Here is a 113,926-nt window from a genome sequence, read left to right as displayed (position 1 = left end):
CGTAGCCTGGCGCTTCCATGTCGCCGAGCATTTTGGCCGCTCTTGCGACCTCGACGATCTGCAGCGTGTCGATGATGCCGATCGCACGCCCCGTATCTCGGCCGATGATCGCCTGCGCATGCGCCAGGTTCGGCGCCATCCGCGTGTTCCGGTTCACGAACCACGCGCGAAGGTGGGCTGCCGCCGCCCGGGAGAAGCGCTTGTCGCGTGTCATGGACCACGCGGCCACGAGCGCCGGCACACGAACGCCGACCGCGATCAGCGCGTCGCGATGCCCATCGAACTTCGACGGATTGGAGAACCCGTCGCGGCGCACGTACGGGCCGCCCGGCGCCGCCGCGTCCGGCCACCAGTAGTCCGCCTCCGAGTAGTAGTCGTGCGTATCGCCCGGGCTGCGTGGCGCGGCGATCGAGGTGATCGTCCGTGGCGGATCGCCGAGATACGTGGTGGCCATGCGGACGACTCGTTTCCGCTCCTCCGTCCGAAGATCGGGAGAGGCGACCAATGCCCCTGCGGGCGCGACGAGCGTGGCCAGTCCCGCGCCGAGGAGCGATCGGCGGTCCATCATGATGACGTCGACGGATCGCCGATGTTCTTCAGCCCGCCGGGAGCGACCGGCGCCGCTGCGGGCTCAACGGACGGGAGGTGCATCGGCGCGATACTCGAGTGCCGCAGGATACCCGTCCGCCTTACGAGGGTAGCTACCGGGGCCCCACGCCCAGGAGGCGCGGGTGAGAAGTTCGTCCAGTTCCTGCGGTTCCAGGCGGAGCTCCTTGTACGGCCACTTGTCCAGCTTCCCGCGGTACGCAGCGAGGAAGTCGGTGGCCTTTCGAAGTCCACGCCCCTTCGCGTCCGCATGTCCCCACAGGTCGGTCCCGAGGCACGTGGCCATCTCCGCGACGTCATAGGCCGGCATCAGCGCGTAGATCGAATAATGGAGGCTGCGCGTCCTTGCCAGCTCGGCGGGCAGACGCCCGTCGGCATCCATCTGCGCCGAGATACGGCGTGTCGCGAACTGGTCGACGACCTTCCTCGCGACCTCGGAACGGCGGGCGAACAGCGCATACTGGGTGATCTGGCTGTCGAACCAGATGCCGTGGTTGTTCTTCGCCGCCTGCTCCGCCCTGCCGTTGCGGCTCTTCAGCATCCAGTCGACGTAGCGGCCGAACCAGCGCTCCAGCGCCTTGCCCTCTTCGGGCGTCAGGGCCCGCGATGGCGCGAGCAGACCGATGGCGTCGACCACGGGCTGGAAGGCGTTGGTGTCGAGCACTCCCTCCGCCCGTCCATCCTCGCGACCGCGGACCGCCTGCGCGAAGTTCGCGTTGGGGTTCATGGCCGTGGCCGGATCCAGGAACCAGGTTCGGATCAGCTCCGCCGCCTTCTTCGCGTATCGGGTATCGTCGCTGTAGTAGTAGGCCAGCGCCAAAGCACGGACATCGCCACTCATCCGTCCGATCGCCGTACGGTCGTAGCTCTGGGTGTCGCGAGCCGGGTTGAACTCCCCGTCGCGGCGCACGTACGGCGCATGCGGGTTGCCGGGCACGGGCCACCAATAGGGGGCGATGCTCAAGTAGTCGTGGCGGTCGCCCGACGGCGGCAGCGTCGTCTTGTCGGTCACCGCACCGGGGCGCCTCGCCAGAGCGGCGTCGGCTTGACGGAGCAAGATGCGGTAGGCCGCGGCGACGACCGGGTCGGTGTCGCGCACCGCCTTGATGGCGACGAGCTGGTCGGCCTTCAGGAAGAACGTGCGGCGTCCACCGAACGTCGCGGAATATCCTTCCTCGCCCTTGCAGACGGGCTGGGATGGCGACGCCGCTGGCGAAAAAGCCGCCGCTGCGCAAGAAAGCGCAACGGCGGCAGAGGCCAGGACCAGGGGGAGAACGGTCCCGACGACTCGCATCACATGCGGACCCTGAAACCGAGGAAGTACTGGGTGCCGCTGTTGGAGACTTCGGCGATGCTGTCCTCGCCGCCCTTGTAGAACACGTCCTTGGTGCCGGTCAGGTTTAGTGCCTGCGCCTTCAGCTGGACGTTGTCCGTGAGGTTGTACTGGGCGGAGAGGTTGAGGAAATCGGACCCGCGTACCGAGCGGTTCGTGCCGCCGTTCGGCTTGTAGTAGTCCGAGCGGTAGCGATACGAGGCGCGGATCGAGAAGCCGTACTTCTCGTAGTAGACAGAGCCGCTGGCGGTCCATTTCGACAGGCCGATCAGATTGGCGGGATCGGTGAACGGCGCCAGCGTCGACGTGTCGGGATACTGGAAGTTCGCGAACGCGCGGTTGGCCGACGCCTGGACGCCGAACCCGTCGAGTGGCGACGGCAGCCAGGTGAAGGCATGGCTGCCCTGCACTTCCACGCCGTACAGGTTGCGGGTTTCCGCGTCGTTGGCCGGCGCGGTCGGGTTGATCGTGAGGTTCACCGTCTGGCGCGGCCCACCGTTGGTGATCGTCGTGACCGTGATCGGCGTCGGGATGGCCTGGTTAGCCCCGATCACCGCCCCCTTCACCCATTTGTAGTAGCCCGCGACCGAGAACAGCGTGTCCTTGGACGCGTACAGCTCGAGCGACATGTCGGCGTTCCACGCGCGCAGCGGCTTCAGGTTCGGATTGCCGGTGGTCGCGTCGAAGATGATGTTGTTCACGCCCGCGCCGGTCGACGGGTTGAGGTTGATGCCGGCACCGAAGCTCTCGATCCCCGAGCGGGCGATCGCTCGGTATCCGGCGAGACGCAGCTTCAGCTGGTCGGACAGTTCGAACGCGAGGTTCGAGCTCGGCAGGAAATAGTTGTACTTGCCCTTCGCCGTGTTCGACGACAGCGTTCCGGTGGGATCGACGGCGACGGTGTAGTTGTCGGCGCCGGTGTCGACCGTGATCAGATAAGCCTGTCGGAAGCCCTTCGACGTGATGTTCGTCCGGATCCAGCGCAGGCCCAGGTTGCCGCTGAATGGAAGGCTGCCCAGCTCGGACTTGAAGCTCGCCATCGCGTAGGCCGCGTAGATGCGCTCGCGCACGTCGATGTCGCTGGGATCGCGCCCGTCCACGGGGAACGGCAGCGCGTCCGAACTGCCCGTGAAGGTGCGGAACAGGCACTCGTTGTCGAACGTCGCCCACTGGCTGAGGTTGGTCTCGCCATCGAAGTAGGACCGCGTCGTGAACGGCGCACGACAATTCTGGTTGGCGGTCGTGATCAGCTGTGCGGGCGTCTGGCCGTTGATCGGCACGAGCGTCGCGAGATCGCTGTTGGCGGCGTTGTCGTTCGTGCGGTGATGGTCGGAGACGCGGCCGCCGAACTTCAACTGGTTGAAGAACCCATCGAAGTCGCGCGAGACGTCGCCGCGCAGCGCCCAGATCTTGTCCTGCCGATCGGTGACGAACCGGTTGCGCGCATACACGGCTGTGGCCGCGGTCGCGAGGAAGCTGGCCGGATCGGTCACGTCGAAGCCGTTGCCGAAGGTGACGTTGGGGACGACGTTGTCGCCGACGTAGGTCAGCGTGTAGGGCACGCGCGTCGTCGAGCGCATCCGCGTAGCGCGCTGTGTCTCGGTGCGATGCGAGTCCGAATAGGAACCGTCGACCGACACCGTCCAGCGGTCCGGCCGCCAGATCAGGTTCAGACCGCCGCCATAGTACTTCTCGGTCCGTTCGCGGCGTTCGAGCTGGTCCTCGATGTTGGAATTGCCGCTGTAGCTGATGAGCGCCCCTGTCGAATACCCGTTGGTGCCGTTGCCGATGATCAGCGGCGTGACGCCGCGCAGGCCCTCGGCGATCGACAGCACGTTGCGCTTCTCGAGGCTGGCCCGGTTGGAGAACTGCCCGTCGATCGCGACCTCGAAGTTCGAGGACGGTCGCCACTGCAGCGCGCCGATAACCGCGTCGCGGACCTCGGCGGTCTGCTGCGTGCGGAAGCTGCGCGACGAGTTGGCGTAATAGACCGGCCCGCGCGTCTCGCCGACCAAAACCGGCGTCTGCCCGGTCGCCGGCGCGACCGACCGCGGCCCCGTCGCCAGCGTGCAGTTCGCGCCCGCGCCCGCGGCGATCAGCGCCGCTGCGGTGCCGGTGATCAGCGCGGAGTTGTTGGCCGACGTGTTGCACGCCTGGAACGTCGCGTTTGCGTTGTAGTAGTCTTCCGGCGCGGTCGTGTCCTGCCGCTGATAGCCGATGCTGATGCCGATGTCGCCGATGCCGGTCTTGAACTGGTCCGTGTACGAGATGTTGGCACGGTAGCCGAGCCCGTCGTCCTGATAGACGTCGTCGGACTTGGGCTGGAAGTCGGCGCGGATTTCCGCCTGCAGTCGGCGCTTGCCGTAGTCGAGCGGCTTGAGCGAGCGCAGTTCGATGATGCCGCCGACGCCGCCTTCGAGGAAGTCGGCCTGCTGCGTCTTGTAGACCAGTACGCCATTGACGAGTTCGGAGGGGAACTGCTGGAATGCCACCGACCGATCGGCGCCGGCGGTCGAGACCTCGCGCCCGTTGAACGTCGCGAAGCTCAGCGTCGGACCCAGGCCGCGCACCGAGATCTCGTTGGCGTTGCCCTTGAAACGGTCCGCCGACACGCCGGCGAGACGCTCAAGCGTGTCGCCGACTGAATTGTCGGGCGTCGAACCGATCTCGTCGCTTACCAGCCCATCGACGACGACGCTCGAATTGCGCTTGAGCTCGATCGAGGTGCGCTGCGTGGCGCGGGCGCCGGTCACGACGATGTCGGCCGATGTATCATCCGCCGCTGCAGCGGCCTGTGCGATGGGATCGGTCGTGGGGTTGGTGATGTCGGGCGTCTGCGCCTGCGTAGGATCGAGCGCGCTGCCCTCGGGCTTGACCGGGTTGCCCTGCACTGCCGGGGATGCCGCGCTGCTGCCGGCGGGCGACTGGGCCGAGGGATCCTGCGGGGTCCCGGTCTGCGCCGCGCCGAAGGCCGCGCTGGACAAGGCCGACCAGGCGGTCGTCACGAGCAGCGCCGAACAGGCGCAACGACGAATCCTTGAATGCATCATGTGATCTTCCTCCCTGTTTCCTCACCGCACCCCATTGAGGTTGCGGCGCCCGGCTGTTACCGGTGTCATACAACTCCTAACAGGCCGAGCGCCCCTGTCAATAGTTGTATGACAACGCCCATGTTAATTCTGCTCCGCGCGTCGGAACGGTCGGTGTCAGGCCGCAGCTGACGAGCGACCGGAAGGCCGCGGTCGGCGCACGATAGGGCTGCTTCGCGACCGATTCTTGTATGCATGTGCCATAACCCGACGTGGTAAGTCGGGTCACATCGCCGGTCCTGAAGGTTATGTGTCCTGCGGAACGGATCTCGGCACCCGTGGAGAAGCTTGCGAAGGCCATTTCGATCTTCGCGATGCGATCGCTTCCCTTGACCGCAAGCGAGTCGGTCCGCGTGATCCGGCCGGGCGCGAGGGTGTAGCGTGTCAGGACCGTCGCGCGCGGATCCGCCACTGCGTCGTTCCCGCCCATCCGATCGAGTGCATCCTGACGCCAGCTCACCTCCGTGACCGCGCCGTGTCGCGTCACGCGGACGTCCTTGAACCAAGCGAGCGGCATCAGCACGCTGCCGTCGGTCAAGGTGATCTTCGGCAGCAGCAGCGGATAGTCGGCGTCGGCCGCCCCCTGCAGCATCCCGGCCGAGAACGGCACCGGAAAGTAGGGGTTGTGCATATGTTGCCCCTCGGCGCCGTTGATGATCGGCAGGCCGATGACCTTGCCCCGGTCGCGGACCGTTACGACCGCCCGGTCGTAGGTGCCGCGTGCGAACCACGTGGTCGTCGACTTTGGCAGGGTGTCCAGCCAGCGCACGTAGCCCGCGTCGGGTTTCCGATCGCGATACCCCAGATCGCTCCAGATCGCGTCAGTGTAGATGTACTGGCGGGCGAGACTGAGATTCTCGCCGAAGATGCGATGCTTGCCGCGGTAGGCGTCCGTCCGCCGCCCTTGATCCCACAGATCGACCGATCCGGTGGTCGGATCGACCCAGAAATCCATGTAGCGCGCCGCGATCCGCGACGAGAACGCATAGGCCATGCGTTCCTCGGTAGGCGTGAGCACCTTCAGCCGCGCTGCTGCCGTCAGCACTTCCAGGAACGCGGTCTCGCCGTAGGTGCCTATGCTGCGGCCGTATTCCCAGCCTTCCCCGCGCAGGTTGAAGCGCGGCAGCATCAGATCGACCGACCGTCTGAGCCAGGCCTTCACTTCAGGTGTCGGCTCCATCCCTGTCTCGACGAGCCGCTGGGCGATCTCGCCGATCAGCAGGACGCTGTATCGATCGAACCGGCCCTTGCCCTCGGTCTCGTCGGCGAAGCCGTATTCGCCCGAGTAGCGACGATAATGGTCGAGCGTGCGCTCGAGCAGCCGGCCGCTTCCCGTCTCGTCCTCCCAGCCGAGCAGGAACCGCAGCCGTGCGATTGAGAAGGCGACGCCGTAGTAGTTGTTGGGCAGGTCGATCAGCGTCAGGTCCGGCCGCACGAAGCGCCGCCAGTCGAGCCGAGTCTTGAGATGCGCCAGAGTCGCGGGCGAGACGGCTTCTTCCAGCACGCCGGCCTGTTTCAGCCGGTACAGCGCCGACACGTAGTAGTAGATGCCCCAGCTGTCGTTCGGATCGTCCAGCGTCAGGTCGGCGATCGTCGCGAAGTCCCGCAGCCGCTGCGCACGACGTCCGTCCCCCTTCGGCAGATCGACGACCCGGTACGCCATGGCGCTTGCGATCTTGCCGGGCAGGAACTTGTCGCCGCTGTCGAAGACCTTGACCCCGCCCAGCGTCATGCCCCGCTTGTCGCGCAGCAGTTGCCCAAGCAGCCGCTCCATCTGCGGCATGAGGCGCCGCTCTACGGTCGCGTGCATCGCAGGCGCCATCGCGTAGCTGGGACCGTGCGGGCGGTCCGACCAACCCGACCTCGCCGCTTCCGGCGGAGGTGCGGCGGAGATCAGCAGCGGCAGGACGAGTGCGACGCGCAGGCTCGACGGGCTCATTTCGTGTCTCCGTGTCTGGCGAGATCATACATGGCGGTGCCGGCAAGGACGTAAGCGCCGCTCCCGTAGAACTGCGTGTCCGTCGCGGAGACCCGGTCGGGCCGGTCGCTGACCTGCTGGACCCATCCCAGCATGCCGTCCGGCTGGACGCTGCGTCCCAGTGCCGCCCATCCGCGGATCGCGGCGGGGCGATGGATCTTCCGCGCCAGCAAGCCGGAGTCGACGCCCCACGCCAGTGCGTAGGTGAAGAAGGCGGTGCCGCTCGTCTCCGACGGCGTGTCGGGAGCGTTGTCGAGCAGCGACGGCGCCCAATATCCGTCGGCCTTCTGCAGCGCGACGATGCGCTTCGCCATGTCGCGGAAGAGATCCACATAGTAGGTGCGCCGCGGATCGTCGTTCGGCAGTTCCTGGAGGATACGGACCAGTCCCGCCATTACCCAGCCGTTGCCCCGGCTCCAGAACAGCTTGCGTCCTGCAGAGTCGCGGCGATCGAAGAAGCGGCTGTCGCGGAAGAACAGATGCTCCTTGCGGTCGTAGAGATAGTCCGTCGTTGCCCGGAACTCCTCGTGCGCGAAGCGGGCGTAGCGCGCATCGCGGGTCGCGAGGCCGAGTCGCAATAGTGTCGGAGGGGCCATGAACAGCGCATCAGCCCAACACCACCGGTTCGTGCAGAGGGGATCTCCGCGGCCGGCGGGGTTGGGCAGGAATTCGAGACTGCCAGTAGGCCGGTTGCGGAACACCGCCTCGAAATAGGCTTTGGCGGGTGCCAAGGCGTCAGCAGAGCCACCATGGGCCGCTGCCCAGATCCACGCCTGTGCGATGACCTGATCGTCGGCGTGGAAGGGCTTGTCTCCGAGCCTCCATCGCTCCGCACGTCCGAGGTCGAGCAGCGCCCGCCCGTAGCGGGGATCGCGCGAACGATCCGCCAGATCAGTCAGCGCGGCCCAGAAGGTCGCCTGCTGCCAGTCGCGGGGGTTCCGGACGCTTCGCGACGCAGCGGGCATGTGGTCAAACGTGGCGCGATGGTCGAGCTGCCAGTTCGCCACGCGCTCGGTCGAAGCCAAGATCGCGGCAGGCGTTGGCATCGCGGACACGTTCGCTGCCGATGGACCCGAGGCGCGGAGAACCTGGTTGGTAGGCGTGTTGACGACCAGCGCGGCAGCGGCAAGGAACAGGTTCAGGAGCATGATGCGTCTCGGCTGGGTTGGATCGATAGGGAGGAGATGGACAGGCGCATCTCGCCGACCGTGGTGATCGCGAAGGGTGCGACTACGCGTGACGTGTCGGCGCCAGCCAGGCAGGCCACCGGCACCGTCAGCGTCTGCCAGCCGCGACCGGCGAGTCGGGAAAGGGCGGTGGTCACGTCGCGACGCCCCGCGCACCCCTGCCCGCACCGAATTTCGAGGAAGGCGGGTGCGGTCGGTGCGCCGTCCACCCGCAGGGAGGCCACGATCGCTAGGGGCTGCCTACCGAGATCCTGTGCTCGCGCATTTGCCACGAGCAGGGTGCCGCGGGACCGCCCGCTCCAGCGGACCTCACGAGCGTCCTCCTGTCGTTCGCGGTCGATGGGCCGCACGGCCACGGATCCGTTGTCGGCCGCCCCCGTCACCGTCTGCGGACTGTCGTTCTGACCGTCGATCTGCAGCGCGCGTCCGCCCACGCCCCTCCCGTCGACGAACAGTGGACCGACGGGTGACCCCAAGCGCTCGTCCACCCCGGACCTCTCGGAGAGCCGCGTCCATGCGTTCCGTCCTGCCTTCAGACCGTATCCGAACGGAAACAGTGGTTTGTAGTCGAGGTCACCGACGTTGAGGGGCGCGCCGTACGCGTAGGCCGGCCAGGAGAACGAGAGCCGTCCGGTGAACGCACGACGTCCGTACAGGACGTCCGAGATGCCGCCGCCCTCGGATCCCGGAAGCCACGCCGCGACGAACGCGTCAGCGGCGTTGAGGTGGCGGTTCACCCATAGCGGACGCCCGGACAGGAAGACGGCTACGACGGAGACACCCTGCGCCTTCAGGCGCTGCATCGTGGCGAGCGCTCCGTTGTGGTCGTCGAACAGCAGGTCTGCGCGATCTCCTTGGAACTCGGCATAGGTATCCTCACCGAACACCACGACCGCGACATCGGGTTTGGTGGTGAACGCTCCGGACGGGGACAGCTGCGCATCGCCGCCGCCCGCCCGCGCTGCTTCGCGGATCCCTGCGAAGATCGATTGTGCGTTGGGGAAGTGTTCAGGACGCGTCCCCGTTCCCTGCCACGTCAGCGTCCAACCGCCCGACTGCTTCGCCACGCTGTCGGCGCCATCGCCGGCCACCAGAACTCTGGCGCCCCAGCTGATCGGAAGGACGCCCCTGTCCTTCAGCAGCACGACGGACTTGGCGACGGCTTCACGGGCGATCGCACGGTGCGCCGCGCTGCCTAGAACGGCGTATTCGCCCGCCAGCGGCCGTGATGACGGCCGGCCGGCTTCGAACAGCCCGGCGCGGATCTTTACTCTTAGGATGCGGCGGACGGCGTCGTCGAGACGCGCCATAGGCAGTCTACCAGAACGCGCGGCGGCCAGGGTCGAGGCGTAGATGCCCTTCCAGCTCGCCGGCGCCATGTACATGTCGAGACCAGCCGACATCGACTGCGAACAGTCGGTGGGTGAACATCCCGGGACCTTCGCATGTCCGTCCCAGTCGCCGACGACCAGTCCGTCGAATCCCCAACGTCGCTTAAGCACGTCGGTCAGCAGGTCGTGGCTTCCATGCATCTTCCCGCCGCGCCAACTCGAGAAGCTGGCCATGACGGACTGTACGCCGGCGTCGATCGCAGCGACGTAGCCAGGGGCATGCAGGCGGATGAGGGAGGTCTCGTCGGCGTCGGCATCGCCGCGGTCCCGGCCGCCGGTTGTGCCGCCATCGGCGATGAAGTGCTTGGCCGTGGCTATGACATGGCCGCCCCGCAGCCAGTCGGATCTTCCCCGTTCCCCTTGCAGACCGAGAACGTAGCTCTTCGCGTACGAGGCGACGATTCCCGGTTCTTCGGAGAAGCTTTCGTACGTTCGCCCCCAGCGATCATCGCGCGCGACCGCGATGGTCGGCGCGAAGGTCCAGTCTAGCCCGGTGACCCGCAGTTCCTCCGCAGTGGCCGCACCGATGCGCCGGATCAGATCGGGATCGCGCGCGGCGCCAAGGCCGATGTTGTGGGGGAAGAGCGTGGCGCCGACTATGTTGTTGTGTCCGTGGACCGCGTCGCTCCCCCACATCACCGGAATGCGCGGGAGGCCGCCCCCGGGTCGCATCGATGCGTCATAGTATGCGTCTGCGGCGGCCAGCCAGCTCGATGCCGGCCCGAACTCGTCGCCGCCAGGCGAGGAACTGCCTCCATTCAGGATTGAGCCGAGGTGGTACGTCGCGACGTCTTCGGGGGTCGCGCTTGCAATGTCGCCCTGGATGGTCTGCCCGACCTTCTGCTCGGCGGACATGCGTGCGAGTAGGGCATCGATGCGCTTTTCGGTCGCGGGGTCGGCTTTCGGCGCGGTGATGGCGGGCCAGAGGGGCGGATGTATCGTCGTATCCGGTGGCGGGGCAGCGGATTGGACGGCCGCAGCATACGTGCACATGAGGACTATCGCGACCGTGCCCGGTTTCCTACGCTTCAAATCCGCCTCCATCGGTCAGGCTGTTGCCTTGACACCGGTGACACCCCTCTTTCCTTTTCCCGCACCTGTCAATAAGGTTGTCACACAACTTTTCGGGCAGTGGGGAGGATCGCGTTGTCTGTACTGGTGCCGGCGAGGGTAGACGCTCCGGGTTGGCGGTCGTCGGGGCGCTTCCGCTTTCGGAATGCCTTTCAGGTCGGATACGACGGCGACGGGAACGCATCATGGTACCCGCTTGCGTATTGTCCGCAAGGGCCGGTTTCGCACCCGGGCGGTCTTCGAAGCGCAAGACGAGTCCGTGCGGTGCCGTCGACGGCGACGATGGCGCCGTCCTCACGCCGCTCACGCTTCCGGATCCGTTGTGGAGGGATTTGCCCGGTTCGAGCCGCCGAGGCCAGCTTGTACCTGACCACCGACGGCCATGTAGATGCTGGGTCATGGCCAAGATCCTCGAAGGGCTCCGCGCCTTGGATCTCCTGAACCCCGCCTTGGGCAATGCGCAGTCTCAGGTGGGGGGCCCCGCCGCCCTTCGCCCGGGAAATCCGACCATCAGCGACGTCGCGCGAGCAGCAGGGGTGTCGAAGAAGACGGTGAGCCGCGTCATCAACGACTCGCCGCTGCTTGCGGGAGCGACCCGCACACGGGTTGAGTCGGTCATAGCGGCTCTCGGATTCACGCCGAACCTTCAGGCCCGAGGGCTTGCGATGGGCTACAACTCTCTGATCGGGCTCATACACGACAACCCCAACTCCCAGATGGTTCTCGGCGTCCAGCAGGGAATCCTGGAGGCCATCGAGGACACGGACTTCGCATTGGTCGTGAGACCGGTCGACCAGGGATCGTCGGGGATGGTGGAAGACGTCCGACGGTTCATCGACCGGCAGCGTCTCTTCGGGGTGATGATCCTCCCCCCATCTCGGAGAACGAGGAGCTCGTCCGTCGCTGTGCGGAACTGGGGTGCGGCTACGTACGGATGGGATCGGCTCCGCTCGATGACGATGCCCACTGCGTCTCGTCGAATGATGCTCAGGCCGTGTCCGAAGCGACGCGGCTCCTCGTTCGGCGCGGACATCGTCGCATCGGGCTGGTCACTGGACCTGCCGGCTTCAGATCGGCCGCGGAGCGCCGTGCGGGCTTTGAAACCGCCCTCGCCGAGGCTGCGATCGCTCTACCTCCCGACCTGATCGCGCTGGGCGACTATCGCTTCGAGTCGGGCGTCGTAGCCGGCGCCGCGCTGCTTGCCGCGGTCCCGCCACCGACGGCCATCTTCGCGTGCAACGACGAGATGGCGGCAGGCGTGCTCTACGCGGCCCGGCAGCGGGACCTTGCCGTTCCCTCGGACCTGTCGATCGTCGGCTTCGATGACACGCCCATAGCCGCACACGTCTGGCCGCCTTTGACGACGGTCCGCTGGCCAATCCAAGCGATGGGGGCCGCCGCAGCCCGAAAGCTGATGGCGCGCGTCGGACAGGGGATGGATGCCTCCTCACAGAGTTCGCTCTTCCATTCGGAGTTGGTTTGGCGCGCGTCGGTGGCAGATGCTGGCTGAAGTGACGGCCGCACGGTTGCGCCGATGCATCGACGTCTCCGATACTGTTGCAGGGTTCCACTGCCCGCTAGGATGCTGCAAACCACTGGGAACAGCCTACGTCGTTTGTTTCTTCTACATGATTGGCGCTCATACAGGCTTGGATGTCCGGTCTGATTTCCCGCCTAAGAGAGCTGCGACACTCAGATCAGGCGATCGCCGCACACGTGCGCGAGACCTTGGTTGCGTCGCTCTACGCCTCTCCCCAGTCCCTCATCATCGGGGCTTTGACGAGCAGCGCCATAGCTACGATCGTGGCGCTGGTCAGCGGCGATCGCTCGATGCTGGAATGCGCGGCTGCGATCGCCGTCGTCGCGGGCGTTCGTGTCGTCGACGCTATCCGCTTGCGGCTGGGGGTACCGGCGGGATGCGTCTCGGATTTCCGCAGCACATGGGCGAGACGTCAGGAGCTGCTCTACCGATCCGGTGCGCTGGGCTATTCAGCCTTGCTCGGCACATTCGGCCTGCTCACGCTGCTGCACACGAACGACGGCGTGCTGCAGCTTCTCGCGGTCACGACCACGATAGGATATGCCGCGGGGATAGCGGGTCGCAATGCCGGTCGACCATGGATAGCGCTTTCGCAGCTCTGCTTCGCGTCGCTACCATTGGCTCTCGGCCTGCTGGCCTCGGCCGATCCTCTCAAGGTCGTGCTCGCTGTAGTCATCGTCCTCTTCGTGATGGCGATGATGGAGATCACTCTGCAGACCTACGGCGTCATCCTCACGGCGACTGTGGCTTCGAGGGAGAAGGCGGCGCTGGCCGAGCACCATGCGGCGATCGCTCGGCGCGACGACTTGACCGGCGTCGCCAACCGGACCGCTTTTCGGGAGCGTTTCGAAGGCCAGCTTCGAGATCTTGCCGAAAGCGGCCAATGGCTCGCGATCCATTGGTTGGACCTCGACCGGTTCAAGGAGATCAACGATTCGTTCGGGCATCTGGCCGGCAACGCGCTTCTGTCCGAGGTGGCCCACAGGTTGAACGAGGCGTTCGGCAGTGCCGGGATTGTGGCGCGGTTGGGGGGCGACGAGTTCGCGGTCGTCTGCGCTGTCGAACGACAGGCCGACGCGCTTACGATCGGTGACCGCATTATACAGTTGGTGCAGCGTCCTGTTCTCCACGACGGCCGGACGTTGCACGTGAGCGCGTCGATCGGGATAGCGATCGCCCCGATCCATGGTGCCGATGCCGACACGCTTCTGAAGAACGCCGATCTGGCCTTGTACCGAGCGAAGGACAGCGGACGCGGACAGATGTGCTTCTACGAGCCGAAGATGGACGAGAAGCTGGAGCGCACGCGTGATCTCGGCGCGGAGATGCATGGCGCACTCGAACGCGGCGAGTTTCACTTGGTGTTCCAACCGATCTTCGATCTGGCCGCGGAGCGCGTCCTGTCCTGTGAGACCCTGCTGCGTTGGACGAACCGCCGTCACGGAGCAATTTCGCCAGCCGAGTTCATTCCGATCGCCGAGGACAACGGCCTGATCGTCTCGATCGGCAACTGGGTGATCCGCGAAGCATGTCGGACTGCCAATCGATGGCCGACCGATGTCAAGGTCGCGGTAAACCTCTCGCCGGTACAGCTGAAATCCGCGAATCTTGCGATGATCATCGTGAGTGCCCTCGCGTCGAGCGGCCTGGCTCCGGAACGACTGGAGCTCGAGGTGACCGAATCGGTGCTTCTCGATGACATCGAAGCATCGTTGGCCGCCTTGGATTCCATAAACCGTCTTCGCGTTCGCACGACGCTGGACGACTTCGGGACAGGCTATTCGTCACTGAGCTACCTCACCAAGTTCCCATTCCAGACTTTGAAGATCGATCGGTCGTTCGTCACCGACCTCGAGACGAGCCATGCGTCGGTGGCGATCGTTCAGACGGTCATCGAGCTCGCGGCGAAACTGGGGATGCGGACCGTGGCCGAAGGAGTCGAGACTCAGGCTCAACTGGACCAGTTGCGCCGCACGCGGTGCGACGCCGTCCAGGGTTTCTTATTGGCGCATCCGATGCCGGCAAGCATGGTGACCACCATGCTTGCCGGTGACGCCGCCAGATCGGAAGCGCGACCCTGAATAGCGGACCTACGGCAGCGCCTTCTCAAGGAGTCTCGTCTGCGCCCCTACAAGGCGCCCCATGAGCCTGAGATCCACGCTGCTCAGCCTGAGAGCCGCATCGGCCCAGAGCTCGACGACCGCTTCGAGCTCGCTGAGAGGCAGTGGGTTCACAGATCGGGACGCTTCGTAGATCGCGCAGTGACCGCTGTGCCGACGCCGGTTCTGACGGATGTAGCGCTCGACCTCCGCCCGGCCCTGACCGGGATTCGCTAACGCGTGGACGATCCCGAGCTCGTACAGTTCATCGGCGCTGTAGGTCCGGCCACTCAGTATCATCTGCTCAGCGCGTGCGGCACCCAGCCGACGCGATAGGAAGCAATGTGCGCCCATTCCGGGAAACAGCCCGAAATTCGTCTCCGGAAGCCCGAAGTTCGTGCCGCGTTCCGCAATGACCACGTTGAACGAGAGCAGAGCCTCGAACCCTCCTCCCAGCGCATCGCCTTCCACGAGACCGATCGTTATGATCGGCCGCTCCAGGCTCAGCATGTTGCGATGGAGAATGCGGACGCAGGCCCGTCCATATCTCACCAACGCCTTCCGGTCGCCGCTCCGGATGTGCGCCGAGAACAGGTCGAGATCGCCGCCGAGCGAGAAGACTCCTGGGAAGCGCGAACCGAGAACGAGATACCGAATAGGCATGGCTTCCGAGGCGCAGGCTTGGACGATGTCGCCCTGCCATTGCTCGAATTCCTGAAGCAGACCGGGGTTGAAGCTCGGACGTACTTTTTGCCGCATGTAGGTCCATAGCGTCTCGAGCGCAGGATCGAACCGTGCCTCCAGTTCGACATATCCGAACGGCTGCCGAGTAACGGCATGGCCGGGGGCAGCGATCGGCGGTTGGCCGAGCTGGCGGCTGCGATCAAAGGGTATGACGGGGGGGAATTCGACTGTCATCGATGGTCCTTCTTCGAGCACGGCCTTGTCGTGCGCGAGAAGTCTAGGTCGATTTGGACTGCGATGCCGGAACCGCGATGCAAAGTGAGATCGCAACCGTCTGCCTCCTTGCCGCCGATGAAAACCGGGGGACGATCGGTTCGGCGGTGCAAGGAGCCGTGTGGCCACGGCCGGTCGTTGGCGTTCGCGTGGGTGGACGGAACGGAGGAGTTCTTTTGCTGAAACCTGGACGGCGTAAACGCGAAAGCCGCCCCCCGACACAATGTCCTGACGCCGAATTCACTTTCAATTCGGCGGCAGGGCTTCAGACTGCCGGGCATGACCGACGGATACGACCAAGAGATGATTGCCGAGGCAGCAGCCCTGATGCGCAAGGCGCTGGTGCTGCTCGATGCAGCAGGTGCCACGCTCGCCGGAACTCATCTCGAACAGGCGCTCCATTCGGTCAGTGAGGAGTTGGAGGTCCGCTAGCCACGTCCGTGCCTTGGAGAAGTCGTTCGACCTTGAAGACGCCGACCGTGGTCAGCTGTCCAGGATAGTCGAGATGCTCGCACCGGTCCACGAGCCCTCGCTCCTCGAGCGCCCGAAGCCAACGCGTGAGAGTCTGCGACCGGATGCGGGTGCGGACTGCAAGCGCCTGCAGATCGATCCAGGTGCCTTCCGCTTCGGTCCTGTAGAGCTCAAGCAGTATGATCCAGGCGTAGTCGCAGAACAGATCGTCGCCCAGCTCGGCACGACGGAGACGCAGCTCCGCGTCTATGCGGCATGCCGCCTGCCATAGCTTCTCCGGCGTTGCTGCGACGGCGCGCGGATCGACGCGGTGTATCGTACCGACCAGCCTGCCCTGTTCACGGACGGCGGACATTCGCGAAACCTGCACATCGCTCCATACGGCGGGGGCCGATGGACGCAGATAGCGCTTTCGAATGGTCAAAGGCGCTGGACTGGCTTCCAGACTGTCGATGAGCGCGGCATTGAAAGTCAGGTCATCGGGATGCGTCAGCTGGATATAGGACATCCCCACGAGCTCGGCCGCTTCAAGCTCCAGGAACTCGCAGATGCCTTGGTCGACGGCGATGATGCGGCCGAACGCGTCGGACATCGAATGGCCAATCAGCATCGTGCTCGTTTCATCAAGCGATCCTCTCTTCCGGCGTATATTTGTTGGGACAGCTTAAGCAATCGTTGCCGTCGGATCTGAGCTTAGCTTCAACGCTAAAACCGCGTTGTCACAGGGCGGACCTGACCTCGAACTGTCCCCATGAGGAAATCACGAAGGAGCGATCCCGACGGAAGTGACTTGGCAGCAGAGCGACCTTCGCCACGCGGCGGCGGGCAAGTGGCAGGACGTTGAGTGATGGACGCGACATTCGCGCCTCGCGGCTTCCGTAGGGTGGCCAGCTCGTCCATGATCGAATGACTGAGTCAGCTCGCCTCCTTCACGACGGCTCGATTGCTTCGGCCAGTTCCAGTTCGCCAGGCCTGCGGGGATGGCGGTTCAGAATGCCGGGCCGAGGCGGCGTGCATCCTTTGAAGGACGAGGCCGTTGTTCTCGCGCACTACACGGGGAGCACTAAAATGGCCGACGACAAGACCCTCCGTTCGACTCAGGACGCATCGAAGATATCGCTCAGCGAGGACTACGAGGTGGCCTACTGGACCAAGAAGTTCGACGTCACCCCCGATGAGCTTCGCGAGGCCGTGAAGACTGTGGGCAACGGCGCTCACGCGGTCGAAGAGCATCTCAAGCGCTGAGCGGCACCTCGGCACCCGGCGCGAGATGCTGGTCTTTCTGGATTTTGAGGCATCGTCGCTTGCGAAGCGCGGCTTTCCGATCGAGGTCGCATGGGTGTTCGAGGACGGCCGATCAGAGGCGCATCTGATCAAGCCTGCGCCGGGTTGGGATGACTGGGACGTAGACGCCGAGCGTATCCACGGCATTCCCCGCGCCACACTCGAGCGCGACGGCACGCCGCACGACGTCGTCGCCCGGCGCATGGTGGAGATTCTGACCGGCCACGATCTGCTGGCGTCTGCACCTAGCTGGGATGGCAAATGGCTCAGTGCTCTTCTGCGCGCCTCCGACCTTCCGCGGCATGCGATACGGCTGAGAGATACCGAGGTGGCGCAGCGCGCCACCTCGAGGGCCCTCCTGGCAGCCGTAGTTCCGTCGGAGAGCCTGGATGCCGAGGTCGAGGACATCATCGTCCTGACCGGCGTACGCGATCGCCACGGCCCGGCCGCCCATCGTGCTCTAGCGGATGCGGAGGAGGAGCGGCAGCGTTGGATGGCGGTGCGGGACGAGGCCGTGCGGAGACGCGCGGCGGTAGGGTGAGAGCGGACCGGTCCGCGCCGCCCAAGACGCCCGACGGTCGCTACATCGTTGTGCGTGGTCGGCTGTGGCGCACTTCGAACCCGCACCTCACGGATGCGGACCGGAATAGGCTGGTCGAGTCGTTGATGGATGCGCGCCGGGCGGTGGCCGCTGCTAGACGGAGTGGAGACCCGACCGCGGAGAGTCACGCACATGAAGCCGTGGACGCGGTCAAGATCGAGCTCGGCGAGCGTGGACCGGTCTGGTGGGACGATGGAAGCCCGACCTCAATCGCCGTATGACGCGCGATACGCCGTACGGCGACTGGTTCGCGAAGTTGGACGCGGACTGATCCCGTTCAACCCGCCTTCCGGCGTCGAGGCGGCTTGTCGGCGATCTCGATCCAGACCGGAGCGTGGTCGCTGGTCTTCTCCCAGCTGCGCACTTCGCGGTCGACCTGCGCGTCGACGAGCTTCGGGGCGAGCGATGGGCTGAGGAGGAAGTGGTCGATGCGGAGGCCTGCGTTCCTCGCATGGGCGTTCCGGAAATAGTCGAAGAAGGTGTAGATCGTCTCGTCGGGATGGATCGTCCGCAGCGCGTCGGTCCATCCCTGCGCCATCAGGCCAGCGAAGGCCGCGCGGGCCTCCGGTGCGAACAGGGCGTCCTCCAGCCACCGCTCCGGCTTGTAGACGTCGCGCTCCGTCGGCATCACGTTGAAGTCCCCGGCCAGGACCACGGGCATTCCCGTCGCCATCAGGTCGGCTGCGTGGGTGGTCAGAGCTTCGAACCAGCGCATCTTGTATTCGAACTTCGGCCCGGGGCGCGGATTGCCGTTCGGAAGATACAGGCCGCCGATCAGCACGCCGTTCACGGCCGCCTCGATGTAACGGCTCTGTGCAGGGTCCGGGTCGCCGGGGAGCCCGCGCCTCGTCTCTATCGGCGTACCGACGCGGCTGAGCATGGCCACGCCGTTCCAGCTCTTCTGACCATGCCAGATCGCCTCGTAGCCAGCTTCCGCGATAGCCGTTGCAGGGAACTTCTCGTCCGGCGCCTTCAACTCCTGCAGGCAGACCACGTCGGGCTGACTCTCGGCCAGCCAGCGCAGCAGGACGGCAAGACGGCCGTTCACGCCGTTCACGTTGTACGTCGCAATCCTCACAGGTCGGGCAGCGCATGATCGGCGCGTTTGGACATCGAAGGCGCTTCGGACCCGACGAGGGTGGCGAACGAGGCCACGTCGAGGACGTGGAAGTCGTCGCCCATGCGTACCGTCTCGTTCCGGTCGCGCGAAGCAACTACGCGCGCACGGCATCCGGCCCGTACCGGCCCCATCATCCGCACCGGCGCGCATTGGTGATCGGAAAGGTGCTCGACGACGGCGCTGGCCGGCAGAAAGGTAGCACCAGAGGACGTGAATCGCTTCCGCGAAGACCAAGGCCTTGAGTCGTTCAGAACTATGACCTCCCTCCCCGCGTCGGTCGCCCCGCTCAGCTGACGCTACGTTGAATGACCGGACGTTCTTCGAATGGGAAAAGCCAGCAGCTCCGCCCTATGTTACCGCTCGCCTACCGTGCGTGTAGGATGGCTCGGAACCGTCGATATCCGGGATTGACGCACCGATCAGGACACGTCGACGAAAGACGCTCAGTCCGACCGGGCGGATCCTACCGTACGCCGAACCCTGCTCTGCTGCCCTCGCCGTCGTCACGACGATCGCGGCCGGCGAGCACGTTCTCGAGTTCAGGAAGCGTATGCGGCACGTCGAGATGGTTCGCGCCGAGGAAGACGCGAACTCCGTCGTCCTGGGCCACGGCGTGCGTCATCTTGTCGATGTCGACCAGTGCCTTGCCCTCAGGCAGTATGTCGATCTGAACGAAGCGCATCGTCGTCTCCTGATTGAGTTTGGTTCGCAACGGCAACGCACGACCGGCGCACTTTTTCGCCAAGAGTATCGCCGTCGTTCGGAGCTTCTGCCGAGAACCGTCGTGCTGACTGCTGCGTGGGCGGATCGTCTGCGCTATGATACAGGAACGAGGCCATCGGGATAGCCGTTCGCCATCCCATCAGACGGAGCAGTACGGATGTCCGATCGCAGCGTGCGTTTCGAACTGGGCGACTACCACTGGGTCTCGGAGCGCGAAAGCGTCGGCTTCGTGGGGACGACCGATCTCGGCGAGGTCGAGTTCCTGATCACGAGCGCCGCGCTGGCCGAGATGCTGAACCCGGATTTCGAGATCGTCGATGCCGATACCGCACTGGAGGTCTTCGTCGAGTTCGAGAGCGACATCCACCGGATTGCGCAGCTCGAGTTCGTCAAACGCCTCGGTGGCGAGCCGCCCATTCTTCTGACGGCGGCGGACGTCGAACTGCGGTGAAACGGGTCACTTGGCCGCATCGCCCATCGTCCGGATACCGCCCGGCGAGCCGAAGTTGCCGAGCGATCCCGTTGAACGCCGCTGTGCATCTGTGCGCGTCCGATGTCGTGCTCGGTGGTTGCCGCTCTAGAAAAGGTCGAGTGGCCAACGCTCTGGGCACTGCGCGATCAGGCAGCGGAAGTCAGGCGCACTTCGATCGTGTCCACTGCGGCGCCTCCCGAGCCCGTCGTGGCCGCTGGTTATGCGACACGCTTGCCGCCTGGCGAAAGTCGCGGGTCTGCACGCGCAGATCGGCTTGCGGCTCGACGACGCTGAGTTGTGGCGGCCAGGGCCGACGACGTCTCGTCCCCCGCTATCACGGCGCGGAGTTCGGCGATCCGATCGCGGTTGGCAGTCGAGGCGCTCATGGGACGCCGACTCAGTCGCACCCGTGGTGTTCCGTAACGTTGGATTTCACGTCAACGCCGAAGGTCACCGTCCGTCATGTCGTCGTTGCTTGAGGCGCCTTCCGTCTGACCGGCGTGGTCGTCAACGGACGGCCGTTCAGGCTCCATCACCACTAGTCACGACTTCCGGCAGGTGAGAGCCGGGCAAAACCCGGCTATCCTGTTGCGGGCGGTAACGCCCAGGACGGACGCTTGATGACCCGAAAGAGGGAACTGGAACCCCGCCCATTTGGGGGGTTAGAGAAGTCAGGATGAGTGTGACGAAGGCCGCCACGTTAGCCGACGATCTCGTCCGGCTGTTTGAAGCCCAGATCGAGGCGGGAATTCTGACGCCCGGCGACCGCTATCCTACCGAAAGGCAGATCACCGAGGAGTTCCTGGTGAGCAGGACCGTCGTACGCGAGGCGTTCGCGCGTCTGGCGGCGCGCGGTCTCCTCGAGTCCCGGCGTGGCGCGGGGGCGTTCGTTGGGAATGCCGCGCACTACCGCGCCTTCCAGGTCACGCCGGAAGAGGTGGAGGCCATCGAGGACGTCCTGAAACTGCTTGAGATGCGCATGGGCTTCGAAAGCGAAATGGCGGAACTCGCTGCCGAACGTCGATCCGAGGCGCATCTGGCGGAGATGCGGGACGCGCTGGCGGCGATGGACCGGAGCGAGGACGCGAACGGATCGGTGCTGGCGGACGCGGCCTTCCATGCGGCGATCGCGCGCGCCACGGGCAATGACTATTTCGAGCGCTTCACGACCTTCCTGGGAGTGCGGCTCATTCCGTCATGGAAGCTGTATCTCCAGGCGGACGATCCCGAGACGCATCGGGGGTATGCGCGGACGATCAACCGGGATCACGAGGCGATCTACTCGGCGATCGAGGACGGAGACGGGTCGCGGGCGCGACGGGCGGCGCGCGAGCACATGGAGAGGAGCCTCGAACGGTATCGGGGGCTGTCGAAGCGGAGCTGAGTGGACTTCGGCGGTCGAACGGCAATCACGCACGTGATCGGGACGAGGACCTTCGGCGGGATGCCGCTGGAGGACGACCTCGCTCGCCACCGTGGGCACGACGATGCCTGGTGGGAGCCGACGTGCCATTTTCCGGCAGCGGGCCGTCATGGGTCAGTCTGCGCCCTGCCCTTCTGCCGAGTGTCCTGCTATCGCGTCCCGATGCTAAGGACACGGATGAAACGGCAGGCCGCTGTCGGCGCACTGGCCGCAGACCGGCTTGCCGGTATCGAAGCGTCGATCAGCGCTCTCAACGACGAGGATCTGCTCGATCTGGCCGACATATTCTCCGGAGACGCACGGACCCATCTTGGTGACAGCGCGTCGGCGGAGCTACGGCGACGGAACCTCAGTCCATGACGGCCACGCCTACTGCCGCTCTGCCTAGGCGTACCGTCATGTCGCTTCTCCGAGCATGGTGAAGCTCCTTGCATAACGAGAGAATTGATGTCCCACGCAAGCAACATCGTCTACTGCACGGGTCCCGACAGCCCGCATGCGTTCGACCTCGTCCCGCTGCAGCCGCGTAACGGCAGCCTCGACGCGATGTGTCCGGTCTGCGAGGGCCGTGGTCAATGGAACACCGCGATCGACCTCGTCAGCTTCCGTTGCAAGCGTGCGGCTTGCGATCGATGCTACGGCGCTGGTTGGGTCGAGACCGGAGCCGATCCGGTCGGCCTGCCGGACATCGTCCTGTCGCCCAGTGGACACCCTCAATGGACCATCCGCTACGCTGCGCCAGGCGAACCCGAGGCGGTTGACCCGCAACGACCCGGGCTGGCCCAGACCTGATCCCGTCTGTAGGCAGCGCCTGCGGCAGGCCGGCCGTATGCGAGCCGGATTGCGGGCATCGCCTTGGTCCGGCCCCCTTCCCACTTTCAATGACGACCTGGCACAGCCGTGATCGCGCTCGTCTCCGCTTCTTCCCCAGCGACGAGTACGGCGGGCGCTGACGGGGGTATCAGCGCTTGCAGATTCGCGATCCGCAGCCCTGCCCTCGAGCTGCGACAGATCGCTTTCGCAAGTCGCTTATGGATTTCCGGTATGTAGGTTAGCATGAGCGCATGGACCAATTCCCCGATGCCCCCGGAAAGATAGCCGACGCAGCCATCAGTCAACTCGGCGCGCATGCGAAGGCCATCGAGCGTGTCGCCATGCGCCTCCCCGACAATGCCGACCGCATGGAGATCGTCTGGCTGGTCGAGAGTCTGCGCGATCACGAGCAACGGCTGAGGGATCGGATACGGGCGATGACCGAGGCCGCCCGATAGACAAAGGTGCGCCGAGGGAGACCGGCGGCGTCGGCGTGAGGCAGCGACCGGTAGGTTTCTTGCGCTGGCATGATCTCCGCGATGAATGGCTGCTGCAACAAGCATTCCTGGGCGGTTCAGCGGAGAAGGGCCATATCCGGGTCAAGCCAGCGCGAACCGGATCGATCTTGATCACTTCGCGACTGACCCCGAGGACAAGGTCATGATCGCCCAGTTCAAGAAGATCGCGCTCGCAGTTGCACTGGGAGCGTCCACACTTGCCGTTGCTGCACCGGCCGAAGCGCAGCGTTACGGCGCATATCGTGGACGCGACGACGGCAGCACCGCGATCGTCGCAGGCGTCGCCGGGCTTGCTCTCGGCGCCGTACTTGCTTCGAGCGCCAACCGCCGCGACGGCGGCTATTACGACCGTGGGTACGACGGCCCCATCGTCGCCTACCCTCAGGCCTATGACGGCTACTACGCCGGAACGTACCCGCGGTACGACGGCTATCGTGGGTATGACGGGTACGACGCCCATTATTCTCGCCGGAACGGGGGCTACGATCGCGGCCGAGGGTATGCGGACCGGCGAGACCGGCGCGATGATCGTCATGACGGCGGGTACGACCGCGGCGGACGGGATGGCTATCGGCGTTGATCGCCTGACGAGGGGTGCGGAAGTTCGCTTCCGCACCCCTCACATCGGTATGGTCCAAGCTAGTCCGTTCACAGTTGCGCTGACCCGCGCGTTCGCCATGTCGCGTGTCGACGGCGTAAGTCTGCCTCGCTCCTTGCATGCCGACGCTTCCGAGTGACCTAGACAAGAAGACGTCGGCTGCTCGCCCGTCGCGCCCGCGGTCCCGCCGACCACCTCCTAGGAGGACAAGAGGACACCTGAACGAACGTTCTGCCCGTGAGATCTCACGGCATAGATTCCGATCCACGACAGTGCTCCTTGGCGAAAACCGAATCCGTCTTCTCGACGTGGGCCTGCGCGGCGGCGACGAGTAGGGATCTTCCCGGCGGCTACGTCGCCACCGTGGAGGATTACCCCACCGATGCGCCGTCCCGTACCGTGGCGGCGGTGATCGAGCGCAACCTGACCTACGCGGCGGCGGACCACGTCCCTTCCCGCATCGACACGATGCTGATGGACCAGCTCGATCGGCTTCGCCGGTTGGTCGATGCGCATCGGACCGCAACGTTGCCGCCCGCCTGCGACGCAAGGCGGGCTCTACTCGCCGAATGGGACGCCGCCGTCGTGCGGAGGGACGATCGATGAACAGCCGGACAAACGCGAGAACGCCCTTGCAGGGCGGAAACTGCTCGAAGGAGAATGACGCGATGCCGATCAACGTGGCGACCGTCTTGGAAACGGACGTGATGAGCGACCTCGACAGGGAATACCGGGAACGCTCCGGGCTCGGAGATCGTCGTCACTACAGCATATTCTACAGCCGGATCTCGCCGTCGCCGCTCATGATCCTCGGCATCAACCCCGGCGGCGATCCCGCCAGGTGGTCAATGCCCGTCGGCGCCGACGAGTTCTGTTCGGAATGGCAGCACGACTACGTGGACGAACGCTACGAGATCCAGGCCGTGATGCAGCCGTTGCTGCGCAGGGTTCTGCAGATCGACGATTCCGTTCTCCGCCGGATCCCCAAGACCAACATGATCTTCCGCCGGTCCCAGGGTGTGAGCAGGTTCAGGGATCAGCAGTCCGGCATGACGATGGACGCTGCGTTGCGCGAGGCGGCTCCGACGCTTGAACAGATCATCCGCCGTGTTTCGCCCAAGTCCATCATCTTCGAGGGTCTCGACGCGCTTGCGATGTTCAACCGGACGTTTGGCAAAGGAGCACTGAGCGCATCGCTGGTGGCCCCTGTCACCACGCCCAACGGCCGGCATCCGGCGCTCATATATTCGGTCCACGAGGTGCAGACCGCCATCCTTCCCGAGCCCATCGTCGCCTGCGCGCTGGCGCATCCGTCCAAGTATGCGCGACGCAAGGAGTTCGGGGTTGCCGAAGCGGACATGATGGCGCGCTTGGAGCCCATCGGTGCCATGCTGCGCGAGATGGGTGCACCTCCCGATCGTTGATTGCCGCCGGTGGGCGGTGGTCAATCTGCAATCAGAAATTCCGATGCTGACTTGGCGATGCGACCCACGCCGTCTTGTGCGCGAACGGCACGAAGGACTGCCACGCGTGCGCGCGGTTCTGGACGGAGGGGGGACGCCGCCCCCCGTCGGAAATCATTGCCCTACCGGACCGAGCCGCTTTTGCCTTGATCATCATCGTGCACGCCGGTCTTCTGCCATGGCCAACGGCCGTCGATCTCTACTTCCAAGGAGAAGCTGAGGAACGTTCGGATTAGGACGATGCCCGCGAGAACCGCGAGACTTCGGATCGTCGGCTCGACCGCGACCGTGTTGATGATGTCGGCGGCGACGAGGAATTCCAGCCCCAGCAGGATGGATCGCCCGAGCCCCGAGCGGAAATCGGCGACAAGTACCGAGCGCGGAGAGGACCGGCGGAGGATCCCGCTCAGGAACAGCGTCAGAGCGCCGAATGCGCCGATCACGATGATGGCGGTACCGACGATCTCTACGGCGCTCGTGGCAAGTTGTATCCAGTAGCCCTTGTCAGCCATCATTGCTGTCTCCGTATGGACCGGCGCGGCGTCACGGCTCGTGCGGCTTCGATGGGTGGGACGACGACGCGGCCATAGGCATGCCTAGCCGGTCTCGCGCGTCCATTAAACGGCGATCCTCGGTCGAGGCCCGCTCGTCCGCGCCGTGGAAGCGGCTAATATTGGAAACCGCCGGCCTTCGCCGCATAATTAGGGGTTCATGCCAGAGCGCTTCGGTAGAATTCCAGCGTCAGTGCAATCGACTGCAAGAACATCGCGGGATCGTAACGGGGGCCCTCGTCCCTCAGGAACGCGTGCTGCGCATTCATCTCATGCCACGCATATCGTGCGCCGACTTCTTCGAGCCGCGCACGGATCGCTTCCCGACCAGCATAGGGAACATGAGGGTCCTGACGGCCCCAAACGAACATCGCATCGGCCCTCAACTCGGCCATGCGGAACAGGCTGTCGTCTGACCGCCCCTCTCCCAGCGTGCCCGAATGGATGTCCGTCGGATAGAAGCATGCGCATGCGGACACGCGCGGATCCAGCGCCGCGCGATAGGCGAGATGGCCGCCAAGACACACGCCGAAAGTACCCAGTTTGCCGTTGCACGCCGCGTGGGCCAGAATGGCGGTGAGGCCCGCCTTGGCATCTTCATCAAAAGCGGCAACGGGCTTGGTGAACTTGAGCTCATTGCCCCGATCGGTTCCAGCCGGATCATACGTCAGGGCCGTGCCCATCGGCTCGTATTCGTGATATACTTCGGGCAAGGCCACAACATAGCCGTTTCCGGCAATCATCGCCGCCAGCCGGCGGATTGGCGCCGTCACCTGATATATCTCAGAGAACAGGAGTATGCCCGGGAAGCGTCCTTCGGCTGCGGGTCGGAACAGGTGCATCCGCATCGTGCCACTACCGGGTACGTCTACATCCAGTGTCTCGTCGCTGCGCAATAGCATCCGCTGGTCCTCCTGTCGGCGTTGGGCGACATGCCTGCCGCCATAACCCATCCGTCTACCCTGACCAGCGCCGGCACCTACGATGCCGCTCATTCGACCTTCGCAATTGACAGGCTATGGCAATGGGATGGCGTGTGGCCCGGTCGTCCGCTGCTGCGCAACACGAGGGCAGGCCTGTAAACGTTCACCGCAATATGCCTTCCCACAAAACCAGAAGTCCGCGTCTCTGATCCCGCGCCGTCTTGTTGGTAAGACGAGCATGGGAGGGGGTGGTGGATGATCTTCGGAGCGTGGCACATGGAGTTGCGGAGCGCTGCGATCTCACGGCCATTCTTAATTAGATCAAAGAAGCGCCAGATCTTCTTGGGACAATTAAGTAGACCTCTATTGGCAGATCATGAGCCTTACATCCCATTGTAGCCACATTACAGAACGGACCAATATCTCAATTCTACCGTCCGCTCGCCAGTGCCTTGGAATTTCTCAAAAATTCTCTCAAATCGAAATTGACTTGGACCAGCATGTTGACTCGATGGAGCGGCGGGCGGACATTGCTGCCATAAGTCGTCGGGGACAGATGATGGTGGACGGTTGGGTTCTACATTTGGTCCGGACGGGTGAGCATTCTCGCGTAAGCAGGCGGCGGACCGTCGGCACCTACGAAATACTGCACGACGAAGTCCCGACTGGCCTGAAGGGGACGACGGTCGAAGCGAAGGGTCCGGGGGACAATGCAGTCGCAGGCAACGGCAGATGCGTAGAGACTAAGTCGTATCCGCTCGCCTCGCAGGACGGCGAGAACTACAAGACCATTGGTTACCTGGTGTCCGACGACAGCGATCGAACCCCGAAACCTGGGATCGAGCTGCTCGACACCGGAGCCAGGCGCGAGATCCTAATTCATCCCGGCCATGGCTTCCTGTCGAGCATCGGCTGCATCAACCTTACGGCGGCGCTGGCCGACGGCGGCGACGACATCCAGTTCGAGGACAGCCGAGACCGCGTGATTGCGGCCATCGAGGATCTGCGGGCCTACTTGGCCGGCGAGTTTCCCCAGTACAATGGGCGGGCGATACCGCGGGCGCGGATCGTGATCGAAGGACCGTAAGCGGGAGGTCGGGATGCCGGATGATTGGATGACTTACGAGGGCGTGGTGATCAGCAGGTATGCCGGCGGGGCCTACGCCTACCGGACCGGCCGGGTCTCGCTGGACGCCGATGGATCGCCTAGGGCGTATCACCCTGACGACACGGGCATAGATGCGAACGCCAACGCGGGCTATCCGCATCGTGGTTGGCGTTCAGTCCTGGCAGTCGACCCGGCCGATCCGGACCGACCCTACGTTCAGCCCGATGGTCCCTTCGCCGGCTACTTCGTGAGCAAGACGTCGCTGCGCAGCCACGATGCGGCGATACCGATCCGGGGGCCTACGTGGACTCTGAGCGGATCCCCTACATCGTTTTCCCGGGAGCGTTCTACGCGATCAAGGGGACCGGGCGGTATGGCGATCTAGCTATGGTCCGCGAGGTTGGCGGCGCCCGTGAGACAGCAGCGATCGTTGCCGACGGCGGCCCGACCAAGACTCCGCTTGGCGAGATGTCGCTGGCGCTTGCGACCGCGCTCGGCGGCACTCGTCCGAACCCGCGCAACGGAAGGGGCGCACCCAGCGGCACGTTCGAGTACGTGGTCTTTCCCGATTCGGCATCCGCGCCTGCGTGGCCGCGCTCGTTTGAGGACATTGATCAGCGCGCGCGGGAACTCCTAGCGAACCTCGGAGGCTGGCCGACATGACGGCGCCGCGGCAGACAATGGAGGCGGACGTTGAACTTGACGATGACACGCCTTCAGACCGCTGATTCCGCGTTCTACAGAACCAATCCATTTTTTGCGGGGTGCGCGTCAACGTTGCAGCAGGTTTTTGAGGCTGCTTGGGGCCATCTCGACCATCTAGCGGGTGCTTATAGGAACTTGGCGGGAGATGCCCCGGGCGCCGCCGTGGCCTCGACGCGGCCCCGCCCGGACCACGACGCCATCGGGACAGCTACAACGCGAACCCGGCCTTCCTGAGCACCGCTTCGGTTCCCACGTCATTGACGTCCACGATTTGCTGGCTGTGAGGTGACTTCCGCTCGGGATGCTCGAGAAGAACCAATCGCTTGAGAGCGTAGAACAGCATAGCGTACCGTGAGTTGAGGACCATGGTGCTGCCGGTCTTGCCGTACTCCTTGCCGACGATGTCCCGCTGCTCTTCGAGGATCTCGACATGTCACGCGGCCGTCTCGATGGCGATCGAGGCTTTGATGCGGTGCTGGAACGCGTCCTTGCCCGCGGACTGTGACGCTAGCGACGCAGCGCAATCCAGCGGCCCGATCGCTTCCCGGATTTCCCTTGGCGGCTTGCCCCTGACGGCCGGCAGCGTCCCATCCCCAACGATGAGGATCAGCGGTTCGCCGCGCTTCGAGGAACTTCTCCCTCGCGGGATCATGTGCGACGGCGGGAAATCAGACGGATACAAGGACGCTCACTGACGCTTCGGCAGGCTACCCGGGAGCGGAAGCGGCGGTGTCGGAGCCCCATCGTCACTGTCGCGCTAGCGGACCTTCACTCCGGCCTCCGCACGACGAAGCTCGGGCCTACGAACCGGGCGCCCCCGACCCCGAGCGTCAGAATCGGTCGGTAGACGGCAGGCCCGGTCAATCCTGGCAGCCGTACGTGCAACGACGCGAGTTCGGGGCCGCCGTACAGCAGCCCCGTCGGGTGCTCCGGATGCATCATGTCGAAGTCCGCGTCGGCGACGTCGCCGGCACCCGGAGCAGGTCGAGCCCGTTCGAGATGCAGCGTGCCTTCGATCTCCCTATCCAGGGTGCTGAAGGAGAGACCTACCTCGATGTGCCCCCCATGTTCCACGATAAGATCGGAAACGTCGATGACGACCTCCGCCTGCTGAACTGCGGAAAGTAGGCCGTCGGCGTGGAAGAGCGTCTGAAGAGCGTGCAGGGTCTCGGCGGCATCTATCAGATTGATGTGGTTCCGATCGGTGAAACGGATTTCGTGATCCTCGAGGACCGCTCCCTGAAGCGGCACGGTTCCGTCGCCGGCTCCGCTCGTGCGAACAGGCGTAAGCGAGCGCCCGTCGTGAAGGAAGTGCGTCAACGTCTCGTAGCGTGTCCCGACGAACATGAAGGTACGGACGATCGGCCGGGGTCCGCGCAGGACCTTCTGGAGCGCCAATGCCGCGTCGAGGTGATCTTCGTTCAATCCGAGGCTTCGCGCGACGATACGGTCGGCAAAGACGTCCTGAGCGACAAGCCGACCGCCGGGACTTGTGTCCCACACCACGCCTGCGCCCTCGTGCGGGAAGAGCTGGTATAGCGACGGATACCGTGGATCGTTCGCGAGCTCCTTGGTCTGCTCAGCGCTTAGGAAGCGCGCCGCCTCGTGTCCCGTCGCCGCGGCCAAGGCCATCGCCGCTCCCTTGTTCGGCGTTCCGAACGTCAGAAGCGTCTCGACCCGATCGTAGCCGGCCCGGTCGGCGAAACGGCCGCTTTGTAGGAGATAGCGGGCGACGAGGCCGCCCATGCTGTGTGCTGCGACGTGTATCCTCGCATCGTGTCCATGCAGACCCGCTGCCCGTTCGATCGCACCGGCCAGAACCTCGGCCGCGTCCTCGATCGACCTGCGCCAGTCGTAAGGGACGGTGAGAAGCGTGGGGAGGTCTCCAGTCTCGTCGAAGAGCGCAGCGCCGCTTTCGCGACTTCGCAGCCGTCCGAAGCTGCGTAGCCAGGACTCGTAGACGTCGATGGTTTTTGCCACCTTGCGGATGACGCCACCGACCCGGAGGTCCGGCGCGAGCAGCCGTTCAAATCGTGCCTTGCTGAATCCGAACACGCCGTCCTTGAGGTTTCCCGGCCAAACTTGCCCCTCATCGTCGAACAGTTCGGAGCCGAGAGTGCCCGGAACGAATATAAGAACTTCCGTCACCGTTTGTATTCCCTGATGACGGCGAGGCATTTCTCGACGTGCTCTCTCTCGCCGTTCGGGACCTTCGCCAAACATTCCGGATCCATGATGATGCGGCGAAGTGCCGACGTCAGGTCCGATCGGTTCTCGCAGTAGTCGAACAGGCAGCCACGGCATTCATCATGGTATTCGATGTCGAACATCGAACTCCAAACCTGCGCCATGATCAGCATGGCCACGGACGCCTCGAAGGTCCGCTTGGCTTGGATAGCGAATTCTCTGAGGTGATAGGCAGAGACCATCGCCTCACTGCCTTCCCCCACCGCGAAGAAATTCCATCGAAGGCGTCCGTCAGCTTCGGTCCAGGCAAGCATGGGAGCCACGACGCCGACAATCATGTCCACGCCCACTTTCGATCTGATCGAACTGAGGTGGGGCTGGAAGTCGTCTACGAGAACGTTCTCAAGAAGCTCAGCTTCTCCTTCCTCCGTGATCCTGCGGCCTCGCGCACGATATTCGGCGACCACCTCGGCGCTGAACCTGCCCAGACCCGTCGGCAAGGGAGCCTCGACCGGGTAGAACATGTACCGCTCCTGGCTCCTGTTGACCTTCTGAAGCAGCCCGAACAGGAGACCCGCCTTCGCATCGTAGTCTATCACGCCGATCCGGTGGACGTCGGCCGCAGCGGTCGACCTGATCCGACGCGTCGTCGCACGCCTCTTCGGCGCGGATGTGAAGGTCGCAGTGTTCGCAAACAGCAGATTCGTCGGACGCGTTATCATCATTTCATCCTGCCGTGAAAAGCTGACTGCACCCGGGCCGGCGATAGAGCACGGGCACACCCCACTCGACGGTTGCGGCGTTCACGTTCGCATATGCTACGCCGACCGCGATCCTGCCATTGTTGACGGCCCAGTCCACGTCACCCTCCTGCAGCAGATCCGAATACAGCGCGGCGCAGAACGTGGCGACCGATCGCAACGACATCGGCATCTGGTTGGCTACCACAGCCGGAATGCCTCCTCGGACGAGACGCTCCGCAAGCGGGATCAGGGGCGCGATGTCGGTGCCGACGTTCGCCGTGTCGCACGCCGACAGAACGACGAGCCGCGTGGAGTCCGACGCCAGGACGTTCCTCAACATGCTGGTCGGTACGACGCTTCCGGCGTTCGAACGATGCTTGAGGAACCAGAGCCCGTCCGGACGCCCGTGTCCGATGAAGTGGACGATGTGAGGATCGAAATTCTGTACTGCCTTTCGCAGAGCATCCGCCGTAGCCGCTTCGACGAGCCGGAAGTCGATCGACTTGAGGTCCGTATCGTTCGTGTTCGCCGCGAAGATGCGCTTCATGTCCGCCTCCGTCTCGATCCAGTCGACGTTCGGTTGATTGGTCGGGGCCGCGACCGCGAGCAGGACTCTGCCGCCTGAGGTGAGTTTGAGGGGCGGGAGAGGTTTGATGTCGGTTCCGGGGACCAGACGCGCGACGCAACGGTGAGGATGCGGTGCGGTCTGCAGGTCGGGCCAGAACATGAATTCCCAAGGCACGGTCTTCAGCAGCGGGTCATCGACGCAGATGCCCAGCTGGATGCGGCAGCCGCTTGCGGTCTTGCTGTAGAGACCGGTCACCTCCCCCGACAGCAACGCGGCCGCAAGATCCTTTCCGAAGCCCTCGAGATCCGCGTTGCTCATCGACCGTGTATCGATGAGCGTCGACTCCACGACCCCGCGCGCCACTCCGAGACTGGAGAGCACTGCCTTCGTGGTGTTCACGGCGTGCGCGACGTTGAAGTCCGTGCGGGCGGAATGGATCATGTCCTCACCGACCCGATGAACGATGAGATCGATCCTGGCGGTCTTCTTCTTGCTCAACGGGGAGACCTGGTCGTCATGAGATCGAGGGCGCTGGGTGCATGCATGGATCCGATCTGATCAGCCATAGACGGCGGACGGTGTCTAGGTCGAGCTGACAGGCGTCTCAGCCTTGGCCGGTTTGGACGTCGAGGAATTCGATGTTCAAGAAGGCACTCGGGGGTATCGTTCCGAAGTAGAGCCACCAGGTCTTCGCCTTGCTTCTACAGGTTTCCGCTGCCTTCTCCAGGCGTTCCGCATAACCGTCCTTGCAATGCTTGCGTGACCACGACCGCCACGTCGTCAGGCGTGGATTCGACGACGGCAGCTTCAGCGTGATCCGTACCGCGCGCTTTTCCACGAAGACGGTCCCGGCGGGTATGTCAAAGCGATTGGCTGAGTAGGCTTTGGATTCCTCCTCAATGACGACATGCCCTCCGAGGTCGAGACCGTGCCCTTTGGGGCTCTTGTCCGTAGTGAGGTTCACGGCCTTTTCGACGCGATGGTCGTTGATCGGGGCCTCCCCCCGATTCAATCTTTCCGCCATGATGCTTTCCACCGCTTCCCGGCTCGTGAAGTGATAGAGGATCATCGTGTTTCCGTTCTTCCTTTGCCGCGTGCGACGAGGGCGGTGCGGCCGACCGTCATCAGTCGTCGCATAAGAAGACGAGTTCTGCTTGGCCCTCACCGACGATCGTCACCAGCTGACGATACCATTTGGAGTTCGGATATCCACGAACCCTGAGTACGGGCTCGCCGAACAGTCGCACCCATTTCTCCTGATCCAGAATCTGTACATCCTCGTGCGTCTCGGCGATCATCTTGCCCGCAGTAGTGGTCATGGCGATCACCTCGCCTTCCGGTGCCGGAAACCAGACGCCATCCCATCTGGCGTGACCGAAGGCGTTCTGTTTGGTCAAAGCCGTTCTGACCATCCTTCCGTCCGAGAACGACGTATAGGCACTCGTCGTGCTGAGGAATGTCTGCTCGGCGAGCACGTTCGAAGTGGAGGCTGTCGCGATGATTTCCTCGAACTGCCGACTGGCCTCTTCGTCGACGTTCGCGGCGATCTTCATGATGGCGACGGGTTCGACCGCCTCGTCCTTGCGACGTCGGCCAGACGTTGCCGGCACGACCACCGTCTCGACGGATCTGAGCTCGAGGCCCGCGGCCTCGGGAATGCTGCTGATCCCGGCGCGCGCCACCTCGCAGCCGAACGAGACGTCGGCGACGCGATTCAGTTCGGGTCTCCACCAGCCCTGGGTCAGTGCTCCGACGCCCCCGTACAGGCCTTCTCCACCGCACGAGAGGCTCAACGCGCCTAGTCGGCACTGGATCTGAAGAGGAGTACCCGAGTCGAAGACCCGTTCTGCCTTCGTCTTCATCCCGCTCCGCGCCGAACCCATGCTGACAGACGAGGTATCCTCCCGACCGAAGGCTTCGAACAGAGCCAAGCCGCCAGGCACGCTGACGAATGCATGACCGTTGTACATTCGAACGTCCAACGGTCGATTGAGCACTGTTCCGGCATCGACGAATATCGAATATTTGAGGACGTCCTGCACCGATACGACGATTGGGGCGTCGCTGGCGACGAGGTTCTGGACGTCGGGCGTCTGAAGAGATCCGTAGGGCCTGCCCGAGAGCTTCACCATTTCGTCATTCCGCGCGAACAGTTTGCGCGCAGCGCTGCCGGACCCGTTCAGCTCCTTTTCGATGTAGGTCTCCAAGTCGAACGCGTAGACTCCGCCGTCGTTGTCGAACAACCACAGGAAGTCGAAATAGAGGAACGCCTCGACATAGTCGCCCTCCAACACCATTCTTTTCGTGATCATATCTGCTTCAACCTCAACTTTTTCGCTATTCGCGTATTAACGTGAGGATTGTTACCCGTTTCCCATTTCTGAATGATGCTTTCCGGTACGGTATAGTCCTTGTTGCGATAGGTGGTTACGGGGTAGCCGTGCGCAGGGTCAGTAGTGTTCGTAGGTTTGGGGAAGAAGGCGAGCCGCTGATTCGCTGTACCGAGCTTGAGCGTGGAGTCCTTCGAAGTCCACCAGTGGACGCCGTCCACGTTCCACCCGGCATTCTCGCTTGCCTCGTAGAAGTCGCTTTCGTCCTGCTCTACGATCGATTGCAGCCAAGTTGATTTGTCCGGATGCTTCCAATCGCGATGCCTGCTCGCGCAGAGATACTCCCGCCCCAAGCTGGTCGTTCCGTAGAGTCGGCCCCCGTTACCACCGCGCAGATACCGCAACGTCTTCTCCTGATGCGCCATCGCGAACTCGCGATGCATTCGGCAACGGATCTACGCGAACGTCCTGCTGGGAAGAAGGGCGGGCCGAAGCAGTTGCTACCGATGCCGATGCATCTACCTCCCGGAATCCGTCGGGAGATGCTGCGTCATGATGGCCGTTTTGACGGATGCTTCACCATCGAGAAGTGCCCTAAGGAGGATGTCAGTCCTGCCTGTTCCCGATACCCGCGAGAAGGTACCGCAGCAGTCCCGCCCACGCATCGGGCACCGCACTCCTGTCGACCGACAAGATGCTGCCGGCGCATGCCGACCTGAAGGACCGTTCCACGGCTTGGCCGAGCTCGCGTTCATCGGCAGCACGGCGAAGCGAAGACGTGAGGCTCACACGGGCCGCGGGGTCGAAGTCCCTTGCCATCGTCACCAGTGTGGCGAGAATGGTCTGAGCCATGATGACCGCATCGCTCGGAGAGATCGACGCCGCCACGGCGGCTGGTTCGGCGCAGAAAGGCTGTGAGAAGCTCCGGACGATGCGCTGCCCGTTCAGTTCGACCGATCCAATGCTTTCTCTGCAGATGCGCAGCGATTCCGCGGGAATCCCTATGTCCATGTCGTTTTTCCGTGATTTCGAGGGCGGGACGCCTGCTTCGTGTGGCGGACGTTCATGAGGTCGAACATCCGCGTTTCGAGGCCTGAAGGCGGATGAGGAACGAGGAGAAGAGAAGGCCGGGGAGACCGACATCCGACGTTCTTAGAGACGCCGGCCTCGGTACGACGTCGCATTCGAAACCACGTCCGGCGGAACGGCCGAGGATCGTCCAAGACCAGGACACCTCATGGGGCATCTCTCCCGTCGAGATCGGCCTTCGCTCGTATCAGCGCCGCATACCCACGACGGAGACGGCCGACTTCCGTAACGTGGGCTCACCGTCTCGCGGAGCCGACGGCCGCCCGCATCTTCGGCTCCATGTTCATTCTCGGCTGTGGGCGATCCGCGTTGGGGGTTCGCCCGACTTGGTCATCCGGGCCCTCCGGTTCGCTCCTCCTCCCATTGCCTGTGCACCGCGATCATCGCGAGGAGCAGAGGGCGCATTCACCAGTTGATGTCGTTGCGGATGTGGTTGGTCAGAGAGGTCTCGGCTCCCTTCGGCACGGCCGCCAGCGCGGCCGGATACATGGTCTTGAGGTGGTTCACCGCTTCGCGACCGATGTTTCGTGCCATCTCGTCGAACAGACGGCGGCACGGTTCTCCCGACTTTCAAGCGAATCGCGCTCGGCCCGGCTCGAGATCACTTCGACTTCCGTCATCTATTTTCCTCATGTCTAATCGTCTGCGACATGCCTCGACCCGCCATGACATCTTCACGCTTGCGGAGAACGCCAATGGCGATACCTAAGCTCAGGGACCGACGCGGGGGAATCTGAGATCGTGAAGTCATTGAATATGCGGCTCGGCGCCGCAGCCGCAGCTGCGATCGCCATGAATGTCGCTACTGCGACACACGCCGAATGGAGCCCGTTGACGTCGGCCAGCGACGGAACCGTCTATTCCATCGATCCGGACCGTGTCCGAACGGTGAGCGGACGCCGACAGGTATGGTTGAAAGGCGATCACAGCCGGGATCGGACCGAGCGTGCGCGTTCATCGATGACCTTGCTCAGCATCGACTGCTCGGCATCCACGATCCGCACGCTCGTCGAGAACAAGTACGATTCCTATGGTAAGACGATCTCCAGCCGTACCAACACGGACTACGGCATCGGCTACAATCCGATCACGCCCGAGACGATCGGAGAGGACGTGGCCAAATCGGTATGTCCAGGAGAAGCAGGCCAGTGATCGGCGGTACGAAGCCGTGTCCGCGATGTGCGGAACGCGTTAAGGCCGCCGCGCAGGTGTGCCGCTACTGCGGTCACGAGTTCGGCGGCGTGAGCCTGGCGAAGAAGGAGGCGTCCGCCACCGAAGTTCCGGAAGCCGTCGCGTTTCGACGTTCTCACCAGCCGCGCCGGTCTCTCGCCATCGTCGGCGCTCTGGTCGCGCTCGCCCTGGTGGCCGTACTGGGGTGGGCGATGTCCCCGAAGATCGACAAGACGGCGGTGCCGAGCACTCCCGTTCAGAAGCTCGAGAAAGCCCAGCCGACGATCGTCGTCGCTCCGGCTGGACCTGCGCTGCAGGTAGGGGAGAGTCTGGAATGGACGGCGGACCAAGCCCCCGCAGAGACGGTGCGGATGGTCGGCGACTTGACGGTGAGGGTGAGTGGCAGGACCGAAGACGACACGGTCGCGCCGCTGGTCACCGTATCCAGAGGCGACGAAAGCGTCACGATGACGGGCGAATCCGTCTCGAGCTCCTATACGCACCGAATCTCCTCTGTCCGCAACATCGCCGGAGCGCCTCCGGTAGTGATGCTGCAGAGCTTCAGCGGCGGCGCTCACTGCTGCAATCACGTCCAGCTGGCGGGCATCTCGGGCGGCCGGCTGAAGATCGTCGATCTTGGTTCCTGGGACGGTGACGAGATGGCCGCGCCTACGGATCTGTCAGGCGACGGCTTGGTGGATTTCGTCGAACGGGACAACGCGTTCCTGTACGCCTTCGCACCCTATGCCATGAGCGCCGCGCCCCCCGAGATCTTCAACGTCACCGGGGGCCGCGTCGTGGACGTCTCGCGACGTCCGGCTTTCCGGCGGCTCTACGTCGAGGAGATGGAGAAGGCGGGCGAAACGTGCCGGACCGCGACCGACGGAATGGATCGAAACGGCTCGTGTCCGGCCTTCGTGGCCTCGGCCGCGCGGGTCGGCCGGCTTAACGAGGCCTGGGCCGACATGGTTAGCGCATATGCGGCGGATCAGGACTGGGAGTTCCCGACCGGGTGCTCGATCCGAACTAAGGCGGCTTGTCCAGAATCGTCCCGGATCGTCTACAAGAGCTATCCGGAGGCGCTGCTCGCGTTCCTCAAGGAACATGGCTACGTCGCCGCCGGATGGTCGCCCCCGGATGCGACCGCTACGGAAGGGGACGTCGAAGCGGAGCCGGCACCTGCCTACTGAGGCCGTCGTGCTTCGAAGGCATCGCGAGACTCCGGCTGCGGCTTCCGGCATGTCTCGATCAGGAACCCGTATCTGCGGATGGTGCAACGATCGAAGTTCGGTTCGACGATCGGCGAAGAACTGGACCGGTATCCAGGGCTGGTCCCGCCCGATACGTTCCCTGGCTGACGAAGCCGAACGTTCGCGAAGCAGTGAGGCGCACGGCTGTCGTACCGTCGTACCAGCGGACGCCGATCCCCCGAGGGCTACGTTCCGCCGGAGCCCAGCCCCCGGCATGCTCAATCCGGCTTAAGGCCCGCTAGACGGCCGGGCTGCGTCAGTCGCCATGTGCCGCCGCGAAGTTCCGCTCGAGCAGGCTCGAGAAGGCGGAGAACGCCGCTGCCGTCCTCGACGAGATCGAACGACTGACGTGTCACCGATCGAAGACTAATCGCGTTCGCGTAGTCGGTCGGGAAGTCCACGATCATGCGGCTTCCGGGGAGAACCACCGCGGTATGTTCGCTGGTGCGCAGCAGGACGAGCAGGCCACTGGAATCGCGGCCGAGCGGCTGGAACCCACCGTCCTCGGTGGCTTCGCATACCTCTCCGCCCCGCTCATCGATCCAACGCTTGATGTCCGTCTTGCGCGGCTGAGCGATGAGTGCACGATATTCGTCCAGCATCTCGTCGCGTGGATGCGTGTTCTGATCTTCGGATCGTGAACCGTTCCAGGAAGCATCCGCTCGCGATGCGGCTGCCGCACGAAAGGGCACGGCGCTGTCGTCGTAGGATGGCGAACGGACTGCGGAAATCCGCTCAGCGGCAACGGGCGATAGCGGGTCCCTGATAGCCTCAGTAGGAATGGAAGCCGGCTTGACGGCTTCCGGGGCCGGCTCGACGGCAGATCGGACGGGTGGACGTACGGCCTGCCGTTTCAATGCTTCGACGCCAAGATCGATGCGGCGCATCTGATCGGAAAGGTTGACGAGTGTCGCCATGATCCGATCTCCGGATCCGCCCTGTTCGGGTCCGCGTGGCGCCTTGCGTGACCGTTCGTCGATCTTGGTCAGTTCGTTGCTCAGCGAGTTGATCTGTACCAGCGCGACGACGATCAGCGCGAGACTGAGGCCTGCCACGATCAGCACGATGATGTTCAGAGTATCCATTTGTCTTCCCTAGACGCGATGATCATCGCCATCCGTTCATTTCCAAATCGTCTTGGGACGCATGCTTTCCTGCGGACGAAGCCGTATCAGCCCTACCAGTGCCTTCAGAACGGCCGAGAACTCCGACTGCCGAGGTCGGCCGTCCCGTTCGTCTTCACGATCAATGTCAGCGACACCGTTTATCAACTTGGCGCGCTGGTTGTCATCGATCGCGACATTGAATCCGGAGACCCGCGAGAACGACTTGAGGAACGGGTCGAGGTCTTCGATGCCGATGTCGAGCGGCAATGCCGAGTACACCTGGTCCTCCGTCGATGCCGGAAGTTCCGCCGGCGCCGAGCCAAGTTCGTCGCCGAAGTCTACGCCCGCGTCCGGCCCGGACATTGGCTTCGCCTTGGGGCCCTTCTCGTCCCTTGCCGCGATGATCATCCCGGCCGCGACTTCGATCTTCGGAAAAGGAGACACCTGGACCTGCGGGTACGACGGACGCGCCTCTCCTGCCGCAGCGGCGATCAGAAGCATCAGTCTGCTGATCTCGGTCTGCGCTCGAGGGTCCGATCCGTGCAGGCGGACGAAAAGGCCGGAGCCACGCCCGCAGAATGCTACGGCGACGTCGTTCAGCGCAGCCTTCGGAAGCTGGCCGTCGCGTATGAGGTTGCGTAGCAGCCTACCTACGAACCAGGCCAGACCGCCGAGGAAGAGATAGGAGGTCTCCTTCAAAGAGCGTACGTTGTCGGTGCCGCTGACTCGGCTCCACTCGCGTTCTATCGCGTTGTCGAGCGTCTTTCCGCTGAACAGCAGCTCGCCGATGTAGTGGATGTTCGCCTGCAGCCCGGCATCCGATTCCTTGTTGAGCTGCTGGATGACGTTCGACCATGCCTTGAGACCGAAGTCTTCAAGGATCTCGGGATTGCGCATGATGTGATCGGTGAAGAAGTCCCCACCAGCCAACCGCATGGATGTGGAGAGCAGCTGCTTTATCGGCTTTCCGTTGTCCCATATTGCGATGTCGGTGGTGCCCCCGCCGATATCCAAAATGATGTTGACCGCTCCCCTCGTACCCTGCGCCTTCGTCTTCTCGTCGAGGATGTAGGCGGCGGCGGCATCGCCTTCGTACTTGATGGGCTGAACGGCGTCCGCCGCGGGTGCTGCTACGACGTCCGCAAGCGCCAGCCGGAGCTGTCGGAGGAAGTCGGCGTCGTCGCCCATGTCCTTGGGCCGCGAGAAGTGCCATTTCAGTTTGGCGGGGTCGCCGCCGGTCGCCGCCCATTCGCACGCGATCATCAGCATCAGCTGGCGCAGGAACCGCCGCGCCGCATCCCGCATTTCGGGCGTGCTGGACCATTTCAAGTTGTACTTGATGTTGTTGAGCAGAGCCGACCATTCCTTGATCGGGATCGCGCTGATGGTGCCGTCTTCAGCGAAGTCGGGCTGAAAGTACATCAGATGTCGGATCAGCAGCGAGTCGTTGAGGGCGCCGTCCGCATCCAGCAGTTCACGACCTGGCGTGTCCAGCGGTCGGCCGATGATGACCGTCGGACTCGGAAGTATGCGGTCGTCCGCGGGCAGAAAGTCGCGGAACTTCTGATTGAGCTCGGACGACAGGACCGCTGATGTCCGGTCGCTCGCAGGCTCGACGGGGTGGACGATGCGTGCCGCGAGTTTCAAGGGTACGGGATCGTTCAGACAGGCGACCGTGTTCGTCGTACCGAAGTCGATCGCGGCGACGGCGGTCTGATCGTTCGGATTGATGACTTCCGTTATGCGGAGAAGGCTCAGTCCCGCGGGATACGGCGGTTGGTCCGGGTTAACCGCGACGGAAAAGAACGTCGCTTCGTACGGGATCGCTGAGATCTGGACTTCGGATGAACGTCCTCCGGAGTTGCTCGCTCGGAGGCGTGTCATTCCATGCCCGGAGTACTTGCGGGACCCGAATTCCGGGATGCGGTCCAGAGTCGCCGCGCTTCCTCGGTTGTCGAGCGGCGTGCTGTCCGCCCAAGGGGCGATTCGTTCGGCACGGCGATCGGGCGCCTGGGCGTCGCGCAGGAAGTCGCTCAGAAGTCGACCGGACATTGCGAACCGGCCGCGCAGCCGGTTCAGGCTGTTCGTGGAATAGTCGATCCGCGCGCAGTAGTGCCGCCAGAGATCGCTCCGGAAGTTGGGCCAGATTGCAAAGTCGCCGAGGCCCCAGTCGACTTCGCGCAACAGCCTACCCTCGCTGCCCTGTGGATGTTCGGCGTAGCGACGAACGATCGCATGTGGTCGCCCGCCGACGGTGAGAGCGAGAGAGACCTTGGCATCACGATTGATCGTCATGCCCGAAGCCAGCTCTTCCGGCCTGCGAAGCAGCAGGGCGAGAGGTGACAAGGGGAGAAGACAATTGTGAAGCCCCTCCGGGTGGGACGATATGCGAGCGGGCCGTTCGTCATCGTCGAGGGTGACGAGGACCTGCGTCAGCAGATCGTCGGGTTCGATGAGCAGATAGCCGGCCTTGGCGATAGTCTCGCGGAGCGCCTGACGTTCCGATAGTGGGCCGGACAGGACCTGGTGCAGCATCTTTGCCCCCCAGAAACTGATCCGGGAAGCCGGACGTTCCGGCGTCGCGAGGGCCGGATCGAGCAGCACAAAGCCCTTGAACGGCGGCATCTCGCCCAGATCGTCCCGTAGGCGAATGATGCAGTCGGAATCTCCCGGCTCGGGCGCCTTCGAACGTACCGGGCTCGCCAGAAGCTGATAAAGCCGGGGGTGGCCTTCTCCCCACGGTTCGCCGGGCTCGATCGCACTCGGCTGACGTTCGATGCCCTCGTGATGCTTCGGATCCCGACAGTCGTCCCGGAACGACTGCAGCCGCCCGCGGAGGTTCTTGAGGAGGTCCTGCTGATCTGCTCTGCCTCGTCCCGCGCACAGGGCCGCAAGGCCGTCGTCGAGTCGCTGGAGGTATTCAGCGATCATGTGGAGTGCGGTGGGCGGCAGCGCATCGTTGTCGGCGAGCTTGGTCGGGTCCATCAGGCCGTTCCGCATCCACGGAATGCCTGAAACCCTGATTGTATCGCCATCCCGTCCGGCGGCGACCAGACTTGCTGGATTCAGGATTCCGAGATCTCGACCGACTCCGAGCTGTCGGCGATCACCGTCGAGCTCGTAGAGACGAAGGATCACCGGCCGATCCCAGCCGTGGCTGACGTCGCCGGTCGCCGCGGCCAGACTGGCTTGCGGCAAAAGATGCGTCATGACGCTGGCGAAGCGCGACCGCCGATCGCCGAGCGGCACCGGGATCAGTTCGAGCTTGTAGGTGTCCTCGTAGTACACGCTGAGCGCGAACAGGGCGATGAGACCCCGCCATTGATCGACCAGCGGGCTCGGGGGGCCCGCGGGGTTGAGGACGGCCGTGGCGAAGCTTCGCGCTTGAGACCAGGGATCCGGCGTCGAACGGACGACGTCGACCCTCGCCCGCTCGTCCACATCGAGTGCATTGCCGAGTTCGCCCAACGTTCCGCTGATCGGCTGCCATTTCCCGGGCGACGTGGCGTCCTTGAAGTTGTGGCCGCTCTTGCGCAGCGGAGTAAGCAGCAGGATTGGTTCGTTCGGCATAATTAGTTTCCGTCGCGAAATGGGCGCGCCGCGCGGTGCACGGCGGCGACAAGCCGCCCAAGTCCTTGGCTCTGGCCGGTGGCGACCTTTTCGCTCAGATCCTTGAAGACGACGGTCGCTCCGACGGGCGGAGCGTTCCGATCGTCCGCGTACAGCATCGCGTCGAGATCGGCGTACGATTCCTCTTCCGATCGGCCAGCGTTCAGGACGACAGGATCGGTTGGTTTGCGGCGGTCGGACACAGCCAGCAGGCGCTCTCCGTTCCACAGCGAGAACGAACCTATGGTGCCTTCGCTGAACAACCGGATGGACGACGCCCAGTGCAGGAGCGAGTCCACGTACTTCATGATGTCCTTGCGCGCTTCTGGAGTGTCCACCTGCCAGTTCGTGTCGCCGGCGAGCTTCTTCAGCCATCCCGCCTTGATGGAACCGAAGATGTTCCGGTCGTCGATGGACGGCTCGACGCGATAGCGCCACCACAGAGCGAAGCGGAGCGTGCCACCCAGACGATCGTATAGCGACCGCTTCAGGGATTCGTGCGCGGGAAGATCGGCCCAACCGATCGTTGACGCGTCGCCTCGCCCAGCCACGAGCGGAGCACTTGCGGGCAGCTTATCGACATCCAACGTGAAGAAGTCCATCGCCGCGAGCGCTGCTACGAGTTCGGGAAGCAGAGCGGGGTTTCGCTGCTCGCCTCGACCGGGCTTATGATAGCCGAGGTCGAACATCCGCTCCCAACCGGACACGTACAGGCGATCGAACACCTTCTCCTGCTGAAGCAGGCTCTGGTAGAAATCGATTGCGACGCGTGCCTGCGGCAGGAGCTGGGCCGACGTAATGACGTTCGCGCTGGCGTCGTCGGGCGGACCGAAGCGGAAGTAGGGGAGCATGAGCGCTCCGCCGATGTGGACCTTGTCCCCTTGGATGCGCTGCTGGTTGTCGCCGCCGCGCAGCTTGTGGAGCATACGCGCGATGGTCGGAAAGCCGGCCGCGCCCGTACCGCCGAACAGCGAACCGGCCATGAAGATCCGGATCTCCTCCCCGCCGGCGCTCGCCTGCATGAGCTCTATCAGGCGGTCGAGAAACTCGGGCTGATCGTGGTTTATCGCGGAGACGAGCGCGGCCGCGCCGACATGCGCACGACCGCGGTAGCCTTCCGCGAGGTCCATGGTCTGCTCGGCATCGCTCGGCGCTGCGCCATCGCCTCGGAACAGAAGATTGAACAGAGCGCGTTCGTCGTCAGGCATGTCCTGATGCTGCATGACGTGACGGAGCGTCGGCATGTTGTCCGGAGCCGGCCGCCAGTGCGCCGTTCCCGAAAAAAGTGGTTCGAGGTCGATGCCGAAGAGGTTGGACCCGCCGTCTTCGTCGCTGGAGTTCCAATCTATCCGGTTGACCTTGCCGGCGGCGAAATGGCTTCGGAGACTTATGAGGAGCTGCAGAAGCTGCTCGGTCCTGACCACGTTGCCGTTGCTGTTGTCCTGATCGACCAGCCCGATGATGACCTTCGGCCTCGGTCCCACGCCAGCGGAAAGCAGATACAGCGCTGACTCGACGATCTTGGCGCCGGTCCCGCCGATGCCGATCAGAATGTTGATTGCCATGTGTGGTCCTTCAGCCGCCGAACAGGCTGCCGCCGGGAACGGCGACCTTGGTGCTGGCGGGCGCGAAGAGCGCCGTGCTCAGCCAGTAGCCGAGGACGAGCAGCACGAAGGCGATGCCCGAAGCGTTCAGCGGGACGCTCGGTGCCAGCAGTACCGCGATCGGAGCGCCGATCATCTTGATCCAGAACCATGCGATGGAGACGAGCACCGCGACGATCATCAGCCCGGCCCATGATCCGCGCTTGGCGCGTGCCGACTTGTCCCCGTAAGGGGGGCTTCGGTCGATGAGCACCAGCCAGATGCAGGCAAGGACGGCTGCGACCAGAAGCCCACCGAACCCGGCCAACAGGGCCTGTTTGCTCATGTCGTCGACGTACGCGGCCACATGGGCCGGGTCCCCGTCGAGGCGATCGATCAGATCGGGCGCCAGAGCATTCTGATTCGCGAATCCGAACTTGATGATCGCCCAGTAGACTCCCCCCAGGGCCGCGTGGATGCCAAGAACGCCAAGGATGCGTGTGGGTAGATTGGATGACAAGATCTTCCGTCCTTCACTCGATTTCGACGGCGACGGCGAAGCCGCCGATGTTCATGGGCTTCGCTTCAGCCGACTTCAGGAGTGCGATCTCCAGCAGCCTTGCGGTCTCCGAAAGATTCAGCGTCGGCATCGTCTGTCGCTTGACGGCGGCCTGTTCGGTGGAAGCGTCGAAGCTCCAATCCCGCATCCACTGGGTGGCCGGGTTGGGCGATCGGAGCGAGGTCCTCCGAACCGTCCCGACCAGCAGATACCGGTCGGGCGGCAGGGTCGCCAGCTCGGACGGATCCAGGCTGAAACCCGCGGTGCCATCGGTTGGCCAGCCGCCTGGGAACGTCCCTTCCTCCCGCCAGTCGCCGCCGTCAGGAAGGCATTTGTCGCCCGACTGCCTATACAGCTTCGTGCTGCCTTGACTGGTCCCCTCCCACACGGCCCCGGGCAATATGCTTGTTTCGGGAGTGCCCTGCCATCTTGCACCGGGCACCTTTCCAGCGCCGCCTGCGCGCAGTGCCTTGCCCCGGTCCAGTTGGTATTGAGGCACCCGCACTCCGGTGCGAACGGCCAGGAATGCCTTCTTCGTCAGCGGACTTTTGGATTGCAGTTCGAACGCCTGAGTACCGTCGGACGCCGAAACGACCGGGTCGAGCGTGAAGAGGGAATAATGAGCCTTGCCGCTCCGCAATGCATTGGAGATGGAGGACGAGGGCGCATTCTGCATCACGCGGTGAAACGCCTGCAGCCGATCGACCGGTCCAGCGACGACCAGGAACAGGTAGCGGCGTTGCGCTTTGACGGCCGTGTCGCCGCTGGGCAGGTCGCTGACACGTCCATCGTACGGACTCTCGAAGCCGTAGACGGCCACGCTGCGTCCGCTCGCGAAGATGTCCGCGAGCGGCTTGGACAATGCGACCCCGTCCGTCGTGAGTACTTCGCTATTGGCCAGCCATAGATCGCTGACCACGATCGAAAGGGACTTGGCGTCGCCGTCCGCGACGTTCCTCAGCGCCTGATCGATATGGCTTTCCTGGGCGTCGCAGTTGCGATTGCCGGCCGGGCAGAGGTAGCCGGCCTCCGTCTGCATGCGCCGCACGCTGGCCGGATCGAGGTCCGTCATCTTGCGATCGAACCGGACTATCCGAACCTTGCTCCGATCGATCGAATCGAGGTTCGGCAGAAAGCCGACAAGATCCGCCAACGGCTTCTCGTCCGCCGTACTCCCGCGAATGAAGCCCGCCATGCTGGCAGAGCCATCGAGGTAGATAGACAGTGGCCCGCCGGAATCGGCGGATGAGCCGGTCGATTCCGACTTGCCGCGGATCCAGGGGCGAGCGGCCTCGGGAAAGCACGATGCCCCATCGATCGAAGATTTCGAGTCCCCGCTGCAAGACGCCAGACCGATTGCCGAAATTGCTACTAGAACTCTACGCACGCTCTGTATCATGCCCCCCATAAGGCACTGACAGTTCACGATGGGCACCGATAAGTCCATAGCGATTGTCGACGCCGTGGAAGCGGCTCGAGGGCGTCGCGGGTCTTCGATGGCCGCGGTCTGACGCGACGCGGAAGAAGGCACGAGAACGCGGTATCGATGCTCTCACGACCGAATAATTGCATCGGAAACGGATCAAAAGCGGGCGTGAAATGCGAACTCGTCACTCATTCGACGGCAGGCCGGGCGAACAGACCGACGTGCGCCCTGATCACGGCGATTTTTTTTGGAAGCGACAGCAGAGTGTTTGCAACTGTCCGTAGTATGATAGTCGGCGATCGACTCCTTGCCAGGACCCCGAATGCAGAATGTAACAATGGGTGGGAATGCGCCGCTGACGGCATCCCGGCTCGAAATCATCGTGGAGTGGCCGGCAAGCGCCGGAACGCTCGAGTCTTCGGCCTACCTGGTCGGTTCGTCTGGCAGAGTTCGAAGTGACGACGACATGGTCTTCTACAACCAACTGTCGGATGCCGACGGGTGCGTGAAGATCGTTGGCATCGAAGCGGATCGTACCGTCATGGCCGTCGATCTGACGCGGGTTCCGAGCGACGTGGAGCGGATCGTCGTGTGCGTGACGGTCGAGGGCGCGGTCAGCACGATGTCCGCATTCTCGGGGACCGCCGCCACCGTCATGGCCGACGGCCGGCCCATGCTGACCTTCCGCCCCGATCTGACGGCCGCGTCGGAAGTCGCGATGCGCCTTGTGGCGCTCTACCGTCGCAACGGGGCGTGGAAGTTCCGCGCGGACGGCCAAGGCTTCAATAGCGGCCTCGCTCAGTTGGCGAGATCGTTCGGTATCGACGTAGACGAAGGCGACCCGGCACCGCCTGCAGTTCATCAGATCGTGCAGCCGGTGCCGATGCCGGCGGCGAAGCCTGCTGTCGTCCCTTCTGCAACGCCTGAGCCGATCGGCTCGTTTGCAGACCTGGTGAGCGAGGCGCCTCGGCCTCTCCGGCGCGACGACGGCTCGACCCGACTGTCGGCAGCGACTCCAAGTGCCCACTGGCGGGGTTCGACGCCGGCTGAATTCGGGGAGATATCGGTAAGGCTCGATTGGGACAGCCAGTGCGGAGGCCTGGAGGGCCGGCCGCGTCCACTCGAGGTTGGGCTGGGTTGCCATTACGAACTGCAGGACGGACGGAATGGGGTCGTTCAGTCGTGGGACGGCAACGGCCAGTTCGACACGGCCCCCTTCATCCATCTGGCACACGGCGAAACAGGCGGAACGCGGGGCGACCAGAAGATTCGCGTCAATGGTGGAGAATGGTCGGCCATCCGCAAGCTGACGATGTTCGCCTATATTATGTCAGGCGCGCCGAGCTGGCATACGGCCTCCGTTTCGCTGGCCGTTGCAACTTCGGGAGAGGCACCCGTATCCATTTCATTCGAAGGCGGACCGGATGGCAACAGCATTGTGGCACTGCTGACGATGCATAATCGCAACGGCGAGATCGACTTCGCTCGCGTGATGCGGTTCGCGACCGGGCACCAGGAACTCGATGCCGAATTGGGCTGGGGTCTGCGCTGGCAGACGCGATACAACTGACGCCAACCCGCATGTTCGTTTGAGATCGGTCGCTGTGCTACCGCCCCAACCGTTCAGACGTCAGGGCGGCAATCGATCAGACGCCGCTCGCGGTCGTATCGTTCCCATCGAAGGGCCTTGCCGGATCTGATCATCGCGCAGGCCAAGTCTACACCATCGATCGAGCACTGGGCCACGGTCCTCGCATAGCTGCGCCCTTCACGGCGACATTGCAGCACGCGCCCGGTCGTCAGGCGCAGCAGCTCTTGTCGTGCATCTTGAGCGGACGCCTCCGGGCACGGCTGACCAGGGCGGCAAGTCTCGTCGATCTCTCGGGCCGCGATGCCGGAGAGGCGGATCTTTATGCGACGCCCTTCGGCGTCCTGCTCCAGGCAATAGATCGGCCCGTCGCCGTCGTGGACGCCCTCGACGGTACAAGCGAATTCTCCAAGCTCGAGCGACTGCGGCTCTGCCGAAGCGGGCTGGGCACGATCGCCGCTCAACCGGGGCGGCTGCCACTGGTGCGACTGCGATCGGCCCGGCCGCGGTTGCGCCGGCTGTGGATGCTGCCCTGTCGGGACGAGGTAAAGGAATATCCAGCCGGCCACGAGGCTGATCAGGACGCATGCCAAAGCTGCGGATGCGAGGAACGATTTCTGCAGTACGGCCTCCTGTCGGGTCGAGAGGTCGGCCGTTATCGACCGTCCTCGTCCTTGGCCAGTACGGGTTCGTCGTTGCGAATGCATGGAGGCGGAGCGTGGCTCGTCCGAACCCGCATGTTCGTCCAGGCAGTCTCATGCGCCCTTTGCCGACGACGGGCACAGCTCCAGCAAATGTTAACCAGCCGGCAGGGAACGGGCCATAATGATCAGCACGAACGGCAGGATGGGCGATCCATACACGTCGCCGAACCGGCCCCATACGATTTCGCCGGCGGACCGACAGATACGTCCATATCCGAAATACCTGCGCGGGCCGTATTCACTTAATGACGCAACCTTATTAGCGTTGAATTCCAAAGGGATTGGACAGGCGAACCATGGCGATTTCACTTCAGAAGAATGCATCGGTCAGCCTCTCGAAGGAGGCCGGGGGGACCGGTCTTGCGAAGATCGCGCTTGGCGTCGGCTGGGACGCGGCGAAGAAGAAGGGCGGTTTCCTCGGAGGATTTCTGGGCGGCGGCAAGCCAGCGGAGATCGACCTCGACGCCTCCTGCATCGTGTTCGACGCACAGGGCAAGGTAGTCGATCTTGTATGGTTCCAGCAGCTGGTCAGTTCCGACGGGTCGATCCGCCACAGCGGCGACAACCTGACCGGTGACGGAGATGGAGACGACGAGACGATCACCATCGATCTGACCCGCCTGCCTTCGGCGGTGGAGACGCTCGTCCTGACCGTCAACAGCTTCCGAGGCCAGACGTTCGACGAGGTCGACAATGCCTTCGGCCGGGTCGTCGATCTCAGCACGAACCGCGAACTGGCCCGCTTCGACATCACCGATGCGGGTACCCATACCGGCATGATCCTCGCATCGATCAAGCGTGCTGGCGGCCAGTGGGTGTTCAAGGCTCTTGGGGAGCGCACGAGCGGCCGGACCGCGCAGGATCTATCGACCGCCGCCGGTCGGCTGATCTGACCCTTCCGACGGTCTTCGGGCACGACGACGAGATTTAGGGCGGAACGGCAGCATGAAGCTTACACGTGGCGAGAAGCGTGGCCTGAGGGAACTAGGGGTCGAAGGCGAGTTCACGGTCAAGGTGGATTTCGATCTTCCTGGCACGGACATCGCCGCCTTCGGTTTGGACGGGGAACGCCGGATCGGAGACGACCGCTATGTCGTGCTCTTCTCCAACCCGCGCGCTCCGGATGACGCGGTGACGTTGGTCGCGGCCTCCGACAGCGCCGTCTTCACGGTTAACGCGGACGCACTGCCGTCATCGATCGATCGTATCGTGTTCACCGCGACGCATGACACCAGGCCCGTCTCCGATGCGCGTCCGCTCGTGGTGACGGTGGGCCCGGGGAAGGCCGTCTTCGACGTCGCGGAGCATCTCACGGCCGAGAGGGCCGTGATGATGATCGAGATCTACCGGCATTCGTCCGGATGGCGCCTGGGGACGATCGCCGCCGGCTTCGCTGGCGGCCTGGCCAGTCTCGTCCAGCATTTCGGCGGGGAGGTCGACGCCTTGGCCGCTGGCGCCGGCACGTCGCCCACACCGCCCTCGGCGCCGACCGCTCCGCCGCCTGCGCCGGCGGTCAGCCTCAAGAAGATCACGTTGGAGAAGTCGAACTCCTCGGTGAGCCTGAAGAAGGTCGGTGATTCGTTCGGTGAGATCGTACTCAACCTGAACTGGCACCAGGGCACCGCGCGACGCGGACTGTTCGGAGGTGCCAAGAACGTCGACCTCGACCTCGGCGTCCTCTTCGAACTGAACGATGGCAGCAAGGGGGTCGTTCAGGCGCTCGGCAACAGCTTTGGCGGATATGAGCAGCTGCCTTGGATCGAGCTGTCCGGAGACGATCGCACGGGGGCCGTTTCGGACGGCGAGACGATCCGGGTCAACGGCAGGTACTTCGACAGGATCAAGCGCCTCGCGGTGTTCGCTAACATATACGATGGCGTGCCGAACTGGGCGAAGACGGACGGCGTCGTCCGGATGAACATACCGGGGCAACCCGAAATCGAGGTCCGGTTGGACGAGGGCCGTGACAACTGTCGGCTATGCGGCATCGCGGTCGTCGACAACGTCGCCGGGCAACTTCAGATCGAGCGCCACATGCAATATTACCGGGACCAGAAGGGCTTTGCCGACGCGGTCGGCATACGGCTTCGATGGAAATCCGGTTCGAAGGACTGATCGCGCGCTTGTTCGCGTCGTTGAATTTCAGGGGGAATGATGAAGAATTTTTATGGCTCGATCGTATTCGCGATCATAGCCGTCGTGCTGGCCGCCGTTCTGGGGTTCAGCCAGAGCGGTGAAATGGGCCTGGCGTTGCAGTTCGCGTTCCTCGCCCTCGTGCTCGGGGTCATGGAAACGTCCCTCAGCCTGGACAATGCCGTTGTGAACGCTTCGATTCTGAAGGACATGTCGCCGGTGTGGCAGCGACGTTTCGTGACATGGGGGATCCTCATCGCGGTCTTCGGGATGCGCATCGTCTTCCCGATCCTCATCGTTTCGGTGTCGGCCTGGGTAAGCCCATGGGAGGCCACCCGCATCGCTCTCGTCGATCAGGCTCGTTATGAGGATATCGTGACCGGCGCGCACATCGGCATATCCGGCTTCGGCGGCGCGTTCCTGATGCTGGTCGGACTCACGTTCTTCTTCGATTCGAATCGCGAACACCACTGGCTCAGGTTCATCGAAGCTCCGCTCGCGAGCTTCGCGAAGGTTCCCTACTCTCCCTACATCGCGACGCTGATCATCGTCGGTGCGCTCTCGTTCATGGTCGAGGGCGGCGAACAGCGCAGCTTCCTGACGGCCGCGGTCTGCGGAATCATCGCGTTCTTCGCCGTCCAGAAGATTGGTGATCTCGCAGGCGGTGAGGAGGATGCGGCCGGCAAGGTGGTGCGTTCGGGTCTGGGTGCGTTCATCTACCTCGAGTTCCTCGACGCGAGTTTTTCGTTCGACGGAGTGATCGGTGCATTCGCCATCACGAACAACATCGTCCTGATCGCCCTGGGCCTTGGCATCGGAGCGATGTTCGTTCGATCCATGACGATCGCGCTCGTTCGTGGCGGGCATCTGGCGGAGTTCCGCTTCCTCGAGCCAGGTGCGTTCTACGCGATAATCGCTCTGTCCGTGATCATGCTGCTCAGCATCCGGATCGAGACGCCGGAGATCGTCACCGGTCTGATCGGCGCGTGCATCATCGGTGTGTCGCTCTATGCCTCTATCCGGCATAAGAAGCTGTTTCCGGAGGAATACGCTGAGGATGGCGATGCGGAGGTCATTCTACCGACCGGCAGCATCGTGGCCGGCGCACATTCTTCTTAAAGCCACCCGAACTAGCCAGCGCGCTGTCACGATGGCAGAACTTCGACGGCCAAAAATCGCAAAGGAAACGACATAATGGCAATTTCACTTTCCAAGGGCGGAAACGTGTCGCTCTCCAAGGAGGACCCCACGCTCGACGAGATCATGGTCGGACTGGGGTGGGACGCGCGGGCTACCGACGGAACGGACTTCGATCTCGACGCTTCCGCGTTCCTTCTGACGACGTCCGGGAAGGTCCGCGGCGACGGAGACTTCTGCTTCTACAACAACAAGAACGTCAGCGACGCGGTGATACATCAGGGCGACAACCGCACCGGTGATGGTGAAGGCGACGACGAGCAGATCAAGATCACGCTTTCGAAGCTGCCTGCCGAGATCGACAAGGTGGCGATCACGGTCACGATCCACGAAGGGGAGGCGCGTCGTCAGAGCTTCGGTCAGGTGGCCAACGCCTTCATCCGGCTCGTGAACCAGAAGACGGGCACCGAGGTCGTCCGGTACGACCTTTCGGAGGACGCGTCGGTTGAGACCGCGATGATCCTCGGCGAGGTCTACCGCCACGGAAGCGATTTCAAGTTTCGCGCCGTGGGGCAGGGATACAAGGGCGGACTGGGCCCACTCGCCACAAACTACGGCGTCAGCGTCGGCTAGTCGCGCTGCAGCGCCATGTCGCTTCGACGGGACGGCGCTGACGCCGGAGGCCTCGGGCCTCCGGCACCTGACCTCAACCACTCCTTCAGGACGGTCCCATGCCAGTTTCACTCGTAAAGGGCGGCAACGTCTCTCTCACAAAGGAGGCTCCGGGCCTCACGTCGGTCACGGTCGGCCTCGGCTGGGACATCCGAAAGACAGATGGTGCCGCTTTCGATCTGGATGCTTCGGCGTTCCTGGTCGGTGACGATGGACGCGTGCTGAGCGACGCGCACTTCGTCTTCTTCAACAACAAGACCTCGCCCGATGGCTCGGTCGTCTATGGCGGCGACAATCGTACTGGTGACGGCGAAGGCGACGACGAGACGATCAAGATCGATTTTGGGAAGCTGCCAGCGCAGGTCAAGAAGGTCGTGGTCGGCGTGACTATCTACGACGCCACTGAACGGCGGCAGAACTTCGGTTCGGTTTCGAATGCGTATGCACGCGTGCTCAACGATGCCGACGGGAAGGAGTTGGCGCGGTTCGACCTGTCCGAGGACAGCAGCACCAACAGCGCGCTGATATTCGTCGAACTGTACCGAGGTCCGCAAGGAGACATCAAGGTCAAGGCGATCGGCGAAGGATGGGAGAGCGGTCTCTCGGGGTTGGCGAGCAGCATGGGCGTCACATTGGGCTGATGGCGGCGGATCGACGTCGTGACTCCGCCCCGTCGCAGAACCTCGCACGGAAGTCGAAATTTCGGTCCATGCGCTCCGTCCGGCTTTTTGGACGGACCGGTTCTGCACGGTGAGGTCGCCATGTGACATCGGTCGCCTACGTCGTAGCGTCGCTTCATCTGTCGGAACGACAGCGGTAGGACCCGGTGATGGAGCATCTCGGCCTTCCTTTCGCGACTAAGCCACGTTCCGCTTCCGCAGCCCATGTGACGGCTGTCGGACCGGCGGGCGGACCAGGATCGCGGCGCCATGCTGAAGGGCCACTGGCGGCATGAGGGCAGAGCATTGCGTTGCGGATCACGGCCGGTGACGCGGGTGGCCCGCTTCGCACTTATGATCGTAGCACTGGAGAATCTGATGCACTGGTTGTTAGCCCTCGCCATGGCGTCCTTTCCAGCGATTGTTGATGCTGCGCCGCTTCACGACTCGATCCCCAAGGAGTTTCAAGGCACGTTCGCCCCCACGGCTGCCGGATGCCGGTCCAGCGATGGGGTGGAAGCGATCGTCGTGGCTGCCGACGCCATCCATTACTACGAGGGCGACGACTATCTTCTCATCGGCATTCAGTTCGGCGGCTCCTCGACCAAGTCCCATAATCAGGTTCCGTTGTTCAACGGCCGTTTCACCGGAAGAATGGAGACGCAGCTGTTGGGAGAGGTCAACGCACGGATGGAGATGGAGACGCCGGACACCTTGATCCGCTACGCGATCAAGGATGACGGTGAAGTCGATCCAGCGCCCGTGAATACATGGATCCGCTGTCCAGGAACCAAGTAGCTTGACGCTGACCGGCCAGAATCGACCGGACGGTCGGCGTGGACCGTTCGGTCATCCGGCAGTTGCACTCTCATCATGAAACGAACGGGTCTTATGCCGCAGGGTGCATCAAAGCTGATTGCCGACATCCAGACCGGGCGACTTTCGCTCGTCGCATCGGGGGGTGCCGACATCGAAGCACTGTGTGACGTAGCGGCTCGCTCGAACCCGAAGCGCGGCTTTCTCATCGTGTCCCGCGTGCTCGGGCGACATCTACCGACGCGGCCTCGGGAAATGCGGAAGGTCATGGACGACATCGCGACCCAGATTTCGCGCGACCTTCCAGAACCTGTGGTCCTCCTCGGCATGGCCGAGACGGCGACCGCGCTCGGTCATGGCGTCTTCGCCGCATACCGACGGGACAACCCCTCCGTGAGCGCGATCTACCTCCAGACATCACGCCAGCGCGTGGAGAGCGCACAGGTGATGGCGTCGTTCGAGGAAGGGCACAGCCACGCGACGACCCATCTCGTCCAGGTTCGTGCGGAAACAGCGGCCATCGCGGCTTCTGCTCGCACGCTGATCATGGTCGATGACGAATGCAGCACAGGCGGAACGTTCCTCGCATGCGCCGATGCGATGCGGTCTGCGATGCCGAAGCTGGAACGGATCGAGACCTGCTGCATCACCGACTGGAGTGACGGGGCCTACCTCCCGGGAATGCCACTCGAGACGACGGCCCATTCCGTGCTGGAGGGTAGGATGGACTGGACGCCGACCGATGGGATCGAACGGACGGTTCTCGCCGCTGCGAGCAACCGACCGGGCACCGCTCCGGATACGGGAATGCGCAGCCGCACCGGCATTCTCGAACCAGAAGCGGCGCGGCGATCGTACCTGGCGGAGATGCCGGACGAACGCGTCCTGGTGCTCGGCGACGGCGAGCATTCGTATGAAGCGCTGCTCGTGGCGGAGGACCTCGAAGCCGCTGGGGCCGTCGCTGCGGTCCAGTGCATGACGCGAAGCCCGGCGCTGCTCGGATATGCGATGGGCAGCGTCTCGGAACTGCGCGACAGCTACGGCAGCGGCGCTCCATGCTATGTGTACAATCTGCTGGAACATCGGCCGGACCGTGTGGTGATCGTCGCCGAGGCCCTTGGCACCCAGTCGGACGATGTCCTGACGGCTCTGGCGAAGCTCGGGTCCGACATACCGGTATCGCTGGTCCAATGCCGGTATGACGCAGCGATATGACTGTCGTGTTCCTCTCCGACCTCGATGACACCCTGTTCCAGACGCTGCGGAAGTGTCCGGACGATGCGCAGGGTCTGAAGGTCATGAGCACCCTCGTCGACGGCAGTCCGAGCGGCTATGCGACGCCACGCCAACAGACTCTGCTCGCTTGGCTATCGTCGGGATCGCTGATCCCCGTGACCGCTCGCAGCAAGGAGGTCCTAGCTCGCGTCGATGTGCCGCAAGCGCCTGCGATCTGCTCGAACGGCGGCTGCATCATCGAGAGCGGCGGCGGCTTTGACCGTCAGTGGCACGACCTGCTGATGGAAGAGGCGCGCGGCGGTGACCCGGTATCAGATGTACATCGGGAGTTGACGTCGTCCCTCAATGCCGAAGACTTCCGACATTGGATCGTCGCGGAAAACAGCCTTCCCCTGTACGTAGTGGTCAAGAGCAACACCGGCCGACCCGACGATCTGCTGGAATTCGCGCAGCGCCACGGAGACCGCCTGCCGCCCAAATGGCGCCGGCACCTCAATGGGAACAACCTCGCCTTCTTGCCGCCCTGGCTGAACAAGCGCCATGCGGTTGCCTATCTGATCGAACGGATCAGGTCCTCGCAGCCGGAAACGGCTGTAGTCGGCATCGGCGACAGCCTGTCGGACGTCGGCTTCATGGACCTCTGCGATTTCGCGATGTCTCCGACGTCTTCGCAGTTCTGGCGTAGCGCTACGCTCGACAACGCATGGTTGAAGTAGGAATGGCTCTCGGATCGATCGCGGACGTCGTGACGGAGCCCTTCTCCGGCTCCTACGATCCGACGGACGTCACCTTTCTTCTGAAGCCGTGCGAGATCGTCGCGACGCCGCTCGAGGAGAAGGAGCGGTTGATACAGAGCGGCGCGAGACACTATTCCGAAATGCTGTCGGCGGAGCGGCTGCCCGACGAACGATACATGAGCCTGTACCGTGAAGCGCTGCACCGCAACGCCGGGCGCCTGCGAATGGACGTTGCCGCACTCGCTCGATCCATCGCCGACCGTCCTGAAACGCGGCGGGAGTGCGTTCTGATTTCGCTGGCCCGAGCCGGCACGCCGATCGGCGTCCTGTTGAAGAGGGCTCTGGAGCGGTTGGGCGTGATAGCCCACCACTACTCCATCAGCATAATCCGCGACCGCGGGATCGACCGGAACGCTCTTGCCTTCGTGGCATCGCGCCACGGAGCGGCAGCGGCTCTGTTCGTCGACGGCTGGACGGGCAAGGGCACGATCAAGGCCGAGCTGGTGCGGTTCCTGCAGGGCGACTCCCTTGGCTTTTCGCCCTTTCTCGCGGTGGTCGCAGACCCCGCCGGGCGGGCGGATCTTGCCGCTACGGCCGAAGACTATCTGATTCCGAGCGGCCTGCTGAACGGAATAGTGTCCGGATTGATCAGCCGCTCGGTCCTGCGCGACGACCTTGTCGGTCCGGGCGACTTTCATGCCTGTCTATACCAGAGCGAACATGCCGATTGGGACCTGTCACGTGCGTTCATATCAGCGATCGAGGCAGCGGCCCCGTCCAATGCCGCCACAAGCGGACGGTGGACGCCGGAAGTGGCGGCCGTTTCGAGGACGAGCAGCACCGAGATGACTCGGGATCTCATGCGGCAAACCGGGGTCGGTGACGTGAACAGGATCAAGCCCGGTATCGCCGAAGCGACCCGTGCGATGCTCCGTCGCGTACCCGATCAGCTGTTCGTCCGAGACCGGGGCGACTCGGAAGTCCGACACCTTCTGCATCTAGCCTCGCAGTCCGGCGTTCCCGTGCAGGAACGGGATCTGCAATGCTATCGTGCGGTGACTGTCATCAAGAGCTTGGGGGAAAGTCAGGAATGAATGCCATCGGCCTCGGTGCGTCGCTCTATGTCCCTGCCGTCAATGCCGCAGCGGCGCGACTTTCCTACGGCGAGTCTTCGAACCTGCGGTCGATTGTCGTCTGCCTGGAGGATTCCATTCGCGCCGACGAGGTCGGGGTGGCGATGGCACGGTTGCAGCGTCTTCTTGAAGGCTTCATCGTTCGGGAGCCGGCGATCAGCGTGTACGTTCGGCCGCGCGACGTCGAGATGCTCACGCGGATATGCGCCCTGCCGGGCGTCGAGAGGATCGAGGGCTTCGTCCTGCCCAAGGTGACCACTAGCACTCTGCCCGTCTGGTTGAGCGCCGTGATGCATGACGATCATCGGATAATGCCGACGATCGAGGGCGAGGAGGCGTTCGACCGCCCTTCGCTCGCTCGGCTGTGTGATCAGCTGCGGCCATACGTCGATCGCGTGGCCGCCGTCCGCATCGGCGGCAACGACATCCTGGGTCTGCTTGGGATCCGCAGGTCGCGGGCGCGCTCCGCGTATGAGGGCCCGCTCGGAAACGTGATCCGCGACGTCGCTGCGACGTTCATCCCGAACGGCTTCTGCGTCGCGGCCCCGGTGTTCGAGCACTATTCGGAGCTCGACGTCCTTCGGCAGGAAGTGGAACAGGACATCGAGCACGGCCTTCTGACCAAGTCCGCGATCCATCCCACACAGGTTGAAGTCATCCAGGAAGTCTACCGTCCGTCCGCCATCGAACTGATCGAGGCGCGCAGGATTCTGGACGTCTCGACCGCAGCGGTCTTCGGATCGAACGGCAGCATGTGCGAACCCGCAACACATGCCCGGTGGGCTCGGTCCGTCATAGATCGGGCGGGCATCCATGGCGTTCGGGGACAGATTTGCGATCCGCAGGCAAAGGTCGCCTGACGATGCGCTTCGAAGCACATCGTATATCCACGCTTCCGACGACCCTACTGGGCGGATGCTCACCGAAGACCATGAAATTCGTCGGCAAGTGACGTCGCTGGCGAGCCCGACCGCCATCGTTCCGATCGACGAGGTCGCCGTCGCGGGGATACGCGAGCGGGCGCGGCATTACGTCTCGGAGTTGTTGGCCTGCGATCCGTACAGCCCGGCGTTCGGCTCGAAAGCGGAGTCGCTGGGGGTTCTGGGACGTCGCGAGGTCGCAGCGCTCGCGGACGCATCGGGTCGGATCCTCGAACGGATTGGCAAACCCATCGGTATGGACGCGGTCGGCTCGGCTCTCGATGAGCTGCGCCGCGTCATCGGGGAACTCGATCCGCGCGGGCAGAGATCCATGGCGAAGCCACGCCGTCTTTTCGGGATCATACGATGCGGGCCGGGGCTCGCTAGCTATTTCCAGCGGTACTCGTCGGCTCAACTCGCGATTGACGGAATCCTCCGCACGCTGATGGCGTCCAAGGACGAGCTGCTCCGGCAGAACATCGCTGTCGATGGCGAACGCGGACGGATCTGGGAGCACATGGAGCGGCTAGCCAATGTCGCTCATCTGTCCGAAGCTATCGGCGTTGCCTTGGAAGCTGCTGCAGGCGACCTGAACGAAACTCAACCGGTAAAAGCCGGAGCGGTCCGCGGCGAAGCACTTTATCAAGTGAGACGACGGAACACCGAACTGCTGGAACAGATGTCCGTGGCGATGCACGGCTACATGGCCATGGATCTCGTCAACACGAGCGGGAAGGAACTCGTCGAAGCCATCGATCGCGCGGTTGGAACCACGGTATCGGCGTTGCGGACCGCCGCTGCAATTGCCGAGACGCTCGCCGGTCAAAGATTGATGCTGAGCCAAATTGCCGCCTTGAATACGGCAGCAACGGATACACTGGATGCCAGACGCCGTTCACGCCCGGACCGTGGTTCGAGAATCGTCCCACTTGCGGCGCCGGTCCCGATGGACATGCAGGCTCTCGAGGAGGCGTTTGTCGCGATATACGCCGAGATGGATACCGTCGGCGCGTCCCGGACCGCCGTCCTCCGCAGCGTACGAACGACGATCGACGCCTTGGGCTCGGAGCGCTGAGCTTTGAAACGAAGACGGCGCCGGCAAAAAGATTCGAACGGGTACGTCGCGTCACTCGCGACGAGACGATCCGGAATGAACCAGTCCGGTCCATGATCTCAGAAAAGATCCGTCCTGTATCCGCGTCCTTGCATGCGATGGCGGCGGCAGGTTCGGTAGATCCAACCGCTGATGGACGAGCAGGCGGCGGAGGCTTACTCCGGCGGGAACGACACGGAGGCGGCACAGTGGGCATGTTCGACAGACTGAACCGGATCTTCGGTTCCTCAGCCGTGTCCCAGACCGTCCCTCCTCCGGCCGCTGCACCGGACTTCGACTACGAGGATGATCGCATCCCGGAAGCTGCGAGGGTCCAGATCCGAAGGATACTCGCCTGCATGGACGACATCGAGAAGGCGATGAACCGCGAGCAGGTGCCCGGGTTCAGCCGGCTCGAGATGGATCAGATGCGGGACGTCCACCTGCCCAAGCTCGCGAAGAGCTACATCGACATTCCACCCGGCTATCGCAGCGAGATATTCCGAAAGACGGGCAAATCCGCTAGCTTCGTACTTCTCGACAGCTTGGAACAGATGCAGGCCAGGATGGACGACATAATGAAGAACCTGGCGCAGAGCGATCTGGACGCTTTCACGGAGAATGTGCAGTTCATCGGTCAGCGATACGGCAGAGACGACAATCCGTTCGGGTGAAACCTGCATGCGACGTAAGTGAGTAGGTCGCAGACGGCTGGTGCCGGGCAAAGTCGAGGGCATGAATGATGGGTTTCCGCTTTCGTAAGACGATCAGCCTCTTTCCCGGGTTAAGACTCAACATCAGCAAGGGCGGAATCAGCACGAGCCTCGGCCGGCCCGGTGCGTCCATCAACATCGGCAAGCAGGGGGTAAGAGGCACCGTCGGACTGCCGGGATCTGGATTGTCGTACTCCGAGATGCTTGTGCGGCGGCGCACCGGCTCGGCGGGCAGCGACTACGAGGTCGACACGGGGTCCGCGTCCGGCTCACCGGTCAAACGGGTCATGTTCTTCGCAGTAGTCGTGGTTCTGGCGGTGGCTGCGGTCCTGTCCATCGCAGGTCTCATGAGCGCCAGGCAGACGCCGACGATCAACCTCCAAGCACGCCCCAACGTCCCGCGGGCAACGGACGACCGGGTGGACCGGGTATCCGACGAGACCGCCTCTGAAAGGCCTGATCACGTCTCCAGCGCCAACGCGGCGAACTGTCGCTCCAACCCGAACGCGAGGGCGTCGATCGTGACGGTTCTCAGCGGGAACGAACGCCTGAACGTCATGGACCGGCAGGGCGACTGGAGCAGAGTCACCGACGATATGCACGATTGCTGGATCTCTTCACGCCTTGTCCGATAGCCCGATCGACCGCGAGCCGGCGATAGCCCGTTGGGAGCTGTGGAGCGTGGCCAGCATGCTCGTGTCCACTCGAGGCGACGACGCCGAGGCGTTCGCCGAATCCCAGTTGCAGGATGCCGGACGCCGAGGCCACGAAGGGGACACACTGGTCTGGGACGGAGTGCTTACGCAGATTCGGAAGATGCGCGTCAACGGCGGAGCTTGACCTACGATGCGCGATTGCGCTTACGTCGTGCGGCAAAACCGAAGGAGTGCGCTCTGATGAAATTCGTGCTGGCGGCCATCGCTTCTCTCGCTCTCTTCGCAAGTACGACGCCCGCTGATGCGAAGGACGCGGCGTGTCGGAATACGAAGGGCCAATTCATGAAGTGCCCCGAGAAGCCGAAGGCTTCGCCGCGTTGCCGGAACCCGAAGGGGCAGTTCGCGAAATGTGGTACACCCGGCGCGACGCCCGCAAAATGACTGCGACGCCGGGCGCGGAGCGCCCGGCGTCGGACATCAATGCGATGCGCGCCAGGAACGAACCTGGGAAGCGCTGACGTCCTTGGCATAGCACATGGGCGCGTAGCCTCCGCCTCTGCTCCATGCGCTGCGCCCCCCGCAGCTCGACCCGTTGCGCGTTGAGTTGTACGGACAAGCGCAGGTTCCGGGGTACTCCGCTATAGACTGCTTGATGATGCGCTGCTTGATCTGCGCATCGCCGAGCTTGCCACGTGCGCCGGCCGGCGCACCGATGGCGAGGATCGCCGCAAACGCCAACGACCAGGAAGCCGACGCGCGCATCAGTAGCCGCTCTTCTTGGCCGACCCGTTCGAACCGTACACGGAGCTGCTCGGCGACGGACTCTCATAGGGATCAACCGTGCCAGCTTTCCCGGTGTAGGGGTTCACGTTGCCCTTCGTGGACCAGTTGTCGGACCGCGTACTGTTCGGATTCGTCGCTCGGTGAGGCGCGACGTACGTTCCGTCCCTCCGCGTGTAACCGCGGACCGCATGCGAAGACTGCGCGAATGAGGGGGCGATCGTCATGACGACTAGAGTGCCTGCGATCAGCGATTTGATTAACATACTTTTCTCCTGGTTAAGTGCCTGAAATGGATGACCATCGCCGTAGATCTGACGCATGCGAGTTAACGGATGGTGTCACTCGATGCGCAAAGCCGACGAGACTCGAAGTTGCAGATGCGGGGACCGCTACATTGGCACCATAGTCGACACGCCATGAGCGAGGCCGGACCGGACATGGCCTCTTCACCGGGCAGACTTGTCGCGGCGATCGTCGTGCAGCGGATCATCTCCGCACAGTCGGCGCAACGCGGACATCGCCTTCGAGCTAAGTTTGATCCAGCTTCGTCGAGCGTCCGTCTCATCCTTCTCGCGTTCGATCAGGCCGTGGACCTCCAAGCTTTGAATGTGGCGTATTGCCGTGGACGCGGGCCGGCATGAAGCGATGCCGCAGTCGGTGACAGAGACCCGTTTCCCGGAGCATTGCTGAATGAACAGATCGAGAAGGATGTCCCATGCAGGTTCTCCGAACAGCTTGCCTGCATCTCCGAACATAGCGTCCCGCGTTCTTCGAATGCCGTAGAGCGCTTTGGCTACGTCGATGATCTCGGATCGAACCGGGCGAAAGGGGTCTTCATCCTCCGGGCCAGCGCAGGTCGGACTCCCGGATCGAGCAGGAATGGACGCAAGGAGGTGGTCCAACGGGCTCGGCTCGACCGGTCTCCTGCGACGTGACGCCGCACGCTCGTCCGGCAAGGCATGGCTACCCACCGGACGTGTAGGGAATGGGATCGAAATCGACGCGGAACTCATGATAGAAGCCCTGACGCCTTCAGACTGACGGCCCCGCGAGAGGCGACGATCAGGTGATCATGTACGGATATGTCGAAGAGCGCCGCCGCCTTCTGCAGCCTTCCGGTGCTCTCGATGTCCTGAGGGCTCGGGGTCGGGTCTCCGCTGGGATGGTTGTGCGCCACTATGATTCCCGCCGCATTCAGCTCCAAAGCGCGTCGGACCACCTCGCGCGCGCTGAGCGTTGCGCTGGTGAGCGTACCCGTGGAGGCCGCCTCGTCCCGGATGAGCCGGTTGCGGGCGTCGAGGTATAGTATGCGGACCGTTTCGGAACGCTCGTGGGACAGCACCGTCCAGAGGTAGTCGAGCAGCAGATTCGAGCTCGAAAGCAGGGGCGCGTCGACGAGCCCACGCTGCAATGCGAGGCGCATCGCCCTTCGGAAATCGCGAATTTCGTTGACGGCGGCAGCATCGCCGCAAGCGGCGCGAACGAGCCGCGCATGCGATCCGCCGAGTATGGCCGGGAACGACCCGAATTCTAGCACAAGACTTCGCGCCGTTCCCATGGGATCGGCCGAGGGCCCCTTCGCTATGAGTGCGGCAAGGACTTCCAGGCATGAGGCGTCCGTCGCCGGTGATGGTTCCAGATGCCCACCGAGAGTACGATCAGCGTCGGGTAGCTCGAAGCGCCCGACATCATGGCATAGGCCAGACGGAGGAAGCCCGGGTTCACAGCCTTCGCGACATGCGCCAGTGTCGAGATCGTCTGCAAGGCCAAAGCGATTGTCGGCCACCATCGGTCCGCCTTCACTGTAAGAATTCCCAGCGCCAGCAGCAGTGAGGCGTCTATGATCAGCACTCCGACGCTCACGGTGTGGTAACGCTGAGCCCAGGGCGCCCGCATGGCGATGGTCGCGACCGCAGCGATCGTGAACACCGCGGCGCCGATCCTCTCGGGCCTCCCTCCCCATGCGTATGCGCTGCATGCGATCACGGGGAGGGCGATCCAGAAGATCAGTACGTACAAGGTCATGAGTGACCGCATCACGACTGGTCACGATGGTCAACCGTTCGCTCAGCCTACGACCCGCAGCGTCGGAGCATGATCCGTTCCGAGTTGCGCCTGATTTGGAGGACAGTCGTCCGGACCGTACGCCACTGTCGCGCCGATCTCGCCGGGCAGTGTGGCAAGGAGCGCGTGGGCGGTGAGAAAGTGGCGCCGCGCTTCGATCGCCAGATTGGTACCCTTCACCACGTGATCGAGCGCATCGGCGCCGAGATCCAGGGGAAGGCGGGCACGAGCACGTTCTTCGATCATCACGGCGATGCACCGGGCACCGTGCGCGGCCGCGGACTCGGCGGACTTCTCGGCGGGGAGGAAAACGGACTTCACGTTGTTCACTGCGGAATCGCGGGTCTTTGGCATGGGGACCTCCGGTATGGGTCAGTCCGCCTGCCTCGGCCTATCGAGGGACCATAGCGTCGGCGAACTGCTGAAATGCGTTTGACATGGGCACTGCCGATACGACGACGACCGCCAAGAGGATCGTGAGCGTGGCTGCGACGAGCAGTTTGATCATCGGTGTCAGTTCATTGCGCAGCGCTCCGGTTTCTGAAGCCGGCTCGGTTACAGGAGGCCATCGCAGCGACTGCTGCTCAAACTCGGTGCGCGTCTCGCAGACTTGCCCGTCCTGATCCCCGACCCCGGCAGGCGTCGTCGATGGCTCGTCCTCATCGTTCTGGGCGGTTTGGGAAACGGCCCCGCGGGGGGGCACCCCTGAGGGGTTATGCCGTTCGTGCTCGGCGAGAGCGCGTGCGGCGACGAACCTGGAGTTCGTCCCGAGCTTCGCCATCGCTCCCTTGATATGCTTTCGGACGGTTTCGTGGTGAATGCCGAGTTCCCGCGCAATCTCCTTCTCCTGGAAGCTTGCCGCAACGAGGCGGAGGCATTCCTTCTGGCGTTCCGTCAAATTGCCGATCGGGTTCGTCGTCATTCCGTCATGTTCCATCGAATACCCTACGGGCCGTAGCCTGCCCCCGCCGGCCACCGCTACCTCGAAGTGAACCGGCCGTCCGGCGGCGAAATGGATAGGGCGCAGCACGCTCGATCCGTCGGCCTTGGTCAGGAACTCAAAGGCGGCCCAGTGCGCACCATCGGAGCCACGACCAACACGATCGACACCAAACCATACGTCGAAGAGCGGGACCTGTTGATCCTGTGTTCCTGAGTGACGGCTTTTTGCATCAGCCCTGAACGCAGGCGGTGGCAAAGCTAGGCGCCCGTCCGGTTCGTCCGCCGGCCTGGGAACTCGTAGGGCTACGACGTGAGGCCGCCTTCATCCGCAATGGCGAAAGTAGCGCCAGTCGGCGTTGGAGATCACGCGGCGCAATTGCGCACCTATTTCCAAGAGGCAGGCGACATCGTCCTGCTGAGCGAGCCGCCTGCGAGGATCGAACGTGAGGATGACATGGCTCTAGACGTGCAAACCGGATGGCACGACGCGCCCGTGAGCGTTCCAGACACGGTCGTTCCCTTCGTAGTCGACAGGTTACGGCGACCGAGTTCCCTTAAGCCGATCGCATTGTGACAATCACATCTGCTGGCCTTGGACCTAAAACCACAACGCGGCTTCAAGCCACTCAACGTTTGGTTCAGAGCGGTCGCTTGGCCTAGGACAGATCGACGAGATCAACAGACGACGTGTGCGATACAGATCGTGGAAAAGTTGGACGCCACTTCGCCATCGGTGGAGGTCGATGCGTCGCTCTGCTTCGATCGTTCAGGCGACTGGGCGAACTGTTCGCCGACATGAAGCGCAACATGGAGATCGCGGAGTTCTTCGGCATCAGCGACAGAGCCATCGCCTGCCAGCGCAAGCGCTGGATGCAGATCGAAGACTCGCGCGGCTGAGAGACCGACGCCGGGACGAGAACGGCATCAGCGTACGAACGGAGCTGCTGCTGCATAGGGCACTTGGAGCCGCCGCAACGTTCGATCGCTCGCGACGAAATTTATGCCGGTGCCGCGCAAGGGGTTGCCGGCGGCAAGCATTGCCAGGAACGCGTCGCGCAGCGCCGTACCCTTGTTAGGCCGCAGCGAGGCGGACCGTCCGAACCGCATGGCGCATCCGGCCATTATGTCCGCCGCCTGGAGGCAGGGTTCAGCCGTCGCTTCGGCGAAGGTCAGGACCGCTCGTCCACGTAGGCGATAGTCGGCGAAGGGCGTGAAGGGCACGTCGATCTGCTGCGTCGGAGCTTCCATCGACGCCTTCGCGTCGTGAAGAACCTTGCCGTATTGGAGCTGCACATCGTGTATGAGCGCAACGCCATCGAGATGACGGCGCGACTGGTTGATGCGGGCGTAGATGTTGGTGAGGCTCTGCAGGTTGGGAAGCATCCAGACCTTTTTTCCAGTCGAGCTCTCGTCGGCGATCGGCAGGAAGTCGTGGGTCGTCGCATTGCCGTTCTGAACTCTCTGGCTTGCAAATCTCGCGAGGAAGCGGCCGATGGGCGAGATCCCGTCGCGCGAGCGAGCGAGTACTTCCTGCAGTAGCTGGAGCGTAGCCGCGACATCGCCCAGCGACTGTGATCGGCATGCCTCGAGGTAGCCGCGAAGGACCGGATCGAAGGTCCTGTCGGCTAGCGTTTCAACAAGCTGGATTCGCGTCAATTGGTCCACGTCGTGGAGTCCGTACGGTCCGCAAAGTAGGCGATTGACGATATGTATCGCGATGAAATAGCGTTTCTCGACCAGTTCGATGAAAAGGTCGGCGCCGTTCTCGACCAGCCACGTTGCAAGATTCACCGCGACCGCGGGAAGCTTCGTGCTTAAGTCGCTCGACTTGAGTTCGCCCGATCCGCAGCCGTATGTGGTTCTTAGCTGCTCGAGCTTGCAAGCCAGCGCACCCTCATCGGCGACGCCCAGGCAGGCGAGCGCGAAGATGGGCTGCCCCGAAAAATCGAGCTTGGTCGAAGAAGCTAAATCACCCCCGTGACCGCTTTCATCGAGGAAGTAGCGGTTCACGAGCCCCTCTTAATCGCGGTTCTCGCTCCGAAGTGCTCTTCCCCGCGGTCCGTCAGACGAGGGCTGAGCGTCGCTAGGCCGTTGCGATAGCGGCGTGCCGCGTCCGTATCGGCCGAAATCACGACCAACGCAGAAAGATCGCGTAGCGCAGCCTTCGAAAAGATCATTCTGAGCGCGTCGTCCGTCGAGCGAGCTCGGGGCGCATAAGTGGCATCCGTCGCCGCGCGCAGCAGGTACGTGGCGAAATCGAGGCTTTCATCCAGCACATTCGTCGTGGTCGCCGTCAGCACTTTGTCGATCGACTTCACCAATGGTGGCAGCGGCGTGGTCGGTTGGCCTAGATTGTCATAGAAGATGTAGGCGGACGCGCACTTGTTGCTGGCAAGCAGATCGCGTTGGGGACCACGGCGAGGGTTCGTCTGTGAGACGGTGGCGTTCGGTTGGCGGTAGTGCTTCGCCTGAAAGATCAGTGGCACTATCCGGGTTTCATGGCCCTGCGGCTCGGCACCCGGCTGAACGGTGCGTCTATCGAAATCGAGGATGAGGCCGAAGTCCCCGCCATTCACCTGCTCGCCGCCGCCGACTTCGAGGTCGATCTCGCCGATGGCCAATCGCGTGCCGATCCTGGCGAGCGCCGGGGCAAGCGGTTGCGACCACACGGCTCCCTGCGCCGCCAGCGCCTCGAGCAGATGCCCCGCCAGGCGAGGCTCGGATTTCGCATTCGAACAACGATCGAGCTGAAAAGTCACCCGTGCGGCCAGCGCGGAAAAGAAGAGCCACCAGTCCGCCCAATCCCGGTAGCACGGTGGGTGCACGAGGATGCGGTTGAGTACGTCGCGGAACGAGCCGATCGACTGGATTGAGTCCCTCTGCATGAGGATGAACGAGCTGAGCCCCGCCGACGAGAGCCACGAACTCGTCCCTCGAAGCGCGTCGCTCCGTCGCTTGTCCGATTTCGGATCAACGCCGATCAACTCGCCCATGGCACGTTCGGCATCCGACCCGTTGACGAACTCCATGGCCGTCATCATGGCGTCCATCATTTCCGTCATTTCGAGCCCGAAGGTGCCGAGCGCGGTTTCAGGTTCAGTCGACATTGGCGTTCCCGTCGTTTCGGACATCGTACGGAAGGGCGACTCGGCGGGTCGATCATCGTCGTCCTGCACCGCCAGTTCTAGTCCGTCATGAGTTCCTCTACGCCGGACCATTGAACAAATGGTCACCGTCCAAATTTTGTGCTGCCTAGTCAGATGCTTTTCAGTGCTCTAGCAACGCGAGATCCCATACTACCGTTAGAGCCCAAGATTGCATCTGACGGGCAGGACGCGCCTTGCAAACTCGACCCATGTCGGTCCGGCGGTGTAGGTTCACCGAAAATAGGCCATATATGCGAGCTTGAAATTCTGAACATGCTTGGACGAAACAGATGACGAAATCTACTGGGATCGCCACAGTCGCAGCAGATGCGGTGCGCTGCCGCATCTGTAGCGTTGGCAAACCCATCCGTTCCCACCTGATTCCCGAGGCTTTCATCAAGGAGATATTCTACGATCCGAAAGCCGACGAGAAGCATATGATCGTGCACAACGAAAAGGGGGTGAAGCAGGCTTCGACTACGGGTTGGTTCGAGAAGGGCATTCTCTGCTCGGACTGTGACGGCGTACTAGGCGTCTACGAGGAAGCCGCTCTTAAGCTTCTGAGGAGACTAAGACATGACAAGATCGGCTTTAAGGTCGAGACTTCGTCTACCATCAACGCGAAGACGTATCCGTTCCGCGTGACCGTGGTGGACGAATTTGTCCGTTTCGCCTGCGGCATTCTCTGGAAGTATGCATCCATGAATCCCACGAATGCGGCCTTCATTGTGATAGGCCCTCACAAACAGATATTTGAAGACGTATGTTTCAGAGGCTCGGCTATCCCGCACAACGTTGACGTCTTCATCGAACGGGATCTGTTCTCGTTCGCGGCGTTCGACGACCCGAACGACGTCTACTACTATAGAACGCCATCTGTCGGTCTCCGCGGCACTCGGCAACGGGTCCGAATGGCTTGGTTCAGCGTTTCGGGGTTCACGATCTACGTCAAAATGGATGATGCGCGGTCGAGCGACTTCGTTCCGAACCGCTGCTGGATGCGGGGGAAGAAGCAATGCTACTTCAACGTCAATCCGCGGTCGCTAACGGTCAACAACGACATGCCACGTTCGATGAACTGGATCAGACCGGATCTCGCGAGGCTTAACCGAAAGTTGGTCTTTCCATCTTCGCCCCGGCCATGGAAGCAGTGAGGCTGCACCGGCGATCTGTAGCGTTGCGCTCTGTCCATGATCAACCACCGGCGCTTGGCACCTGAGAAGCATCCATTCTCGGTGAAGTCTCTTGCCAAGATCGGCACGCCGCCCCAGTCTTGCACGGCGATCGGCGAGTATTCGGTCATCCTCGAAGCGTCGCTGGCTGACGCGGGCTGAAACCTGTCGCGACGAGACTGGGGGCGGACTTTGGCGAAGCATCGTGACCTTCCTGCGCTTATCGACTCCGGCCAGTACATCGGAACGAATGATCCGGCTCGTCTTTGGCGAAAGGTGCTCACGCCAAGCGGAACCCTGCGCCCTCCCCTTCCCGTGCGGTTGCAACCACGAGGTACCCAATGGTGTTGGGCGGTCGCAGTCATCTCGATCCATAATCATCACGACCAGAACACCCTCTCGACGTGCGGCCTTGTCGAAAGCGTGAGACCCGGGAACAACTGCTGCAACGATCCCACATCGGAAGTCTGCAGGCAGCCGGACGAAATCGCCCGGCATCTCGCAGACCTCGGCAACAGCAGGGGCGCCCCGATAAGCGGCGGCATCAGCTGGGTACGCGTTCAGGAGGAGATCGGCGCCAACAATCCGGTCGGCGCGATCGTGTCGTATGCCGGCGGCGCCCATGCGGTGGTCATCTGCGGTTGGGTTCAGACCGATGGTCGGGACTACCTGATCGTCATGGATCCTCAGGCCGGGGCGATCGGCATAGAGTTCGAGGAGTTCTGCGACGGGTACCCGGCCGGGGGCAAGTGGGCCGAAACCGACCTGACCGGGAGAAACCCGCGATGACCTCCCCGACAGCGGAAGACCGCTTGGCCATCTCGGCAGGACTGCAGGTGCTGCGCGAGGGCGGCATCGTCGGAAAGGCCGAGGACCGCGCCTACCGGTTGTCCAACGGAATTTCGGTCGCTGAACTGCCCGTCGAACATATCTTTGACGATCGACCTCTGAGCGCGCTGGTCCCTACCGGTCGCCGCTTCCTTGGCGTATCCGACGAGACGGTTTCTTCTTTCGACCTGTCCTACGACAGCGGCGAGCCTCGCCTTGTCAGAACCTTCATGGGGCACCGGGCCGAGGCAACCCTCGAAACAATCGCGAACACCGTGTTCACGGTCATGGACGACCTCGTGGTGGTGCGCGTGCGCGGCACTTCTGCGGAGGGGCTCTGGGTAAGGGACACCGATCACGGCATCGTGACGATAGTGCCGGCGGAAGGGGCGACGGAGGACGACGACTTCATCGAGGCGTGTCGACGCCTCATCGTGGCGAAGCGAGATGATAGGGGGAACGAGTAGATGACGAAATTCATTCTGATTGCTGGCGCACTCGTGGGCGCGGCTGCGTCCCCCTGCCTTGCCGAGCCGATACGGCTCAAGGGCACTGGGGACGTCGCAGGGCTTGTAGCGGGGGCAGCCGGACAGGACGCGTCGACGGCGACGGCCGAAGACACCGAAAAGCTGAAGGTCATGGCCGACTATATTTCAGCGCAAGCTGCGTTGCGGACCGCGCAGACTGCCGCAGAGACGGCCAGAGCGGCGGCAGCGACGGCCAATCTCGGACCTCTTGCTTCGACAGCCAACACGGGGTTGGTCACGGCCAGCGCCAACGCCGGAAGCCTACAGGGCAGGATACTCGCCGCCCGTGCGACAGCGGACGCAGCCGACAAGCTCGCGGCCAGGATCTGCGGACCGGCGCCCGGCTACACGGGAGCGGGACGTTGCGCGCCCGGAAGCACCGATCAGAGCATTCCGATCGGGGGCCAGGAGCCGTCTCTTACGCAGCCGGTCCCTAACGATTGTGCCACGTTCGCTTCGTTCGCGCCGCCGTTGGCTACGCGAAGGGCTTCCGCTCTGGTCATCATGGCGGAGGGCCACAAGACCGGGTTCGACGCGTACGACCTGCTTACGATCCGATTCAACGCCGCCGGTCGCGAGTTGTGCTCGGCGATCGTCGCTGCCGATACCGCAGATGCGCGGACAATCGGCGTGAGCATTCCCGTTGCCGTTCCGCCCAAGGCTGCTCAAGGCCTGGTTGCCGGCTTTCTTCCCGGGATCTCGGCAGGCATCGACCTTGTCGGGAAGCTCTTCCGGAGTGAATACACGGTCGCCGACATCGCGATCAAGGAGGACGATCAGCTGCTGGAGAAGGAATGCGTCCGAGCACTCCTCGCGCGCAACGTCTCCCTACCGATCTACGCCCCCGATCTGCATACGGTCGTCGATCTGGCCAACAATCCATTCGTCGAGAAGCTCATGACGCTCGACCGCCTGGTCCGACAGGCCGAGGATAGGGCCCGAGCACAGACGACAAGGCAGTCTGCATTCGCCGCTGGAGCAAAACTCGCGAAGGGCGAAGCCGCTGCCGTTCTCGCGTCTGCGGCTGGCGTACATGACGCTTCCGCCAAATCCCTTGCCGCGGCATTGCAGGGATATTCCGGTCTCTTGTCGACGGCGAGCGCTGGGGAGGCGGACAAGCCGAACCTGATGACCACCGCGATCCGGCAAGCCAAGACCGCTGATCTGCTCCGCTCCGGAAGCATGCTCCTGGTGGTCAAGATGGATGCCGCCGGCGGGACCACCTACACGAAGAAGAACTTCTTCACCGCATTCGGCGCCATGCCGTTCTTCGCTTCCGGCGGGGTGGTCGCCAGCTACGCTCTGGTCGATGGTTCGACCGGTCGGATCCTCGATGCCTCCAGCGTACCGGTCTCGGGCGGCTTCAAACGCGTGTCGGAGATCAGATAGAGGTGACGCCGCGTCAGAACCGGAGGACAGCCTTGAGCCAGATGTTTTTACCTTTTGTTCGGTTGTCAGCGAACAGTTCGTCCTGAAACCGCAGGGCGATGGGCACTTTGCCCGCCCGATACCGCACGACCGGTCCTAGAATAAGGCTTTGCCCTTGTAGCTGTCGGTGCCCACTTTGAGGCCGTGCTGCTCATCGTTGGCCGTCTGCAGGCCGCCACGAAGTCCGCGTGCAGTTCCTGGCCCTAGTGGTATTCGGTGGACCGACTGGTGGCATTGTAGTCGTACATCAGCTTGCATCAGCACCGAGACGGTAGCGAACCAGACGGGACGATTGGTCGTCGCGTCGCTGAACGCCATCACGTCCGTCGATGCTGCTCGGAGGTAAAGTTCGGAATCGAGGTGGCGGGTTCACGCCATTCGAAAGGCGGGATGGCTCGCTTATCGCCGCCGTTCGGTCAGCGCTGTATGAATGCCTGAGGATCCACGCCGTCCGGAAGGACGCCACGGCACCTGTCGATCTGCCCGACCCTAGTGGACATCCTGAACTTCGGGCGCAGATCGCGAGCTACCTTGCGGTCTCGCGAGACATACGTTGCGTGCCCGATCAAATTATACTCACGAGCGGCTACAGAATACCAAATTGAGGGCCCTGGCGTGAGCGCCTTGGCAAACATTCCTAGGGCGCGTTTCCACGGAATTAACCCGCGACCTTTATTTTTGGCAAATGGCACGACGACGGTTCGATGCGGCCCTGGTTGGCATGCGGTATAACAGTCTGCAGTTCGCCGAAGGCGACGTTATACCCGCATCGGAAATCACCCTAGAAAGGCAGCCTGGCAACGAGCACGATCCCAACGCAGTCGCGGTAAGGGTGCGCGCCGGCCTCGCGGGCCATCTGGATCGCAAGAGCGCCCGAATGGTGGCGCCCCTTCTGGATGGCGGGGCCACGTTCGAGGTCGGCGGCGTCCGGATAGACAAGTCAGATCGGACTTCGATCCCGCTGAAGATATGGCTCACCTACGATCCGGAGAGACCGGTCGCACCACGGGTTGCGGACGGGAGACTTCCAGGAATCTACGCGATCAGCATAGCTTCTCGATCCCCCCGCTACATCGGGCAAGCGCGAGATATGAATGAACGACTGAGGAAGCATTGGGAGGAGCTGACGCTGGGTGTGCATCACAATCTCCCGCTTCGCGACTTGTGGCGTGAACTTGGGGGACGCGGATTCACCGCCGACGTCGTGGAGTTGGCGCCGAAGGACTTGACGGAGCTGGCCCTTTCGCAATGGCTGCATGACCGTGAGCGCCATTGGATGGATGACTACGAAAGTCGGGTTGGCACCTTCAATCGCGCGCCACCTGAAATCGTATGGACGGCGAGCGCCAAAGCTGAGCTGTCGATGGAAGCTAGAGTCGCAGCGGCTGAACGAAAACAGCAGCGCATAAACGACAAGGCCCGCGAGTCGGAGCTCGAAGCAGACCTGACAGGGCTGGAACGGGAGCTTGCAAACCGGCGAACGGCTTTAAACGAAGTCAACGTACAAGTTCGAAATGCGAGCGGCATTCGCGGGGTGCTTTTCGCGGGTTCGACTCAGAAGGCAGCACTGCCGAGGCTTGTGGAACGGCGGGGGGCGCTGGAGACGGAAGTTAATTCGATAGTCGCGCAGGTTGCGGCGGTCCGTAAACAGAGGGACTCGATCAAACAGGTGCTGCGACCCCGGACGACGAAAACGCCCCCGAAGGTCGTCCTTGAAGCGATGATCATGACGAGCGGAAACCGCAAGGCGCGCAAATCGTGAAGAGGTCGTCCGGAGGAGGATGACGGAAGGCTAGCCCGGACCTATCGTCGCTGAAATGATCGTTCGAGAATATGCATCCTGCGATGAATGCGGGACCGTCCACGTGCTGCGGATCGGCATGGGTGCCGAGCCGGTTCAGGCCCATCACTTCGAGTGTCGGAACTGCGGACAGGAGATGGGCATCTCGGTCACGGATGGAGTCGGGTTGTCATTCGGTCCCAATGCCACGCAAGCCGCGCGTGACGACGGCGGACCGATCGTCAATCTCCATCCGAGCTTCGTCTTCGCCAGAGAGGAGATCGGAAGCGCCGATGCTTTCCCCAGCATTGAACTTGGAAGCAAACTCGTGAGCGCCATGCTCGACGCTCGTGCGCGGATTGGTCTGCCGGCGGAGCTGGAGCCCCTTTCAGTCGAGGCACCGCGTAGGGCGCGGGTGACGGAGGAATGGCCGCAGCTCCGAGCAGCCTGGTCGCTTCACCGCAATGGCAAACTCGACCTGGCGAAGCGGCGCATGGACGCCTTCGTCGGAACCGCCGGCTACGAGGACACGCCTACCTCGATCCAAGACTGGATCTTCCAGTTCATCGGCGACCTGACGAGACCTCATCACGAGCGCCTTTGGGAGAGCCTGTTCGAGCAGCTGGGCGTTGCAGCGCATAAGGACGACTTCGAGAGATTCGTCGCCTTTTCCGGAGCTGAGTTGAGCGCGGCACATGGTCGCCGCTACTTCGAGATTTGCAAGGCCTACCTTGGTGCCTTCTCGGAGTTCTCGCAGGTCCATCAGCTCGTCGCGTCCGACATACCGGTCGACGAACGCCATGTTGCCGCATCGTCCGACTTCGATACTACACGCATGTTCTACGGCAACGCATTCGAAGCCTTCGGCGACAATGTCGAGACCCTGGCTGCGATCAACAACCTGATCGAGGACCGTCCGTTCGATAGGTTGCGCACGATCACGTTCGAGGCCTATCGGTCGTCCGAAAAGGCGGGCCGCGGCAGGGCCTTCGGCGACAACCCCGCGCTGGCGGCGGTCGTAGGAGAATTCGACAACCAGCTCCGCAATGCCTCACATCATGGGGACATGACGTTCGACCGTGCATCAGGCATGATCGAGTACCGATCGGGCAAGGGCGGCAAGGGAGATGCCGTCACGATCGGCTATGCCGCTTACCTTGCACGCAGTTCGCGGCTCTTCATCCAGCTGATGCTCGTGTTTCGGCTGGAAATCCTGATCGCCAACAAGTTCGGGGTGCGCCTGCCGATCTGAAGATGACTGCCTTTTGGGCAAGGCGGCTGGTGCAGCGCAGTCGAGTTCATCCCATCCGCGCGGCTTTGCTCTATTCGAACCTTGCCGAGTCCCGCTGGTCATGCTCCTCCCAACGAAGGATATCCGCCTCCAATCGGACGCTGGCATCTCGGGCCCAGTTGCGCACGCGCCGCTCCGTGTGATGACAGAACGCTGCAACGAGGGGGCGCCGCCGGACGAAGCGACTTGCGAAGCTGCCGCTGCCGTTCCCCGTCCAGAAGCGTCGTTCGAACTGCTCCAGAACGGCAACCGGATCGGGCGATGCCCCGATCAGCGCGGTGGCCAATGGCGACCATGCAAGACCGGAGGCTGATTGGTGGTTGATCGCATAGGGAACCAACTCCGATAGGCGCAGCGCGCGTGGACCCGGATCGCGTGCGACCCAGGCGAGAGCCGCGTACTCATCGAGACCTGTCCGGCCGTCGACATTGTCGTTGTCGCGGAAGGTGCCGCCGAAGAAGCCCTGCACGATGTCATCGGGTACGGCCTCGCCAACGATCTCGTCCAGCACGACATCCGGATAGCGCTGGAGAAGAAGCGCGGACAGCTGGGTGAACTCGCGATAGCCCCGTTTCGACCGCTGCTTTGCACGGAGTGCTCGGCAGATGTCTCGCGCAACGTCCGCCGCATGATTGCCACTCAGGGCGATGCTTGCGGTCTCGGCCAGGCCGTGATCGTGCCGAGAATGCTGGTCCTGATAGGTGCGCGGGTCCGTCACGAGTTCGCGCGCGAGTTCGACCAGTTCGGGGGCGAGCGCGCGCTTGTCCTGGCGATCGCCGAACAAGCGCATGTGCAGCACCTGGAGCGCGGGAAAGGCGCCACCGGGTGCGTCGTACAGCTCACGTAGGAAAGCCGCGAGGTCGGCTCCCGGAATCACCTTGCTGACACCGCCATACATCAGAGCTTCGAAGTGATTGGCTGGCACGGCGCCGCGATGCAGCGCGGAAATGAAGCGTCGGATCGTTGCCGCGCTCATGGGCACGCCGAGGTGCAGGGTTACGATCGACGCCTCCAGTTCAGGGTCGTCAGTCGCGGCTTCGAGCGTCGCGTCCACCCAGCCCGGGTTGCGCCTGCTGATGCCCGACAGGAGTCCGGCGAAGACCGTCGGGTTGCGTCGCGCAGGGTCCAATGCCGTGAAGGACCTGCGCGCCTCGGCCCACAGCGCATCAGGATCGACGGTCACCCTGCCGATCCCCTGCGCGAACTCGCGGATGCTCGTTTGGCCTTGCGCCGTGAAGGCGCGATCCAGATGTTGCCTCACGTCGCCGCGCCGCCCCAGGCATTCGCCGAGGCGCCGGCTGAGGAGCGCGACGTCGCGTGCCGAGCGGCGCTCACGACCAGTCGGATGCCAATGGCGCCAGGGTTCTCCGAGCACGAAGGCTTCGAAGAGCTCGTCTACATTGCGTGGCCGGAACTCGCGCTCCAGTTCTAGCAAGCCGGGGATGAGCTCCGGCTTGAAGCTCGCTCGACGGAAATGGAGAGCTTCTGTCACCGCCTTCCAGCCGTCGTCCCAATAGCCGAGCCCACGCACCGCCCGCATTGCGACTACCGGCGTGGTGTTCCCGCCGGCACTGAGCTGCTGCCGGAACGAATGCGCGATCAGCTCCTTCGCGCGCGTCGCCGCTGCGCGGTCCGACTTGGCGACGTCCACCAGGCGGTCGAAGGCCGCCCGACACCACGCCTCGTAGCTCGGGGGCCGCCACTCGCGGGTAAGCGCCTGTGCGCCGAATCCGACGTCGAGCAGCGAGCTGAAGGACGTCTCGAGCATGCGGCCGAGCGATTCGACTCCGATCAACGCCACGTCGTCCGCATCATCGTCGAGCAGCCTGTCGATCACGTTGAGGCGTGTAACCTGATCGGCAAGCGTCTGCGATTGGATCGGCCAGAAGCGCTGATGGAAGTAGTCGGCGACCGAGTGGCGGTCCGCATGGCCCTGCTCGGCACGGACGAACGCCAGGAGAACCTCCATCGCAGAGGCGAAGCGCGCAGGACTGTGCGCCAGCTTTGCCAGCGTTCGTGCGAGTTCCCGACGGCTCTCGCGCCGAGGATCGAGGAGCGTCGCCCGATCGGCGCCGCGAAGCGCCCTGACCAATGCGGCGAGGAAAGCGTCCGGTGCCGCGGGCGCTGCGTATAGGAAGGCCGCTCTTGCTTCTCCACGCAGGTCCGCCGGATTTCCGAGCGGACCGCCTTCTCCGACCAGCCGCTCGACCATACTGACCGCTTCCGGAACGGCGTGCAGATCTCCGAGCCGCCGGACGAAGGACTTGAGAAGGCGCGGCGGCGCAGCGGTGAAGGTCTCCGCCAATGCGCGTGGTTCGGACCGCCGGATCCGCTCCCGCGCAAGCATGTTGGCGATCGGCGGCGGCATGATCGCGCGTTGGCCGCCCCGCCGTTGAGCGACCCCGAAATCGATGAAGCGTCCGATCTCCTCGTAGAACTGCTCGGATGGAACGCCTGCCAGGCCAGCGAGTATCGGATGCTCGACGGTATCGTGGTCCGCCGGTTCGACGAAGAAGGCATAGACCAGGGACGCGGCATCCGCGCATCGTCTGGACTCCGGTGCGAAATTCTGGCGATCGGTCTGGAACAGCCGATCCAGCATGTCGACATCGCTCAGCGAGGCGGCATTGACCCCGTCCCGAGAACCTTCCGCGATCTTGAGCGCCACGCGCGTATTGCCACCCGCGAAGGTGGCGAGGTGCTCGCGATCAGCAGCACCGAGCCAGGGACAGCGCTGTGCGAGAAGGCCCGTGATCGCCGCGACGGTGTTCTCGCCCATGCGGCCGACGAGCGTTCCCTCGGGCGCCTTGTCCAGCAGTTCATGATCGATCGTCAGCAGGCTGATTCGTCCAGGCGATCGCGCGAGGATGGAAGCCGCCTGCGCATGCACACCGGCCGGGCAGTTGTCGGCGATGACGACTGCGCGGGTGCCGGCCCCGGCGAGCTGCTCGACCAGTACCGGGACGCTCACCGCCAGGTCATGGCCGACGTCGGCGTAGATGGCAGTGGCCGCAGAAAGCGGCTCGGTGCCGACGCGAGTATCGAACAGAGCCTCGGCAAAGCGAGTCTTGCCCATGCCGGAAATCCCGATCAGGCGGACGACGCCGCCGGTAAGCCGAAGGCGCGTACGGACGGCGTCCAGCGCTTCGATGGGCGATCTTGGTGCGCCGTCTACCACGACGCGATCACTGCTGTCGGCGATATAGGGCTGGCCCGCGCTTCCTGGTGCCGACCAGTCGCCGAGGGGCTGCCAGCCGGTAAGCGGACGTCCGCACGCCCGAAGCAGCCAGAGAGCGACGCCGATATGCTGTTCGGTCCAGCGGGCTATCGCATCCGCGCCATAGAAGCGAAGCCGTACGCGTTCGCCTCCGCTCACGGTGGCGATGGCCCGACCCATGGCGCTGAGCCGCTCCTGAAGACGCAGGGCTGTCGGATCGTCGGTCGAGAACACGACGTAAGCGCCATGCTCTTCCGCGAGGCGCGCGAAGAACGCTCTTGGCACCCCGCCCGGCGCCAATTCGCGCTCTAGGTCCGCGGCCCGCATCACCTCTGCCTTGCATTGGAAGACAATAGACCGGGCCGGCAGCCAGCCCGACGGCGCGGCGCCGCCCTGCCAGTCGATCGAAGCATCGATGCCGCCATCGGCGGCGGTCTGGTTCCCACCAGCGAAGATGCCCGAGGGTGGTATGCCGCGTTCACGGGCTTCGGCTTCGAGCAAGCGGACGAGCAACTCGCGCAGACGCTCGTCACCGAGCGACCGCACCAGTTCCTTGGTGATGCTGAACGGACCCACGGCTTAGAGGCCCTCGCCGGCTGTATCGCTCCAGACGCTGGTCACGCGCAGCAGATGCCCAGGCTTCTCGGGCCTCGGGCTCACGGGGTTTGCGGCTTCGGATCGGAGGGACTCGGTCACGAACGGTGGCCGCGCGTCACAGCGACGAGTCACCAACGCTCGCCTCAGTACACCCACCTGCCGATGGCTACGACGCGGTATCCCCGATGGGTGGTGGATCGGGCCTCGGACCCGCCCCTTCGTGCGCATGCGCAGAATGCGTTCGGCCTCCGACTGTCGATGCGCGGCATAGATCTCGATGCCGACGCCCGGCCAGATCCCGAGCCGCGCGCTCCTCTGACAATGCCCGTCCTTGCCCCCGATTGTTTCGCACGGGGATGACTGGTTGCTGCCGGCTTTCCCCATCGCACGATGGTATCGACCAACTTCCCGTCTCGCCATAGCGATCTGACGAGACTCGTATGGAGATGGTGCTGTGCGGCGCATCGACTCAGACGCGACGCGTGTCGGGGAGAGGGTCATTTTCGACCGCAGCCGACCACGCTTCGCCTAACTGGCTTTCGATGCGCCCGACCTCTCGAAGCAATTTGACCAACGCCGCAGCGAAGCGTCTTGCCAGGTACGGATCGTAGGCCAGGTCCTCCGACGGCTGTGCCTGTTCCGTGTCTTCGAGTATCCTTCGGAGGCAGATGTCGAGCGCGCTCTCCGTGATCGCGGGCAGTCGCTGCGGGTCGTTGCGAACCACGGTGACGCAGAACCGCAGCATGACCGGTACGGAGGTCGAACGGCTCGCCGCCAGTGCCGAACCGATCTCCGCCCAGAGGACCTTCTCGAACCCGCCCTCGATCGGCTGCTGGTCGCAGATCTGTTCGAGCAGGTGCTGCGCAACCAGGACATCGCCGCGTTCCTTCGAGGTGAACAGCCGGCGCATCATGATCGTCGCTTCGTCGCTGTCCAACAGACCGATACGCATCAGCCACGGTGTTGCGGGCTCGCGACGGAGGGGATACCGGTCAAGCGCGAACAGCGCACCGATGCTGGAATGCAGTGCGGGATCGGGTGCGCTGCGCCTCGCGAGCGAAGCCGCGATCGACGAGGTGCCCTCGACGAGCCGGGAGCGGTTGTGGCCCAGAATGTCGGGATGGCCAGGTTCAGGCGGATGGTCGCCAACGTACCGTGTCATCCGCTCAATCTGGCAATCAATATCCTTGGCGGCGAGTTCGAGAGAGGACTGCGCCAGCGCGTGCGACAGAGCACCATCCATGATGTCAGCGTCGGTCAGCGGCTCGAGGCCAAGCAGAAGCATGCGGATCGCGTGAGCCGGATCGCAGCCCTCAGGCTTCGGCAGATCGAGGAAGGTGGCAGGGTAGAAGATGGTCCCGATGGGGAGGCCGCCGACCACGAAAGCGTCCGCCCAGAGTGCTACGCCGACCAGACCGCGGTCCTCCTCGCCGATTGCACCGACGTTGAGCAGCCACTGCAGCCGTGCGGATGCGGCCCACCTCGTGGGTCGCTCTCGCAAGGCGTGGATCGTATCCGCCACTACAGCCTTCCACTCATGATTCGCTTCGCCGGGCTTGTGAGCGGAAGACAGTCCGGCCGCTGGATCCCATGCAGGGGGCGCGTTGGCAGCGGGTTCCACAGGAATGGGCGTACGGAACACGGCGAGCAGCATTGCGTCCAGGCTCTCGTCGGATGCAGCCTCCAATGTGCGGCGGACGATGTCGGCCAGTTGGCCATCATATTCGGAACGGTCGAAGTCTCGCTCCTCGATGAGCAGCGACAGGCCGAACTCGAGGAGCTGCACGGCTCGTTCTGGGGCGATGACGACGAATCGTGAGGCGATCTCAAGTCCGAACTTCAACCGGTCGCGCCAGAAGTCTGCATCCGAATTGCGGGCGGATACCCGCCCTCGTGCCGACGTCATCATGCGAATCAACCGTTCGATGAGCTCGTCGGCCTTCGCAGGGGACGTGCGTGCGACCGTGGCCCGAGTCAGCAGCTTGTCGAAGAGTTTGTCCGAGGCCTGCGGTGACGCCCGGAGGAGTGCATCGATCGCACGCGTCGGCGCGACGTCCATCAGCCACCGAGCGGCTTCGATTAGAAGCTGACCAGAAAGGCTCGCATGGCCGATCCGAACGGGCAGTCCCGTCTCCTCCTGAAAGCGGAGCGCCTGGTAGGCAGTCAGTCGATCCAGACGCGCGTCGATGCGCGCGAGATGATGAGTGGCGTTCGTCGATCCGAGATCGAACCTCCGGGTGATCACGAGGCGCTGTCGAGGCGGCGGCGGTGCTTGGCCAAGACGCTCGATCAGCATGAAGAAGTCGTGCTTCCCCGGGCATCCGCGTGCCTGAAGAACGTCTTGCCGAAGATCGAACCGGTCGGTGATCGGCTTGTTTTCCATCCATCGCCCGAACTCGCCGAACAGCACCGCGGATCGGAAAAGGAGAGCGAAGCTCTCGCGCGACCACGATGCGATGTCGGTACCGCCGCGCAGCGTCTGTGCTCGGATCGTGGCCAACGCCTCAGCCGACATGTCCGCCGCTTCCTCTTCCCGACCGAGATCGGCGAGCATTCCGGCTTTCCGGAGAAGCCAGAAGCTGTCTCCTCGTACCGTCCACCCCGCCACGAGCGCCTCAGCCGCCTCCATGTCGAGCTCGGACCGCGCCCAGAGAATGCGTTCGTAGGTCAGGCGGTCGAGCAGTCGGGGATCGTCCTGGATCCGCTGCTCCAGCCAGTCGTTCCATCGGTGAAACGTGTCCGCAGCGCGCTCCTCCCGCGCATGGCGGACCAAAGCTAGGACCAGCGCACGAACATGCGAGGCACGTTCCTGCGATAGCGAGCCGTATCGTGCAGCGGCGTCGTCGAGGGTATCGGAGACCAGGTCGTCGATCGTGAGGACCAGCGGCACGAGCGCCGCTTCGAGCTGCCAGTTCAACTCGTAGAGCGCATCAAGGCGCTCGTCCGGCTCCAGTTCACGCAATCCCCGTAGGACATCGGAAATGCTGTCGTCGATGCGGTGCCAGAGCAGTCCGGTAGTGTCGAGCGGCGGCACGACCCATCCAGGATACAGCGAGCGGTTCTGCCGCCACTGCAGGACGAGCCCGCGCAGGGTCTCGACCGATGCCCCTCTGACCGCCTGGTCGGGGTTCGGCAGCGGAGCTCTCGGGTCGATGGGAGGAGCGACGAGCTCGAGCGGCGGGACGAAGCCTGCTGGCGGTCTCGGCCAACGGTGCGCTTGGTAAGGTTCGGCTACACGAAGTCGTTCGAGGAACCACTGGTTGGCAAGCTCGATCCTGCGCGGCTCGGGCCAGCCTGCAAACTGCGGCAGCTGCGACAGATCGACTGGTTGTACGCGTCGGCTCTCGAGCATCTTCCGTTTCGGTGCACTGAGGCCCAGTGCGCCCACGAGGTAGATGAGCGGGGCGTTCTGGCCCAGCCGATCCCTTACCCAGCCAGACCAGAAGAGAAAGTTCGGATCGTCGCCGGAGAAGCCGAGAAGGACCAGCGTGTTCTCCATCGCGAGCTGCTGCGCGAGATTCAGGAAGGCGGCGGAATCTGCGGGATATTTGCGGAAGTCCTCCTCCGTGAACACGAACGGTCTGTGCGAGGGAAAGCTGCCGTGCAGCTTGACGATCCGAGGAGCTCTCGCTTCGGAAATCTCCTCCACCGTTCGCACGACGTCGTAGACGCGCTCTTCCGTCACCTCGGCTGTCCGTTCCAGGAGCGTGTCCCAGTTCGTCGTCATCACATCGGCCCAGGGAAGCTGAAGGAGCATGTGGTGCAACCGCCCGGGTTCGAACTGTCGGTCCGGCACATGATGGAGGATCATCTGGTCTAGCGCGGGTCGTCCGAATTGAGCTTCGAATTCCTCGGCGATCCGCAGGTACGCGCTCGTCGCACCGACCTGTCGAAGCAGCCAATCGCGATGGGCAAGCGGCATGGCCTCGCGACCGGAGATGCCTTCCGCGCAGACGTTCGCCGGGTAGAGGTGATTCACCATCGTCTCGTAGAGCCCGTTCCAGCCCGGCATTCCCGCCACCGATGGACGAATCGGAACTGCGTTGCGGCTGAACCCCGCTCCTACCAGCACTGCCGCCGACCCGGCGGGCTCGCGCGCCCATAGGGCTCGACCGATACGGTCTATGTGAGTGCCATCGGCGAAATTGTCTGATGTCATGCGTCGGGTTCGGAGACTCGAATATGAGGGTTGCCGGCATTCGGTATGGCGGCGGTCGTTCGCGTGGTGAAGCGCGCAGTTGCGGATGGCGGGCACCCAGCTGTCGCCCGAGTGTCCGGAGTTCGTACGGAGCGTTTGGCTATCGGCTGGTAATGCCTCTCGAGCAGCCCGCGTCCGCTTAAGAGTTCGAAGTCAGGTACGTGAAGACGGACCGTACCACGGCCTGTTCGATCTTCACCGGATCCAGTCCAGGCGGCGGCTCTCGATTGCGCAAGCGAGTAGTCCAAACATGAGCGAGCGCTCATATTCCTGGTGTTGATCAGGCGATCAACCCAGGAGTTAAAGATGCAAAACATCGTAGTGACCGTCGTCCGCTGCGATTGCCTTACCCGTGAACTCGCTGCCTGGAACCGAAGGATCCACCAGATCGCCGCCCCGATTGCGGACCGACCTACGCCCTGATGCAGGCACCACGACGGCCGCGCCGGCCCGGCGAGTTCGTAGGACAGCCGTGACGTTGTTGCGTACTTCAAGCTCAAGCGCCCCCCAATGAACAGAAGCATTTCCCACGGTCGCCTTGGGGCGAGCGGAGGTGCATAGTGAACGGGCGAGAGGATGAGGCGGCGCAGGCCGGCTCGGGGTGAGGCTTCCAAAAAAAGAGCGGACGTCGATGGCGGTATGGACAGATGGCGTGCGGTCGGCAGCGCGATTCTGCCGTTGGATTGTGCTCGCTCTCACTCTTTGGCTTGGAAGCATCTCGGCGCCCGGCGAAGCCGTTGCGCAGTCCCAGATCACCCATAGCAGCTGGACGAGCGCGGACGGCGTACCCGGCATGGTGTCCGCCCTGGCCCAGACACCCGACGGGTACCTATGGCTGGGTACCTACGAGGGGCTCTACAGGTTCGACGGCGTGACGTTCGAACGGATCTCCCCTGCCCCGGGCCATCCGCCGGGCGCCATCCCCGTGACGGCCGTCTTCGCGGCGCGCAACGGCGTGCTCTGGGTCGGATACGCGGGGCGCGGCGGCATCGAAGTCTACAGGAACGGGCGGCTCGTCCGTGCATCCATGCCGGAGGCTCCCGGCGAGGTCACCAGCTTCGCCGAGGACCGATACGGCGCGATATTCGCCATAGGCGGGCGTGAGCCGGGGGCGCTGTACCGGTTCTCGAAGGGCGGATGGGAGCATGTCGATCAGCGCTGGGGGCTGCCCCTTGAGACGATATGGTCCGTGTTCAGCGCCCGGGACGGCACCGTGTGGGTCGCAACGGCGAAGCACCTCTTCTTCCTGCGCCCTGGTACGTCGCGCTTCGTGGATACCGGCGAGAAGCTGATGGATGGGGCCGGGTTCGCGCAGGATCGTCATGGCGACATCTGGATTTCCGGACCGTTTGGCACGCGCATGGTCGCCGACTATCCGAAGGGTCGAAGCCGGCCGCGCAATCCGGTATTCTACTCCGCGCTCGCGCCCGCCAGCCGGGTGGCACTTCTCTCCGCTCATGACGGCGCGCTCTGGGGCTCCACCTACACCGATGGACTGTTCCGCATCGCCACGCCCGGTCACGCAACACCGGGCAACGAGTCCATCCAGCGTTTTCGGACCAGCGATGGCCTGACGTCCAACCAGGCGGTCGCCATTCTGGAGGACCGCGAGAACAACGTCTGGGCGGCGACGGAGAACGGTCTCGACCAGTTCCGGAAGGCCGATGTGGAACAGGTCGTCCTGCCCCCACAGTCGTCGCCTCGCGGCTACAAGATGGTCGTCGACGCGGCCGGAGCGATCTACATCGCCAGCGGAAGGACGCTCTTTCGGGCGGGAACGGGGCAGGAGCCGGTCGCCATCCGTCCAGCTGAGCAGCCCGGCGCACTCTGCTCGGACCCGCGCGGCGGCATCTGGATGGCGGTCGTCGGACGTATGGAACGGGTTCGCGAAGGCCGACTGGTCGAAGCCAGGGAGATACCCGGCGGCCAGCCCGTCACAGGGTGCGGCATCGATTGGTCGGGCCGTCTGTGGGCCGCTCAGCCGAGCGCAGGCGTCCTCGTACTCGATCGCGGAACGTGGCGGCATCTTCCGCTCCCCAAGGCGGGCCAGCGTCCGAAGGACATCATTATCGACCGCGCGGGCCGTCCGATCGTCCTGTTCGGCAACCGGGCTCTGCTGCTCGTGTCGAAGAACGGGGCTTCACATCTTCTCGAAGGCGACACCATCGGCGTCAGCGGACTGACCGGGGTGTTTCCGACGGATTTCGGACTGCTCGTCGCCGGCGGTACCGGCATGGCGCTGTGGAACGGCAGCGGCTTCCGCCGGCTTTCCATCGACGAGTATCCCTGGCTTCGGGGCGTGCGCGGACTTGCGCAGACCGCGAGCGGCGAGATCTGGATGCTCAACAACAAGGGCCTACACCGGGTCGCGACGGCTCGGCTCGAGGAAGCCTTCGTGACGCCGCATGCCTCGCTGCCGCATCTCACTCTGGGTCAGCAGGACGGTCTCACAAGTCATCCGACGGGTGAAGAGGGCCTTCAGGCGGCGGTGGCGACGGACGGCCGGGTATGGTTTATCACCAGACAGAACGTCGTACGGATCGATCCGAACCGATTGTTGGCGAACCCACAGGCGCCGGGCGTCCTGATCCGAGGCCTGACGGCGAACGGCCGTCACTATCCCGATCCCGCTGACGTCGAGGTGCCTTCCGGAACGAGGAACCTCTCGATCGACTATACCGCGCTGAGCCTGTCGGTCCCGAGCCGCGTCCGCTTCCGCTACATGATGCAGGGCGTGGACGCCGATTGGGTGGATCCTGGCTCGCGAAGGCAGGCCTTCTACACCAATCTGGGCCCGGGCTCCTATCGGTTCAGAGTGATCGCATCGAACGACAAGGGCGCATGGAACCGGCAGGGGGCCGAACTGCGAGTCACCATTCCGCCCACCTTCGTGCAGTCGCGCACCTTCTTCACCCTGTGCCTCGTTCTCGGAGCTCTGCTGCTCTGGTTCCTGTTCGACCTGCGCGTCCGCATTCTCACCCGCCGAATGCGCATTCGAACCGCGGAACGGACGGACGAACGGGAACGCATCGCGCGAGAGCTGCACGATACGCTGCTGCAGGGCATACAGGGTCTCATGCTGCGGTTTCACGTCGCCGCCCTGTCCGTGCCGGAGGGCAGCACCAAGGCTGGACTCGAAGACGCGTTGGACAGGGCGGACGAGGTTCTGCTCGAAGGTCGAGAACGCGTGCGCGATCTACGAGCGATCGATACCAGCGATGACCTGGAGGGCGTCGTTCTGGCGCTGGTGAACCGGCAGGAGTTTCCACCCGAAACGAAAATCGACGTCGCGGTGAGGGGAAAGGCGTGGCCTCTCGAACCGGATGCCATCGCGGAAGTCGGGGCCGTCGTAGGCGAAGCGCTGTTCAACATCAGCACCCATGCGAAGGCGTCGGTGGCGTCGATCGAAATAGACTTCAGCCTGTTCAGCCTGACGGTATCGGTACGCGACGACGGAGTGGGAATACCGGAGGACATCCTGGCGGCTGGTGGCAGGACCGGACACTTCGGGCTCCCGGGCATGCACGAGAGAGCTCGGAATCTGGGGGGCAGACTGTCGATACGCTCGGAGCCCGGAAAGGGAACCGCTGTCTCGCTCACGTTGCGTACGAGTTTCAGGCGGTCACGATCGAAGCTGCCGAACCCGCGGGCGGCTGCGTAGCCGCCGATGTCTCGAATAGACCTCTCGTTGGGCTGCGCCTTCTCCGTATGCACTTGAACGGACGGCTTGGACCAGTCCCTCGACGCGGCTTACGCAACACTGTGACGGCTGCCGCGCCGACGTACACTGCATCGAGGACCGACGAGGAAGTCGGCGTTCGTGCCCGGCGTTCTTCTCGCGCCGGCGAATGGTCTCGGGTCAGACGCGTCGGGAGAGAGCCTGGTAGTCTTTCCCGCGTTTGCAGGTGTTCCTGACGAACGACAACTTTGGACCGCCGATCCGGTCGGCGAATGGCCGTACTCGGGGGCGCGTCATCGCCGTCCGTTTTCCAACAAAGCGAACGAGAGGAACGCGTGAATGGCGCTTGATGGCTGCCGTACCGCATATCGTCGGGTTTCGACGTTCGGGATCAGCGAAGCGGGCGACCCGAATGCTCACCGTGTGGATCGTCGGGGATGCAGACCGTTCTAACGGGATGAACCCATCTGGTTGCCCGGCTTGATCATTCCGCTGCCGCCCCTCCCATGAGCGTGGGTGATGGAAAGATTGCGGTTGGACAAACGGACCCATTCGCCTCGTATCGTGAATTCGCGCAATTCATGTCTGTATGCGGTTACATGTCCGCGATAAACTATTAGGCCTGCAAGGCAGCTAGCATTCCGTGAATAGCACTTCGACGATTCATCTAAAAAGTACGAAGATTCATTCGGTCCCCGTTATTTTCGTCAGGTTGGTATGGTTCTTTTAGCGTTGGTAAGGCGCGTGGCTGCAGGTGGATGGAGTCCAATCGAAGACGGTTTGCGCAGGTCGGCCAGGCTGGGTCCCTGGTCAGCAGTCGGATGGATAGTGCCCTCGTGGGCGGTCCTCGTCGTGTTTGATAACGCAACCGGACCTCACTTGTCGCTGAACTCCCTCTACCTAGTGCCGCTGTGCCTCACGACATGGTGCCTCGGCAGACTGGCCGGGCTCGGAGCCTGGGCGGTCGCCATGGTTGCCACCTTGCAAGTCAACGGCTTCGGCGACGACCTTGTTGCAGGAGCCTGCTCCCTTTCGGCATCGACCGCTGCCGGCAATGCCGCGATAAGGGCATTTGGTGCCGTGTTCATCGTGCTGCTCGTCGCGGCGTTTCGTCGGACCTTTGATCACGAGCATGCGAACGCCGAGGTCGATCCCCTCACCGGACTAGGCAATCGCAGGTCGTTCACCCGCGAGTGCGAGCGTCTCAAGCTATCTGCGCCGCGCGACGGTCGGATACTGTTGTGCGGAATGATCGATCTCGACGACTTCAAGGCGGTGAACGATCAGCACGGGCATACCGCCGGCGACGACGTTCTCCGGATCGTGGCCCAGGCGCTGGTGGCCGCCGTTCGTCCATATGACGTCACCGCCCGGGTGGGTGGCGATGAATTCGCATTCTGCCTCGCTGTTCGGGACGAAGCGTCGGCGGAGCGAAAGACGGCCAGGATACACGGCTCATTGATCACGGCACTGAAGGCATCGGAATGGACGGCGACGTGCAGTCTGGGTGCTTCGACCGGTACAAACGTCGAGGATGCCTTGAAGATCGCAGACGGGGCGATGTTCCAGGCAAAGTCCGCTGGGAAGAGCTCCTGGATATTCGTCAAGCATCAGTCCAAATGAACCTCGGAGCAATCGATGGACATTCCATGGAACGAAGAAGCGACCCTTGTTCGCATGTCGAGGGTCGACGCCGCCGGTGATCCGTCGGGAGAGATCCTTTTCGAAGGATCGCTGCTCACGATCGCTCTGAGGGTTCGCGCAATGAAGCCGGCCGAACGGCGCGGCCTGCGCCTTTCGCTGCCCAATCGTAAGGTCCGTCCCCATACTTTTCAGGACGGGTCCCTGGCGGCTCTGATCGAGGACATCCCGTCCACCGATGAATGGCGGTCGATGCGCTGATCCACGACGATCTCTTGGCTCGGCCGCTGCATTGGGATCGATCGGCGAATACGATGCGCGTTCGGATGTGAACGGCGACCGCGTCGCGCTCAACGCCTGACTCCTTGGCGATTGCGCCGTTACTCTGCGGTCACACCAGCCGGATAACTGGCATGTTTGCTGGCTGCTGCGTCCTCCAAATCATCGCGCTTCCTTCAGGCTTCGAACGTCGACGTTATGAGGCGCAGCAACGCAGCTTCGGATCGCGACCTTCAGCTGCGTCTTGAGCGACGCGCTGGCGAGGTGTTCCGCGCAATTTTCATATCCCTCCCGCTCCAGCGCCCGCCGAATGTCGACGACATTGCGGCAGATCCCGCCACGCGCCAACTCGAACGCCCGTTCAACCGTTGCCTTGCTCAACATGCGCCTCGACCCGAACCTCGTACCAGCGTATCCGACAGTAATCTCCGATAAAAATCAATTGGTCGAGCGAAGGGCCGCGGCGGCCGAGCTACCCGAGCCGACGACGTTCCAATTGCGCCGAGACGTCTGCAAGCTCTCGATGGACACAGTCGATACAGTCCGCGATCTTCGCTCCCACGACGGGCCTCTGCCCCTCGTCCGATATCCGCAGCGCTTCGGTCAGCAGATAGGCGACCGACTTCAGTCGAGCAGCATCGTTTTCCAACTGAGGCATCGAAGCTCCCCTCGTTTCAGTGCGCAGCCGACGTCGTACAGTATCGGTGCGACATGGAAACGGTCGATCGGGAATCGTCCTGACGTGGCGCAACCATGGGCATCCAGCCTGCCGATGCTGCGTTGCTTGCGAAGGAGGCTGTTATGGCGAAGATCCCCGATACCCCGTCTGACGTGAGCACCGACGAAGGAGGGGTTCAAGTCGACGGCCCCGGGGGCGCCGTCGTGTCCATGACTCCGGATGCCGCGGCGGAGACATCGGAGCGGATGCCGCAGGCGCTGACGAAGCGCAGGGGCATATCGGAAATCGCGTATGCGCGTCGGCGGACGAATCTACGACAATGCCAATGGTCGTCGTTCTAGCACCGTTCTCGCAGTGCCTCGAAGATCAAGGCGTTCTACAGGTAAGTAACAATCTCATGAACGCTACTGATGGCCGTCGCCGAACTGAAAGAAAGCGTCTCTTGACTGCAGCAGTCGTCCCCTTGGCAAGCACGCAATATGCCGGATTGAAAGACGCTGTTCGCGACTTTGATCTTGGCTTCCGGGACGGCGCCGGCGGGCGCTAGAATGTCGACGAGAAGCAGGAAGCCGCCCATTGCGTATGACGAGCAGGCGTTCATCGACGACTGGGCCAGCGCGTCCGACCGCGCGTCGGTCTACGATGGCCCTTGTTTGACCGGTCGTTAATCAGACGGTGCCATATCATCGACATGGAAATGCGCAAAATCTGCAGCGGATGCCGTGATGGCGCTGACTTCGAGATTCCGTTCACGATGGCATTTCAGCCCATCGTCGACACCGACCGTGGCCTTCCCTTCGCATACGAAGCGCTTATCCGCGGTGTCGACGGCGCAGGCGCTGCCAGCGTGCTGGCACAAGTCACGGACGCCAATCGCTACGCGTTCGATCAAGCGTGCCGCGTCCAGGCGATCGAAAGTGCGATGGCGGCGGGCATCATGTCCGGTGATGCGAAGCTATCGATCAACTTTCTGCCAAACGCCGTGTATTCGCCGCTGGCATGCATCCAGCTGACGCTGAGAACGGCCGGCGCGGCGGGATTGCCGGTCGACCGGCTGATCTTCGAATTCACCGAGAACGAGGCAATGGGATCCCCTGATCATGTTGCCTCGATCATCGACACCTACAAGCAGATCGGGTTCTTAGTCGCGATCGATGATTTTGGCGCGGGCCATTCAGGGCTGGGCATGTTCGCGCGGTTCGTGCCCGACGAGGTCAAGTTGGACATGGAACTGGTGCGCGGAATCGATAGCAGCGCCCGCTGTCGTGCGATTGTGCGCGCGGTAGTGGCGATGTGTCGCGAGCTTGACACGATCCTGATCGCCGAGGGGATTGAGACCGCAGCCGAGGCGGCGACTCTACGAGACCTTGGCGTGCGCTATCACCAAGGTTACTGGTACGCGCGGCCTGCGATCGAACGGCTACCGGGGATTTCCACCGGCTCAATCGCATGGTAACTTCATCGCAAGTAAGCGCACTCCTCGCGATCACGATAGGGCTCGATCATTGCTTAGCCCATTCTTGTCGAACCATCACGGCAGCACATTCGGCGCGCAATAAACCAAACGACCGCTATCGCCCATTCCAGACACTCAGCGCCCCCTTCGCGATCTTCAACTTCAGACATTTGTTCATCTCGGTGGAACGCGCCGTAAAGCTGCCGCCGAGCGGGCATTGAATGGCGAACATTGGGACGAAGGGGATCAACCCAGTCGCTGTTCAAGCGCTAGCCGTCGTCGGGTCAGGGCTGGATCATTCCCCCTCTCCTGCCCTATCGTCGCGGACGGCGCCGATCGCGCGGGCCGCCCGGAGCGTCAGATGCCTTACCTGTTCATTCTGGTCATTCCGCTGATCATCCTCCTTGGGTTGGCGTCGAAGACGTTTGGCGTGAACCAGGAGTATCAGCGCGCGGTGCTGTTCCGGCTCGGCCGGCTCGGCACCACCAAAGGCCCGGGCTGGTATTGGTTGATCCCTTTCATCGACCGCGTCGTGAAGGTCGATATCCGCACCGTCACAGTGCAGCTCGAGACGCAGGAGACGATCACGCGCGACGGGGTCGCAGTGCGGGTCAACGCTGTGCTCTGGTACCGCGCCGCAGACCCCGCGCGTGTCGTCACCTCGGTTGAGGCGTATCAGTCGGCGGTCGTGCAGGCGGCGGAGACTGGCATGCGCGACGCCATCGGCCAGAGCGACCTCGATCAGATGCTCAAGGATCGTATCGGGATCAACAAGCGCCTGCTGGACTTGCTGGCGAGCGCAGCCGGGCGGTGGGGGATCGAGATCGACGCTGTCGAGATCAAGGACGTCGACATTCCCGAGCAGATGCAACGCGCGATCGCGCGCGAGGCCGAGGCGATCCGCGAGAAGCGTGCCCGTATCATCAAGGCGGAAGGCGAGAATGAAGCGGCGCAGAAGCTCGCCGAGGCGGCGACGATGATCGGTACCGCGCCAGGTGCGCTCGAGTTGCGGCGTCTCCAGACGCTCACCGAGATCGGCGTCGAGCACAACAGCACGATCATCGCCATGCTGCCGGTCGAGCTTCTCCATGCGGCCCAGAAGATCGCCGGCCTGCCACCTACGTCAGCCGACTGACGAGCATGGAATTGTTCAGGAGCGGACATGTCAGATCTGCGGCGCTGTGAGAGAAGAACCGGCGCAGCGTCGCGTCGCTTGGCGCACATGACACGTCCGGTTCTGCGCGCCGTGTGTCGCTTCGCGTCCTTGCCGTTCGCTGGCGCGCTGTTCGTTGCCGCCATGCCGGTACCGGACGATGAGCGCATGATCTTGGCGCACGAGGCTTACGTCGTAACCTTCGACGCCAGCACGGTCGTCCTCGACAAGAGCACGCGCCGTGCCCGCACGCACATCTACCTGCCCGCTCCCGACACGGAGGGTTACGTCAGCTTCGACGCGTCGGAGGAGATCGACTGTGAGGCTGGCTCGTATCGTTATACCCACGCGGTCGGTCGCAAGGCGAACGGCGACATCGCGCCGATGGTCGCGGAGACGCCGAACCTCCAGCCGATCGTCAAGGACACGCCGCTCTCGGTGCTGCGCGACCATCTGTGCGCCCTCGCCGACCTGCGGCAGGGCACCTATGGCGTGATGCTCCAAGTGCCTGGCGCCGAGGCGGCACGTGCAGTGTTCAAGCTGCTCAAGGTCGGGCTGGACGCCAAGCCAGCAGCGCAACTCGCCAGCCAGGGCTATGCCGACGCCGAGGCGCTGAGCTACAATCTCGACAACGCCAAGGTCGAGCCGGCGCGGCGCGCGCGGGTCATCGAGGCGCTGGGTCCGCTCGTCGCGGAGGAAGCGAAACCGCCGCCGCCGATCGTACCGCTTGCAACCGCGGTGGCGAGTGGTCGAGCGGGCCAGTATTTCCACCGGGAGATGGAGCTCGTCGCTGGCCTTTGGCTCAAGGTCGACGGCACTTTCGAATACTATCTGACGGTCGGCTCCCTGGACGAGACCGCACGGGGGCGTTGGACCGTGGACCACAATCGTATCACGTTGGTACCGACTGCTAGCACTCGTCGGACAGACATCGACCCTGCTGGTTGGCAGGTGATGTCGGACGCGAGCATCCTGACGATCGTGCGCGAGGGTCATACGATGACATTCACGCGGCAGAACAATGCAAAGGGTTCGAGCTCAGGCAGCTGAGTCCCGGACTTCATCACCACCGCTAAGTGATTATCGGTGCCCGGCGGCCTGAGAAAAGTCGCTGGCGGACACCCCGAACCGGGCGATGATCTTCGACATGGCAGCGCTCGCGGTAGCTTGGTCGGGCGCGGCCTTGGTGCTCCAGTCGTTGTTGATTGCGGCCACCTCCGTGCGCATGGCGGCCAGCTTCCGACCTGCTGACGTGGCGTCGAACGTCGCTTGCGCCATCGCGTCCTCGCGGGTGGGCTCGGCAGGATAGATGACAGTATTGCCGGCGCCGTTTTCAGGTGGTGGGGCGGCCGCGATCCCCTGAATCGCTAGTTCGACAATCCGGTGTCCGGCCGGGCTATCGAAAAAGGCGACGGCTTGGCGAAGCTCGACGGCATTGAGCCTGCCAGCGTAAGCCGCGCCTATCCGTGCCCACAGACGTGGCAAGGCTGTGTCGCGGGCCCGGCGGTACTCGAGCAGCAGCGCCGCAACCATCGCGTCCACGAGCCCTGGATGCTTGACGTCCAGCGCATGCAAATTGGCGTCCGCTCGGTAGGTCGCTGCGACATCCGTCGTGAACGCATAGGTCATCGCGACGGCGTCCATCTCCGCTGGATAGGTCAGCTTGGCCAGGGTCGTGCCGGCATCGACTGGGCTGGCAGCCGTTGGCGCACTGGCTCCGCAACCACTGGGAAAGATGAGTGCTATCGCGGCAAGGACGATCGATGCACGCCAAATCATCATACCATCCTCATCACAGCAGCGCCGATGCAAACAGGCCGACAAGGGCCAGGAGGCAAAGTAGCGCGATCCTGATGCCGCGGTTTCTGATGACGAGAAACAGGAGCGCCACAATGCCGACCAGGCCCGCGCCGACCATGACGAATAGTTCTTGGAAGGTTCTCGCCAATCCATTGCCTGCCGCGTCGCTGTTGAAGCCCCCGCGCGGGCCGTCCTTGGCGAGCCAGAGAATCACGGCATTGCATGCAACCATGGCCCACAAGAGCCAGGTAAGCCGTTCCGGCTTCCACCACGCGGTCCGAGACGCGCTCCTCCTTAGATCAGTGGACTTCATTTGCGCTCCGTACTCAGCTGCACGTTCGGTGCGGGCATAAGGCATACGGCCGCAAACGCTAACGTGCCTACCGCGTCCGCGAGGACCCAGAACCCGTCATTTAGAGTGGACTCGCTGCGCTCCAGAACCGGCCGTTTGTTCAGGTCTATTCCAAAGTTCCAATCTGGTGGCCAGCCACGGCCCGATCTCCGTGGCTGGCTTCGCTGTCGACCTGGTCAGGCAGCAATCGCCCCTATTTTTTGAGCGGCGCTCGCCATCGCGGCTTGATCCTGCTCCGGTCCGTAAGCGATGCCTTCCGCTCGGATCACCTCGACGTCCAGGATGCCAAGAAAGTTAAAGATCGCCTCGAGGTAAGTCGACAGATGATCGTACGCGGCGAACGGTCCTTCGGAATAAACTCCGCCCGATGAGAGGACGAGATAGACCTTGCCGCTCAGCAAGCCGCGTGGCCCCTCGGCTGTGTAGCTGAAGGTTTGCCCGGCGATCGCTACATGGTCGACCCACGCCTTTAACGTCGAGGGCACCGTAAAGTTGTACATGGGCGAGCCGACAACCACCACGTCCGCCGCCTTGAGCTCGTCAACCAGCGCCTTTGATCGGCTCATCGTTTCGGCCAGCTTGGTGTCTCCGATGTTCTCGGCCGTCCAGGCATGCCGGATCGTCATGTCCACGTGGGGAAGCTGGTTGGCGACGAGGTCGCGGTACACGATTGTTGCGCCGGGATTGGCGGTTTTGAGCCGCTCGACGAGTTCACTGGAGAGGCGGCGTGTATGCGAGACAGCGCTTTCGCTCGCACTGGCATCGATGTGCAGAATGTTCATAGGCTCAGCTCCGGTCTGGAAAAGTGACCTAGACCAGCTATGTAACCTTAAGCCCCCCGCCAAGAAGGCATTTTCGCAGGACCTAGTCACATGGAGCTGACCACCCCCGAGCCGATTCACGTCGAATGCAAACGGTTCAGCGGTGTTCTCAGCCTCATAGGCGACAAGTGGAGCGTCATGATTGTGATGACGCTCACGGAGCGGCCGCGGCGCTTCAATGACATCAAGCGCACCATCGGCGGCATTAGCCAACAGATGCTCGCCCGAACGCTGCGTGCGCTTGAACGCGATGGCATGGTGGCCCGCACCGTCCACCCAACCGTGCCGCCTCAGGTGGAGTACGCCCTCACCGCTCTTGGCCGATCGTTGGCCGATCCGATCCGCGAACTCGGATACTGGGCCGGCGCACACATCGCGGAAATCGAAGGCAACCGGTCAGCGTTTGACGAGGCGAGAGACAGCCAATAGCCCGCCTAAACCCGCAGGTACCGAACCTTGGCGGCATTGCTACCCAGCGGCGAGACGACCCATAAACGGCCACTTAAGGCCCGCTTGCGGCTTCCCGACATCAGACGTTTGTTCATCGAGATTCTACGACTGGTTCGACCAGCGGATCCGGCAGTGGATGGTCGTTAGTGACGGCGAGCGGTCCTTCCGCTTTGCGACGGCGTGATACGCAGCAAGGACCGTTCGGTTGTGAGCCGTACGCCCCTTCTGGCGCGGCAGCAATTCAAGCCGCGTTCGGCAAAATCAAGTTATGAGAACTGCGATTTTCCATCCACTCTGCGAACTGCGGCGCTTCCATCGGGCGCGCCAGCCAGAAGCCCTGCGCCTCTTCGCAGCCGACGTCGGTCAGCACTTGCACGGCTTCGCGCGTTTCGACGCCTTCCGCGACGACGCGGTAGCCCAGCCGGTGAGCTAGGCCAATCATTGTCTCGACCAGCACGAAATCCGGCCCGGCTGGCTCCGTGATGTTGCGGACGAAGGCCTGATCGATCTTCACGACCTGCGCCGGCAGGCGCTGCAGATAGCTCAGACTACTATGCCCAGTGCCGAAATCGTCGATCGCGAGGCAAACGCCGGCGGCAGCGAGTTCGTGCAGCATGACCAGTGCTTTGTCGGGCTGGTCCATGATCGCGCTCTCCGTCAGTTCGATCTCCAGCTGCTTTGACCGCAGGTTCCGCCGCAACAGCCCCAGCTGGATCCGCTGGATGAGGTCTGCCTCCCCGAGATTGGCGGCGGATATGTTGACCGACATGGTCATTCGCAAACCTGCCTGCTGCCACGATGCGAGCTGATCCATAGCTTGATCGAGCACCCACTGCGTGGTCGGCCGCGCAAGCGATGTCTGTTCAACGATTGGGATGAACTCGGCCGGTGACACGTCGCCCAGGCTGGGGTGCGACCAACGTAACAGAGCCTCGGCGCCGACGCAGCACCCTGTCGCCAGCGCGATGCGCGGCTGATAGACGAGCCGGAGCTGGTCGTTGGTTTCTAGCGCCACGCCAAAGTCCTGCAGCAGCCGGTAGTGCCGACGGTGCACGATATCGTTGGTAGGCGAATAGAGCGCCACCGAACCGTCGGTGCTGCGGGCGTCCTGCGCCGCGCTCGCCGCACCGCTCAAGACGTCATCCGCCGAAATGCTTCCTAAGGCGAAGGACCGCACACCGACCGCAACGTTGGTGACGAAGCGGACCGACGAGGATGCGCGCATGGACTGGAAGCTGGCCTGCAGCTGACCCACATATTCGGCCTGCTCGACCCCCGGCGGAGCCAGGAATGCAAATTGCGCCGCTCCGATTTGATAGGCGGTCTGCTTCGCCCCCAGCGCGAGACGCAGCGCAAGCGCCGCCTCCCGGATCAATGCATCGACGCGAGCGGCACCCATCACCCGCGTGATCCTGCCGATCTGATCGTCGCGCGCTAGATCGACCACGACCGCGAACCGCTGCTCGCCGGGCTGGTCCCGAGCCACGTCCATCAAGTCCTCGCGAAACTGGTTCCTGGTCGGCATTCCACTGACCGGATCGATCCGACCGAACGCATGCTGCAGCTCGATCTGCCCCATGACCATGGCGGCAAGATCCACTAGCGCCGCAAGCTCGGCCGACGACGCCTGCCGCGGCTCCGTTCCGAGAACGCAGAGAGATCCAAGACCGTAGCCATCGCTGGTGACCAAAGGCGCGCCAGCATAGAAGCGGGTGCCTGCACGCGCCAGCACGCTATCGGCATAATAAGGGTCTGCCTGAAAGTCCTCGATGACCAGCAGCTCGGCGGACTCCGCGACCTGCGCGCAAGGCGCTTTTTCGCGCGGGATGCCGGCGTGCTCGATGCCGACACGCGACTTAAACCATTGGCGGTCGCGATCGGTGAGCGATATCGCCGCCACCGGAAGGCCGAAGATCTGGCTGGCCATGCGCGTAACGCGGTCGAAGCTCTCGCTCGGCGACGTATCCAGCAGGTTCAGCTGGTACAAGGCACCGAGCCGAGCCTCTTCGTGATGGTCGCGCATTGAGATTTCCTTCGCGTACCGCGTACGGTTCGAAAGATTAAGGATTTGGCCGCGCCGACGGAGCTAGCGTGCGTAATTAGCTCAATGGTTCAGGACGCTGCTGAGCACCATCCGGTTATTGCGAATTAACCCCTTCTGTATCTGGCGATGCTAACGTAGCGGATGCACTATTTTGAACCTGGCAAGCCTGAGCCCACAGCGGTCTATGTCGAGCTGATCGCCGCTTCGTTCACGATGCTCGTGCCTGCGGCTATCATGTCGGCAATATTTCTCGCGGTCGGCGCTTATTGCGCGTTGGAGATCGGCGGCGCCCTATCCTGGATAGCTGTTGTTGGCGGAATGACAGCCTCTGCAGCTCGTCTAGGCGTGATCCTGGCTTATCGCCGACAGCCTTCTGGTCTACGCAAAGAACGCCATGCCAGCGGCACCTGGCAATTCCGCCTGGCACTGTCGACGCTGTCCTTCGCCGCATCGCTAGCCTTGCTCGGCGTGACCAGCTTCCTGTCGCCTCAGCCGATTCCGCAACTGCTGACGACGGGGCTCCTGTTCGGCTTCTGCTCGGGAGCGGTCGCGAGAGGCTATATCCGGCCGCGGGTTTGCGCCGCCTGCGTTACGCTGGCTACCCTGCCAGTTGCGCTGACCGCGGCATCTGCGGGTGGCATCGGCCATCTCATCCTAGCGGCGATGTTCCTGGCATTCCTCGTCGGCAGCCTGGAGACAATCCGGTACGCATATCGGCTCGCCCGCGAGCAGCTCGCGTTGCGCAACGAGATGTCGATGGTCGCGCGGCATGACGCACTCACCGGCTTGGCAAATCGGTTTGGTCTTCGCGAAGCCTTCGGCGACCTGCTGAACGCCCACCGTCAAGTGCCGATGGTGGCTATGCACTGCCTTGACCTGGACCGCTTCAAGCCGGTCAACGATCGCTTCGGTCACCCTGTCGGCGATGCGCTATTGTGCGAACTGGCCACGCGCATTGCCGCGGTAGTGCGCGACGGTGACATCGCGGCCCGCCTAGGCGGTGACGAGTTCGCGGTCGTGCAAGCCGGCATCGATCACGCAGGAGAGGCCGAATTGTTCGCCCGGCGCCTGGCTCGCGTCATCGCCGCACCTTATTTGATCGACGGCGAAACCATCGAGATCGGCGTCAGCCTCGGGTACGCCACATCGCCGCCGCACAGCACGTCGCTGAACGCTTTGATCGAAGCAGCTGATGCGACGCTGTACCGCGTAAAGCGAGCGGGCGGTGGCGTTGCCTCGAGCGCAGCCTTGTCTGAATTGGCAACGCCGAAGGTCGCCGGCTTGTAGGCTGCGCTCAGTCCATGTGTTGAAGACCCAGTTGTGGACGTTCACGGGTGATTTCGGCTTCCCAACTTCGGCCTTCGTTCATGTCGAGGCGGGTTCATGGGGCACGCATTCCCCTTGCCCAACGGCACGCCAAATTTCTCGAAAAGTTCGGAAATCTGCTTACCGGCAAACATCGTAGAGTGCGCCTCCGTAGGCCTCGCTGCCGGGCTTCAAAACATTTCATCCAGCAAAAGGTGAAACTGGAGCTTGCGCTCGTCGGCCTCTGCGATGCCGTACCGTTCAATAAGCCGGGCTCGCAGCGACGCATCGATCTCCCCGAGGCAATTCCACAATATAGCCAGATCTTGGTACCGGTCCGCGATACCGACCCTGCCGGCGTCGATGCAGCCGACCACTTCACCATCGAGCATCAGGATATTATCGAGCGAGAAGTCGCCATGCGTGACGACGGGATCGGAGGACATCGGCAGCAGGTACTGCATCGCTTTCCAAACCTGCTCCGCCGTCCAGCCTTCGCGCTCGCCGTCAAAGTCGTCTTCATCGACCAGACCCGCGTCGATGCGTTCACGCGCCCGTGAAAGGCGGTAGGCGTGATCGCTGTTGAAGGGACATTCGCTGATCGGGATGGCATGTAGACGCCGCAGAAACGTCGCGAGCGCATCGACTATCTCAACACCGGCATCGGGTTGCGCCTCCAGAAGCTGGTATGCGGTCTGTCCGGGCACTGCCGTCATCAGCAGCCATGCCTCGTCCTGCGTTGCGACGAAGCCTTCGACGGCCGGGACGGGCATGTACCTTGCCAGCCAACGCAATCGGACCATTTCGTCGGTTATGTCGCCAGCGACGGAGCTTCGACCATGCTTGAGGAACAGGTCAGGCGCACCGATCTTGCCATGCAGGCGGTAAACGGCACCGCCCGATCCCCCCACGTTATCGCGCGCCCACTCATATCCTACCAAGGGTGCGGACATACTAGCCGGCAGCGGTATGGCTGCGCATGCCTCTTCCCGATCTAAATCCATCATCCCTCATCCTTCTGCGACGCCTTATGGCAACCGAGGTTGGCTGAGGGTAGCCCAGCAGTGAGGACGTTCCGTGTCTTCGGCTTCCCGACAACGAACCTCCAACCGAACAGCCAAGGCAGGATCGGTCTCCGATGCCTCGAGTTGTGCCGTTTCCCGAAACCTGTTCCCGATCACGTTTCTCAATACGGTCCGTCGGACATGGAGAGACGGAATGCTGCGAGTTGGTGAAACGGCCGGTTTCAGGATGCCCGGCCGATCCATCGATCGGCCGCGAATGGTAGGAAGCTGACGTGATCGTCAGGACCCAAAGCCCGCGGGTTGGGTTGAGACGGGATCCGATCCGGTCGGCTTGCCCGACATCGTGCTCTCGCCCGAGGGCCACCCGCAATGGACGATCCGGTATGAGGCATCCGAACATGCGCCGGAGTTAGACGACGGGTATCCCGGACTGGCTCGCACTTGACGAGCTGGGATCGCGAGCACGACAACCGCGCGAAGTCAGCCGATACGCATGAACAGAAAAAGGGCGCCCGACTATGTCGGGCGCCCTTCCAGTCCGAGCCGCGCTTGGGAGCGGCTGGTCTGTTCACGGAAAACGGTTCGGCTTAGATCCCGTTCGACAGGTTGGTGTCAGGGTCGTTGGTCCGCATGTCGTCGGCCTGGTTCTGCCCCGTCGCCCGAACCGCATCGGCCTTGTTCTCAAGGCCATTATCGGCAGCGGTCGTACCAGCGTTGTCAGCCGCGTCCTCGAGGTTGTCTGCAACAGCCTCAGTGTTCGCTTCGATGCCATCTGCAGCATTCTCACGCGGGCTGGAGTTACAAGCGGTCAGTGAGACGAGGCCGGCTGCGATTACCACAGCGAGTGTCTTGTTCATGGTAATCACCCTTTCGATAAGCGGCTTCGAAGCCGGAAACTGATACCGGCGAACACCTCGATTTGTTCCAGCTTGCCTTAGCTCGGGAGTCTCAACGTGCGGGTCGGAAACACCGGTCCCCGCACCGTCATCCGCTCGGCGGGGTACGGCCGCTGCAAGGCGGCCACATCGTCGTAGCTACCCGTCAGCCACGTTCGTGATCGTCGGCGTGCAGTATCGTGATCATCGCCTTCGGATGGATCAGCGCCACGAGTTCGTTCGGATCGCACGTCATCATCGCGAACCAGCGCTGATCGCCGAGTTGCTGCCACACACCCGCAATCGCGAACACGTCCTGGTCGATCACATCGAACCACATCTCGCCCTTGATCGGCTTGCCGCCGCCGACATCGTGCGTGCAGGGCGTCCATTCGCAGAACTCGGTCAACGGAATCAGGCATCGGCCGGCCGGGTTCTCAAGGCGCTGTCGCCAGCGCTTCAGGTCGCGGACGTTCGTGATTGGGTACGCGGCGCCTCTGACGAGCAGGTCCCGGCTCATCACATCGAGTCCGGTCGCGCCGACTTCGCTGCGGGCCGACTAGGCCCGAATGCGTGGCGCCAGCTCGACGGGATCGAAACAGTTGTCCATCGGCTTGTCGGTGAGCCACCCGCCGCCAAACCGCTCGATCAGTGTCTCGGGTTCGCTGCGGTTGCGCGCGCGGTTGCACATCAGACTATTAGTGCGACGAACGTCGCGCCGCCTGAGGCCATCACCATTGTGACGGCCGTTCCGATACGATTTTCGCGACCCGGGCGGCATAGCCTTCGAGCACCGGCACGAGATCGGGCGTGCTCAGCTTCCGTGGATGCGGGTCGATGGCGCACAGCGTGCCGTAAAACGAGCCGTCCGCCAGAACGACCGGCAGCGAGACGTAGCTCTTGAAGCCGTAAAGCGCAGGCGCAGGGTGGGTCAGCCACTTCGGGTGATCACCCACGTTATCGATGACTACGGCTTTTCCAGACTGGCGGATATCGTTGCAGATAGTCGTGGAGATACGGAGTTCGTCTCCCGGCGACATGCCGAACTCGATCTGGTCCAGCACCTGGCAGGCTATCCAGCGTGCCTCCGTCACCCGAGCGACCGCGACAAATCCCATGCCTGTGAGCGCGGCAACTTCCGCTAGAATGTCTCGGATCTCGTCGGCGTCGCCGTGTTGCGCGGCGCCAACTGTAAGTTCTTCAATCATCCGCGCCCCCCTGCCAATTCCATAGCGGCAATCGTTCATGGTGGCGAATCGTCGGCGGTATCCGAAAGAGGCCTGCTCGGCGCAGCCTTATGTTTTCAAATACCGCTTTACCGCCGGCGGCGCTTCAGGATCGGGCGTGATCGCATCGATCCGATCAAGCTGCGCTATGAGATCGGCGAACCCACCATCCTCGTCCTCATCGACATCAACCGAGAAGAGTCGGTGGAAACCGGTGCCGAGGACGTCGAGGTCGCGCTGGGTAAGAAGGCCCACCGCGACAATACGATCTTTCGTCAACACGCATCTCCCGGGGTGGACAGACGCAACGGGCGACGGCTCGATAAGTGCCACTCTGGCGGACGAGCGTCGCGGGGCCGAGCGATGGTGGAACGGTGTTCGCTACGGGCGGTTCCGCATACGAAGGAGAGCGATCATGACCGACCCGATCAAGCCTACGCAGGAAACTGACAAGCCGAACCGCTCAACCGAACGTCAGCATGATGGCGATGCCCGTCGACCAAGCGACACGCTCAACAGAGGTACGACCAGCAGTGAGGGAGAGGCAGCGCCCCAGCGGAAGTCGTCACTGACCTAGGTGGGAAATGGCAGCCGATGTACCGGAAGCCATTCCGACTGCATCGCCGGCAACCCATTCGCGCCATATCAGAACTAAGGCAGCCATGACGGCGGGGCCCACGAAGAGACCAAGCAGGCCAATGGTCTCCACGCCGCCGATGATGCCTATAAGGACCCAGACGAACGGGAGCTTGGTTGCTCCGCCGATCAGCGCGGGCTTCGCGGTGTGATCCACCACGAAGGACATGACGCCGCCGACGACGCCGACCACCATGGCGGTCACGATGGCTCCCTGGATGACCAACAGCGCCAGCGCGATCAGCATGACCGCAATCAGACCGAACGGCACCATAGCGCCGACGCCCGACAAAAGGCCCAGCAGGATCGGATGCGGCACGCCGGCAAAGGCGTAGATCACGGCCATGACGACGCCCTGAGCCAACCCTAGAAGCACGACGCCGTCGACGGTGCCGCGCACCGAAAGGTTGATCTGCCGACCGATACGTATGCCCGCATCCCCGAAAGCACGGTCAATCGCGCGGCTGAGTTGAGCGCTGATCGCGTCGTGGTCGCGGACGATAAAGAACAGCATGAGCACGGTGAACGCGAACACCACCGCACGCTCGACGATGTTATGCCCTACCGACTTCGACTTTTCGATGATCGTGCCCATGTCGAGCCGGGCGATTTGCTCTGCGGCACCCTCAGGGGTCGCCAGGTGGTTCGTCCACCATGCCGATACCTGCGTCGAACCAACCGGCAGATTGGCGACCCAGGCAGCGACCGGCACACCGTGGGCGCGCGCGTCGTTGATCCAGTGGGTGATCCCTTCCACCTCGATGAGAGCGCGGGTGACGGCAATGACCAGCGGGACCACGACGATCGCAACCACAGCGAGCGTGATCAGCCCGGCGATCAGCATGTCATGGCCCGGCCAACGGCGCAGCATGCGAAGGCGCAGTGGCTCGACCGCGATCCCTACTACACCAGCCCACAGAATGGCGGGAACGAACGCGGAGCCTATCCACAGTGCGGCGAGAGCCACGACCGCAGCGAGGGCAACCCGAGCACGTACCTGGGCCAGCGTAGTGGTGGCGTGCATCGATCAGTCCTTGTTGGATGGACGCTTGTTCTAGGGGCGTGCTTGCGTTTGGCCAACCAAGCGTACCGATCCGGCGGCGTCGTCGAGCTAGTCGCGCGACGCAACCGTTAACGAGCGGCGAGAGCCGACGCAGTTTGGAGCGGCCCGACCTGCGGGCAGGAGACTGCAGGATGCGTAGACTGCTGTTCGCCGCCGCCTCGTTGTCATTGCTCGTCGGCGGACCCGCTCTCGGGGCGCCGTGCAAGGATGCCAAAGGCAGGTTCGCGAAATGCCCGCCGAAAGCACCGGCCAAGATCATTCGGTGCAAGAGCGCCAACGGCAAGTTCGCGAAGTGCGGCACGAGCGGCGCTCATCCGATCTGAGCCGACCAGCGCGGGGTCTCGACCCCGCACTGCCGCCCAACTGACGGCCCGGTTATCGGGGCGGCTGAGCTGCCGCCGGAAGCGTGCCGGAGGATTTGAAGCGAACTGCGGTACCAGTGGCGTTCGTCTTGCCCCAGCTTAGCGCGGAGACATGCGAATCCCCGTACTTCGCGTTCACCACAGCGTCTGCATGCAGCTTCTCGGCGCGCTCCCAAAGCTCTTCATAGATCTTCTTCTGCGACGCTTCCTTGCTGAACACGCTCGCCTTGCGCACCCCCGCCTTCACCTCGCCGACGACTTCGTAAGGTCGGTCCGTAAGGTCATAAGGGAACACCGGCACGCCGACATCCGCGTTCACGACCACATAGGTCTTGGCAGCCTTGTCCTTCGCAACCGCAGGCGACGCGGCCAGTACAAGTGCTAACGCAATCGATGCTGCGACACGTATCATCAGTTCTTCCCCTGGCACCGGGCCCCCTGCCGGCGGACCGAAAGTCTGCATGAATGCCAGTGCGTTCGCAACGGCCTTGCGCATACGTCGCAGCGTCGGCAATCTTGCGCTCAGGGGGGCAACATATGCCATTGCACTATACCGCGATCGTGCTTGTTCTTGCGCAGGCCGCGCCAGTCGCGACCGCACCCATCCCAGTCGTCACTCAGCAACCGACGCACGGGTCGTCAACAAGCCTGACGCTGTTGCAGGACACACCCGTCGAACTGATGGCGATCGCGGAGGTCAACACAGACAAGGCACAGCCCGGTGACCTGATCCGCTTCCGGGTGAACCGAGCGATCGAGATCGGGGGGCGAGTGGCGGTGCCGGTCGGCACGCCGGCGTTCGGCCAGGTCACGACTGCGAAGGACGCCGGGGGCCTGGGCAAGTCGGGACGCATGACCGCCAAGCTACTCCGGATCCAGCTCGGCGAGATCGAGATACCACTTGAAGGGGAGATGGCGGCAAAGGGTACGGGAGCCGGCTCCGCGGGCGTCGCTATCCTGCTTACCGGCATTGCCGGCTTCTTCCATCGCGGGAACAACGCGAAGATCAAGGCAGGCGAGATCGTCGCGGGGTTCGTCGGCAGCGACGTGGTGCTCAGTCCGTCGAGCGGTACCTGATGCTGCGACGATCCACGTTGGTCGCAATGGTCGCGCTCGCGATTCCCACGACGCTGCAGGCGCGCTCGTTCACGCTGGTCATGGGTACGCCAGTGCGACTGGTCACGGCGCAACCGCTTTCTAGCAAAACTCAGGTGAAGGGTGATCTCGTCGCGCTTCGAACCGCCGACGATGTCCTGATCGATGGCGTCGTCGCGATCCCGAGCGATACGCCGGCGACGGGTCAGGTGAGCGACGCACGCATCAAGGGTGCGATGGGGATGGGAGGCAGGCTGACCCTTCGACCGCTATATCTAACCATCGGTGACCGGACGATACGACTTACCGGTTCAACGGATGATAGCGGCGGTGTTCAGCCGGGCGCGGTTATCGGCACGGTGCTTGTCGCGCCGTTCTTCACTGGCAAGAGCGCGTCCATTCCCGCAGGCACGACGCTGCAGAGCTTCGTAGCGAAAACGGTGGCGATCGAGCGCTGAGCCGCCCTGCTAAATCATGCGTGTGCGATCCATTTCCTTGCGTGCCATGCTCGGGACTTCACCTGGTTCCCGAACCGCCAGAACCGCGTCTCGCGCTCGTGATGACCGGCGCGCACCAGGGTCCAGCATTCGCGCTGCGGTAGCTCGACGATGCGATGAATATGCACGGCATCCACCCAGTACGTCTGGCCAGGGAGCCGATGCACCAGCGTCCCCCGCCACCCGTGCTCGTCGAACGTGAAAACCTCCTCGACATACCCTCCGTCGAGGATCGTCGTCTCGAACCCGAAGGGGTGGTCGTGCGGATCGGCATGCGGCTCCTCACGGGTGAAGCGGTGCAGCGCACGCCCGTCGTCCAAATGGTACTTCACGAACGCACGCGACATGTGCTCGATGTTCACGATCCGCGCGCCGATCGGGACGCGCTCCGCCGCCGCCCTTGGTATTCTCATGTTCGTCTGCCTGCCGTTTCGCAGAACATAGGCGGTACACAGTGCGTTGTTACCCCGCGATCGATGCTCAGCCGGGTCGATCCCCATGTCAGCGCGTTGGGCATAGGTAACGACAGGAGCATAGCTATGCCGACCGATCCGAAGAACGACATCGAGCGTGAGACCACCGGCGAACCGTACGTCGAGGGTAACATGGAAACCAAAGGAGTCGCGCCACCCGACGGCTCGAGTGTCGAGGACATCAATGCCGTCAGTGAGGACACCCCGGATTCGCTGACGACGGACGGTAGCGACACCGATGCCGCTGCGGACAGCCTGTCGGTCCGCGGAGACGGCGAGGCGCCCGACAGCGCGCCGTGACTGGCGAGCCGCCGTTGGCGTGCTGATCCGGCTTTCGGCTAGGCGAGGGCCTCCCAGACCAGCGCTGCGCCTACGACCATCATCAGCACGTAGATCGCGGTGTAGAAGCGCTCTGGCGAGACTCGGCGGACCAGCGCAACCCCCGCAAGCGTCGAGATCAGCGCCAGTGGCAACAGCGTAGCCGAGGTGAGAAGGTTCGAGGCCGTGAACTGACCGAGCGCAAGATAGGCTGGCACCTTGATCCAGTTGACCGCAGCAAAGAATATGGCGGTCGTGCCGACGAGCAGTTCGCGCGTCAATTTGCGGGGCAACACCCAGAGCTGAAAGGGCGGCTGGCCGGCATGAGCAATCTGGCTGGTGAAACCAGAGGCGACCCCGAACACGGCACCGAGCCATTCAGGCCAGAGAGCGGCAGCCAGCGGAGCCGGATGGCGCGCCGCCCAGAGGCGGTAGGCGCCGAATATGATCGAGATGCCGCCCACGGCTGCCATGACAGAGCGAGGGGACACGCTGGCAGCGAAACCATAACCGAGCGCGATACCGACGGCCGCGCCCGGTAGCATCCAGCCTAGCAAGCGCCAATCGACGGTGCGCCGGAAGGCCCATACACCGACGATGTCCTGGACGATCAGGACCGGAAGCGTGATCGCGGCCGCGCGCACCGGGTCGATCGCGAAGGCGAGCAACGGTAGCGACAGCGCGCCCATGCCCGCGAACCCGCCTTTGGCCAAGCCAAGCAGTATCACCGCGGGGATGGCGAGCGCGTAGAAGTGCCAGTCGGTGATCATCTGTGTCCGCTAGCCGGTTTGGTCGACCGTGCAAGCCGGTCGACTGCCGAGTGTTGCACCCCCGCGATTCGGGGCTTAGCCGGCAACCCAACTCCAGAACGAGCACGCGATCATGGCCGACATGCAATTCGACATTCCTCACGACCTTGGCAAGGCGGAGGCTCGGCGTCGTATCGAGGCAGGTCTACCGAAGCTGGAGGCGCATATCCCTGGCGGCGGCACCGTCGAACCAGCCTGGCAGGGAGAGAATCGGCTGACCCTGTCAATCAAGGCGATGGGCCAGCAGATCACCGCCCACCTCGAGATCGGCGACACGATCGTCAGCGGGACCGTTAAGATCCCGATGATGCTGTCGATGATGGCGGGCCCGATCGGCGAATTCGTGAAAACGAGCGCCGAGAGGATGCTGTCCAAGCCGGCATGAGACTTCCGTCGATCGTCATTCGCGGAGCTGAGACAACCAGGCAAACGCTTCGGACCGATGGTTCACGCCGGTTTGGCGGCTCCCGGCAGCTTCGTCATGCGAAGTTTGGTCAGCAGATCCTTCGCACCCGACGGCGCGGCTTGCTGGAACAGGCTGAAGAGTGCGCTGTCATCCATGTCGCTGACGTCGAAGCCGATCGGCAGGGCAATAGGCTGACGCATGCGCGCGCCAGGTTGCGCCTCTAGAACGATGGCGAACCATTCCATCCCGACCGGCGCCTGACCGATGTCGTGGCTGAATTCCATCACGACGGCCTTCCGAATGCGGATACGACGGTCGGAGTTCCTCTCGAACCAGACGGCGTCGCCTTGCGTCGCGACCTCTATGATCAGTTCATTGGTCGAGCGGATTTCACCGGCCATCGTGCGGTCCCGAGATATGCGTCATTGCGTGCCGCGCGTCAGCCCCCGCAGGCCGATTGGCAACGGACGATAAGCGCAGCCTGAGCGGCCAAGTGAACGGCATCAAGCTTCGTCTTTGGACAGCGGTTTCGGCCCAGCCGCCAGTTGAACGGGCTTGCCTATGACGGGCCGACCTTCGGGCCAGCGTCGCGCGATGCATCGGCTCTTCGCGATCCTCGCAGTCGTAACCGCATTCCCCTGGTTTCCGCCAAGGACGTGATACGCAGCGGCGTCCTCCCCCGTGTAGAAGCCGACATGACCGCCGCCTTTTCGCTCGAACACAAGGATCGCGCCGGGCGCTAGCCGTTCGGGCCGTAGCGCCTGACCCCATGTCGCCCACGACGTCGCTCGCACGGCGATCGGAGCAGGATCGATGCCGTCATTCTGAAGGCAGTACGCGACGAACACGCCACACCACGGGACGCTGTCGGCATTGTAGATCATGCCGAGAACCTTCGTGCCGAGACGCTGTGCCCAACCGAGGATCGTCGAGCTGTTCGCCGATCCGGCAGCTTCCTTGGTGCCGAGCTTGGCCCGTGCTGTCTTCAGCCAAGTCGGCTCGATTGCCACAATGGTTCGCCTTTGAAACTACCACGCCCCGGGGCAACGCAACTCAGACGAGGCCGGCAGCGGAGCCGACCTCGTCCTCTACCTACTGGTAGCCGCCTTCGTTCTCGCGTTCTTCCGCAGCGTCCTTCTGCACCTTCTCCATTTCCTCTGCCTGTTCGGTCTCGGTCTCGTCGTCGGTTTTCGGATCGTCGATCATGGTCTTCTCCTCGCCCGTTCAACGCGCGGCGCGGCTTTCGGGGGCAGCCATTCGTCATCTGCCGAATGGAGTTCGGAACGATCTCCAACCGCGAGCGGCTGCCCGAACCATATACTAGAATATCTATCGGACCAGAACGGGCTCTGGTTACCTTCGACCAGGCTGATCGCTTCAGGACCGTGCACTACTGGCAGGCCATTGGCCCAGCTCAAGAAGCACGATCTGTGCGAACACCTCGACATGGCAGCTTCTGCTCACGGCGATCTCGGAGGCCGTGGCAACGCACAGGCTATTCGGTCCGTCCCTAATGGCGGCGCAGAGCGCGATCCGACGATATCCGACCTACACCCGTGGCTCCGAGACTACCCATATGGGGTTCGGGCGAACAGGCGTGGAAGCGAATGCATCAGCGGTTGAGCGCTTAGGCGTGACTGTTGGCAACGCCGGCTTGCTGAAATGAAGATATCGCGGATCGAAGCCACCAGCCTTACCGAGTGCCTTGACGTCGGGCACATAAAGGCGACCTTTGCCAAGGGTCATCAATCCCCGTTCGCGAAGCTCTCGAAGGGTTCGGTTCGCATGGATCACGGTCATGCCGGTAGCATCTCCAAGTTCCTCCTGGGTCAACGGAAACTCGGTCTGGCCCTGAGCAACGCGACCGAGAGCATCCAGCCGCGCGTGAAGCTCGGCGAACAAATGCGCTGTCGTTTCGAGAGCACTTCGCCGCGCAGCAACCGCCAACCACTGTCGCACGATCGATGCATCAACGACGGTGGCCCGCCGCATGGCCCGCATGATTCGAGGCGTAGCCGTTGCGAACGCCTCCATCCGGTCGACCGGAACATGAGCCACTTCGCAGTCCGTGATCGCACTGATGCCGTGGTCCGTTCTTTGAAGCACGGCAGCGTCTATGTCGGAAAAATCGCCGGGTAGCATGAAGGCGGTGATCCGGCGCGATCCGTCCCGTAGGATTTTGTACCGTGCCGCCCACCCGCTCAGAATAATATAGACCCGGTCCGGGACGGCGTCATCCGCGACAATGTCGCTTCGACGCTTTGCGAGTCTGACATCGACACAAACCTGAAGCGCCGCGTGCCTTTCGGAGGGGCTCAACGGCTCGGCTACCTCCAGCTTCCGAAGAAACGGCTCAAATCGCATGCTGTCTACCGCCTGCCTTTACCCCGAGGCTGCCTTAACGAGCCTTGAGCCAAGTTGCTCCGCCACGAAGCAGGTAGCGAGTGCATATGGAAGAGGGGTGAAACCTGGTCGAACCGTAATTCGAGCGATAAGGACCCAAGATGCAGCGTTCAGGACAATGGAGTTCTCTCCCTCGTCCAGACATCCGCTCATCCAGCCAGTCTGTCTAAGCGGAGGCTTTCGCGCATCTCAGCGTTATCGTAATATCGGTGACCTCCGCGGCACTTTGGCAATTTGGCCATCGAGTAGGGCTCGTTATGACTGGCGGCTGCTTCTAAAACCCACGGGCGTTTGGGAAGGGCCACGCCTTGGGCCGCCCGCGACCGTCATCCTAGCAACTGGGGTATCGGCGTGGAAGCATGGATCCGGCGGGCACGGCAGCGACCGCAGGACTCCATCCAAGGGGATCCAACGGTCGGTAGAGGCTGTCGAGCGTTTCTCAGACGTCAGCAAGTTGGAATAATGCCCCAAACAACTTGGAAACAGGACTTTACCGGGTCTCGGGCTGGTGGGTCCGAGAGGTAGACGTTCCCGTCCACCTCCGAGCCACGTCCGAAGCCGAACGTCAGGACTTCAGCGATTTCGCCATGTTCAGGTGGGCGGCCACTGTAGGCACCAAGCCGGACGCGAAGGTCTTCAACTGCGCAACGTCCCCGGTCGCGGCATAGGCCCTCAACGCGTCGAGCGTCTGCTGATGCCCTGCAACCTGAGCGGCTGCGTACGCCGCATCGAACTCCGTTCCCTTCTTGGTTTTCAGATCAGCCAGCTTCTGCTGCTGCTCGGCATTGAGCGCTGGATCAGGCGTCAGGGCGGGCGTCAGCGTCGACGTCAGGGCCTTCAGCTTCGCAGTCGAGCCTTCATGGGCAGTAATCATCTTCGTCGCGAACTTCTTTACCGCAGCGGACGCGCCGTTGGTCGCCGCGAGCTTCGATGTCTCGATCTCGAATGCGTCGCTGGCGGCCGCCGTGTTTACGAAAGCCTGTCCACCGGAGGCAGGGGCCATCGCGTCGTTGCCGCCCGCGTCGGTGACGTTCGTGACGGTCGCAGGTGCATAAGTGCCGTTGTCGACGGCAGTCGCATCGTTCGCCTTCTTGCCGCATGCAGCCAAAGACAGGGCTGCCGCCGATACCAGAGTCAGGGTCTTGAAGTTCATCGTCATCTCCATCCGCTCGCTCATCGTTGTCTACTTCAACGCGTGCCTCAGCGACACCGTTCCGCGCCGGGGACGGGCTTGGACCGATCACTACGCGCGTTCGTTCTAGCCGTCTGCCGGCGCCGCTGCCGGCCTTATCGGGATACGGCAATGAGCATCTTCACGACCATCATGAACAAGGTTTTCCATCACAAGGCCGCGGATCAGGCGCCCACCGCGGCTCCCGTCGCTACGTCTCAGACCGCACCACAGGCTGCGCCGGCCGCTGCCGCCCAGCCTGCCCCGGCCGCAACTCAGCAGTCCGTCGACGTGGGCGCGGTCCTCAGCGAGATGGCGGCGATGAAGGATGGCGGTGGCAACTACCAGAGCTCGATCGTCGATCTGCTGAAGCTGCTCGATCTGGATTCAAGTCTGACGGCGCGAAAGGAGCTTGCCGACGAGCTTAACGTCCACGCGTCGGCAGATGGCTCGGCAGAGCAGAATATCGCCCTGCACAAGGCTGTCATGCAGAAGCTCGCCGACAACGGGGGCATCGTTCCGGACAGCCTGCGCAACTGACCCGGTGCCAGGGCGGAGCAGCACTATGTACCGCTCCGCCCCCTCTGATCCGCGTCGTCTTGCTTGTGCATACGTGTCGCGGGACGGACCTTCTCGGCTGCGATAGGTGGAGCCAGCGCATCGAGGCTCGGTCGCCAGCCCCAAGCGACTTTGGATCGCCCTATCGCCGTCCGCCAAGGATCGAACCAAGGATACCACCTAGGCCACCGCCGAGGCCCCCATCAGTAGCTCCGCCGGTGGTTCCGGCACCGCCGAGCCCACCAAGCACGGAGCCAAGGACTCCACCGAGGCCACCCGGCTGTCCACCCGCACGCCCCGTCAGATGACCAGCCACAAGCATCACAAGGATCGGCAGCATCTGCCTGAGGAGTTCTGGAGCCAGGCCGCTTCCTTGCGCGGCATGGTCGGCAACTTCGCGGCTGACGTCCTTCGAGCCGAAGATGCCGCCGAGAAGCTGATTGCCCCGATCGACCTGCGTCGGTTCGACACCGAGCACGTTGGAAGCGAGGTCCGTTCCACCCAGTGTGCCTACATGGGCGTCCAACTGCGACGTGTTGTCGCCCATGCCGCCAAGAACCGAAGGCAGCAGCGCTTCGGCGCCGCGCTGTGCCTGCTCGCGCGGTATTCCAAGCTGGGCAGCAAGTGCCTCGATGCCGCCGGCCGGCAGGAGATCGTTGAGGTTCATGTTGGTTTCCTTTTCGTGACGAAGACCAACAATCCTGCTTCACCAAAGGATGCGGAGCGATTGGGCAGGCTTGCTCAGATTCCGGAAGGCGGACGTCGTTACAGCCGGAACGCCTGCAGTTCGGGGATCCGGCTGAATGCAGCGTGGTATCAATACGGTGATCAACCGATTTTCGCCCACCCGTCGAGGGTCAGAACCACATCGTTCGATCAGCGCATCTAGACGAGGTCGAAGTCGATCTTCCTCTGCGCCCCGTCGACCGCGACGAGCCGCACGTCGATGCGGTCGCCCGAAGTCAAACTTTCTGCCGCTATGCGGGTGAGTACCGGCAGATCGCGCAACTGGATGCGGGCATGCCGCGGGTCGGCCTCCACGACGATCGCGGGAAACGTCTTACCCACATCGCCCCCGAGCATCACTGTCTCGGCGAGGTCGAGAACCGCCCTATCGATCTGACCCTGCCGCGCGCCGGAGCGTGCCATGACGGGCGGCAGCTTCTCGAACGCCGCGGCGACAGGGTCGGGAACATCGCGGCCGTTTGCGATGGCGAGCGCGGCCATGACGACGTACCGGTCGGCGAGCCGGCGCAACGGCGCCGTGGCGTGGGCGTAGGTCGCGCCCATCGCCGCGTGCCAGGGCTTCGTATCGGACCGATAGGGTTCGTAGCTTGCGCCGGAACCAGCACGCCGGATCGCCAGCATCATCGCAGCGTCGGCAGGCTTCTCAGCGTGCAGCGCCTGCTCGAAGGTTTGAAGCGACATCTCGGCAGGCCAGGCGATGCTCATGGCGGCCGCCGTGGCGCGCAGACGCGTCACCGTGCCCGTGTCGGGTTCGGGCATGACCCGGAACAACCCGGTACGATGCGCGAGCATCGCGTCCGCGACGGCAAGGTTGGTGGCTAGCGACAGCGCAGCGTTGTGGTCCTCGGAAACGAGCCGCGGACGGAAGGAGAGCGCAAATCCTCCGCCGGGTACCGCTTCCACCTGCTGCTCCGGCGGATCGACGCGAGAGGCGCCGCGGCGACGCTCGGCCTCGCCGATGCGTTGCGCCAACTCGTCCATCTGCGGCGGCAGATCGGAGGCGCGGACGCCGTCGTAGGCCAGCTTGGCGCGACTGCGGATGATCGCCCGTTCCGCCCCGTCGAGTTTCACCCCGCCGTCGGGTGCGACGCGGACGGCGAACACGATCGCAGGTCGCGGACCGTCCGGCAGCAGGCTCGCCGCATGTTCGCCCAGGATCGGGGGATACAGGCCGGCCTTTCCATCGGGCAGGTACAGCGTCTCTCCGCGTCGCCACGCCTCGGCATCGAGGACATCGCCGGCCTCAACGAACCAGGCCACGTCGGCGATGGCGTAGCGCAGCAGGAGATCCTTGCCGCTCGCCTCGATGCAGAACGCCTGGTCGAGATCGGTCGAGGTCGCCGGATCCAGCGTCACGAAGGGGAGATCCAGCCGGTCGACGTGCTCCGTCGGAGCGCGTCGGGCCGCCAGTTCGGCGGCTGCCAGCACGTCCTCGGGAAAGCCCGTGGGAACCTGGAATTCAGTACGGATCGCAGCCAGCCCGGCGGCAAGCGCGTGATCGGGATCGACGAGTGCTTTCATGCTACCCGTCTACACGCGGCGGCATCGTGCGGGAAAGAGCAGCAATCGTTGACATGCGGCATGCCGTCTGTTCGGAACCGGATGAGCTTCGTCCGGCGAAGCGTCTCGCTTCTTCAGCGCGCGATGCCGTCGCTCCGCCCTGTGTACAATTCGTTCCTGGGGTGGGGTCCTCCCTCGAGAAAGCGAAGCGGTCTACCGAACGCGGCTATCGATGGGCATCGTACAAGCGATGGTCCGCTTCGATCTCCAACGAACCGTGCCGGCCGAGATCGTTTGGGCAAGAACGGACAAGGAAGCACGCCGGGAGAGTTATCGTTCGAGGTGTCCGTGATGCAGACGAAGTGAGGTTTCGGCCCCCCTTGGATCGCCGCTCGTCGCGCGCGGTCCAGCCGACAGTGGGTCGACGTCTATGTTCCTGCCTACCGCGATTCTGTGCCGCTTTGCGCCCGCTACGAAGCCTTGCGCGTTGCCTCTCGACGATCATTATCAGGACGGGCGCATGACGACCTACCCATTGAGCGAGCCGGCGACGATCTATGCAGCCGAGGAAGCGACCGAGCAGGACGGCGTCGCAGGTCGCGGCACGCTGGCCGACTGCGTCGAGATCATCGAAGGTTTCCCTGCCGAGAAGCGGGCTTCCGCTCGCATCGAGATGGACGACCTGGACCTTCGGTTCGGTCCACGGGATGTCGACGATCTCCTGCGCTTCCTTCGTGATGAGGATGCAGGCCTGTCGAACCAGGACATAGCGGCGATCGAAAACCCCGATCGGTGATGGCGATGGGCGCCGGCAACAGTTGCGGCGCTCGATCATCTCTGCGGGGCCAAGGCCGTGGCAACCGCCTCAATCGGATCCGGTATCGAGGGCATCCAACTTCGCCGACACCTTTTCACGAAGCAGCGGTCGCCCGTGATCTCCAGAACTGCCGCGTGCCGGAGCAGGAAGACTTCGCCAAGCTGGTCTGGTAGCTCGCGTCGCCCGAAAGCGACTACATGAGGCCAAATCGGTGCTGTCGATGGCTGCATCCAGTTCTCGTGAACGGACGGTCTTCAAACTGACGGTAGGCTGTCGTTCCAGGCGACTGCAGAACGACTACGGCGCGCTCCGCGTCCTGGTCCTAGAGAAGGCTGCCAAGGCGATGACGAGTTCGCTAGGCCTAACCGGCATGGGCGGCCGATGCGAACCAGATCACGTGCCGCGGTCCCTTTCCATTGCTTCGCGCACGGACGACCACCTCGTCGGTCCGAAAGCCTGATTTCTCCAGGCG

At 63.3% G+C, this 113,926-nt stretch carries 111 protein-coding genes and 1 pseudogene (2 of these 112 only partly in view); 56 read left to right on the top strand and 56 right to left on the bottom strand.

Features of this window, described 5'->3' with window-relative positions:
• The 6 genes from SJY20_RS01705 to SJY20_RS01680 form a co-directional block, all read right to left on the bottom strand.
• A protein-coding gene (locus SJY20_RS01705; RefSeq protein ID WP_380784880.1) for an alginate lyase family protein crosses the window boundary here: on the bottom strand, positions 1–568 show its 5' portion. The gene continues 605 nt to the left of window position 1, outside the view; 568 of the gene's 1,173 nt are visible here — the first part of the coding sequence; its start codon is at positions 566–568; its stop codon lies beyond the left edge, outside the window.
• A 63-nt stretch (positions 569–631) separates the two neighbouring features.
• Positions 632–1,900, bottom strand: coding sequence for an alginate lyase family protein (locus SJY20_RS01700; RefSeq protein ID WP_380788513.1), 1,269 nt, complete (start codon positions 1,898–1,900; stop codon positions 632–634).
• Positions 1,900–4,989 carry a TonB-dependent receptor gene (locus tag SJY20_RS01695; protein ID WP_380784879.1) on the bottom strand — a complete coding sequence of 1,030 codons (3,090 nt, stop codon included), beginning with the start codon at positions 4,987–4,989 and terminating at the stop codon, positions 1,900–1,902. Before SJY20_RS01695 ends, SJY20_RS01700 begins: the two co-directional genes overlap by 1 nt.
• Before the next feature lie 97 nt (positions 4,990–5,086).
• On the bottom strand, positions 5,087–6,967 hold the full coding sequence (locus SJY20_RS01690) for a hypothetical protein (protein WP_380784878.1): 1,881 nt from the start codon (positions 6,965–6,967) through the stop codon (positions 5,087–5,089).
• Positions 6,964–8,154, bottom strand: a complete 1,191-nt coding sequence (locus SJY20_RS01685) for a glycoside hydrolase family 105 protein (protein ID WP_380784877.1) — start codon at positions 8,152–8,154, stop codon at positions 6,964–6,966. Before SJY20_RS01685 ends, SJY20_RS01690 begins: the two co-directional genes overlap by 4 nt.
• Positions 8,145–10,439: a glycoside hydrolase family 3 N-terminal domain-containing protein gene (locus tag SJY20_RS01680; protein WP_380784876.1), complete on the bottom strand. Its 2,295-nt coding sequence runs from the start codon at positions 10,437–10,439 to the stop codon at positions 8,145–8,147. The genes SJY20_RS01685 and SJY20_RS01680 overlap by 10 nt, the downstream gene beginning before the upstream one ends.
• A gap of 686 nt (positions 10,440–11,125) precedes the next feature.
• Here SJY20_RS01680 and SJY20_RS01675 point away from each other — a divergent pair.
• Together SJY20_RS01675 and SJY20_RS01670 are read left to right on the top strand one after the other, a co-directional pair.
• A pseudogene (locus tag SJY20_RS01675) lies at positions 11,126–12,165 on the top strand (LacI family DNA-binding transcriptional regulator).
• A 143-nt stretch (positions 12,166–12,308) separates the two neighbouring features.
• A complete protein-coding gene (locus SJY20_RS01670) occupies positions 12,309–14,276 on the top strand; it encodes a putative bifunctional diguanylate cyclase/phosphodiesterase (RefSeq protein ID WP_380784875.1) in 1,968 nt (655 codons plus the stop codon).
• Positions 14,277–14,285: 9 nt separating this feature from the next.
• On the opposite strand, the gene SJY20_RS01665 is transcribed toward SJY20_RS01670, so the two are convergent.
• Positions 14,286–15,212, bottom strand: coding sequence for a crotonase/enoyl-CoA hydratase family protein (locus SJY20_RS01665; RefSeq protein ID WP_380784874.1), 927 nt, complete (start codon positions 15,210–15,212; stop codon positions 14,286–14,288).
• A 318-nt stretch (positions 15,213–15,530) separates the two neighbouring features.
• Between SJY20_RS01665 and SJY20_RS01660 the strand changes: the two genes are divergently transcribed.
• Positions 15,531–15,683 (top strand): hypothetical protein, encoded by a 153-nt coding sequence (locus tag SJY20_RS01660; RefSeq protein WP_380784873.1) that lies wholly within the window; start codon positions 15,531–15,533, stop codon positions 15,681–15,683.
• Here SJY20_RS01660 and SJY20_RS01655 read toward each other — a convergent pair.
• A complete protein-coding gene (locus SJY20_RS01655) occupies positions 15,658–16,314 on the bottom strand; it encodes a hypothetical protein (RefSeq protein WP_380784872.1) in 657 nt (218 codons plus the stop codon). The genes SJY20_RS01660 and SJY20_RS01655 overlap by 26 nt on opposite strands.
• A 476-nt stretch (positions 16,315–16,790) precedes the next feature.
• Here SJY20_RS01655 and SJY20_RS01650 point away from each other — a divergent pair, with 476 nt between their 5' ends.
• The gene (locus SJY20_RS01650; protein ID WP_380784871.1) at positions 16,791–16,967 is read left to right on the top strand and encodes a DUF3606 domain-containing protein; all 177 of its coding nucleotides are present in this window, start codon (positions 16,791–16,793) and stop codon (positions 16,965–16,967) included.
• 25 nt (positions 16,968–16,992) lie between these two features.
• The gene (locus SJY20_RS01645) at positions 16,993–17,547 is read left to right on the top strand and encodes a transcriptional regulator (RefSeq protein WP_380784870.1); all 555 of its coding nucleotides are present in this window, start codon (positions 16,993–16,995) and stop codon (positions 17,545–17,547) included.
• A 337-nt stretch (positions 17,548–17,884) separates the two neighbouring features.
• Here the strand turns inward: SJY20_RS01645 and xth are convergent, their stop codons facing one another.
• Positions 17,885–18,685, bottom strand: coding sequence for an exodeoxyribonuclease III (gene xth, locus SJY20_RS01640; protein ID WP_380784869.1), 801 nt, complete (start codon positions 18,683–18,685; stop codon positions 17,885–17,887).
• 505 nt (positions 18,686–19,190) lie between these two features.
• Positions 19,191–19,409, bottom strand: coding sequence for a hypothetical protein (locus SJY20_RS01635; RefSeq protein ID WP_380784868.1), 219 nt, complete (start codon positions 19,407–19,409; stop codon positions 19,191–19,193).
• Positions 19,410–19,607: 198 nt separating this feature from the next.
• Between SJY20_RS01635 and SJY20_RS01630 the strand changes: the two genes are divergently transcribed.
• The 8 genes from SJY20_RS01630 to SJY20_RS01595 all read left to right on the top strand — a co-directional run bounded on the left by SJY20_RS01630 (position 19,608) and on the right by SJY20_RS01595 (position 24,698).
• Positions 19,608–19,901 carry a hypothetical protein gene (locus SJY20_RS01630; RefSeq protein ID WP_380784867.1) on the top strand — a complete coding sequence of 98 codons (294 nt, stop codon included), beginning with the start codon at positions 19,608–19,610 and terminating at the stop codon, positions 19,899–19,901.
• A gap of 697 nt (positions 19,902–20,598) precedes the next feature.
• Entirely contained in the window at positions 20,599–21,306 is a 708-nt protein-coding gene (locus SJY20_RS01625) for a FadR/GntR family transcriptional regulator (protein ID WP_380784866.1), read from the top strand.
• 216 nt (positions 21,307–21,522) lie between these two features.
• The gene (locus SJY20_RS01620) at positions 21,523–21,705 is read left to right on the top strand and encodes a hypothetical protein (protein ID WP_380784865.1); all 183 of its coding nucleotides are present in this window, start codon (positions 21,523–21,525) and stop codon (positions 21,703–21,705) included.
• 87 nt (positions 21,706–21,792) lie between these two features.
• Positions 21,793–22,137: a hypothetical protein gene (locus SJY20_RS01615; protein ID WP_380784864.1), complete on the top strand. Its 345-nt coding sequence runs from the start codon at positions 21,793–21,795 to the stop codon at positions 22,135–22,137.
• A gap of 272 nt (positions 22,138–22,409) precedes the next feature.
• Positions 22,410–22,616, top strand: coding sequence for a hypothetical protein (locus SJY20_RS01610; RefSeq protein ID WP_380784863.1), 207 nt, complete (start codon positions 22,410–22,412; stop codon positions 22,614–22,616).
• 202 nt (positions 22,617–22,818) lie between these two features.
• Complete coding sequence (locus SJY20_RS01605) at positions 22,819–23,256, top strand: hypothetical protein (protein WP_380784862.1); 438 nt, start codon at positions 22,819–22,821, stop codon at positions 23,254–23,256.
• Positions 23,257–23,553: 297 nt separating this feature from the next.
• Positions 23,554–23,880, top strand: a complete 327-nt coding sequence (locus tag SJY20_RS01600) for a hypothetical protein (RefSeq protein WP_380784861.1) — start codon at positions 23,554–23,556, stop codon at positions 23,878–23,880.
• A 62-nt stretch (positions 23,881–23,942) separates the two neighbouring features.
• Positions 23,943–24,698, top strand: a complete 756-nt coding sequence (locus SJY20_RS01595; protein WP_380784859.1) for a hypothetical protein — start codon at positions 23,943–23,945, stop codon at positions 24,696–24,698.
• Between the two features lie 161 nt (positions 24,699–24,859).
• Here the strand turns inward: SJY20_RS01595 and SJY20_RS01590 are convergent, their stop codons facing one another.
• The gene (locus tag SJY20_RS01590; RefSeq protein WP_380784858.1) at positions 24,860–25,252 is read right to left on the bottom strand and encodes a DUF1622 domain-containing protein; all 393 of its coding nucleotides are present in this window, start codon (positions 25,250–25,252) and stop codon (positions 24,860–24,862) included.
• Between the two features lie 194 nt (positions 25,253–25,446).
• Complete coding sequence (locus tag SJY20_RS01585; RefSeq protein ID WP_380784856.1) at positions 25,447–26,190, bottom strand: dienelactone hydrolase family protein; 744 nt, start codon at positions 26,188–26,190, stop codon at positions 25,447–25,449.
• A gap of 580 nt (positions 26,191–26,770) precedes the next feature.
• Here SJY20_RS01585 and SJY20_RS01580 point away from each other — a divergent pair.
• Both SJY20_RS01580 and SJY20_RS01575 read left to right on the top strand, forming a co-directional pair.
• Positions 26,771–27,298 carry a hypothetical protein gene (locus SJY20_RS01580; protein WP_380784855.1) on the top strand — a complete coding sequence of 176 codons (528 nt, stop codon included), beginning with the start codon at positions 26,771–26,773 and terminating at the stop codon, positions 27,296–27,298.
• 324 nt (positions 27,299–27,622) lie between these two features.
• On the top strand, positions 27,623–27,982 hold the full coding sequence (locus SJY20_RS01575) for a hypothetical protein (protein ID WP_380784854.1): 360 nt from the start codon (positions 27,623–27,625) through the stop codon (positions 27,980–27,982).
• Positions 27,983–28,792: 810 nt separating this feature from the next.
• Here SJY20_RS01575 and SJY20_RS01570 read toward each other — a convergent pair.
• The 8 genes from SJY20_RS01570 to SJY20_RS01535 all read right to left on the bottom strand — a co-directional run bounded on the left by SJY20_RS01570 (position 28,793) and on the right by SJY20_RS01535 (position 35,475).
• Positions 28,793–30,172 carry an esterase/lipase family protein gene (locus SJY20_RS01570; RefSeq protein ID WP_380784853.1) on the bottom strand — a complete coding sequence of 460 codons (1,380 nt, stop codon included), beginning with the start codon at positions 30,170–30,172 and terminating at the stop codon, positions 28,793–28,795.
• Complete coding sequence (locus tag SJY20_RS01565) at positions 30,169–30,933, bottom strand: hypothetical protein (RefSeq protein ID WP_380784852.1); 765 nt, start codon at positions 30,931–30,933, stop codon at positions 30,169–30,171. The genes SJY20_RS01570 and SJY20_RS01565 overlap by 4 nt, the downstream gene beginning before the upstream one ends.
• 4 nt (positions 30,934–30,937) lie before the next feature.
• Entirely contained in the window at positions 30,938–32,020 is a 1,083-nt protein-coding gene (locus SJY20_RS01560) for a CHAT domain-containing protein (RefSeq protein ID WP_380784851.1), read from the bottom strand.
• A gap of 106 nt (positions 32,021–32,126) precedes the next feature.
• Entirely contained in the window at positions 32,127–32,591 is a 465-nt protein-coding gene (locus tag SJY20_RS01555; protein ID WP_380784850.1) for a hypothetical protein, read from the bottom strand.
• A gap of 55 nt (positions 32,592–32,646) precedes the next feature.
• Positions 32,647–33,834, bottom strand: coding sequence for a hypothetical protein (locus SJY20_RS01550; protein WP_380784849.1), 1,188 nt, complete (start codon positions 33,832–33,834; stop codon positions 32,647–32,649).
• The gene (locus SJY20_RS01545; RefSeq protein WP_380784848.1) at positions 33,831–34,295 is read right to left on the bottom strand and encodes a hypothetical protein; all 465 of its coding nucleotides are present in this window, start codon (positions 34,293–34,295) and stop codon (positions 33,831–33,833) included. Before SJY20_RS01545 ends, SJY20_RS01550 begins: the two co-directional genes overlap by 4 nt.
• A gap of 163 nt (positions 34,296–34,458) precedes the next feature.
• Entirely contained in the window at positions 34,459–34,863 is a 405-nt protein-coding gene (locus tag SJY20_RS01540) for a hypothetical protein (protein ID WP_380784847.1), read from the bottom strand.
• 483 nt (positions 34,864–35,346) lie between these two features.
• The gene (locus SJY20_RS01535) at positions 35,347–35,475 is read right to left on the bottom strand and encodes a hypothetical protein (RefSeq protein ID WP_380784846.1); all 129 of its coding nucleotides are present in this window, start codon (positions 35,473–35,475) and stop codon (positions 35,347–35,349) included.
• A 207-nt stretch (positions 35,476–35,682) separates the two neighbouring features.
• Here SJY20_RS01535 and SJY20_RS01530 point away from each other — a divergent pair, with 207 nt between their 5' ends.
• Together SJY20_RS01530 and SJY20_RS01525 are read left to right on the top strand one after the other, a co-directional pair.
• On the top strand, positions 35,683–36,093 hold the full coding sequence (locus SJY20_RS01530) for a surface-adhesin E family protein (RefSeq protein WP_380784845.1): 411 nt from the start codon (positions 35,683–35,685) through the stop codon (positions 36,091–36,093).
• Positions 36,090–37,301: a zinc ribbon domain-containing protein gene (locus SJY20_RS01525; protein WP_380784844.1), complete on the top strand. Its 1,212-nt coding sequence runs from the start codon at positions 36,090–36,092 to the stop codon at positions 37,299–37,301. Before SJY20_RS01530 ends, SJY20_RS01525 begins: the two co-directional genes overlap by 4 nt.
• A 278-nt stretch (positions 37,302–37,579) precedes the next feature.
• Here the strand turns inward: SJY20_RS01525 and SJY20_RS01520 are convergent, their stop codons facing one another.
• Genes SJY20_RS01520 through SJY20_RS01500 form a run of 5 tightly spaced genes read right to left on the bottom strand, consistent with a single transcriptional unit; the run spans position 37,580 to position 45,413 of the window.
• Positions 37,580–38,446, bottom strand: coding sequence for a hypothetical protein (locus SJY20_RS01520; protein ID WP_380784843.1), 867 nt, complete (start codon positions 38,444–38,446; stop codon positions 37,580–37,582).
• 36 nt (positions 38,447–38,482) lie between these two features.
• On the bottom strand, positions 38,483–42,037 hold the full coding sequence (locus SJY20_RS01515; protein ID WP_380784842.1) for a hypothetical protein: 3,555 nt from the start codon (positions 42,035–42,037) through the stop codon (positions 38,483–38,485).
• Between the two features lie 2 nt (positions 42,038–42,039).
• A complete protein-coding gene (locus SJY20_RS01510) occupies positions 42,040–43,641 on the bottom strand; it encodes a hypothetical protein (protein ID WP_380784841.1) in 1,602 nt (533 codons plus the stop codon).
• A gap of 10 nt (positions 43,642–43,651) precedes the next feature.
• Entirely contained in the window at positions 43,652–44,179 is a 528-nt protein-coding gene (locus SJY20_RS01505) for a hypothetical protein (RefSeq protein ID WP_380784840.1), read from the bottom strand.
• A gap of 13 nt (positions 44,180–44,192) precedes the next feature.
• Positions 44,193–45,413 carry a hypothetical protein gene (locus SJY20_RS01500; RefSeq protein ID WP_380784839.1) on the bottom strand — a complete coding sequence of 407 codons (1,221 nt, stop codon included), beginning with the start codon at positions 45,411–45,413 and terminating at the stop codon, positions 44,193–44,195.
• Positions 45,414–45,966: 553 nt separating this feature from the next.
• Here SJY20_RS01500 and SJY20_RS01495 point away from each other — a divergent pair.
• Positions 45,967–47,214, top strand: coding sequence for a TerD family protein (locus SJY20_RS01495; protein WP_380784838.1), 1,248 nt, complete (start codon positions 45,967–45,969; stop codon positions 47,212–47,214).
• A gap of 53 nt (positions 47,215–47,267) precedes the next feature.
• Here SJY20_RS01495 and SJY20_RS01490 read toward each other — a convergent pair whose 3' ends face one another.
• Positions 47,268–47,696, bottom strand: coding sequence for a thermonuclease family protein (locus tag SJY20_RS01490; RefSeq protein WP_380784837.1), 429 nt, complete (start codon positions 47,694–47,696; stop codon positions 47,268–47,270).
• Between the two features lie 536 nt (positions 47,697–48,232).
• On the opposite strand from SJY20_RS01490, the gene SJY20_RS01485 reads away from it, so the two are divergent.
• The 14 genes from SJY20_RS01485 to SJY20_RS01420 all read left to right on the top strand — a co-directional run bounded on the left by SJY20_RS01485 (position 48,233) and on the right by SJY20_RS01420 (position 60,359).
• Entirely contained in the window at positions 48,233–48,829 is a 597-nt protein-coding gene (locus SJY20_RS01485) for a TerD family protein (RefSeq protein ID WP_380784836.1), read from the top strand.
• A gap of 52 nt (positions 48,830–48,881) precedes the next feature.
• Positions 48,882–50,051, top strand: a complete 1,170-nt coding sequence (locus SJY20_RS01480) for a TerD family protein (protein ID WP_380784835.1) — start codon at positions 48,882–48,884, stop codon at positions 50,049–50,051.
• Between the two features lie 36 nt (positions 50,052–50,087).
• The gene (locus SJY20_RS01475; protein ID WP_380784834.1) at positions 50,088–51,188 is read left to right on the top strand and encodes a DUF475 domain-containing protein; all 1,101 of its coding nucleotides are present in this window, start codon (positions 50,088–50,090) and stop codon (positions 51,186–51,188) included.
• A 72-nt stretch (positions 51,189–51,260) separates the two neighbouring features.
• Positions 51,261–51,839, top strand: a complete 579-nt coding sequence (locus tag SJY20_RS01470) for a TerD family protein (RefSeq protein ID WP_380788511.1) — start codon at positions 51,261–51,263, stop codon at positions 51,837–51,839.
• Between the two features lie 98 nt (positions 51,840–51,937).
• A complete protein-coding gene (locus tag SJY20_RS01465; RefSeq protein ID WP_380784833.1) occupies positions 51,938–52,519 on the top strand; it encodes a TerD family protein in 582 nt (193 codons plus the stop codon).
• A 288-nt stretch (positions 52,520–52,807) separates the two neighbouring features.
• A complete protein-coding gene (locus SJY20_RS01460; RefSeq protein WP_380784832.1) occupies positions 52,808–53,335 on the top strand; it encodes a hypothetical protein in 528 nt (175 codons plus the stop codon).
• A gap of 93 nt (positions 53,336–53,428) precedes the next feature.
• Positions 53,429–54,568 carry a phosphoribosyltransferase domain-containing protein gene (locus SJY20_RS01455; RefSeq protein WP_380784831.1) on the top strand — a complete coding sequence of 380 codons (1,140 nt, stop codon included), beginning with the start codon at positions 53,429–53,431 and terminating at the stop codon, positions 54,566–54,568.
• Positions 54,565–55,305 carry a sucrose-6-phosphate hydrolase gene (locus SJY20_RS01450; protein ID WP_380784830.1) on the top strand — a complete coding sequence of 247 codons (741 nt, stop codon included), beginning with the start codon at positions 54,565–54,567 and terminating at the stop codon, positions 55,303–55,305. Before SJY20_RS01455 ends, SJY20_RS01450 begins: the two co-directional genes overlap by 4 nt.
• Positions 55,306–55,307: 2 nt before the next feature.
• Complete coding sequence (locus tag SJY20_RS01445) at positions 55,308–56,420, top strand: cysteine protease StiP family protein (protein ID WP_380784829.1); 1,113 nt, start codon at positions 55,308–55,310, stop codon at positions 56,418–56,420.
• On the top strand, positions 56,417–57,319 hold the full coding sequence (locus SJY20_RS01440; protein ID WP_380784828.1) for an HpcH/HpaI aldolase/citrate lyase family protein: 903 nt from the start codon (positions 56,417–56,419) through the stop codon (positions 57,317–57,319). Before SJY20_RS01445 ends, SJY20_RS01440 begins: the two co-directional genes overlap by 4 nt.
• A 55-nt stretch (positions 57,320–57,374) precedes the next feature.
• Complete coding sequence (locus SJY20_RS01435) at positions 57,375–58,454, top strand: toxic anion resistance protein (RefSeq protein ID WP_380784827.1); 1,080 nt, start codon at positions 57,375–57,377, stop codon at positions 58,452–58,454.
• Between the two features lie 233 nt (positions 58,455–58,687).
• Positions 58,688–59,146, top strand: coding sequence for a hypothetical protein (locus SJY20_RS01430; RefSeq protein ID WP_380784826.1), 459 nt, complete (start codon positions 58,688–58,690; stop codon positions 59,144–59,146).
• Positions 59,147–59,214: 68 nt separating this feature from the next.
• Complete coding sequence (locus SJY20_RS01425; protein ID WP_380784825.1) at positions 59,215–59,820, top strand: DUF4236 domain-containing protein; 606 nt, start codon at positions 59,215–59,217, stop codon at positions 59,818–59,820.
• Between the two features lie 338 nt (positions 59,821–60,158).
• Positions 60,159–60,359 carry a hypothetical protein gene (locus SJY20_RS01420; RefSeq protein WP_380784824.1) on the top strand — a complete coding sequence of 67 codons (201 nt, stop codon included), beginning with the start codon at positions 60,159–60,161 and terminating at the stop codon, positions 60,357–60,359.
• A gap of 711 nt (positions 60,360–61,070) precedes the next feature.
• On the opposite strand, the gene SJY20_RS01415 is transcribed toward SJY20_RS01420, so the two are convergent.
• The 7 genes from SJY20_RS01415 to SJY20_RS01385 form a co-directional block, all read right to left on the bottom strand.
• Positions 61,071–61,379, bottom strand: a complete 309-nt coding sequence (locus tag SJY20_RS01415; RefSeq protein ID WP_380784823.1) for a hypothetical protein — start codon at positions 61,377–61,379, stop codon at positions 61,071–61,073.
• Between the two features lie 254 nt (positions 61,380–61,633).
• A complete protein-coding gene (locus tag SJY20_RS01410; RefSeq protein ID WP_380784822.1) occupies positions 61,634–62,182 on the bottom strand; it encodes a RadC family protein in 549 nt (182 codons plus the stop codon).
• 23 nt (positions 62,183–62,205) lie between these two features.
• Complete coding sequence (locus tag SJY20_RS01405; RefSeq protein WP_380784821.1) at positions 62,206–62,649, bottom strand: hypothetical protein; 444 nt, start codon at positions 62,647–62,649, stop codon at positions 62,206–62,208.
• A 42-nt stretch (positions 62,650–62,691) separates the two neighbouring features.
• Entirely contained in the window at positions 62,692–63,042 is a 351-nt protein-coding gene (locus SJY20_RS01400) for a hypothetical protein (RefSeq protein WP_380784820.1), read from the bottom strand.
• Between the two features lie 37 nt (positions 63,043–63,079).
• Complete coding sequence (locus tag SJY20_RS01395) at positions 63,080–63,886, bottom strand: helix-turn-helix transcriptional regulator (protein WP_380784819.1); 807 nt, start codon at positions 63,884–63,886, stop codon at positions 63,080–63,082.
• Positions 63,887–64,554: 668 nt separating this feature from the next.
• A complete protein-coding gene (locus tag SJY20_RS01390) occupies positions 64,555–65,640 on the bottom strand; it encodes a DUF3800 domain-containing protein (protein WP_380784818.1) in 1,086 nt (361 codons plus the stop codon).
• Positions 65,637–66,761 carry a hypothetical protein gene (locus SJY20_RS01385; RefSeq protein ID WP_380784817.1) on the bottom strand — a complete coding sequence of 375 codons (1,125 nt, stop codon included), beginning with the start codon at positions 66,759–66,761 and terminating at the stop codon, positions 65,637–65,639. The genes SJY20_RS01390 and SJY20_RS01385 overlap by 4 nt, the downstream gene beginning before the upstream one ends.
• 305 nt (positions 66,762–67,066) lie before the next feature.
• Between SJY20_RS01385 and SJY20_RS01380 the strand changes: the two genes are divergently transcribed.
• From SJY20_RS01380 to SJY20_RS01350, 7 genes are all read left to right on the top strand, one after another.
• Positions 67,067–67,930 carry a hypothetical protein gene (locus SJY20_RS01380; protein ID WP_380784816.1) on the top strand — a complete coding sequence of 288 codons (864 nt, stop codon included), beginning with the start codon at positions 67,067–67,069 and terminating at the stop codon, positions 67,928–67,930.
• Positions 67,931–67,966: 36 nt separating this feature from the next.
• Complete coding sequence (locus SJY20_RS01375) at positions 67,967–68,110, top strand: hypothetical protein (RefSeq protein WP_380784815.1); 144 nt, start codon at positions 67,967–67,969, stop codon at positions 68,108–68,110.
• A gap of 30 nt (positions 68,111–68,140) precedes the next feature.
• Positions 68,141–68,737 (top strand): papain-like cysteine protease family protein, encoded by a 597-nt coding sequence (locus tag SJY20_RS01370; protein WP_380784814.1) that lies wholly within the window; start codon positions 68,141–68,143, stop codon positions 68,735–68,737.
• Positions 68,734–69,243 carry a hypothetical protein gene (locus tag SJY20_RS01365; RefSeq protein ID WP_380784813.1) on the top strand — a complete coding sequence of 170 codons (510 nt, stop codon included), beginning with the start codon at positions 68,734–68,736 and terminating at the stop codon, positions 69,241–69,243. Before SJY20_RS01370 ends, SJY20_RS01365 begins: the two co-directional genes overlap by 4 nt.
• Positions 69,244–70,692, top strand: coding sequence for a hypothetical protein (locus SJY20_RS01360; RefSeq protein WP_380784812.1), 1,449 nt, complete (start codon positions 69,244–69,246; stop codon positions 70,690–70,692). It abuts the gene before it with no gap.
• A gap of 724 nt (positions 70,693–71,416) precedes the next feature.
• Positions 71,417–72,493 carry an HIRAN domain-containing protein gene (locus SJY20_RS01355; RefSeq protein ID WP_380784811.1) on the top strand — a complete coding sequence of 359 codons (1,077 nt, stop codon included), beginning with the start codon at positions 71,417–71,419 and terminating at the stop codon, positions 72,491–72,493.
• A gap of 55 nt (positions 72,494–72,548) precedes the next feature.
• Positions 72,549–73,763: a hypothetical protein gene (locus tag SJY20_RS01350; RefSeq protein WP_380784810.1), complete on the top strand. Its 1,215-nt coding sequence runs from the start codon at positions 72,549–72,551 to the stop codon at positions 73,761–73,763.
• Between the two features lie 70 nt (positions 73,764–73,833).
• Here SJY20_RS01350 and SJY20_RS01345 read toward each other — a convergent pair whose 3' ends face one another.
• A complete protein-coding gene (locus SJY20_RS01345) occupies positions 73,834–77,595 on the bottom strand; it encodes a hypothetical protein (protein WP_380784809.1) in 3,762 nt (1,253 codons plus the stop codon).
• 490 nt (positions 77,596–78,085) lie between these two features.
• Positions 78,086–81,628, bottom strand: a complete 3,543-nt coding sequence (locus tag SJY20_RS01340; protein ID WP_380784808.1) for an SIR2 family protein — start codon at positions 81,626–81,628, stop codon at positions 78,086–78,088.
• A gap of 979 nt (positions 81,629–82,607) precedes the next feature.
• Here SJY20_RS01340 and SJY20_RS01335 point away from each other — a divergent pair.
• The 3 genes from SJY20_RS01335 (at position 82,608) to SJY20_RS01325 (ending at position 87,395) form a co-directional block, all read left to right on the top strand.
• Positions 82,608–85,475, top strand: coding sequence for a two-component regulator propeller domain-containing protein (locus SJY20_RS01335; RefSeq protein ID WP_380784807.1), 2,868 nt, complete (start codon positions 82,608–82,610; stop codon positions 85,473–85,475).
• A 987-nt stretch (positions 85,476–86,462) separates the two neighbouring features.
• Positions 86,463–87,116, top strand: coding sequence for a GGDEF domain-containing protein (locus SJY20_RS01330; RefSeq protein WP_380784806.1), 654 nt, complete (start codon positions 86,463–86,465; stop codon positions 87,114–87,116).
• A gap of 15 nt (positions 87,117–87,131) precedes the next feature.
• On the top strand, positions 87,132–87,395 hold the full coding sequence (locus SJY20_RS01325; RefSeq protein ID WP_380784805.1) for a hypothetical protein: 264 nt from the start codon (positions 87,132–87,134) through the stop codon (positions 87,393–87,395).
• A 180-nt stretch (positions 87,396–87,575) separates the two neighbouring features.
• On the opposite strand, the gene SJY20_RS01320 is transcribed toward SJY20_RS01325, so the two are convergent.
• Positions 87,576–87,797 (bottom strand): hypothetical protein, encoded by a 222-nt coding sequence (locus tag SJY20_RS01320; RefSeq protein WP_380784804.1) that lies wholly within the window; start codon positions 87,795–87,797, stop codon positions 87,576–87,578.
• Between the two features lie 417 nt (positions 87,798–88,214).
• On the opposite strand from SJY20_RS01320, the gene SJY20_RS01315 reads away from it, so the two are divergent.
• The 4 genes from SJY20_RS01315 to SJY20_RS01300 all read left to right on the top strand — a co-directional run bounded on the left by SJY20_RS01315 (position 88,215) and on the right by SJY20_RS01300 (position 91,751).
• Positions 88,215–88,433, top strand: a complete 219-nt coding sequence (locus SJY20_RS01315) for a hypothetical protein (protein ID WP_380784803.1) — start codon at positions 88,215–88,217, stop codon at positions 88,431–88,433.
• A 356-nt stretch (positions 88,434–88,789) separates the two neighbouring features.
• A complete protein-coding gene (locus SJY20_RS01310) occupies positions 88,790–89,548 on the top strand; it encodes an EAL domain-containing protein (protein WP_380788510.1) in 759 nt (252 codons plus the stop codon).
• 361 nt (positions 89,549–89,909) lie between these two features.
• Positions 89,910–90,683, top strand: a complete 774-nt coding sequence (locus tag SJY20_RS01305) for a slipin family protein (protein ID WP_380784802.1) — start codon at positions 89,910–89,912, stop codon at positions 90,681–90,683.
• 186 nt (positions 90,684–90,869) lie between these two features.
• A complete protein-coding gene (locus SJY20_RS01300; protein ID WP_380784801.1) occupies positions 90,870–91,751 on the top strand; it encodes a hypothetical protein in 882 nt (293 codons plus the stop codon).
• A gap of 30 nt (positions 91,752–91,781) precedes the next feature.
• Here SJY20_RS01300 and SJY20_RS01295 read toward each other — a convergent pair whose 3' ends face one another.
• From SJY20_RS01295 to SJY20_RS01285, 3 genes are all read right to left on the bottom strand, one after another.
• Positions 91,782–92,480 carry a hypothetical protein gene (locus SJY20_RS01295; protein WP_380784800.1) on the bottom strand — a complete coding sequence of 233 codons (699 nt, stop codon included), beginning with the start codon at positions 92,478–92,480 and terminating at the stop codon, positions 91,782–91,784.
• 13 nt (positions 92,481–92,493) lie between these two features.
• The gene (locus tag SJY20_RS01290; protein WP_380784799.1) at positions 92,494–92,715 is read right to left on the bottom strand and encodes a hypothetical protein; all 222 of its coding nucleotides are present in this window, start codon (positions 92,713–92,715) and stop codon (positions 92,494–92,496) included.
• Between the two features lie 314 nt (positions 92,716–93,029).
• On the bottom strand, positions 93,030–93,635 hold the full coding sequence (locus SJY20_RS01285; RefSeq protein ID WP_380784798.1) for an FMN-dependent NADH-azoreductase: 606 nt from the start codon (positions 93,633–93,635) through the stop codon (positions 93,030–93,032).
• A gap of 90 nt (positions 93,636–93,725) precedes the next feature.
• Between SJY20_RS01285 and SJY20_RS01280 the strand changes: the two genes are divergently transcribed.
• On the top strand, positions 93,726–94,103 hold the full coding sequence (locus SJY20_RS01280) for a winged helix-turn-helix transcriptional regulator (protein ID WP_380784797.1): 378 nt from the start codon (positions 93,726–93,728) through the stop codon (positions 94,101–94,103).
• Positions 94,104–94,365: 262 nt separating this feature from the next.
• On the opposite strand, the gene SJY20_RS01275 is transcribed toward SJY20_RS01280, so the two are convergent.
• Complete coding sequence (locus SJY20_RS01275; protein ID WP_380784796.1) at positions 94,366–96,147, bottom strand: putative bifunctional diguanylate cyclase/phosphodiesterase; 1,782 nt, start codon at positions 96,145–96,147, stop codon at positions 94,366–94,368.
• A 162-nt stretch (positions 96,148–96,309) separates the two neighbouring features.
• Between SJY20_RS01275 and SJY20_RS01270 the strand changes: the two genes are divergently transcribed.
• Positions 96,310–97,455, top strand: a complete 1,146-nt coding sequence (locus SJY20_RS01270) for a diguanylate cyclase domain-containing protein (RefSeq protein ID WP_380784795.1) — start codon at positions 96,310–96,312, stop codon at positions 97,453–97,455.
• A gap of 209 nt (positions 97,456–97,664) precedes the next feature.
• On the opposite strand, the gene SJY20_RS01265 is transcribed toward SJY20_RS01270, so the two are convergent.
• From SJY20_RS01265 to SJY20_RS01245, 5 genes are all read right to left on the bottom strand, one after another.
• Positions 97,665–98,480 carry an APH(3')-I family aminoglycoside O-phosphotransferase gene (locus SJY20_RS01265; protein WP_380784794.1) on the bottom strand — a complete coding sequence of 272 codons (816 nt, stop codon included), beginning with the start codon at positions 98,478–98,480 and terminating at the stop codon, positions 97,665–97,667.
• Positions 98,481–99,085: 605 nt separating this feature from the next.
• Positions 99,086–99,355 carry a hypothetical protein gene (locus SJY20_RS01260; protein WP_380784793.1) on the bottom strand — a complete coding sequence of 90 codons (270 nt, stop codon included), beginning with the start codon at positions 99,353–99,355 and terminating at the stop codon, positions 99,086–99,088.
• Between the two features lie 184 nt (positions 99,356–99,539).
• A complete protein-coding gene (locus tag SJY20_RS01255) occupies positions 99,540–99,782 on the bottom strand; it encodes a hypothetical protein (protein WP_380784792.1) in 243 nt (80 codons plus the stop codon).
• 322 nt (positions 99,783–100,104) lie between these two features.
• Positions 100,105–100,581, bottom strand: a complete 477-nt coding sequence (locus tag SJY20_RS01250) for a GAF domain-containing protein (RefSeq protein ID WP_380784791.1) — start codon at positions 100,579–100,581, stop codon at positions 100,105–100,107.
• 87 nt (positions 100,582–100,668) lie between these two features.
• Positions 100,669–100,878, bottom strand: a complete 210-nt coding sequence (locus tag SJY20_RS01245; protein ID WP_380784790.1) for a hypothetical protein — start codon at positions 100,876–100,878, stop codon at positions 100,669–100,671.
• Between the two features lie 136 nt (positions 100,879–101,014).
• On the opposite strand from SJY20_RS01245, the gene SJY20_RS01240 reads away from it, so the two are divergent.
• Entirely contained in the window at positions 101,015–101,176 is a 162-nt protein-coding gene (locus SJY20_RS01240) for a hypothetical protein (RefSeq protein ID WP_380784789.1), read from the top strand.
• Here the strand turns inward: SJY20_RS01240 and SJY20_RS01235 are convergent.
• The gene (locus tag SJY20_RS01235) at positions 101,165–102,259 is read right to left on the bottom strand and encodes an AI-2E family transporter (RefSeq protein WP_380784788.1); all 1,095 of its coding nucleotides are present in this window, start codon (positions 102,257–102,259) and stop codon (positions 101,165–101,167) included. The genes SJY20_RS01240 and SJY20_RS01235 overlap by 12 nt on opposite strands.
• 170 nt (positions 102,260–102,429) lie before the next feature.
• Between SJY20_RS01235 and SJY20_RS01230 the strand changes: the two genes are divergently transcribed.
• A complete protein-coding gene (locus SJY20_RS01230) occupies positions 102,430–102,621 on the top strand; it encodes a hypothetical protein (protein ID WP_380784787.1) in 192 nt (63 codons plus the stop codon).
• Positions 102,622–102,673: 52 nt separating this feature from the next.
• Here the strand turns inward: SJY20_RS01230 and SJY20_RS01225 are convergent, their stop codons facing one another.
• Entirely contained in the window at positions 102,674–103,156 is a 483-nt protein-coding gene (locus tag SJY20_RS01225) for a heavy metal-binding domain-containing protein (RefSeq protein ID WP_380784786.1), read from the bottom strand.
• 41 nt (positions 103,157–103,197) lie between these two features.
• Between SJY20_RS01225 and SJY20_RS01220 the strand changes: the two genes are divergently transcribed.
• The gene (locus SJY20_RS01220; RefSeq protein ID WP_380784785.1) at positions 103,198–103,737 is read left to right on the top strand and encodes a hypothetical protein; all 540 of its coding nucleotides are present in this window, start codon (positions 103,198–103,200) and stop codon (positions 103,735–103,737) included.
• A 26-nt stretch (positions 103,738–103,763) separates the two neighbouring features.
• A complete protein-coding gene (locus SJY20_RS01215; RefSeq protein ID WP_380784784.1) occupies positions 103,764–104,213 on the top strand; it encodes a hypothetical protein in 450 nt (149 codons plus the stop codon).
• Between the two features lie 14 nt (positions 104,214–104,227).
• Here the strand turns inward: SJY20_RS01215 and SJY20_RS01210 are convergent, their stop codons facing one another.
• Positions 104,228–104,752 (bottom strand): hypothetical protein, encoded by a 525-nt coding sequence (locus SJY20_RS01210; RefSeq protein ID WP_380784783.1) that lies wholly within the window; start codon positions 104,750–104,752, stop codon positions 104,228–104,230.
• A gap of 39 nt (positions 104,753–104,791) precedes the next feature.
• Between SJY20_RS01210 and SJY20_RS01205 the strand changes: the two genes are divergently transcribed.
• The gene (locus SJY20_RS01205; protein ID WP_380784782.1) at positions 104,792–105,025 is read left to right on the top strand and encodes a hypothetical protein; all 234 of its coding nucleotides are present in this window, start codon (positions 104,792–104,794) and stop codon (positions 105,023–105,025) included.
• A 38-nt stretch (positions 105,026–105,063) separates the two neighbouring features.
• Here the strand turns inward: SJY20_RS01205 and SJY20_RS01200 are convergent, their stop codons facing one another.
• Complete coding sequence (locus SJY20_RS01200) at positions 105,064–105,813, bottom strand: sulfite exporter TauE/SafE family protein (RefSeq protein ID WP_380784781.1); 750 nt, start codon at positions 105,811–105,813, stop codon at positions 105,064–105,066.
• A gap of 112 nt (positions 105,814–105,925) precedes the next feature.
• On the opposite strand from SJY20_RS01200, the gene SJY20_RS01195 reads away from it, so the two are divergent.
• Positions 105,926–106,237 (top strand): polyhydroxyalkanoic acid system family protein, encoded by a 312-nt coding sequence (locus SJY20_RS01195; RefSeq protein ID WP_380784780.1) that lies wholly within the window; start codon positions 105,926–105,928, stop codon positions 106,235–106,237.
• Between the two features lie 62 nt (positions 106,238–106,299).
• Here the strand turns inward: SJY20_RS01195 and SJY20_RS01190 are convergent, their stop codons facing one another.
• From SJY20_RS01190 to SJY20_RS01175, 4 genes are all read right to left on the bottom strand, one after another.
• Entirely contained in the window at positions 106,300–106,659 is a 360-nt protein-coding gene (locus tag SJY20_RS01190; RefSeq protein ID WP_380784779.1) for a hypothetical protein, read from the bottom strand.
• Positions 106,660–106,761: 102 nt separating this feature from the next.
• On the bottom strand, positions 106,762–107,268 hold the full coding sequence (locus SJY20_RS01185; protein ID WP_380784778.1) for a TIGR02594 family protein: 507 nt from the start codon (positions 107,266–107,268) through the stop codon (positions 106,762–106,764).
• Between the two features lie 538 nt (positions 107,269–107,806).
• Positions 107,807–108,622, bottom strand: a complete 816-nt coding sequence (locus SJY20_RS01180) for a Crp/Fnr family transcriptional regulator (protein ID WP_380784777.1) — start codon at positions 108,620–108,622, stop codon at positions 107,807–107,809.
• 604 nt (positions 108,623–109,226) lie between these two features.
• Complete coding sequence (locus SJY20_RS01175) at positions 109,227–109,838, bottom strand: DUF4142 domain-containing protein (RefSeq protein ID WP_380784776.1); 612 nt, start codon at positions 109,836–109,838, stop codon at positions 109,227–109,229.
• 126 nt (positions 109,839–109,964) lie between these two features.
• Between SJY20_RS01175 and SJY20_RS01170 the strand changes: the two genes are divergently transcribed.
• Positions 109,965–110,372, top strand: coding sequence for a DUF3597 domain-containing protein (locus tag SJY20_RS01170; protein ID WP_380784775.1), 408 nt, complete (start codon positions 109,965–109,967; stop codon positions 110,370–110,372).
• 160 nt (positions 110,373–110,532) lie between these two features.
• Here the strand turns inward: SJY20_RS01170 and SJY20_RS01165 are convergent, their stop codons facing one another.
• The gene (locus SJY20_RS01165; RefSeq protein ID WP_380784774.1) at positions 110,533–111,057 is read right to left on the bottom strand and encodes a DUF937 domain-containing protein; all 525 of its coding nucleotides are present in this window, start codon (positions 111,055–111,057) and stop codon (positions 110,533–110,535) included.
• 218 nt (positions 111,058–111,275) lie between these two features.
• Positions 111,276–112,658 (bottom strand): RNB domain-containing ribonuclease, encoded by a 1,383-nt coding sequence (locus SJY20_RS01160; protein WP_380784773.1) that lies wholly within the window; start codon positions 112,656–112,658, stop codon positions 111,276–111,278.
• Between the two features lie 499 nt (positions 112,659–113,157).
• Between SJY20_RS01160 and SJY20_RS01155 the strand changes: the two genes are divergently transcribed.
• Complete coding sequence (locus tag SJY20_RS01155; RefSeq protein ID WP_380784772.1) at positions 113,158–113,433, top strand: hypothetical protein; 276 nt, start codon at positions 113,158–113,160, stop codon at positions 113,431–113,433.
• Positions 113,434–113,815: 382 nt separating this feature from the next.
• On the opposite strand, the gene SJY20_RS01150 is transcribed toward SJY20_RS01155, so the two are convergent.
• Positions 113,816–113,926 carry the end of a spermidine synthase gene (locus SJY20_RS01150; protein ID WP_380784771.1) on the bottom strand. The gene runs 573 nt beyond the window's last position, so only the last 111 of its 684 coding nucleotides appear in the window; its start codon lies beyond the right edge, outside the window — the gene reads right to left on this strand; it ends in the stop codon at positions 113,816–113,818.

The organism is Sphingomonas sp. R86521, assembly GCF_042466235.1.
Lineage (GTDB): Bacteria > Pseudomonadota > Alphaproteobacteria > Sphingomonadales > Sphingomonadaceae > Sphingomonas.
Note: the sequence above shows the minus strand (reverse complement) of the source record. Positions and strands in the feature narration are given on the sequence as shown.

Excerpts from the sequence above, each read along its gene's own strand:
- SJY20_RS01690 (WP_380784878.1), bottom strand. The coding sequence starts at position 6,967 with ATGAGCCCGTCGAGCCTGCGCGTCGCACTCGTCCTGCCGCTGCTGATC.
- SJY20_RS01445 (WP_380784829.1), top strand. The coding sequence starts at position 55,308 with ATGGCTCTCGGATCGATCGCGGACGTCGTGACGGAGCCCTTCTCCGGC.
- SJY20_RS01655 (WP_380784872.1), bottom strand. The coding sequence starts at position 16,314 with ATGTCCGACGCGTTCGGCCGCATCATCGCCGTCGACCAAGGCATCTGC.
- SJY20_RS01260 (WP_380784793.1), bottom strand. The coding sequence starts at position 99,355 with ATGAACAAGACACTCGCTGTGGTAATCGCAGCCGGCCTCGTCTCACTG.
- SJY20_RS01215 (WP_380784784.1), top strand. The coding sequence starts at position 103,764 with ATGGTCGCGCTCGCGATTCCCACGACGCTGCAGGCGCGCTCGTTCACG.
- SJY20_RS01605 (WP_380784862.1), top strand. The coding sequence starts at position 22,819 with ATGATCGCCCAGTTCAAGAAGATCGCGCTCGCAGTTGCACTGGGAGCG.
- SJY20_RS01170 (WP_380784775.1), top strand. The coding sequence starts at position 109,965 with ATGAGCATCTTCACGACCATCATGAACAAGGTTTTCCATCACAAGGCC.
- SJY20_RS01180 (WP_380784777.1), bottom strand. The coding sequence starts at position 108,622 with ATGCGATTTGAGCCGTTTCTTCGGAAGCTGGAGGTAGCCGAGCCGTTG.
- SJY20_RS01465 (WP_380784833.1), top strand. The coding sequence starts at position 51,938 with ATGCCAGTTTCACTCGTAAAGGGCGGCAACGTCTCTCTCACAAAGGAG.
- SJY20_RS01425 (WP_380784825.1), top strand. The coding sequence starts at position 59,215 with ATGGGTTTCCGCTTTCGTAAGACGATCAGCCTCTTTCCCGGGTTAAGA.
- SJY20_RS01200 (WP_380784781.1), bottom strand. The coding sequence starts at position 105,813 with ATGATCACCGACTGGCACTTCTACGCGCTCGCCATCCCCGCGGTGATA.
- SJY20_RS01700 (WP_380788513.1), bottom strand. The coding sequence starts at position 1,900 with ATGCGAGTCGTCGGGACCGTTCTCCCCCTGGTCCTGGCCTCTGCCGCC.
- SJY20_RS01325 (WP_380784805.1), top strand. The coding sequence starts at position 87,132 with ATGGACATTCCATGGAACGAAGAAGCGACCCTTGTTCGCATGTCGAGG.
- SJY20_RS01350 (WP_380784810.1), top strand. The coding sequence starts at position 72,549 with ATGATCGTTCGAGAATATGCATCCTGCGATGAATGCGGGACCGTCCAC.
- SJY20_RS01535 (WP_380784846.1), bottom strand. The coding sequence starts at position 35,475 with ATGGCACGAAACATCGGTCGCGAAGCGGTGAACCACCTCAAGACCATG.
- SJY20_RS01175 (WP_380784776.1), bottom strand. The coding sequence starts at position 109,838 with ATGAGCGAGCGGATGGAGATGACGATGAACTTCAAGACCCTGACTCTG.
- SJY20_RS01405 (WP_380784821.1), bottom strand. The coding sequence starts at position 62,649 with ATGACCTTGTACGTACTGATCTTCTGGATCGCCCTCCCCGTGATCGCA.
- SJY20_RS01305 (WP_380784802.1), top strand. The coding sequence starts at position 89,910 with ATGCCTTACCTGTTCATTCTGGTCATTCCGCTGATCATCCTCCTTGGG.
- SJY20_RS01375 (WP_380784815.1), top strand. The coding sequence starts at position 67,967 with ATGATCAACCACCGGCGCTTGGCACCTGAGAAGCATCCATTCTCGGTG.
- SJY20_RS01190 (WP_380784779.1), bottom strand. The coding sequence starts at position 106,659 with ATGGCCGGTGAAATCCGCTCGACCAATGAACTGATCATAGAGGTCGCG.
- SJY20_RS01220 (WP_380784785.1), top strand. The coding sequence starts at position 103,198 with ATGCCATTGCACTATACCGCGATCGTGCTTGTTCTTGCGCAGGCCGCG.
- SJY20_RS01320 (WP_380784804.1), bottom strand. The coding sequence starts at position 87,797 with ATGTTGAGCAAGGCAACGGTTGAACGGGCGTTCGAGTTGGCGCGTGGC.
- SJY20_RS01155 (WP_380784772.1), top strand. The coding sequence starts at position 113,158 with ATGACGACCTACCCATTGAGCGAGCCGGCGACGATCTATGCAGCCGAG.
- SJY20_RS01360 (WP_380784812.1), top strand. The coding sequence starts at position 69,244 with ATGACGAAATTCATTCTGATTGCTGGCGCACTCGTGGGCGCGGCTGCG.
- SJY20_RS01660 (WP_380784873.1), top strand. The coding sequence starts at position 15,531 with ATGACCGACGGATACGACCAAGAGATGATTGCCGAGGCAGCAGCCCTG.
- SJY20_RS01415 (WP_380784823.1), bottom strand. The coding sequence starts at position 61,379 with ATGTTCGGAGATGCAGGCAAGCTGTTCGGAGAACCTGCATGGGACATC.
- SJY20_RS01355 (WP_380784811.1), top strand. The coding sequence starts at position 71,417 with ATGGCACGACGACGGTTCGATGCGGCCCTGGTTGGCATGCGGTATAAC.
- SJY20_RS01480 (WP_380784835.1), top strand. The coding sequence starts at position 48,882 with ATGAAGCTTACACGTGGCGAGAAGCGTGGCCTGAGGGAACTAGGGGTC.
- SJY20_RS01380 (WP_380784816.1), top strand. The coding sequence starts at position 67,067 with ATGACGAAATCTACTGGGATCGCCACAGTCGCAGCAGATGCGGTGCGC.
- SJY20_RS01635 (WP_380784868.1), bottom strand. The coding sequence starts at position 19,409 with ATGCGCTTCGTTCAGATCGACATACTGCCTGAGGGCAAGGCACTGGTC.
- SJY20_RS01435 (WP_380784827.1), top strand. The coding sequence starts at position 57,375 with ATGCTCACCGAAGACCATGAAATTCGTCGGCAAGTGACGTCGCTGGCG.
- SJY20_RS01500 (WP_380784839.1), bottom strand. The coding sequence starts at position 45,413 with ATGGCGGGCTTCATTCGCGGGAGTACGGCGGACGAGAAGCCGTTGGCG.
- SJY20_RS01545 (WP_380784848.1), bottom strand. The coding sequence starts at position 34,295 with ATGCATCGCGAGTTCGCGATGGCGCATCAGGAGAAGACGTTGCGGTAT.
- SJY20_RS01590 (WP_380784858.1), bottom strand. The coding sequence starts at position 25,252 with ATGATGGCTGACAAGGGCTACTGGATACAACTTGCCACGAGCGCCGTA.
- SJY20_RS01330 (WP_380784806.1), top strand. The coding sequence starts at position 86,463 with ATGGTTGCCACCTTGCAAGTCAACGGCTTCGGCGACGACCTTGTTGCA.
- SJY20_RS01430 (WP_380784826.1), top strand. The coding sequence starts at position 58,688 with ATGTTCGACAGACTGAACCGGATCTTCGGTTCCTCAGCCGTGTCCCAG.
- SJY20_RS01665 (WP_380784874.1), bottom strand. The coding sequence starts at position 15,212 with ATGACAGTCGAATTCCCCCCCGTCATACCCTTTGATCGCAGCCGCCAG.
- SJY20_RS01670 (WP_380784875.1), top strand. The coding sequence starts at position 12,309 with ATGTCCGGTCTGATTTCCCGCCTAAGAGAGCTGCGACACTCAGATCAG.
- SJY20_RS01210 (WP_380784783.1), bottom strand. The coding sequence starts at position 104,752 with ATGGGGATCGACCCGGCTGAGCATCGATCGCGGGGTAACAACGCACTG.
- SJY20_RS01620 (WP_380784865.1), top strand. The coding sequence starts at position 21,523 with ATGAAACGGCAGGCCGCTGTCGGCGCACTGGCCGCAGACCGGCTTGCC.
- SJY20_RS01645 (WP_380784870.1), top strand. The coding sequence starts at position 16,993 with ATGCTGGTCTTTCTGGATTTTGAGGCATCGTCGCTTGCGAAGCGCGGC.
- SJY20_RS01450 (WP_380784830.1), top strand. The coding sequence starts at position 54,565 with ATGACTGTCGTGTTCCTCTCCGACCTCGATGACACCCTGTTCCAGACG.
- SJY20_RS01580 (WP_380784855.1), top strand. The coding sequence starts at position 26,771 with ATGGTGGACGGTTGGGTTCTACATTTGGTCCGGACGGGTGAGCATTCT.
- SJY20_RS01275 (WP_380784796.1), bottom strand. The coding sequence starts at position 96,147 with ATGCGCGACCATCACGAAGAGGCTCGGCTCGGTGCCTTGTACCAGCTG.
- SJY20_RS01385 (WP_380784817.1), bottom strand. The coding sequence starts at position 66,761 with ATGTCCGAAACGACGGGAACGCCAATGTCGACTGAACCTGAAACCGCG.
- SJY20_RS01680 (WP_380784876.1), bottom strand. The coding sequence starts at position 10,439 with ATGTCCGCCGAGCAGAAGGTCGGGCAGACCATCCAGGGCGACATTGCA.
- SJY20_RS01250 (WP_380784791.1), bottom strand. The coding sequence starts at position 100,581 with ATGATTGAAGAACTTACAGTTGGCGCCGCGCAACACGGCGACGCCGAC.
- SJY20_RS01315 (WP_380784803.1), top strand. The coding sequence starts at position 88,215 with ATGGCGAAGATCCCCGATACCCCGTCTGACGTGAGCACCGACGAAGGA.
- SJY20_RS01510 (WP_380784841.1), bottom strand. The coding sequence starts at position 43,641 with ATGGCAATCAACATTCTGATCGGCATCGGCGGGACCGGCGCCAAGATC.
- SJY20_RS01630 (WP_380784867.1), top strand. The coding sequence starts at position 19,608 with ATGTCCGATCGCAGCGTGCGTTTCGAACTGGGCGACTACCACTGGGTC.
- SJY20_RS01595 (WP_380784859.1), top strand. The coding sequence starts at position 23,943 with ATGCCGATCAACGTGGCGACCGTCTTGGAAACGGACGTGATGAGCGAC.
- SJY20_RS01165 (WP_380784774.1), bottom strand. The coding sequence starts at position 111,057 with ATGAACCTCAACGATCTCCTGCCGGCCGGCGGCATCGAGGCACTTGCT.
- SJY20_RS01225 (WP_380784786.1), bottom strand. The coding sequence starts at position 103,156 with ATGCGCAAGGCCGTTGCGAACGCACTGGCATTCATGCAGACTTTCGGT.
- SJY20_RS01565 (WP_380784852.1), bottom strand. The coding sequence starts at position 30,933 with ATGATAACGCGTCCGACGAATCTGCTGTTTGCGAACACTGCGACCTTC.
- SJY20_RS01475 (WP_380784834.1), top strand. The coding sequence starts at position 50,088 with ATGATGAAGAATTTTTATGGCTCGATCGTATTCGCGATCATAGCCGTC.
- SJY20_RS01205 (WP_380784782.1), top strand. The coding sequence starts at position 104,792 with ATGCCGACCGATCCGAAGAACGACATCGAGCGTGAGACCACCGGCGAA.
- SJY20_RS01280 (WP_380784797.1), top strand. The coding sequence starts at position 93,726 with ATGGAGCTGACCACCCCCGAGCCGATTCACGTCGAATGCAAACGGTTC.
- SJY20_RS01235 (WP_380784788.1), bottom strand. The coding sequence starts at position 102,259 with ATGCACGCCACCACTACGCTGGCCCAGGTACGTGCTCGGGTTGCCCTC.
- SJY20_RS01615 (WP_380784864.1), top strand. The coding sequence starts at position 21,793 with ATGTCCCACGCAAGCAACATCGTCTACTGCACGGGTCCCGACAGCCCG.
- SJY20_RS01550 (WP_380784849.1), bottom strand. The coding sequence starts at position 33,834 with ATGATCACGAAAAGAATGGTGTTGGAGGGCGACTATGTCGAGGCGTTC.
- SJY20_RS01485 (WP_380784836.1), top strand. The coding sequence starts at position 48,233 with ATGGCGATTTCACTTCAGAAGAATGCATCGGTCAGCCTCTCGAAGGAG.
- SJY20_RS01455 (WP_380784831.1), top strand. The coding sequence starts at position 53,429 with ATGCCGCAGGGTGCATCAAAGCTGATTGCCGACATCCAGACCGGGCGA.
- SJY20_RS01400 (WP_380784820.1), bottom strand. The coding sequence starts at position 63,042 with ATGCCAAAGACCCGCGATTCCGCAGTGAACAACGTGAAGTCCGTTTTC.
- SJY20_RS01310 (WP_380788510.1), top strand. The coding sequence starts at position 88,790 with ATGCGCAAAATCTGCAGCGGATGCCGTGATGGCGCTGACTTCGAGATT.
- SJY20_RS01585 (WP_380784856.1), bottom strand. The coding sequence starts at position 26,190 with ATGCTATTGCGCAGCGACGAGACACTGGATGTAGACGTACCCGGTAGT.
- SJY20_RS01285 (WP_380784798.1), bottom strand. The coding sequence starts at position 93,635 with ATGAACATTCTGCACATCGATGCCAGTGCGAGCGAAAGCGCTGTCTCG.
- SJY20_RS01515 (WP_380784842.1), bottom strand. The coding sequence starts at position 42,037 with ATGCCGAACGAACCAATCCTGCTGCTTACTCCGCTGCGCAAGAGCGGC.
- SJY20_RS01495 (WP_380784838.1), top strand. The coding sequence starts at position 45,967 with ATGCAGAATGTAACAATGGGTGGGAATGCGCCGCTGACGGCATCCCGG.
- SJY20_RS01240 (WP_380784789.1), top strand. The coding sequence starts at position 101,015 with ATGACCGACCCGATCAAGCCTACGCAGGAAACTGACAAGCCGAACCGC.
- SJY20_RS01410 (WP_380784822.1), bottom strand. The coding sequence starts at position 62,182 with ATGGGAACGGCGCGAAGTCTTGTGCTAGAATTCGGGTCGTTCCCGGCC.
- SJY20_RS01555 (WP_380784850.1), bottom strand. The coding sequence starts at position 32,591 with ATGATCCTCTATCACTTCACGAGCCGGGAAGCGGTGGAAAGCATCATG.
- SJY20_RS01270 (WP_380784795.1), top strand. The coding sequence starts at position 96,310 with ATGCACTATTTTGAACCTGGCAAGCCTGAGCCCACAGCGGTCTATGTC.
- SJY20_RS01540 (WP_380784847.1), bottom strand. The coding sequence starts at position 34,863 with ATGGACATAGGGATTCCCGCGGAATCGCTGCGCATCTGCAGAGAAAGC.
- SJY20_RS01460 (WP_380784832.1), top strand. The coding sequence starts at position 52,808 with ATGCTGAAGGGCCACTGGCGGCATGAGGGCAGAGCATTGCGTTGCGGA.
- SJY20_RS01610 (WP_380784863.1), top strand. The coding sequence starts at position 22,410 with ATGGACCAATTCCCCGATGCCCCCGGAAAGATAGCCGACGCAGCCATC.
- SJY20_RS01265 (WP_380784794.1), bottom strand. The coding sequence starts at position 98,480 with ATGATGGATTTAGATCGGGAAGAGGCATGCGCAGCCATACCGCTGCCG.
- SJY20_RS01335 (WP_380784807.1), top strand. The coding sequence starts at position 82,608 with ATGGTGTCCGCCCTGGCCCAGACACCCGACGGGTACCTATGGCTGGGT.
- SJY20_RS01650 (WP_380784871.1), top strand. The coding sequence starts at position 16,791 with ATGGCCGACGACAAGACCCTCCGTTCGACTCAGGACGCATCGAAGATA.
- SJY20_RS01625 (WP_380784866.1), top strand. The coding sequence starts at position 20,599 with ATGAGTGTGACGAAGGCCGCCACGTTAGCCGACGATCTCGTCCGGCTG.
- SJY20_RS01195 (WP_380784780.1), top strand. The coding sequence starts at position 105,926 with ATGGCCGACATGCAATTCGACATTCCTCACGACCTTGGCAAGGCGGAG.
- SJY20_RS01695 (WP_380784879.1), bottom strand. The coding sequence starts at position 4,989 with ATGATGCATTCAAGGATTCGTCGTTGCGCCTGTTCGGCGCTGCTCGTG.
- SJY20_RS01300 (WP_380784801.1), top strand. The coding sequence starts at position 90,870 with ATGATCTTGGCGCACGAGGCTTACGTCGTAACCTTCGACGCCAGCACG.
- SJY20_RS01340 (WP_380784808.1), bottom strand. The coding sequence starts at position 81,628 with ATGCCGGGCTGGAACGGGCTCTACGAGACGATGGTGAATCACCTCTAC.
- SJY20_RS01295 (WP_380784800.1), bottom strand. The coding sequence starts at position 92,480 with ATGATTTGGCGTGCATCGATCGTCCTTGCCGCGATAGCACTCATCTTT.
- SJY20_RS01440 (WP_380784828.1), top strand. The coding sequence starts at position 56,417 with ATGAATGCCATCGGCCTCGGTGCGTCGCTCTATGTCCCTGCCGTCAAT.
- SJY20_RS01160 (WP_380784773.1), bottom strand. The coding sequence starts at position 112,658 with ATGAAAGCACTCGTCGATCCCGATCACGCGCTTGCCGCCGGGCTGGCT.
- SJY20_RS01520 (WP_380784843.1), bottom strand. The coding sequence starts at position 38,446 with ATGGATACTCTGAACATCATCGTGCTGATCGTGGCAGGCCTCAGTCTC.
- SJY20_RS01230 (WP_380784787.1), top strand. The coding sequence starts at position 102,430 with ATGCGTAGACTGCTGTTCGCCGCCGCCTCGTTGTCATTGCTCGTCGGC.
- SJY20_RS01365 (WP_380784813.1), top strand. The coding sequence starts at position 68,734 with ATGACCTCCCCGACAGCGGAAGACCGCTTGGCCATCTCGGCAGGACTG.
- SJY20_RS01685 (WP_380784877.1), bottom strand. The coding sequence starts at position 8,154 with ATGCTCCTGAACCTGTTCCTTGCCGCTGCCGCGCTGGTCGTCAACACG.